100 protein-coding genes, 1 tRNA gene, 2 rRNA genes and 1 riboswitch (1 of these 104 running past the window's edge) are annotated in these 115,343 nt (G+C 47.0%); of the genes, 65 read left to right on the plus strand and 38 right to left on the minus strand.

What is annotated here, in order from left to right; all coding sequences use genetic code 11:
* Positions 1-116: ribosomal RNA gene (locus HCJ96_RS07155) — 23S ribosomal RNA — on the plus strand; the annotation flags it as partial.
* A 165-nt stretch (positions 117-281) separates the two neighbouring features.
* A 5S ribosomal RNA gene (gene rrf / locus HCJ96_RS07160) occupies positions 282-397 on the plus strand.
* 919 nt (positions 398-1,316) lie between these two features.
* On the opposite strand, the gene HCJ96_RS07165 is transcribed toward rrf, so the two are convergent.
* The 8 genes from HCJ96_RS07165 to HCJ96_RS07200 all read right to left on the minus strand — a co-directional run bounded on the left by HCJ96_RS07165 (position 1,317) and on the right by HCJ96_RS07200 (position 10,978).
* Positions 1,317-2,192, minus strand: a complete 876-nt coding sequence (locus tag HCJ96_RS07165; RefSeq protein WP_169210370.1) for an EF-hand domain-containing protein — start codon at positions 2,190-2,192, stop codon at positions 1,317-1,319.
* A 203-nt stretch (positions 2,193-2,395) separates the two neighbouring features.
* A complete protein-coding gene (locus HCJ96_RS07170; protein ID WP_169210371.1) occupies positions 2,396-5,470 on the minus strand; it encodes an error-prone DNA polymerase in 3,075 nt (1,024 codons plus the stop codon).
* A gap of 1 nt (position 5,471) precedes the next feature.
* On the minus strand, positions 5,472-6,869 hold the full coding sequence (locus HCJ96_RS07175; RefSeq protein WP_169210372.1) for a Y-family DNA polymerase: 1,398 nt from the start codon (positions 6,867-6,869) through the stop codon (positions 5,472-5,474).
* Positions 6,870-6,884: 15 nt separating this feature from the next.
* Positions 6,885-7,574, minus strand: coding sequence for a recombinase RecA (locus HCJ96_RS07180; RefSeq protein WP_169210373.1), 690 nt, complete (start codon positions 7,572-7,574; stop codon positions 6,885-6,887).
* Between the two features lie 125 nt (positions 7,575-7,699).
* Positions 7,700-8,209, minus strand: coding sequence for a hypothetical protein (locus HCJ96_RS07185; protein WP_169210374.1), 510 nt, complete (start codon positions 8,207-8,209; stop codon positions 7,700-7,702).
* A gap of 4 nt (positions 8,210-8,213) precedes the next feature.
* Positions 8,214-9,989, minus strand: a complete 1,776-nt coding sequence (locus tag HCJ96_RS07190) for a DUF885 domain-containing protein (protein WP_169210375.1) — start codon at positions 9,987-9,989, stop codon at positions 8,214-8,216.
* Positions 9,990-10,021: 32 nt separating this feature from the next.
* Positions 10,022-10,348, minus strand: coding sequence for a DUF1820 family protein (locus tag HCJ96_RS07195; RefSeq protein ID WP_169210376.1), 327 nt, complete (start codon positions 10,346-10,348; stop codon positions 10,022-10,024).
* A 51-nt stretch (positions 10,349-10,399) separates the two neighbouring features.
* Positions 10,400-10,978, minus strand: coding sequence for a TetR/AcrR family transcriptional regulator (locus tag HCJ96_RS07200; protein ID WP_169210377.1), 579 nt, complete (start codon positions 10,976-10,978; stop codon positions 10,400-10,402).
* A 183-nt stretch (positions 10,979-11,161) separates the two neighbouring features.
* Between HCJ96_RS07200 and HCJ96_RS07205 the strand changes: the two genes are divergently transcribed.
* Together HCJ96_RS07205 and HCJ96_RS07210 are read left to right on the plus strand one after the other, a co-directional pair.
* Positions 11,162-12,793 carry a M28 family metallopeptidase gene (locus tag HCJ96_RS07205; RefSeq protein ID WP_169210378.1) on the plus strand — a complete coding sequence of 544 codons (1,632 nt, stop codon included), beginning with the start codon at positions 11,162-11,164 and terminating at the stop codon, positions 12,791-12,793.
* Between the two features lie 119 nt (positions 12,794-12,912).
* On the plus strand, positions 12,913-14,112 hold the full coding sequence (locus HCJ96_RS07210; protein ID WP_169210379.1) for a capsular polysaccharide export protein, LipB/KpsS family: 1,200 nt from the start codon (positions 12,913-12,915) through the stop codon (positions 14,110-14,112).
* Positions 14,113-14,121: 9 nt separating this feature from the next.
* On the opposite strand, the gene slmA is transcribed toward HCJ96_RS07210, so the two are convergent.
* Positions 14,122-14,709 carry a nucleoid occlusion factor SlmA gene (gene slmA / locus HCJ96_RS07215; protein WP_169210380.1) on the minus strand — a complete coding sequence of 196 codons (588 nt, stop codon included), beginning with the start codon at positions 14,707-14,709 and terminating at the stop codon, positions 14,122-14,124.
* Between the two features lie 131 nt (positions 14,710-14,840).
* Positions 14,841-16,034: a bifunctional phosphopantothenoylcysteine decarboxylase/phosphopantothenate--cysteine ligase CoaBC gene (gene coaBC / locus HCJ96_RS07220; RefSeq protein WP_169210754.1), complete on the minus strand. Its 1,194-nt coding sequence runs from the start codon at positions 16,032-16,034 to the stop codon at positions 14,841-14,843.
* 143 nt (positions 16,035-16,177) lie between these two features.
* Between coaBC and radC the strand changes: the two genes are divergently transcribed.
* The 8 genes from radC (at position 16,178) to mutM (ending at position 21,643) form a co-directional block, all read left to right on the plus strand.
* The gene (gene radC, locus HCJ96_RS07225; RefSeq protein ID WP_169210381.1) at positions 16,178-16,852 is read left to right on the plus strand and encodes a RadC family protein; all 675 of its coding nucleotides are present in this window, start codon (positions 16,178-16,180) and stop codon (positions 16,850-16,852) included.
* 63 nt (positions 16,853-16,915) lie between these two features.
* Positions 16,916-18,028 carry a glycosyltransferase gene (locus HCJ96_RS07230; protein WP_169210382.1) on the plus strand — a complete coding sequence of 371 codons (1,113 nt, stop codon included), beginning with the start codon at positions 16,916-16,918 and terminating at the stop codon, positions 18,026-18,028.
* A 13-nt stretch (positions 18,029-18,041) separates the two neighbouring features.
* Entirely contained in the window at positions 18,042-18,785 is a 744-nt protein-coding gene (locus HCJ96_RS07235; RefSeq protein ID WP_281358587.1) for a glycosyltransferase family 25 protein, read from the plus strand.
* Positions 18,786-18,810: 25 nt separating this feature from the next.
* Positions 18,811-19,620 (plus strand): glycosyltransferase family 2 protein, encoded by an 810-nt coding sequence (locus HCJ96_RS07240; RefSeq protein WP_211162738.1) that lies wholly within the window; start codon positions 18,811-18,813, stop codon positions 19,618-19,620.
* Between the two features lie 189 nt (positions 19,621-19,809).
* The gene (gene rpmB, locus HCJ96_RS07245) at positions 19,810-20,046 is read left to right on the plus strand and encodes a 50S ribosomal protein L28 (protein ID WP_169210384.1); all 237 of its coding nucleotides are present in this window, start codon (positions 19,810-19,812) and stop codon (positions 20,044-20,046) included.
* A gap of 12 nt (positions 20,047-20,058) precedes the next feature.
* Positions 20,059-20,214: a 50S ribosomal protein L33 gene (gene rpmG / locus HCJ96_RS07250; protein WP_013786148.1), complete on the plus strand. Its 156-nt coding sequence runs from the start codon at positions 20,059-20,061 to the stop codon at positions 20,212-20,214.
* Positions 20,215-20,348: 134 nt separating this feature from the next.
* Positions 20,349-20,834: a hypothetical protein gene (locus HCJ96_RS07255; protein WP_169210385.1), complete on the plus strand. Its 486-nt coding sequence runs from the start codon at positions 20,349-20,351 to the stop codon at positions 20,832-20,834.
* Entirely contained in the window at positions 20,834-21,643 is an 810-nt protein-coding gene (gene mutM / locus HCJ96_RS07260; protein WP_169210386.1) for a bifunctional DNA-formamidopyrimidine glycosylase/DNA-(apurinic or apyrimidinic site) lyase, read from the plus strand. The genes HCJ96_RS07255 and mutM overlap by 1 nt, the downstream gene beginning before the upstream one ends.
* A gap of 15 nt (positions 21,644-21,658) precedes the next feature.
* On the opposite strand, the gene coaD is transcribed toward mutM, so the two are convergent.
* A complete protein-coding gene (gene coaD, locus HCJ96_RS07265) occupies positions 21,659-22,141 on the minus strand; it encodes a pantetheine-phosphate adenylyltransferase (protein WP_169210387.1) in 483 nt (160 codons plus the stop codon).
* 128 nt (positions 22,142-22,269) lie between these two features.
* Between coaD and HCJ96_RS07270 the strand changes: the two genes are divergently transcribed.
* Complete coding sequence (locus HCJ96_RS07270) at positions 22,270-23,721, plus strand: capsule assembly Wzi family protein (RefSeq protein ID WP_169210388.1); 1,452 nt, start codon at positions 22,270-22,272, stop codon at positions 23,719-23,721.
* Here the strand turns inward: HCJ96_RS07270 and HCJ96_RS07275 are convergent.
* Entirely contained in the window at positions 23,706-24,422 is a 717-nt protein-coding gene (locus HCJ96_RS07275; RefSeq protein ID WP_169210389.1) for a 3-deoxy-D-manno-octulosonic acid kinase, read from the minus strand. The genes HCJ96_RS07270 and HCJ96_RS07275 overlap by 16 nt on opposite strands.
* 75 nt (positions 24,423-24,497) lie before the next feature.
* On the opposite strand from HCJ96_RS07275, the gene HCJ96_RS07280 reads away from it, so the two are divergent.
* The 8 genes from HCJ96_RS07280 to glpG all read left to right on the plus strand — a co-directional run bounded on the left by HCJ96_RS07280 (position 24,498) and on the right by glpG (position 33,253).
* Positions 24,498-25,523 carry a glycosyltransferase family 9 protein gene (locus HCJ96_RS07280; RefSeq protein ID WP_343034677.1) on the plus strand — a complete coding sequence of 342 codons (1,026 nt, stop codon included), beginning with the start codon at positions 24,498-24,500 and terminating at the stop codon, positions 25,521-25,523.
* A gap of 124 nt (positions 25,524-25,647) precedes the next feature.
* Entirely contained in the window at positions 25,648-26,109 is a 462-nt protein-coding gene (locus tag HCJ96_RS07285) for a type 2 periplasmic-binding domain-containing protein (protein WP_169210390.1), read from the plus strand.
* Complete coding sequence (locus tag HCJ96_RS07290) at positions 26,106-27,275, plus strand: TonB-dependent receptor (RefSeq protein ID WP_169210391.1); 1,170 nt, start codon at positions 26,106-26,108, stop codon at positions 27,273-27,275. Before HCJ96_RS07285 ends, HCJ96_RS07290 begins: the two co-directional genes overlap by 4 nt.
* Complete coding sequence (locus HCJ96_RS07295) at positions 27,276-29,744, plus strand: putative bifunctional diguanylate cyclase/phosphodiesterase (RefSeq protein ID WP_169210392.1); 2,469 nt, start codon at positions 27,276-27,278, stop codon at positions 29,742-29,744.
* A gap of 125 nt (positions 29,745-29,869) precedes the next feature.
* The gene (kbl, locus tag HCJ96_RS07300; RefSeq protein ID WP_169210393.1) at positions 29,870-31,066 is read left to right on the plus strand and encodes a glycine C-acetyltransferase; all 1,197 of its coding nucleotides are present in this window, start codon (positions 29,870-29,872) and stop codon (positions 31,064-31,066) included.
* Positions 31,063-32,088: an L-threonine 3-dehydrogenase gene (gene tdh / locus HCJ96_RS07305; protein WP_169210394.1), complete on the plus strand. Its 1,026-nt coding sequence runs from the start codon at positions 31,063-31,065 to the stop codon at positions 32,086-32,088. The genes kbl and tdh overlap by 4 nt, the downstream gene beginning before the upstream one ends.
* Position 32,089: 1 nt before the next feature.
* Positions 32,090-32,401 carry a thiosulfate sulfurtransferase GlpE gene (gene glpE, locus HCJ96_RS07310; protein ID WP_169210395.1) on the plus strand — a complete coding sequence of 104 codons (312 nt, stop codon included), beginning with the start codon at positions 32,090-32,092 and terminating at the stop codon, positions 32,399-32,401.
* A gap of 3 nt (positions 32,402-32,404) precedes the next feature.
* A complete protein-coding gene (glpG, locus tag HCJ96_RS07315; protein WP_169210396.1) occupies positions 32,405-33,253 on the plus strand; it encodes a rhomboid family intramembrane serine protease GlpG in 849 nt (282 codons plus the stop codon).
* Here glpG and HCJ96_RS07320 read toward each other — a convergent pair.
* Positions 33,250-33,660, minus strand: coding sequence for a flagellar basal body-associated protein FliL (locus HCJ96_RS07320; protein ID WP_169210397.1), 411 nt, complete (start codon positions 33,658-33,660; stop codon positions 33,250-33,252). The two genes, glpG and HCJ96_RS07320, sit on opposite strands and share 4 nt — an antisense overlap.
* Before the next feature lie 180 nt (positions 33,661-33,840).
* Between HCJ96_RS07320 and HCJ96_RS07325 the strand changes: the two genes are divergently transcribed.
* Together HCJ96_RS07325 and ubiA are read left to right on the plus strand one after the other, a co-directional pair.
* Positions 33,841-34,404: a chorismate--pyruvate lyase family protein gene (locus HCJ96_RS07325; protein WP_169210398.1), complete on the plus strand. Its 564-nt coding sequence runs from the start codon at positions 33,841-33,843 to the stop codon at positions 34,402-34,404.
* Positions 34,394-35,269, plus strand: a complete 876-nt coding sequence (gene ubiA / locus HCJ96_RS07330) for a 4-hydroxybenzoate octaprenyltransferase (protein WP_169210399.1) — start codon at positions 34,394-34,396, stop codon at positions 35,267-35,269. The genes HCJ96_RS07325 and ubiA overlap by 11 nt, the downstream gene beginning before the upstream one ends.
* A gap of 39 nt (positions 35,270-35,308) precedes the next feature.
* Here the strand turns inward: ubiA and ubiK are convergent, their stop codons facing one another.
* The gene (ubiK, locus tag HCJ96_RS07335) at positions 35,309-35,560 is read right to left on the minus strand and encodes a ubiquinone biosynthesis accessory factor UbiK (protein ID WP_169210400.1); all 252 of its coding nucleotides are present in this window, start codon (positions 35,558-35,560) and stop codon (positions 35,309-35,311) included.
* 158 nt (positions 35,561-35,718) lie between these two features.
* Here ubiK and rep point away from each other — a divergent pair, with 158 nt between their 5' ends.
* On the plus strand, positions 35,719-37,734 hold the full coding sequence (gene rep, locus HCJ96_RS07340) for a DNA helicase Rep (protein ID WP_169210401.1): 2,016 nt from the start codon (positions 35,719-35,721) through the stop codon (positions 37,732-37,734).
* Between the two features lie 6 nt (positions 37,735-37,740).
* On the opposite strand, the gene HCJ96_RS07345 is transcribed toward rep, so the two are convergent.
* Positions 37,741-40,338 (minus strand): sensor domain-containing diguanylate cyclase, encoded by a 2,598-nt coding sequence (locus HCJ96_RS07345; RefSeq protein WP_169210402.1) that lies wholly within the window; start codon positions 40,336-40,338, stop codon positions 37,741-37,743.
* A gap of 105 nt (positions 40,339-40,443) precedes the next feature.
* Entirely contained in the window at positions 40,444-40,848 is a 405-nt protein-coding gene (locus tag HCJ96_RS07350; protein ID WP_169210403.1) for a c-type cytochrome, read from the minus strand.
* A gap of 391 nt (positions 40,849-41,239) precedes the next feature.
* Here HCJ96_RS07350 and HCJ96_RS07355 point away from each other — a divergent pair.
* Positions 41,240-41,316: transfer RNA gene (locus HCJ96_RS07355), tRNA-Arg, on the plus strand.
* 477 nt (positions 41,317-41,793) lie between these two features.
* Here HCJ96_RS07355 and HCJ96_RS07360 read toward each other — a convergent pair.
* The 3 genes from HCJ96_RS07360 to HCJ96_RS07370 all read right to left on the minus strand — a co-directional run bounded on the left by HCJ96_RS07360 (position 41,794) and on the right by HCJ96_RS07370 (position 46,092).
* Entirely contained in the window at positions 41,794-43,074 is a 1,281-nt protein-coding gene (locus HCJ96_RS07360) for an AMP-binding protein (protein WP_169210404.1), read from the minus strand.
* Between the two features lie 557 nt (positions 43,075-43,631).
* Positions 43,632-43,811 carry a hypothetical protein gene (locus HCJ96_RS07365; protein WP_169210405.1) on the minus strand — a complete coding sequence of 60 codons (180 nt, stop codon included), beginning with the start codon at positions 43,809-43,811 and terminating at the stop codon, positions 43,632-43,634.
* Positions 43,812-43,899: 88 nt separating this feature from the next.
* Positions 43,900-46,092: a winged helix-turn-helix domain-containing protein gene (locus HCJ96_RS07370; protein WP_169210406.1), complete on the minus strand. Its 2,193-nt coding sequence runs from the start codon at positions 46,090-46,092 to the stop codon at positions 43,900-43,902.
* A gap of 736 nt (positions 46,093-46,828) precedes the next feature.
* On the opposite strand from HCJ96_RS07370, the gene HCJ96_RS07375 reads away from it, so the two are divergent.
* The 5 genes from HCJ96_RS07375 to HCJ96_RS07395 all read left to right on the plus strand — a co-directional run bounded on the left by HCJ96_RS07375 (position 46,829) and on the right by HCJ96_RS07395 (position 50,439).
* Positions 46,829-47,824: a THxN family PEP-CTERM protein gene (locus tag HCJ96_RS07375; protein ID WP_169210407.1), complete on the plus strand. Its 996-nt coding sequence runs from the start codon at positions 46,829-46,831 to the stop codon at positions 47,822-47,824.
* A 295-nt stretch (positions 47,825-48,119) separates the two neighbouring features.
* Positions 48,120-49,103, plus strand: a complete 984-nt coding sequence (locus HCJ96_RS07380; protein WP_169210408.1) for a THxN family PEP-CTERM protein — start codon at positions 48,120-48,122, stop codon at positions 49,101-49,103.
* 368 nt (positions 49,104-49,471) lie between these two features.
* Positions 49,472-49,942, plus strand: coding sequence for a host attachment protein (locus HCJ96_RS07385; RefSeq protein ID WP_169210409.1), 471 nt, complete (start codon positions 49,472-49,474; stop codon positions 49,940-49,942).
* Between the two features lie 104 nt (positions 49,943-50,046).
* Positions 50,047-50,226, plus strand: coding sequence for a hypothetical protein (locus HCJ96_RS07390; RefSeq protein ID WP_169210410.1), 180 nt, complete (start codon positions 50,047-50,049; stop codon positions 50,224-50,226).
* Positions 50,227-50,439 carry a hypothetical protein gene (locus HCJ96_RS07395; protein ID WP_169210411.1) on the plus strand — a complete coding sequence of 71 codons (213 nt, stop codon included), beginning with the start codon at positions 50,227-50,229 and terminating at the stop codon, positions 50,437-50,439.
* Between the two features lie 174 nt (positions 50,440-50,613).
* On the opposite strand, the gene HCJ96_RS07400 is transcribed toward HCJ96_RS07395, so the two are convergent.
* Positions 50,614-51,423 (minus strand): ferredoxin--NADP reductase, encoded by an 810-nt coding sequence (locus tag HCJ96_RS07400; RefSeq protein ID WP_169210412.1) that lies wholly within the window; start codon positions 51,421-51,423, stop codon positions 50,614-50,616.
* 167 nt (positions 51,424-51,590) lie between these two features.
* Between HCJ96_RS07400 and HCJ96_RS07405 the strand changes: the two genes are divergently transcribed.
* The 11 genes from HCJ96_RS07405 to HCJ96_RS07455 all read left to right on the plus strand — a co-directional run bounded on the left by HCJ96_RS07405 (position 51,591) and on the right by HCJ96_RS07455 (position 67,623).
* Positions 51,591-52,787, plus strand: coding sequence for a putative manganese transporter (locus HCJ96_RS07405; RefSeq protein WP_211162739.1), 1,197 nt, complete (start codon positions 51,591-51,593; stop codon positions 52,785-52,787).
* A gap of 180 nt (positions 52,788-52,967) precedes the next feature.
* Positions 52,968-55,103, plus strand: a complete 2,136-nt coding sequence (locus HCJ96_RS07410) for a TonB-dependent siderophore receptor (RefSeq protein WP_169210414.1) — start codon at positions 52,968-52,970, stop codon at positions 55,101-55,103.
* A 282-nt stretch (positions 55,104-55,385) separates the two neighbouring features.
* Positions 55,386-56,279: a hypothetical protein gene (locus HCJ96_RS07415; protein WP_169210415.1), complete on the plus strand. Its 894-nt coding sequence runs from the start codon at positions 55,386-55,388 to the stop codon at positions 56,277-56,279.
* Between the two features lie 113 nt (positions 56,280-56,392).
* Positions 56,393-56,785 carry a hypothetical protein gene (locus HCJ96_RS07420; RefSeq protein WP_169210416.1) on the plus strand — a complete coding sequence of 131 codons (393 nt, stop codon included), beginning with the start codon at positions 56,393-56,395 and terminating at the stop codon, positions 56,783-56,785.
* 84 nt (positions 56,786-56,869) lie between these two features.
* A complete protein-coding gene (locus tag HCJ96_RS07425; RefSeq protein ID WP_169210417.1) occupies positions 56,870-58,282 on the plus strand; it encodes a TolC family protein in 1,413 nt (470 codons plus the stop codon).
* Positions 58,279-60,027 (plus strand): efflux RND transporter periplasmic adaptor subunit, encoded by a 1,749-nt coding sequence (locus HCJ96_RS07430; protein WP_169210418.1) that lies wholly within the window; start codon positions 58,279-58,281, stop codon positions 60,025-60,027. The genes HCJ96_RS07425 and HCJ96_RS07430 overlap by 4 nt, the downstream gene beginning before the upstream one ends.
* The gene (locus HCJ96_RS07435; protein WP_169210419.1) at positions 60,024-63,860 is read left to right on the plus strand and encodes an efflux RND transporter permease subunit; all 3,837 of its coding nucleotides are present in this window, start codon (positions 60,024-60,026) and stop codon (positions 63,858-63,860) included. The genes HCJ96_RS07430 and HCJ96_RS07435 overlap by 4 nt, the downstream gene beginning before the upstream one ends.
* Entirely contained in the window at positions 63,847-65,613 is a 1,767-nt protein-coding gene (locus HCJ96_RS16525) for a 2Fe-2S iron-sulfur cluster-binding protein (RefSeq protein WP_169210420.1), read from the plus strand. Before HCJ96_RS07435 ends, HCJ96_RS16525 begins: the two co-directional genes overlap by 14 nt.
* Positions 65,614-65,677: 64 nt before the next feature.
* Positions 65,678-66,430 carry an MBL fold metallo-hydrolase gene (locus tag HCJ96_RS07445; protein ID WP_169210421.1) on the plus strand — a complete coding sequence of 251 codons (753 nt, stop codon included), beginning with the start codon at positions 65,678-65,680 and terminating at the stop codon, positions 66,428-66,430.
* A gap of 178 nt (positions 66,431-66,608) precedes the next feature.
* Positions 66,609-66,806, plus strand: coding sequence for a hypothetical protein (locus tag HCJ96_RS07450; RefSeq protein WP_169210422.1), 198 nt, complete (start codon positions 66,609-66,611; stop codon positions 66,804-66,806).
* Positions 66,751-67,623 (plus strand): hypothetical protein, encoded by an 873-nt coding sequence (locus tag HCJ96_RS07455; RefSeq protein WP_169210423.1) that lies wholly within the window; start codon positions 66,751-66,753, stop codon positions 67,621-67,623. The genes HCJ96_RS07450 and HCJ96_RS07455 overlap by 56 nt, the downstream gene beginning before the upstream one ends.
* A gap of 60 nt (positions 67,624-67,683) precedes the next feature.
* Here the strand turns inward: HCJ96_RS07455 and thiH are convergent, their stop codons facing one another.
* Genes thiH through thiC form a run of 6 tightly spaced genes read right to left on the minus strand, consistent with a single transcriptional unit; the run spans position 67,684 to position 73,902 of the window.
* Complete coding sequence (gene thiH / locus HCJ96_RS07460) at positions 67,684-68,799, minus strand: 2-iminoacetate synthase ThiH (RefSeq protein ID WP_169210424.1); 1,116 nt, start codon at positions 68,797-68,799, stop codon at positions 67,684-67,686.
* 34 nt (positions 68,800-68,833) lie between these two features.
* Positions 68,834-69,601, minus strand: coding sequence for a thiazole synthase (locus tag HCJ96_RS07465; protein ID WP_169210425.1), 768 nt, complete (start codon positions 69,599-69,601; stop codon positions 68,834-68,836).
* Positions 69,602-69,802, minus strand: a complete 201-nt coding sequence (gene thiS, locus HCJ96_RS07470) for a sulfur carrier protein ThiS (protein ID WP_169210426.1) — start codon at positions 69,800-69,802, stop codon at positions 69,602-69,604.
* Positions 69,802-70,548 carry a HesA/MoeB/ThiF family protein gene (locus HCJ96_RS07475; protein WP_169210427.1) on the minus strand — a complete coding sequence of 249 codons (747 nt, stop codon included), beginning with the start codon at positions 70,546-70,548 and terminating at the stop codon, positions 69,802-69,804. The genes thiS and HCJ96_RS07475 overlap by 1 nt, the downstream gene beginning before the upstream one ends.
* Positions 70,538-72,019: a thiamine phosphate synthase gene (thiE, locus tag HCJ96_RS07480; RefSeq protein ID WP_169210428.1), complete on the minus strand. Its 1,482-nt coding sequence runs from the start codon at positions 72,017-72,019 to the stop codon at positions 70,538-70,540. Before thiE ends, HCJ96_RS07475 begins: the two co-directional genes overlap by 11 nt.
* Positions 72,019-73,902, minus strand: coding sequence for a phosphomethylpyrimidine synthase ThiC (gene thiC / locus HCJ96_RS07485; protein WP_169210429.1), 1,884 nt, complete (start codon positions 73,900-73,902; stop codon positions 72,019-72,021). Before thiC ends, thiE begins: the two co-directional genes overlap by 1 nt.
* A 94-nt stretch (positions 73,903-73,996) precedes the next feature.
* Positions 73,997-74,107, minus strand: a riboswitch (TPP riboswitch).
* A gap of 123 nt (positions 74,108-74,230) precedes the next feature.
* On the opposite strand from thiC, the gene HCJ96_RS07490 reads away from it, so the two are divergent.
* Positions 74,231-74,584 carry a hypothetical protein gene (locus HCJ96_RS07490; RefSeq protein ID WP_169210430.1) on the plus strand — a complete coding sequence of 118 codons (354 nt, stop codon included), beginning with the start codon at positions 74,231-74,233 and terminating at the stop codon, positions 74,582-74,584.
* A gap of 42 nt (positions 74,585-74,626) precedes the next feature.
* Here the strand turns inward: HCJ96_RS07490 and HCJ96_RS07495 are convergent, their stop codons facing one another.
* From HCJ96_RS07495 to HCJ96_RS07515, 5 genes are read right to left on the minus strand one after another with little or no spacing between them, the layout of a single operon-like run.
* A complete protein-coding gene (locus HCJ96_RS07495) occupies positions 74,627-75,796 on the minus strand; it encodes a heme biosynthesis HemY N-terminal domain-containing protein (RefSeq protein ID WP_169210431.1) in 1,170 nt (389 codons plus the stop codon).
* Positions 75,793-76,986: a uroporphyrinogen-III C-methyltransferase gene (locus HCJ96_RS07500; RefSeq protein ID WP_169210432.1), complete on the minus strand. Its 1,194-nt coding sequence runs from the start codon at positions 76,984-76,986 to the stop codon at positions 75,793-75,795. The genes HCJ96_RS07495 and HCJ96_RS07500 overlap by 4 nt, the downstream gene beginning before the upstream one ends.
* A complete protein-coding gene (locus HCJ96_RS07505; protein ID WP_169210433.1) occupies positions 76,986-77,702 on the minus strand; it encodes a uroporphyrinogen-III synthase in 717 nt (238 codons plus the stop codon). The genes HCJ96_RS07500 and HCJ96_RS07505 overlap by 1 nt, the downstream gene beginning before the upstream one ends.
* A 2-nt stretch (positions 77,703-77,704) precedes the next feature.
* Entirely contained in the window at positions 77,705-78,640 is a 936-nt protein-coding gene (gene hemC, locus HCJ96_RS07510; protein ID WP_169210434.1) for a hydroxymethylbilane synthase, read from the minus strand.
* A 37-nt stretch (positions 78,641-78,677) separates the two neighbouring features.
* On the minus strand, positions 78,678-79,355 hold the full coding sequence (locus HCJ96_RS07515) for an alpha/beta hydrolase (protein WP_169210435.1): 678 nt from the start codon (positions 79,353-79,355) through the stop codon (positions 78,678-78,680).
* A gap of 151 nt (positions 79,356-79,506) precedes the next feature.
* Here HCJ96_RS07515 and gmk point away from each other — a divergent pair, with 151 nt between their 5' ends.
* The 11 genes from gmk to HCJ96_RS07570 all read left to right on the plus strand — a co-directional run bounded on the left by gmk (position 79,507) and on the right by HCJ96_RS07570 (position 90,011).
* Positions 79,507-80,151, plus strand: a complete 645-nt coding sequence (gmk, locus tag HCJ96_RS07520; RefSeq protein WP_169210436.1) for a guanylate kinase — start codon at positions 79,507-79,509, stop codon at positions 80,149-80,151.
* Positions 80,152-80,251: 100 nt separating this feature from the next.
* Complete coding sequence (rpoZ, locus tag HCJ96_RS07525; protein ID WP_169210437.1) at positions 80,252-80,524, plus strand: DNA-directed RNA polymerase subunit omega; 273 nt, start codon at positions 80,252-80,254, stop codon at positions 80,522-80,524.
* A 127-nt stretch (positions 80,525-80,651) separates the two neighbouring features.
* Positions 80,652-82,760, plus strand: a complete 2,109-nt coding sequence (gene spoT, locus HCJ96_RS07530; protein ID WP_169210438.1) for a bifunctional GTP diphosphokinase/guanosine-3',5'-bis pyrophosphate 3'-pyrophosphohydrolase — start codon at positions 80,652-80,654, stop codon at positions 82,758-82,760.
* A gap of 26 nt (positions 82,761-82,786) precedes the next feature.
* Entirely contained in the window at positions 82,787-83,173 is a 387-nt protein-coding gene (locus HCJ96_RS07535) for a RidA family protein (protein WP_169210439.1), read from the plus strand.
* A 44-nt stretch (positions 83,174-83,217) separates the two neighbouring features.
* Positions 83,218-83,934: a tRNA (guanosine(18)-2'-O)-methyltransferase TrmH gene (gene trmH / locus HCJ96_RS07540; protein WP_169210440.1), complete on the plus strand. Its 717-nt coding sequence runs from the start codon at positions 83,218-83,220 to the stop codon at positions 83,932-83,934.
* A 64-nt stretch (positions 83,935-83,998) separates the two neighbouring features.
* Positions 83,999-84,646 (plus strand): peroxiredoxin-like family protein, encoded by a 648-nt coding sequence (locus HCJ96_RS07545; protein WP_169210441.1) that lies wholly within the window; start codon positions 83,999-84,001, stop codon positions 84,644-84,646.
* 77 nt (positions 84,647-84,723) lie between these two features.
* Positions 84,724-86,796, plus strand: a complete 2,073-nt coding sequence (gene recG, locus HCJ96_RS07550; RefSeq protein ID WP_169210442.1) for an ATP-dependent DNA helicase RecG — start codon at positions 84,724-84,726, stop codon at positions 86,794-86,796.
* A complete protein-coding gene (locus HCJ96_RS07555; RefSeq protein WP_169210443.1) occupies positions 86,789-87,547 on the plus strand; it encodes a class I SAM-dependent methyltransferase in 759 nt (252 codons plus the stop codon). Before recG ends, HCJ96_RS07555 begins: the two co-directional genes overlap by 8 nt.
* 12 nt (positions 87,548-87,559) lie before the next feature.
* Positions 87,560-88,033 carry a peroxiredoxin gene (locus tag HCJ96_RS07560; RefSeq protein WP_169210444.1) on the plus strand — a complete coding sequence of 158 codons (474 nt, stop codon included), beginning with the start codon at positions 87,560-87,562 and terminating at the stop codon, positions 88,031-88,033.
* 79 nt (positions 88,034-88,112) lie between these two features.
* Positions 88,113-89,294, plus strand: coding sequence for a BaiN/RdsA family NAD(P)/FAD-dependent oxidoreductase (locus HCJ96_RS07565; protein WP_211162740.1), 1,182 nt, complete (start codon positions 88,113-88,115; stop codon positions 89,292-89,294).
* Positions 89,295-89,501: 207 nt separating this feature from the next.
* The gene (locus tag HCJ96_RS07570) at positions 89,502-90,011 is read left to right on the plus strand and encodes a Dps family protein (RefSeq protein WP_169210445.1); all 510 of its coding nucleotides are present in this window, start codon (positions 89,502-89,504) and stop codon (positions 90,009-90,011) included.
* A gap of 119 nt (positions 90,012-90,130) precedes the next feature.
* Here HCJ96_RS07570 and HCJ96_RS07575 read toward each other — a convergent pair whose 3' ends face one another.
* Positions 90,131-90,556: a hypothetical protein gene (locus HCJ96_RS07575; protein WP_169210446.1), complete on the minus strand. Its 426-nt coding sequence runs from the start codon at positions 90,554-90,556 to the stop codon at positions 90,131-90,133.
* 233 nt (positions 90,557-90,789) lie between these two features.
* On the opposite strand from HCJ96_RS07575, the gene HCJ96_RS07580 reads away from it, so the two are divergent.
* The 9 genes from HCJ96_RS07580 to HCJ96_RS07620 all read left to right on the plus strand — a co-directional run bounded on the left by HCJ96_RS07580 (position 90,790) and on the right by HCJ96_RS07620 (position 101,917).
* Complete coding sequence (locus tag HCJ96_RS07580) at positions 90,790-93,129, plus strand: TonB-dependent receptor (protein ID WP_169210447.1); 2,340 nt, start codon at positions 90,790-90,792, stop codon at positions 93,127-93,129.
* Positions 93,130-93,156: 27 nt separating this feature from the next.
* Positions 93,157-95,307, plus strand: a complete 2,151-nt coding sequence (locus HCJ96_RS07585) for an FAD-dependent oxidoreductase (protein ID WP_169210448.1) — start codon at positions 93,157-93,159, stop codon at positions 95,305-95,307.
* Positions 95,291-96,109 carry a DUF547 domain-containing protein gene (locus HCJ96_RS07590; RefSeq protein ID WP_169210449.1) on the plus strand — a complete coding sequence of 273 codons (819 nt, stop codon included), beginning with the start codon at positions 95,291-95,293 and terminating at the stop codon, positions 96,107-96,109. Before HCJ96_RS07585 ends, HCJ96_RS07590 begins: the two co-directional genes overlap by 17 nt.
* Positions 96,096-97,271, plus strand: a complete 1,176-nt coding sequence (locus tag HCJ96_RS07595) for an ABC transporter substrate-binding protein (protein WP_169210450.1) — start codon at positions 96,096-96,098, stop codon at positions 97,269-97,271. Before HCJ96_RS07590 ends, HCJ96_RS07595 begins: the two co-directional genes overlap by 14 nt.
* Positions 97,271-99,016 (plus strand): ABC transporter permease, encoded by a 1,746-nt coding sequence (locus tag HCJ96_RS07600; protein ID WP_169210451.1) that lies wholly within the window; start codon positions 97,271-97,273, stop codon positions 99,014-99,016. The genes HCJ96_RS07595 and HCJ96_RS07600 overlap by 1 nt, the downstream gene beginning before the upstream one ends.
* A gap of 1 nt (position 99,017) precedes the next feature.
* A complete protein-coding gene (locus HCJ96_RS07605; RefSeq protein WP_169210452.1) occupies positions 99,018-99,653 on the plus strand; it encodes an ATP-binding cassette domain-containing protein in 636 nt (211 codons plus the stop codon).
* A 1-nt stretch (position 99,654) separates the two neighbouring features.
* Entirely contained in the window at positions 99,655-100,272 is a 618-nt protein-coding gene (locus HCJ96_RS07610; RefSeq protein ID WP_169210453.1) for a CDP-alcohol phosphatidyltransferase family protein, read from the plus strand.
* Positions 100,272-101,060: a sterol desaturase family protein gene (locus HCJ96_RS07615; protein WP_169210454.1), complete on the plus strand. Its 789-nt coding sequence runs from the start codon at positions 100,272-100,274 to the stop codon at positions 101,058-101,060. Before HCJ96_RS07610 ends, HCJ96_RS07615 begins: the two co-directional genes overlap by 1 nt.
* Positions 101,061-101,203: 143 nt before the next feature.
* Positions 101,204-101,917 (plus strand): DUF1499 domain-containing protein, encoded by a 714-nt coding sequence (locus HCJ96_RS07620; RefSeq protein WP_169210455.1) that lies wholly within the window; start codon positions 101,204-101,206, stop codon positions 101,915-101,917.
* A gap of 110 nt (positions 101,918-102,027) precedes the next feature.
* Here the strand turns inward: HCJ96_RS07620 and HCJ96_RS07625 are convergent, their stop codons facing one another.
* The 6 genes from HCJ96_RS07625 to efpL all read right to left on the minus strand — a co-directional run bounded on the left by HCJ96_RS07625 (position 102,028) and on the right by efpL (position 109,171).
* Positions 102,028-103,407: a diguanylate cyclase gene (locus HCJ96_RS07625; protein ID WP_169210456.1), complete on the minus strand. Its 1,380-nt coding sequence runs from the start codon at positions 103,405-103,407 to the stop codon at positions 102,028-102,030.
* A 198-nt stretch (positions 103,408-103,605) separates the two neighbouring features.
* Entirely contained in the window at positions 103,606-104,667 is a 1,062-nt protein-coding gene (locus tag HCJ96_RS07630; RefSeq protein ID WP_169210457.1) for a lipocalin-like domain-containing protein, read from the minus strand.
* Complete coding sequence (locus tag HCJ96_RS07635; protein WP_246261224.1) at positions 104,657-107,074, minus strand: FtsX-like permease family protein; 2,418 nt, start codon at positions 107,072-107,074, stop codon at positions 104,657-104,659. The genes HCJ96_RS07630 and HCJ96_RS07635 overlap by 11 nt, the downstream gene beginning before the upstream one ends.
* Positions 107,040-107,693 carry an ABC transporter ATP-binding protein gene (locus HCJ96_RS07640; protein WP_169210458.1) on the minus strand — a complete coding sequence of 218 codons (654 nt, stop codon included), beginning with the start codon at positions 107,691-107,693 and terminating at the stop codon, positions 107,040-107,042. The genes HCJ96_RS07635 and HCJ96_RS07640 overlap by 35 nt, the downstream gene beginning before the upstream one ends.
* A 60-nt stretch (positions 107,694-107,753) precedes the next feature.
* Complete coding sequence (locus tag HCJ96_RS07645) at positions 107,754-108,569, minus strand: energy transducer TonB (RefSeq protein ID WP_169210459.1); 816 nt, start codon at positions 108,567-108,569, stop codon at positions 107,754-107,756.
* 26 nt (positions 108,570-108,595) lie between these two features.
* Complete coding sequence (efpL, locus tag HCJ96_RS07650) at positions 108,596-109,171, minus strand: elongation factor P-like protein EfpL (RefSeq protein ID WP_169210460.1); 576 nt, start codon at positions 109,169-109,171, stop codon at positions 108,596-108,598.
* Positions 109,172-109,402: 231 nt separating this feature from the next.
* Between efpL and HCJ96_RS07655 the strand changes: the two genes are divergently transcribed.
* From HCJ96_RS07655 to HCJ96_RS07665, 3 genes are all read left to right on the plus strand, one after another.
* Entirely contained in the window at positions 109,403-110,002 is a 600-nt protein-coding gene (locus HCJ96_RS07655; RefSeq protein ID WP_169210461.1) for a DNA-J related domain-containing protein, read from the plus strand.
* A gap of 142 nt (positions 110,003-110,144) precedes the next feature.
* On the plus strand, positions 110,145-114,317 hold the full coding sequence (locus tag HCJ96_RS07660) for a PKD domain-containing protein (RefSeq protein ID WP_169210462.1): 4,173 nt from the start codon (positions 110,145-110,147) through the stop codon (positions 114,315-114,317).
* Between the two features lie 216 nt (positions 114,318-114,533).
* Positions 114,534-115,343 carry the 5' portion of an efflux RND transporter periplasmic adaptor subunit gene (locus tag HCJ96_RS07665; protein ID WP_169210463.1) on the plus strand. It continues 336 nt past the right edge of the window, so only the first 810 of its 1,146 coding nucleotides appear in the window; it begins with the start codon at positions 114,534-114,536; the stop codon falls past the right edge of the window.

Genomic DNA, 115,343 nt, shown 5'->3' on the forward strand with positions numbered 1-115,343 from the left:
TCCCTGGACGTAAGTCCTGGAAGGGTTGTTAAAGACGATGACGTTGATAGGCAGGGTGTGGAAGCGTTGTAAGGCGTTAAGCTAACCTGTACTAATTACCCGAGAGGCTTAACCATACAACGCCTAAATGGCTTCATTCATCAGAATGAATCGCTGATTAAGTGTTGTGTGTGAAAGACTAGCTAAAGTAAAAAGTAGAGTAAAGCGTACTCTTGATTGAATTGATATCAGATTTTCCAGAATTGTTAAGTTATCGATAAATTCGGTAACAACCTTTTTTGCCTGGCGGCCATAGCGATGCGGTACCACCTGATCCCATTCCGAACTCAGAAGTGAAACGCATTAGCGGCGATGGTAGTGTGGGGTCTCCCCATGTGAGAGTAGCACACCGCCAGGCTCCCATTCTAAAAACAAAGAACCCAGCGAAAGCTGGGTTTTTTGTTTTTGGAGTAGCACCAAGGTGCCACTCCCTCATAGCAAGACCTAACCCATCGGGTAACAGTTTGGCGTTGCGTATCTGCTTAAGAACTGACGTAGCAACCCCTCCCTGGTAGCTCGTCCAGTCACGCCATCCATGGCGTGCCGCTACGGCAGCTGCGAATGTCCGCCGGACATTCGGTCTACCTCCGCCCCCATGTGAGAGTAGCACAGTGTTCCTTGCCGGCTACGGGGCTCCCATTCTAAAAACAAAGAACCCAGCGAAAGCTGGGTTTTTTGTTTTTGGAGTAGTACCAAGGTGCCACTCCCTCATAGCAAGACCTAACCCATCGGGTAACAGTTTAGGTTTGCCTTACTGCAATGATTCAGAGTAACAAGCCGTCCCTGGTAGGTTGTCCAGTCACGCCATCCATGGCGTGCCGCTACGGCAGCTGCGAATGTCCACCGGACATTCGGTCTACCTCCGCCCCCATGTGAGAGAAGTATGCCCGTTCAAGTTAAACTGACACTTTCAGAAGCACTAAATCAAAACTGACGGTCTCTTATGTCGTGAATCGGAAGTTGATGAACTTAAAAGAACTGTTGTCATTGGGGCGCAGGCCGCAACCCCAAGCGTTTGATCGTATACTTAAAACAACAAGGTCTTAATTGCGAAGCAGGTATACACTGGCATTGCGTGTCTGTTGTTCAGCTATAATTTTTTTGGCTTTACAATAGCAGATTGGGAGGTAGAGGCTTGCACTTCAAGGACGCGTTTCTTCGATTAAGCTCAAGTTAGTTTAGCTAGTTTGGATTTAAACTCGTAAAAGCCTAAAGCTAATTCATTTAGACATTAAAAAAGCCTCCCGGGGGAGGCTTTTTTAGTTAAGTAATACTAATTACTCTTCATCTTCTTCGTCATAATCGTCCATGCGGTTTTGACGATACTCAGCATATTCCATGCGTGTGATAAGTTGGTCGTTATCTTCATCAATATCTTCGAACGACTCGTTCACTCCACTTTGCGCTGCTTCTGCTTTCGATAACTGGCCATCATGGTCGGTGTCCATCATATCGAATTCATTGTTAGCAACAACGGCTTCGGATTCCATCTGAGCGTCCATTTCAGTGGTTGAATCCTGTTCGACCATAGGATCCTGCTCCTGCAGGTCGACTTCGTTGTCGGTACGTGCAGTCATGTCTGAATTGGTATTTAAATCACTGTCCTGACCACGTTCTGTAATAACTACATCAGTGTCACGCTCTGTTTCTGCTGCGATAGTGGTTTCAGTATCAGTATCATAGTTTCCTTCTATGTCATCACTTTCCATATCGGCTTCAGCATCAACTTGTGCGGTAGTAGTTGTGTCACTATCATAGTCTTTTTCGAGCTCGTCACTTTCCAGATCAGCATCGACATAAGTTTCAGTGGTAACACTATCTTCTTGGTCAATGTCACCTAATGCACCAGTTTGTGCTGTTGCGGTAACGTCGTCCTCATAATGCTGAGGCATAGTCTGTAAGTGGGTATCGAACTCTTCCTGACTTAACTGATTGTCAGAATTGGTGTCGATTTTGGCGAAATGTTCCCAAATATCATCATCATCAGCTTCTTCTTTGCTGATGAATCCATTTTCATCGTTATCCAGTTCTGCGAAAGTGCTTTCAATTTGGTCTTTGTCAGCACCTTCCATCTTATCTTTCTTCCAATCACCAGCAACTGCACCAGCTGATAACGCACTACTAATTAAAACTGCTAATGTAAGCTTTTTCATTAGAAACTCCTTCTTGGATTAACCCCCTGTATACTGCTGGCGGGGCAAGTTGTCGAAAATAGTAATTCATCATCCGTGCCATCGAAAAAAAATAATTTAAAACAACAGGATAAAAGTTTCAGAGAAAAATGTAGTGGATAAAAGTGTGTCACTTGTATAGACAAAGTGAAAAAAATACGTGATTTTATTAGACTATAGTTTGACTAATGAAAGTCTCTGGACGGTACACTGAGTTTTGTGAGCCAGTCAGAGCGATCAGTCAGTTTACCTGCGATAACGTGAATAACTCCTTCTGGCGAGCGTTCCAGTATGCCGTCAACCTGTAAGATGTTAGCTTTCAGGTAGGGTTGCTGCTGGTGACGCGCTGTCGACTGCCACACCACAACATTAATATTACCGGTATGATCTTCCAGTGTCATAAATGTTACCCCCGATGCAGTACCTGGTGCCTGTCGACCTGTCACACAGCCGATAATACGAACGAAGGACTTATTCGCTTTATTGATCAGGTCATTTGACCAGCTAAAACGATCAAGGGATCTTTGTTTCGCCAGCAGTGCGATGGGATGATGTTCGACAGATAAGCCCGTTGCAGCATAATCTTCCAGTAAGTTTTCGATGGATGTTGGCGCAAAGTGAAAATTCTGCTGGGTCGGTTCATTGGTAAATAACGGTAAACTCTTCTGCTCATCCATCATTTCCCAACGGGATTGGTATCTGTTGTCAGCGATTTGATGAAATGCGTTAGCACTGGCCAGGGCTTCGAGATCAGAACGGATTAGAGGTAGTTGCTGAATCTGCGCTAATGACTGATAGCCTGGAGCTGGCCTTCGTTCGATAATGCACTGTTTACCTTTATCAGATAACCCTTTTACCAGGGTCAGACCTAGTCTTATCGCTTTTTCAGTGCCCATATAGGCGATCTCGTGAGCAATAGCCGACGCATTAATACAGATAGGTAACACTTTTATGTGATGTTGCTGCGCATCGCGAACAAGTTGGCTGGGTGTATAAAACCCCATTGGCCAGCTATTTAATAACCCAACATAAAACTCAACCGGGAAGTAATATTTTAACCAGCACGATACATAAGCCAAAACGGCGAAGGAGGCAGAATGTGCCTCAGGAAATCCATAGCCCCCAAAGCCCTTTATCTGTTCAAAAATCTGATTGGCATAGTGCTTGTCATAGCCGCGCTTAGTCATACCCGTGATTACTTTCTCCTGAAACTCATACAGCCTGCCATTCTTTTTCCAGCTGGCCATCGCACGTCTGAGTTGATCCGCCTCGCCCCCTGAAAACCCCGCTGCCACCATGGCAAGTTGGATTACCTGCTCCTGAAAAATAGGCACGCCCATGGTTCTGCCGAGCACGCTTTCAACTTCTTTAGAGGGGTAGATTACGGGTTCCAGCTGATGACGGCGGCGCAGGTAGGGGTGCACCATTTCGCCCTGAATGGGGCCTGGTCTGACAATAGCGATTTGCACCACCAGATCGTAATAACAGCGCGGTCTCAGGCGGGGCAGCATGGTCATTTGCGCACGGGACTCTATCTGAAATACACCAACGGTGTCAGCCTTACATACCATGTCATACACTTGTTTATCATCCCCCAGACGGGTAATAAATGGGATATCGACAGAGTGAGGAAATTGTTTATTAAGTAGATCAAAACTTTTTTGGATAGCGGTTAACATGCCCAATGCCAGGATATCGACTTTTAACAGTGCCAGGCTTTCCAGGTCATCTTTATCCCATTGAATTACAGTGCGTTCCGGCATCGCTGTATTTTCGGTGGGCACCAGGTCGTGCAGGGGGCCGTTGGAAATAACAAAGCCGCCTACATGCTGAGATAAATGGCGGGGTGATCCGACAATTTGCTCAACTAATGCAATTAGCTGTTTTACCTTTGCTTGTGATGGGTCCATACCACACTGACTAAGCTGGCTTTGCCATGGAAGCGCTTTGTCACGACGGTTAATATTCTTGAGCACATAGCTAAGCTGGCTTTCAGCAAAACCTAACGCTTTTCCAACTTCACGAAAAGCACTGCGAAAGCGAAACGTGATGACGGTGGCGGCCAATGCCGTTCGCTGGCGACCGTACTTTTGGTAAATATACTGAATGATCTGCTCACGCTTTTCATGTTCAAAATCCACGTCTATGTCAGGTGGCTCATCGCGCTCTTTGGAAATGAAGCGTTCGAATAAAACACTAATCTGGCGTGGATCAACTGCGGTAATTTCCAGGCAATAACACACCACAGAGTTGGCAGCCGAACCGCGTCCCTGATACAGGATCCCCTGGCGTTGGGCAAACTGAACGATGTCATACAAAGTTAAAAAGAAATACTCATAAGCTTGTTCTTTTACCAGTTTCAGCTCTTTTTCAATGGTCTCGCGTACTTCCACTGACAGCCCTTCAGGAAATCGTTTTTTTATCCCCTTTTCAACGCATTCGCGCAAGTAAGAAGTGGCAGTATAACCTGCAGGAACCAGTTCCTGTGGATATTGATATTTGAGCTCGTCGAGAGAGAATTGGCAGAGTTGATAAATTTTGCTGGTCTCTTCTAACCAGCCGGCAGGATACAGTTTTTTTAATTTATTTAACGGCCTGAGTGTGCGCTCAGCATTGCTTAGCGCGGCTTTCCCTATTTGAGCGACCGTGGTGTGAAGTCTCATGGCATGCATCACATGCTGTAGCGGTAGGCGTTTGGCGTGATGCATCAGCACCCCGGTACAGGCACAAAGCGAAAATGAAAAGGTTTCACTATATTCAGTCAGTAACGTGAACCGTTGGTGATCTACACCATCCAGCAGTCGTTGTGCACCAATCCAGCAACGTTGTGAATGGTAACGTTGTAACCATGTACCCCAATGATGGTCGGTGTCTTTGTGTAATGAAGGCAACCAAATAATGATGCAGTGCCGTACTGACTTGATATCCCACTCAGCAAGCTGGTATTCGCCTTTGGCAGAACGGCTGCGAGCGTTTGTAATTATTCTGCAAAGCTCTGAATAAGCGCGTTTATTGGAACAAAGCAGCAGAAATGAAAAGTTTTCAGCGAGGGTAAATGCCGCGCCAATGATCAATTTTAAGGGCAATCGATTGCGTTTGATCTCAGCGTGGGCCCTTACTACACCCGCAACAGAACATTCGTCGGTAATGGCCAGGGCCTGATAATTTAAAAATGCAGCGGTATTTACCAACTCTTCAGGATCGGATGCGCCATTTAAAAAGCTAAAATTGCTCTGGCAGTATAACTCGCTATAGACCATGTCAACCGTACCATCCTTCTATATACCATTGCTCTGCAGGAGGGCTTTTATACACCAAAGCGTATTCACCTCGTGCAGTTTGAGTGATGAAATAGTCACGTTTTACGGATTCCCCATCCCACCAGCCTGTTTGCAACCGTACCGGGCCAAACTGAATATGACTTGGCTGGGTGAGTAAAACAGGCTGGGAAGCAATAAAAAGCGGCTGCCAGGCACAGGGTTCGGATAACATTGCTGAGGCTTGTGTGTGTGCAAGCTGACCTAAGCGATGGTCATTAATACTAGCGGGCTGGCAAATATTGCTCGCACCCAGTTTTGCCTGCAGCCTGCCCAATAATTGCATTTTGGCAAAATAATGAACACGATCGCTAAAAAAATCACTGCTCTGATCACTGATTTCTTCTGTTGCGTTAGTACATAAACCAATGGCGGTCACCGGGTGACTTAGCGTTAATTTTTCTATCAGCAGAACGAACAGAGGTTCCCAGTTACTGGCTTTTGAAAGTGGACAGGCAGAGCCGACCTGGTAAATTTGTTTTTCGGTTTCACGGAAATATAAGGTTAAAGTAAGTGAAGCGGTCAGCTGATTGCGCAGCCGAAGAAATGTGGCAAGCTGGTTCAGCAAACGATTGACCCAAGGGATAAGATGCTGCGTTTGTGAAATTTCATAAGCTGGCTCAATGGTGGCTGAAAAGGTTTCTTCAGGATGAAAATAGCTGCAATGAGGAAACACTTCGCCTCTAAGCGCGGTCAGGTAAGAAATTAAGGCATTATCAAAACGCTTGCCTAATTCAGTTGCGGGTAATGCAAGCAGGCTTTTTATATTGTGAATACCCACACGGGACAGTGAGGTTATCTGCTTAGTAGATAAATCAGTGTGCTTCAGATGGCACTGCTGTAAGGCATGATGAATATCAGTGCGCTTGGCAATAATGGTATTAGTTTTTGCTTTTGCCAAAACTTTAGCAGACTCAATACTCCAGCCCGTAGCAAATCGATAGGTGACCTTTTGCCTGGTCAATTCATTAATAATGGTTTGCCATAAAGGCTGCAGGCCTTCGTAATATTTTATTGAGGGATCAAGTCGTAAGGCTAAACTGTTAGGTGGAGCCAGCACAATATCGCCAATTAACGGATATAAGGCGCTGGCCAACACAGTTAAATGATTCGCTTCTCTTTGTTCTTTATAATCAATAATATTTAACTCACCAGATAAAGACGCTGCCTGAGCCATACCCATGCCTGACTCAATTCCAGCAGCATGTGCCAGCGCATTGCACTGGAGAACCTGATTGGTGTCCGCCCGATAAATGATGCAAGGCTGAACTCGCAACTCGGTTTGAATGGGCGCTAACATGTCGAGAGTTAATTGATAAAAATCCAGGTATAGCCACAGCATAACAACTCTATACCTTTAGCTAACCTTCGTGCGTTCAGCATTTGGCGCGACATAATGGGCAAAAGCAGACAATATAGGTTGGTTAGTTGGGATAGGAGAATAGGAAATCGGAATATCTGCGCGGGGCCAACCGCCAAGCTGCTTTTCGATATTCAGATTAACCTGGTTTTGGGCTCGCGCCACTGATAGATCTAGCTCAACGGGTAACGATTGTCGCAACACATGCTCATATTCAAAAAGAATACACGTTGAGTGGTGTTGTTTGGCGCTCACCTGTAGACGTCGTGCCTGAGTGAGGCTGAGGCAACGCGTGGACCACAACATGACCACCTGACAAACTGCGCTTTTCAGACACTGTTCCGCCGCCCATAAACAGTCATCATGATCGCCTGATAACGCATAAATATTTTCCAGCGGAATTTTATGTTTTGTAAACCAGCCAGCCTGAATGTGACCGGGTGCATTGATGAACATGAGTAAACGTTGATGACGAATGTTGTTGAGCAAAGATAAAAACAGTTCAACCTCGCCTATTCCCTGATACGAACGCAGGCGGACCAGGCCAGACGTGGGCCAGCCCCCGCCAAGTGCATCGTCTAACAAAGCAAAGCCCGACGCAACTTTGGTTACGTCGTCGGTTGATGGTGGGTAACTGGCACGCCACAATTGGGGGTGCTTAGTTAACAGATGTAAGTTATCAGACATAATTAATAATACTGTTCATATATACAGTATTATAGGGTAATCGATTGTTACCGCAAGTTTCTAAGTATAAAAAAAGCACGCTTTAAATGTGCGTGCTTTGATTTATAAAAAGATTATTATTTTAATCAGCTCACTTCCTGTTTTTGATCGGTTTTATCAATAGTAAGCGCTGACTGGCTAAACAGGTTACATGCTGTGATAAAGCCGTCGGGCGTATTTTTCGACCAGGACATGCGAACATCATTTGGACGTTCCTTAATGAAGTTTTTCACTTCATTCATAGACACACCGCTGTTATTAAGTCGGCGGGTCAAAGCTTCTTCAACCGTACTGCCCTTTTCGCAACAATCCATTACCACATCGGAAAAATGTTTAATTACCGCCTTCGCGGCTTTAAAATCATCCCCTACGACTAACCCTTTACTATTTGCTGCTTCTAATCTCTGAGTGAATACTTTTTGTAATTCAGTAGATAACATCACCAGATTAGTAAAAGCAACATTGGCCTTTTTAGCATTCATTCGGGCTGTAGATCTCACCAGCACCAGTTCTCGCTGGCAGGTTTGCACTCTCAGTACAAAATAAATCAACCCAATGACCAGTATCCCAATAATGCTGAAAAGTCCTAACAACATGTGCTTACATTACCTTTGCTAACTCTGACTGAATAAACTTCTTAATATTTCTTTCAAGAATAAAAAGCGGTACTGAGCCATGCTCGAGCAATGCTTTGTGAAATTTTCGCACATCAAAATGGCTGCCAAGCTCTTGCTCAGCCTGCTGGCGTAATTCTCTAATTTTAATTTCGCCAATTTTGTATGACAGTGCCTGTCCCGGCCAGGAAATATAGCGATCAATTTCCGTGGTCACATTGTGCTCTGAAAGGGCCGTGTTGGTTAGCATAAAATCTAATGCTTGTTGTCTGGACCAGCCAAACATATGCATACCTGTATCAACCACTAACCGGCAAGCTCGCCACATCTCATAGCTTAACCTACCAAAGTCATCATAGGGGTCTTTATACATACCCGTTTCTATACCGAGGTATTCAGAATACAAGCCCCAGCCTTCACCAAACGCTGAGATATAGGTGTTTTGTCTGACCTTAGGCAAATCGGTCATTTCTGCTGCTAACGAAATTTGCAGATGATGACCCGGTACGGCTTCATGCAAGGTTAATGCAGTCAATGCATAAAGCGGACGCTTGTCCAGCGCGTATGTGTTCACCCAGTAATAACCCGGTTGGTCATCACGCGAGGGCGAGATGTAACGGCCGGTGGTATATTTAGGGGCAATACTTTCAGGTACAGCTTCCACGCCGTAAGGGGTGCGCGGTAAATATTCAAACAACTGAGGCAGGTTCGCGTCCATTTTTTTGGCAATAAAAGAGGCTTCTTTTAACAGTTCTTCCGCAGACTCGGCATAAAATTGCGGGTCAGTACGCAAAAAATGAATGAACTCATCAATCGATCCATCAAACTTTAATTTATCAACGATTGCCTGCATCTCTGCGCGAATGCGTTTTACTTCCCTTAATCCCAGCTCATGAATGGCTTTCGCTGACATGTCGGTGGTGGTGTAATGTTTGATGCGGTTTTGATAAAAAGCTTCACCATCGGGCCAGTTTTTAGCCGCAATATCGTCGCGCGCTGCAGGAATATATTCGTCAACTAAAAAATCATACACAGCCTGATAGGCCGGTACGACTGACTCGGCAATCACTTTCTCCGCGCGTGCCTGTAACTCTTTTTGCGTCGCTTCACTGATATGGGAAGGCATAGATTTAAATGGGGTATAAAAATCACTGTCAGCAGGGTTGTTAACCAGGTAGGGAGTCACGCTTTGTTCAAACCCCGCCAGCACGGCTTTAGGCTGAGTCATGCCCACGCGCATACCCTCGCGCATGTAGTCGATATATTGTGCAAAGTTTGTTTCAATGGCAGCGAGGCGGGCCAGGTAATTTTCAAAGTCCTGCACTTCCTTTAAATGCATAGAGCGCGGCAAGGACGCCATTGCACTGTGAAAACCGTATTCAGAAGTAATCGGCACCAGGTGAGCGTTAAAGCGATACTCATCGATGTAATTATCCAGACGGTATTTTTGCATTAACAATGAAATTTGTTCGGATTCATTTAGTGTATTGCTGTTTATATTATCCAGCTCAGCGCTGAACTGTTGCCAGGCCTGGTGTTGTTTTTTCAGTGCGGCTGGAGAAATATCGGCCAGTTTGTCCGGATTGATAGCTTCACCTTCACGACTTGCCATCAGCGGTGAAACACTTAGCTCGTATTGCCAGATTTCATCCAGTAGCGTAGCAAGTTTCTGGCTTTCATTTTCGGCGGCAATGGTTGGTAGACCCAAGAAAAGGAGCAGAGCTGCTAAACCAAGATAACGGTAACAGTGCTTATTATTCATATTCTCTCCAGACATAAGACAGATGCCCAATCTTATTCTTTTTTAGGTGTATAGATCGGACTTGGGAAGGTAGCTACCTTATCAGATATTTGTGAAATTTTGGCAGTCCCTTGTCTTTTAACTTCATCAATTCGAAGCACATTGTGCATGGGAATATAAGTGCGGGTGACATCCTTAAATTCCGTTTTTAACTTTTCATGGCTCGGATCCACTACCAGGCTGGTGTGACTATCCCAGACAAATCCGCCAATTTCCACAAAGCCAAACATGGCCCCCTGGCTGACTTCCTTAACGTAGAGATCGTACTTTTCGCCCGAACTGATAAACTGGATTCTATAAAGAGGGGAGTGACCGCTCATGAACTCATTTCCTGCATGCATGACTAAGATAAAAAGCAAAATGCTATTTTATCACGATTGCAGACCCTGCAAAGGGGCAAGTAATGCCGCCGTGGCTATTCGCATCTCTTCTTCACTTTCCGCTACTACCGCATTAGCGGCAAACCCCTGAACGCAACTGGTTAATTGCAACGCGGCCGACTCGATATTAACGTGGTTGGGCAATTCTCCCATTCGTTGTGCTTTTTCCAGACAGCCAATAAAATCAAATTGAAGTCGGTCAAGGTAGTGCCTGCCCATCTGTCGAATTTTCGGATCCTGCCGACCCAGTTCACAGACGCAGTTAATCAGCAGGCAGCCACGTTTGTGAATTAACGAGATGTACAATGCAAAAAAAGTGTGAACCGCACTTAGCCCCCGATGTTCTTCAAGCTCTTTCACTACCGGCATAAGTTGTGTTTCCTGGTAGTGCTCTAAGACTCGGTAAAGAAAGGCCTGCTTACTGCCAAACTCCATGTAAAAGCCACGCCGATTGAATTCTGTTCTGGCAATAATTTCATCCATAATGGCACCGTGAAAACTGTGCTCTAAAAAGATATCAATCGCCTGATCAAGTATTTTTTCAACATCGTAAAGCGCGGTACGTGGCATGAAACTATATATTCTTGTTTAATCCACGTTTGAGATTAGCTAAAAACGAAGAATATTCAACCACTTTTGCGTAATTTATGTTGGCTTTACAGCTAAGTTAAATGCAAAGTCAGTCAGACAATTGTACTTCGTGTAAATTGCTTTTATGCTGGTATTGTTTCAATCACTCAAACTGAAGTAGATATGTTAAAAAAACTATTAATTGCAGCGTTAATTGGTTCAGCCAGTGTTGCTGCCAATGCTGAAAGCTCGAACGCGCACACATTTAATCCAAACGTCAGCCACATCAAATCGCATTTGTTTTTTCTGGCTGATGATCTGTTGGAAGGGCGAGATACTGGCTCTAAAGGCCACGATATCGCTTCATTGTATATTGCAACGGAATTTGCCAAATATGGGATGAAACCGGCGGGCACGGATGGGTTCATGCAGAATGTCAAATTTAGAAAGGCCTTGCTGGAACAGAAATCACCGGAAGTCTTTTTTACCATGAATGGTGAAAAAACCGCGCTTGAATACCCGAAAGAATACCTTACCGGCCCAGATTTGCTGCGCACAGAAACTTCCATGCAGGGTAAAATGGTATTTGTTGGCTACGGGATTGTTGCCGATGAACTCAATCACAATGATTATCAGGGCCTGGATGTTGAGGGCAAAATCGTAGTGATGCTGTCTGGTAAACCTAAATCATTTCCCAGCGAGGAAGGGGCGCATTTTGCTTCAGGCTATCAAAAACAGAAGTATGCGGTAGAGCATGGCGCAATTGGTATAGTTACACTGTCAACGCCACTGGCGGAAAAGGTACGCCCTTATCAGTCAATGTTAAGTTACCTGCACACCCCGAGTATGGCCTGGTTAGATAGTAACGGTGAACCTGCCAATCGCTTCCCGCAATTACAGGGCAGTGCTTACTTAAGTCAGCCTGCTGCAAAAAAACTCTTTGCTGATGCACCGGTATCGTTGGAAGACATTTACGCCGATCTGGAAGAAGATAAATCGCCAGATGGCTTTGCTTTACCTGGTGAGTTCTCGCTAAAGCGCAAAAGTACTCATTCGACTATTGATAGTTTTAATGTGGCCGGAATTATAGAAGGTTCCGATCCGGAACTGAAAAATGAATATGTGGTGTTCTCAGCCCATTCTGATCATATCGGAATTGCCAAGACGGTTAAAAAAGACAATATCAATAACGGCGCTATGGACAACGCATCAGGTACCGCCATCATGCTGGAGACGGCGCGATTATTTAGCCAAATGGAAACCAAACCAAAACGTTCGTTATTATTTGTTTCGGTCACTGGTGAAGAAAAAGGGCTGTTAGGCGCAGATTACTTTGCACGTAATCCTACGGTACCAGTGGAGTCGATGGTCGCCAACGTGAACCTGGATATGCCAATTTTGACCTATGAATTTGCCGATGTGATTGCCTTTGGTGCTGAGCATAGTGACATGAAACAATCTGTTTCAGATGCAGCCCAAAACGCAGGTTTAAGCTTAAGCGCAGACCCGTGGCCTGAACAGGCATTATTCACACGTTCAGACCATTACGCGTTTGTGAAGCAAGGAATTCCCGCTGTGTTCTTGGTGCCAGGCTTAAAATCAAAAGATCCTGAAGTTGATGGCAGTAAAGTGTTTGGCGAGTTCCTGTCAACGCACTACCACAAGCCAAGCGATGATATTAACCAGCCATTCAACTGGGAAGCGGCTAAAACGTTTACCCGGGTAAATGCCGAAATCGGGCAGACTCTGGCCAATCAAGCGCAACGTACCCAATGGAATGAGGGAGACTTTTTCGGAAACACCTTTGGCAAATAGCCAAAACTAAACAATCAGCAAAGATCACCTTAACGAGGGATGTGTGCGATGTGATCACTTCAGGTGAAAAGCACTTATTTAGTTTTGCTTTTCACCTGACTAACTAGTAGGTCGTTACATTGTCACAGCTTGAAAATAAAAAGTTCGTATTGATTGCCAGAGGCAAATCGCACATTCGGTATTTCAAACGTTTTGCCGAAGTGACGAAACTCTCTGTCAGGGTCATACGAATCAACAGAACCTTCTTTTTGCCTGGCTATGTTAAGTTTTTAAAGCTTGCCGATAGTATAAATAAACACGACTATCTTGCTTCCCATCTCGCTAAAAAGCGGACTAAATTCCCCGTCTTATCGCGGACATGGATATGGTTGATCTACGAATACTATTTGTTTGCTTCAGTTAAACTTGAGATTGCAAAATACTGTGGGATCATTACCCGGTCTCAAGCGGATGTGGTGGGCGTCTGGAATGGCCAGAAGTCACCCAGCAAAGGGGTGTCTCTTGCAGCCAAATTAATCGGCAAAGATGTGGTGTTTTTTGAAAATGGCATTATGCCTGACTCAACCACGTGCGATTGGCAGGGAGTAAATTGTCACAACTCGTTACCGAAAGAAGCTGACTTTTATAACCAGTTTGATCTGCAAACGGTGTTACCGCAAACCCTTGTTCCGCGTGCGCCCACTAAATCGAAAGCCCCTGGGGTCAGTAACTCTGCACTTCCTTCCTTTTATATTTTTGTACCGTTTCAAGTGGAGACAGACAGCCAGATTATTAGTAATTCGTCGTGGATTAAGTCTATGGAACAACTCTATGGACATCTTAAGTCGGTTATTTCTCAATGTCGCAACGCTGATCTGCATTTCGTCATCAAAGAGCACCCTTCAGAAATAAAGCGGTTTGATCATCTTCATCATCAGCATCCGCGAATAAAATTTGCGAATAACTGTAACACTCAGGAGCTGATTGCGGGATCCCAAGCGGTATTAACGATTAATTCAACAGTGGGATTGGAAGCGTTGTTACTAAATAAGCCCGTACTGGTGATGGGAAGCGCCTGCTACTCTGTACCTGGCGTCAGTCATTCGGTAAGCAGCGAAGAAGACCTTGGCCATGCACTTAATTCATTAAATGAATTGCCATTTGATGCCACCTTGCGAAAGCAATTTTTAAGCTTTATCCAGGCTTACTATGTGATTCCTGAGAGCTGGGCGAAGGCGGAAAATAAAAATTTTGAAGCGCTAACCAGACGATTAACGCAGACGGATGAATTCAGTCAACTCATTCAACAAAGACGCAGTGAGCAAGCTGCGTCTTTGTAAACGCAACAGTTAAAGAAAATTTTGTTTTAATAACTGCCAATGTTCAGTGAATTGTTCAGTAGGTTTACGGGTAAAACCACTGCGGATATATAGATTGATACGACCATCCGTAAAACAGATCAGCATGTTGGCAATCACGCCCTCGTCAGCCGCCAGAGCTTTACCTTCACGCAATTTGCGTTCACGCAGAACCTGTTTAAGTTGCAACTCTAGCCTTTCATAAAGCTTGGCTATACGCGCACGCAGTCTTTCCTGCTCTCCCATTAAGGCATCGCCATTTAGAATACGGGTAATGCCTGGATTCTTTTCAGCAAACCCTAAAATAAGATGCAAAATTAACTGGCAGCGTGCAGCCGAGTCTTTCTCTTCATTAATTATTTTATTGATGCGCGAAAACAGTGTTTCTTCAATAAATTCGATGAGCCCTTCAAACATCCGGGCCTTACTTGGAAAATGACGATACAGGGCAGCTTCAGACACCCCCACTTTTTCCGCTAGCTTTGCAGTAGTAATGCGCTGTCCCGGGTTAGTTTCAAGCATACCTGCAAGAGATTGCAGTATTTGCGCACGACGATTTGTTTTTTTCACAGCTGGCATAACGTGAGTCATTCCTCCGCTATCGGGCTTGCAAACCCGCGTTCCATGTTAAAGGGGCTTTCGCCCAATGTTATTGTTAATTTTTTAGCTTTTTATTATATCGACAACCACGACACGTTCATGATGTAGATTTAGCTTTTATTATATTGTTCAGCAATCAAACTTATCAGCGCTTCTGCCAGCATCATCTTACTGCCTGTCGGTAGTTTTTTATCACCGCCATTCCAAATCACATGCAATGCGTTACGATCACTGTTAAAGCCCAGACCTGGTTGCGAAATATCATTGGCGGCAATCATTGCCAGCTTTTTCGACGCCAGCTTTTTTCTTGCATAGGCTTCGACATTTTCGCTTTCAGCAGCAAAACCGACTGTAAAAGGCGCATCTGGTAGATTCGCTACATCGTTAAGGATATCAGGGTTTTTAACAAAAGTAAGTGTTAACTCATCATTATTTTTTTTGATTTTTTGAGCGGCAACTTGTTTAGGTCGATAATCTGCCACCGCGGCGGTGGCGATAAAGATGTCAGCATCCTTGACGCTGTGCATTACCTGTGCGTGCATCTGCTGCGCGCTTACCGTGCGATGAATAGCGCACCCTGCAGGTACCGGCAGAGTGACGGGTCCAGACACCAGTTCGACCTGCGCGCCCGCCGCCACTGCAGCTTGTGCAATCGCATAGCCCATTTTGCCTGAGCTGTGATTAGAAATATAGCGAACTGGATCAAGCTCTTCACGTGTAGGTCCGGCGGTGATCACCACCTTTTTGCCCTGCAAAACCTGTGCAGTCGAGGTGGTTAACTGGTTGACGATATCCATCGGCTCAAGCATTCTGCCTACGCCCACATCACCACATGCCTGTTCACCGTCTGCTGGCCCCAGTATAGCAACGCCTCGCTGCTGAAGTATGCTCAGGTTTGCCTGCGTAGAGGGCGCTTTCCACATCTGTTGATTCATGGCGGGCGCCAACACAACTTTTGCTGTGGTCGCCAGATATAAAGTGGTGAGCAAATCGTCAGCCAATCCATGGGCCAATTTTGCCATACAGTGGGCGGTAGCGGGGGCAATCAGTAACAGGTCAGCCCACTTAGCCAGTTCAATATGGCCCATCGCCGCCTCAGCGGCGGGGTCCAGCAAGGTATGATGAACCGGATTTCCAGACACCGCCTGGAGTGACATTGGGCTGACGAACTCTGCCGCACCTTTAGTCAGCACTACACGGACGTTCGCGCCCTGTGCGGTAAGCTTGCGCACCAGATCCGGGGCCTTGTAGGCTGCAATACCCCCGGTTACGCCAAGAAGAATATGTTTATTTGCCAGCAACATGTTGTACGTGCTTTCAATAAGAAATTGGCATAAGCCTATCACGACTTCCTTAAGCTGTGTAGTCAGACACTCAACTGTCTCTTTGAGCAGGCTTAATCGCAGCGTGTTTGGCGTAAAATCAAGCTTTCAAAAATGGAGTGACGATGAGCATACAACACTGGCCGCTAATGGAACGGCCCAGGGAAAAACTGTTAAATCTGGGCGTAGAAACGTTATCTGATGCAGAATTACTGGCCATCATGATTGGCAAAGGGCTCAATGGAAAATGTGCTGTGACCGTGGCGCGGGAGTTACTAAGTAAGTTCGGTAGTATACGTGGCGTGATGACAGCATCAAAAAGTCAGGTGTGTGCTATTGCAGGCGTGGGCGAGGTCAAGTTTTGCTTGTTAAAAGCGGCGGTTGAATTGGTTACCCGACAGCTAGGAGAGCCATTGAAGGTGCGCGAGTCATTTAATCACGCAGAACACGTTAAGCGCTATTTACTGGCAAAATTAAAGGATCAGCAATCAGAACAGTTTGGGTTACTGTTGCTGGATAGTCAGCATCAAATGCTGGCATACAAAGTTATGTTCAAGGGTACCATCAACAGTGCCGCGGTTTATCCCAGAGAAATTGTTAAACAGGTGATTGAAGACAACGCGGCGGCGGTAATTTTAGTACATAACCATCCTTCGGGGATCGCCGAGCCGAGCGACGCGGATGTGCGTATTACCCGGCAAATAAAATCAGCACTTGAACTTATTGATGTGGCGGTACTCGATCACATTATTGTCGCCGATATTCATACCACGTCTTTTGCACAGCGGGGGATAATATAAAACTACCCGCCCAGGTCAGACACAATGATATACTCGGCGCGAACCAAATAATCAGGATTCATTTTGACGGATAACAAAAGCAACTTAAATCTGGTGCTGGTGGTCGATTCATTAGCCGGTGGTGGCGCTGAGAAAGTCGTCATTGAACTGGCCAGAGCTATTCAGCAACTTGGGCATAATGCAATTTTAGTGAGTCTGACCAAGAGCGCGACTTACGATATCCCAGCAGATATTCCGGTGTTTTTTGTTTATCAGGAGCGTAAAAAAGCGCTGCATAGTGCCTGGCAACGCCAACGCCATGCCCAGAAGATGATGGCGACACTCGACGAGATTGAGAAAAATGAGGGCGTAGTTCATACCATTTTTTCTAATCTGGATTATAGCCATTACATTTTGAGTGCCTGTAACCTGCCAAATGTGTACTACGTTATTCATAATGCCATTAATCAGACCCTGCAACGAGCGCGTAGAATGGGCCCGTTAAAATGGTGGCGTCAAAAGCGACTCTTTTCTGCGCTTGAGGGAAAAAAACTGATCACTGTATCTGACGGGCTTAAAAATGAAGTGCAAAACATCGCTTTGTTTAAGCCTGCGCAAGTGACGCGCATCTACAATCCGTTCAATATCGCTAAAATTCGTCAGCTTGCAGCAGAAGATAATGCACAGATACCGCACAGCCCCTATATCATCCATGTGGGAAGATATGCCAAACAAAAACGCCACGATGTGCTCTTTACTGCCCTGAAGCAATTACCTGAAGAGATAAAACTGGTCTGCCTGGGGGCAAATCAGAAAGGGATAAATAAGCTGGCAGAAAAAATGGGCGTGAATGATCGAATTATTGTGCCTGGATTCCAGCAAAATCCCTATCCGTGGATAAAACAGGCAAAATGTTTGGCCTTAAGCTCGGATTTTGAGGGGCTCTCAATGGTGGTTGCTGAAGCATTAATTTGCCAAACGCCTGCGGTATCGACAGATTGCCCGTTTGGGCCGAATGAACTGCTCACAGGCAAGCTGAACGACTATCTAGTGCCAGTAGCGGATGCTGATGCATTGGCGGCGGCGTTAAAAAAAGTGATTCAACAACCCGTCCCCATCGATCCATCGCTGTTGATGCACCTTGATCATCTGAACATTGCACAGCAATATGTAACTATTAGTCAACATGGAAGATAATTTTGTGACACCAATGGTGCCTTGTTTTGTCATTAATTTAGACCGTTCACAACAACGGATGGTAAATATGACATCACAGTTTTCGACGCAATCTATCGACTTCGAGCGGATCAGTGCGGTTGATGGTGCCTCGATTTCTGAGGATGTGATTGCACGGTACTATTCGTTGAGCAGTCCGTTGAAATACCATAAGCAGTTAAACAAGGGTGAAATCTGTTGTTATCTGAGCCACCGAAAGGTGTGGCAGAAAATGGTAGACGAACAGATCCCACAGGCAATTATCCTTGAAGATGATGTGGATATTGTTGGTGACTTAAGCGCTGTGGCTGATACGCTGCCATCAATGGTGGATGACTGGGATTATATCAAGTTGGCTGAACACACCCGCAGACGAGGCGTAGTACATTCGGAGTCTGTAAACCCTTTCACCCGGGTAATTTATGACAAAATTCCAGCACGCACCTGCGCCCAGGCCGTAAGCTTAAGTGGTGCCCGCAAACTGCTGGCTGCAAGTGAAAAAATTTATCGTCCTATTGATATCGACTTGCAGTATTGGTGGGAAAAAGACTTAAACATATTTGGCCTGCAGCCTTACCCGGTGAAACCTAAAGATGACGCGCCAAGTGAAATTGATAAAGTAAAGCAACGCCATAAGACACAAAAAAATACCTGGCTCAAAGTCAGGCAACAGGCTGCATTTTTAATTAACAATGCAAAGCACGTAAAAGCCAGGCTTGCCACTTTGAATAAAAAATAAAAATATATTAAAGCAATCATAAATTATGTTTTCAGTTATATTTTCGACCTACAATTCACCCGATTGGATGGAAAAAACGCTATGGGGTTTGCATTACCAAACCTTTCAGGATTTTGAGATTATTATTGCCGATGACGGCTCCACCGAAGAAACCAAGCAGCGTATCGAAAACTTTGAGCGGGAAAGCCAACGTAAAGTAAAACATGTCTGGCAGCCGGATGAGGGCTTTCAAAAAACGCGCATTCTGAATAAGGCGTTACTGGCAGCAGAAGGGGACTATATCGTCTTTACTGATGGTGATTGCATTATGCGAAATGATTTTCTTGCCGTGCATAACCATTACCGCGAAGCAGGTTACTTTCTTTCCGGCGGTTATTTCAAATTACCCATGAGCACCAGCAAAGCGATCACTCGGGACGATATTGCCCACGGCAGGCCATTTGAATTAGACTGGCTGCTCGCGAATGGCTTAACAAAAAACCATAAAACCATGAAGCTGACCGCGAAAGGATGGAGAGCCAAATTACTCAATGCGCTAACACCCACAAATGCCAGTTGGAATGGTCACAATGTTTCCGCCTGGAAAGCGGATATTTTCGCTGTTAACGGCTTTGACGAAAGAATGCAGTACGGCGGCGAGGATCGCGAATTGGGTGAGCGCATGTTCAATCGCGGAATAAAATCCAAGCAAATCAGATATTCAGCGGTTTGTGTGCATTTAGATCATGCCCGCGGCTATGTCACGCAGGAAATGCGCGACAAGAATCATGTGATCAGGTTAAGTACGAAAAGTGAAAAGAAAGTGTGGACACCCTTCGGTATCCAAAAGGCATGAATAAACCAGCCACCAGGATCCCGATTTTGATCCCGGATCGCTTTTTTTGCGAATTTTATTTGAATTAAGCTGTGATTTGCTGTATAAAATGCGCCCTCTTAATTATAGTTAAAACGTCATCTGACCCGGACAAAAAGATTGAAGGGCTCGTTTGGCGCGACAGTTATCGTTGTTCTGGAGACAAATACAATGTCAAGAGTATGTCAAGTAACAGGTAAGCGTCCAGCGGTAGGTAATAACCGCTCACACGCAAGAAACGCGACCCGTCGTCGCTTTTTGCCTAACCTTCAATCTCACCGTTTTTGGGTTGAGAGTGAAAACCGTTTCGTAAAATTACGTCTAACCGCTAAAGGTATGCGTATTATCGATAAGAAAGGTATTGATGCAGTATTAACTGACATCCGTGCCCGTGGTGAGAAAATCTAAGGAAGCGTAACCATGCGTGATAAAATCAAATTAGTGTCTTCTGCTGGTACGGGTTTCTTCTATACCACTGACAAGAACAAGCGTAACATGCCGGGCAAGATGGAAATTAAAAAATTCGATCCTGTTGTACGTAAGCACGTTATGTTTAAAGAGGCAAAAATCAAGTAATTACACTTGCTTTTGTCTCCACGAAAACCCGGTTGACGCCGGGTTTTTTGTGTTATTTTTTTCCTCTCTCTTGCTATACTGGCAGTCCTGAGTTGTTCTAACTTGCCCATTACGGGTTTCAGTAAGGAAAACGTTTGGCCAGAATATCCACCAAAGCGATGAATAACATCGTTATATTTTCGATGTTGATCATGATTGCGTTGTTCAATTTGGATACGCTGCTACCTAAGCCGTCAACGGCGCAAACACAAAGCCTGTTACCCGCCGACGCGTATATACTGAAAATTGAAACTGATGCGGGTCGAATTGAGCGCAATGGTCAGCGTTGGCGGCAAATAACCGATAACAGCGAGATCGCGATCAGTCCAGAGCAACAAATTAATGCGTGGCAAGCCGCGGTTCTTGAACCTGTCAGTTCGACTGCAACTGACTTTTCTAACAGCGCACCCATTATTGCCGTAGTCTGGTTAGCAGGTAAATCTGACGGACTTGTGTTTGCGTTCTACCAGGCTGAACAAGCCACTTTTGTACGCTACGAGAATAGCTGGTTTCAACTACAGCAATCAGCGTTAGCGACGCTTATTCCCTGGTTGTCTGATCTTACTTATCAGGATAACTAATGCCAGAATTACCAGAAGTTGAGGTTAGCCGTTTAGGCATCTCACCCCATTTAGTCGGGCAAACCATCACTTCGGTGGTTGTCAGACAACCTAAGCTGCGTTGGCCGGTAGCTGAAGAGCTTAAGCAGGCTGAAGGGCAACAAATCAAAGCGGTTAGACGCCGGGCTAAATATTTGCTGATAGACATCGGTGTTGCCCAGATTGTTTTGCATCTGGGGATGTCGGGCAAACTGCGCGTGGTACCGGCTACCTTGGAACCCATTAAGCATGATCATCTGGACATTGTGTTAGGCAGTGGCAAATGTTTGCGCTTCAATGATGCCAGACGCTTTGGTGCCTGTTTATGGCAAGCTGATGGCGAGACACTCCCCCAGCTAGAAAACCTAGGGCCCGAACCGCTAACTGAAAGCTTTACCGCACAGCATTTGTTCGCGCTTTCACGCGGCCGCAAAGCGCCGGTAAAGAGTTTTATCATGGACAATGATGTGGTAGTTGGGGTAGGTAATATCTATGCCAATGAAGCGCTGTTTATGGCCAATATCGATCCCCGTCGCGCTGCCGGCAGGATCTCGTTGCAGCGTTACCAGAAGCTCGCCAAAGAGATAAAAGAAGTGCTAGCCAGCGCCATCCAGCAAGGGGGCACCACCTTGAAAGACTTTACCCAAAGCGATGGCAGTCCTGGTTATTTCAGGCAGCATTTACGTGTCTATGGCCGTGCGGGAAAGGCATGTGAAGCTTGTGAGGGCATCATCAACAGCGTAGTGATTGGTCAGCGTAATACCTTTTTTTGTCCCCGCTGTCAGCGCTAACCGCACAGCTGCACGTTACTTTTTAAAACGCGCGATCAATGCCTTTTCCACCTCGGGATGGCAAAATTCAGTCACTTTACCGTGATGCTGTGCCACTTCTTTAACCAGCGTTGATGAGATAAACGAGTTTTCTTCAGCGGGGGTCAAAAATACACTTTCCAATTTTGGATTAAGCCGGCGGTTCATATTGGCGAGCTGAAATTCATATTCAAAGTCAGACACCGCGCGCAAACCACGGATAAGAATGGTAGCGTTTTGCTTATCGGCAAAATCGGCCAGTAAGCCAGTAAAACCCTGCACTTCTACATTCGGTAATGACACGGTCACCGCCTGAATCAATTTTACCCGCTCCTCCAGGGAAAACAGTGGTTTTTTATTGGGATTAGACGCAATGCCTACGATAACGTGGGAAAACATTTGTGAGGCACGCTCAATTAAATCAGCGTGGCCATTGGTAATAGGATCAAATGTTCCAGGATATATCGCACGGGTATGCATAATCAGGTTCCAATAAAATTTTTGAGCACCTTAACCAGAATCCTGGTTTGATGCAATCCTGTTTGTGCTTTGCGTCTTAACACTCTTGCGCTACCATACTTCAGTTCGGTTTAGGAAAAGGGAAGATTGTGCGTTCACATAGTATTTTGGGTTTGCTGCTAATGGCATCAACTGCCAGCCTGGCATCACCATGGATTGGCACCAATGACGAATCGCTACATCAGGACTTGCGGACGCTGGTGGAGTTTCAGGTGATCGACGCCGTGGCCATCAGTTATCCGGTTCCCTGGCGTGGCATCGACAGCCAGCTTAGTGCGCTTGATGTACACAACTTACCCGCACCCGCTAAACGCGCCGCCAATCGATTACTGCACTATTTAAAAAACCGGCAAACGGATGTGCTGCGCCAAATGACTTCCATCCATCTGGCGTCAGAACCCCAACGGTTTGATTCTGTCCATGCTACCTATGGACAAGAAGAAAAATTAACCCATCAGGCTGAAATTACCAGCGGCAGGTGGTCGGCAAAACTTAGTGCTAACATGATTGATGACGGCGAGATGAACCTGGATAATTCGTATTTAGCCATGCATGTTGCCGGCTGGGTATTAAAAGCCGGCGCTACCGACCAGTTTTGGGGGCCCGCTAATGACTCCAGCCTGATCCTGTCAGCCAATGCGCGTCCAGTACCTACGGTTGGCCTGTTCAGAGGCAGTGCCGTAGAATCGGAGTCGCCCTGGTTAAATTGGTTAGGTCCCTGGTATGCCAGTGCTGAAATTGGACAATTTCGAGATAGCCGGGAGATCGATGGGGCCAGATTATGGCGTGCCCGTTTTACTGCGAAGCCTTTTAAAGGACTAACTGTGGGGATGTCATGGGCTGCCATGTGGGGCGGTGCGGGTCAGCCTGATTCACTAGGTGATTTACTTGATGTGCTTACGTTTCAAACTCAGTGTATTGATGAGTTAGTCAGCTGCGATGATGAGTTAAATACCACCACAGGAAACCATATCGCCGGTTTCGATCTGGCATATTCATTTTTGCTGTTTGAGCGTCCTGTCACGGTGTACGCTCAGCGTATCGGTGAAGATGCAAAAGACTATAAAGTCACAGACAACGCCAATTTAATAGGGGTGAGTACGTATATCGGTCCTTTTAAACTGTATGTAGAAAACAGTGATACCAATATTGCCTGTAATGGCAACGACAACACGGCAACAAACTGCTATTACGAGCACAGTATCTATACCAGTGGTTACCGCCATTATACCCGCGCCGTTGGCAGTACCTACGATTCAGACGCCAAGCAGACCACGCTGGGGTTGCAGTGGCGTGGCGCTTACGGTCGCTCGGCCATGCTAAAGCTGTCTGAGGTTGAACTAAATCCCGATGGGCTCAAACCCTCTCCTGTGCTTACGGACTCACTCAGCGAGGAAGTAAAAGTTGTGAGTGGCTACTATCAGCAGCCACTGGGAAATTTTTTAGTGAAACTGGGGGCCGAGTATCAGGACCGAGAGCTTGGTACGGAAAACGAAAGTGAGGTGGCGGTCTATTTAACGCTACGTTATGCCTGGTTATAACCTTCGAGCAAACTTTGCCAATCCGCTTCATTCCAACGAAACGCGGTGTGATTACCGCGTTCTTTAATTAAGGAACGCAATAACCGATTCAAATTAGACTGTTTCCATTTGTGTCCCGTTCGTTTTCCACATCGGTCAAAATCGATTAACCACGCCTGTTGCTGATTATTCAACATAATATTCCTGACGTTAAGATCATGATGATATATTTGCGCCGCATGAAAACGCGCAATGGTAGCGCCTACGTGTTGCCACTCTTCAGGCGTAAGCGTACGTTGGCACAATATACTGTGTAAGTCCTCACTATTCGGGATAAGCCTTGTTAATAAGTCGGCACGGTAAAAAAAGCCACGTCTGGATACATAAGCTGCGATGGGGGTGGGCACTGGAAGAGCCAACGCTTTCATGGTGTTAAGCAAATTAAATTCAGCGAATGCACGTGTACGTGCCAGGCCGGTAAACAAATATTGGTCTTTGAGAAATTTACCTATCATGCCGCCGCGTCGGAAATGGCGTAAAACCCAAATGTCATTGAGTGGCTTGATAAACATCGTTGTGCCTCTGCCCTTCGCACTGCCGATCACTTTGTTTTGTCGTTGCCAATGTTTGGCACTAAAAAATGCTTTTTCGGGGCGAGGCATTATTTGTTCATCGTAAAGCGCAAATTGTCGGCGACCAATTTGTTGTTGTTTAATCGTCATTTCACTTAACTGTTATGGTAAATTACTCATTGTAACCAATTGTTCATACATTTCAGCCTTATAAGGTAGCGGTTTGTGAAAAAAATTTGTTTAATCCGACTCTCTGCAATTGGTGACGTTTGTCATGCCGTCGCGATGGTAAAGCGTATTCAACACCACTGGCCACAAACGCAAATCACCTGGGTGATAGGCAAAATTGAATATCAACTGGTACGATTGATGCCCGATGTGGACTTTGTGGTGTATGATAAAAAAGATGGGAAGGCAGGTGTTAAGCGGCTAAAAGCCACCTTGGCAGATACGACGTTCGATGCCCTGTTTGTTATGCAAGTAGCCCTTCGGGCCAATCTGGTTTCTACTGCCATCAAAGCCAAACAGCGCATTGGCTTCGACTGGCGACGCAGCAAAGAGCTACATTGGCTATTTACCAATAAACGAGTAAAACCGCGGATTAATGCTCATGTGCTGGATGGGTTTATGGATTTCGCCGATGCGATAGGGGTGCCGCAAGTTGCCACACCGCAATGGAATATCCCATTGGAGACCGAAGCAGAGGCCTGGGCGGCGAAGCAGGTCGCAGAAATAGGTGAGTTTGCTATCATTAGCCCCGCCGCCAGCAAGCAGGAACGCAATTGGTTACCTGAGCGATACGCAGGTATCATTGATCATATGCATGCGAAGTCGTTGCCAGTTGTACTATGTGGCGGGCCTGGTGAGCTGGATAGGCGTACCGCTGATGCTATTTTGTCGCACACTGATCAGGTTGCGAGAAACTATGTTGGAAAAACATCGTTGCACCAACTCCAGGCGTTAATCAAACACGCCAAACTTGTAGTAGCGCCTGATACAGGGCCGACACATATGGCTACAACCGTCGGCACACCGGTTATTGGGCTGTATGCGCACTCCAATCCGCGGCGAACGGGGCCGTATAACGATTTGGACAACGTTGTCTCTGTGTACGACGAATGTGTGCAGGAACAATATAATAAACACTGGGAAAGATTGCCGTGGGGCACGCGCGCTAAGGGAGAGCATTTGATGGAAAGAATTAGTCTTCACGCTGTTATTGAGCGGATAGACAGGCTACTAACTGACTAGAATAAGCAGCATTTTTCATTAAATTGGCTAACTTAGACGGCACTTTAGCGCTTCCCAACTACAATTATAATAACATCGCCTGAAGTGCGAGTAGCGTTGATAGGGAGCGCACTTAGTGGCTCAAATGGATCGCCTCCAAATAGCTAACAATTCAATTTACTTATGCCTGCTTAAAGCAGCGGTGTTTTGGTGCTCACTAATCGTGTCAGGCGCTTACGCGCAAACATTGACAATTATTACCAACCCCTCTGTTACACAGACAACTTTTTCACAATCCGAAATCAGACAGATCTTTAGTGCCCGCAAACAATTTTGGGAAGATGGAAGTAAAATAACGGTTTTTGTACTGGCACCAGATTCACTGCAGCATAAACAGTTCTGTCAACAGAACTTAAATATGTTTCCGTACCAATTAGAAAGGCTGTGGAATCAAATTACCTATTCAGGACAAGGCGACCCACCTTTACTAAAAAATTCGCAGGACGAGATAATCAAAGCGGTACTAACTACTCCAGGTGCCATTGGCTACGCCGATGAAAATGTTATCGAGCAAATAAAACGCAAATTACGGAATAATGCTGAATGAACAATTTGATAATTTTTGCCTGTATGTTGTTGGTTGTGACTGGCGCTGTTGCCCAGCAAACCAGTTGGCATGGATATATTTCACAAGGTGTTACTCAATCGATAAACAGCCGCTTTGTTACTGATAACGACGCAATTACCGCAGAACTCACAGAATTGGGGTTCAATGGCCGTATTCAATTTAACGCATCGCTGGCGCTGGTGGGACAATTGGTTTACCTCGATGGAGGCAACCGGTTCGAACAGGGCAGTCGCCTTGACTACCTGTTCTTGGATTGGGCGTTAATTGAAAGCGAAGTGACCTCCTCGCATTTGCATCTTGGCCGCTACAAGAATCATCACTGGTTGTACTCAGCAACCCGCGATGTGCCGCATACCCGCGACACTGCTATCCTCCCGCAATCTGTGTACTTTGATAGTTTCCGTGACATTGCGCTGGGTAGCGACGGTGCCTTCTGGCAGTCCGAGTTCCGAACTGATACCGGTTTATGGCAGTTCAACTGGAGTCTGGGACGGTCCAAGGTGAGCAGAGAACAAACCCGAGCATTTCTTGGCCCGTTGGCAAAGGGAAGTTCAAAACAGGACTTCGTACATCAGGCCAGCCTTTACTGGCAACCCGTTTCACTAAACTGGCGCTTAGGTTTGAGCTATCTCGCGTCTGATTTTTATTATGATGCAGCTCCTGTAGACACGTTTACTGACGGCAGTACCGATATAGAGCGATTTGTACTCTCATTGCAATATTTCAGTGAAAAATGGGAGCTTAGCGCCGAGCTCCTGCAAGAGCAACGTGATAATCGGGGCGGCTTTTCGCCTACCTTCAGACAATATCGTACAGGTGAGGGTGGCTACATTCAGGGTCGCTACATGTTGACACCTTCGATAAGTGCATTAGTGCGCTACGATACCTATGATGTGGATAAAAATGATCGCAACGGCACTAAGTTGCAGCAGGCAACTGGCGGCATGATCCCCGCTTACTTTGGTTACATGGACACCACAACCATAGGCTTCAGATGGGATATCGCAAGTAACTGGCGTTTGCAGGGAGAGCATCATTGGGTCGAAGGGGCTGGTAGGATTCAAGGGGTGGTTGATCCCGTCACTATCAGGTCAACCGAAGAAAACTGGCGGTTGTGGTCGATACAACTGATGTACTGGTTTTAAATGCGCTTTTCAGTCTCATTAACTACTAAAATGATGACCATCATGCTGGTCATGATCTTTACAGTGACACTGGCAATCAGCTCGCTATTGATTGTGCAGTCTAATTCGTCACTTGCACAAAGGCAGTTAGAGCAGCAGCTGGTCAATACACAAAAATTTTCGTTGTATAAGCGCCTGTTTATGCAAAACGTGCTGTTGTGGGTGGAGAGCGTGTCATCACTGGCTGACAGCGATAGGGCAGATATCAACCAGCTGAGCAGAATGATAGATACTGCCCGTGAGCCGCTGAACATGACATTGCATGTGGATGACGCGTGGCTTTACAACAACAAAAATGTTTTGCTTTACGGCAATAGTGGCAACTTACCCGTACCGGTATTTCAGAAAATAGCACAAGTCAAACAACAACTTGAGCCAATACTGCTAACAGAGTGTGTCAACGAGTGTCATTCTTATATTCTGGTACCAATTATGACTGCGCAGCGGGAAGTGGCGGTGTTTATCCTCTCAAGCAAGATGACATGGTTACTGGCGCTATTGAATGATTCAGGTAGCCTGGATGGTCACGGCATAATAAAGCAAATTAATAGTCAGACAAATAATCCTGAACTTAAACTGGTGGGCCCTACATCGTCTAGAAATAAAATATTACTCACTCAAGTACTGCAACTGCTACCTGCTGAAACTGAGGTGTATGATCTGGTGGCTAAAGGTGCCCGGGTTGCGCTAAACGAACGCGATTATCTGGTCAATGTAATACCTCTTAACGAATTTGCTACAGACGGCCATTACGTGCTGTTTGTTAAAGATATATCGGTGGCCATGCAAACCAATCGCAACTATCAGCGCGTTGTGGTCGGTAGCGCCGTAGCCATTTTCATTATCTTCTTTGCGCTGATGTATCTGTTTTTTAACAATTATCGTAGAAAGCTGTTAGATCTTAGCTTCCGCTTGCCGCTTCTAGCGCAGCATCGCTATCAGGACTTCTATTTACAAAGTGAAAAAGCCCACGTGTGGAAACACGGGAGTTTCCCGGATGAGCTGGATGTGCTGGAAAGTGTGACCCGCGACCTGGCTGAACAATTGGAAGAAATCGACAGCAAGATGGCGCTCAACACTGCGCAGCTTGAACGGATGGCCATGTTTGATAACTTAACTGGCTTACCTAACCGCAATATGCTGACCTTTCAAATCGAACAGCATCTGGCCGCCTCTGCACGAAACGGGAATAGCGTTGCCCTCATGTTTCTGGACCTTGATGATTTCAAAAAGGTAAACGACAGTTATGGGCATGATGTGGGCGATCGCTTATTGAAAGCGGCTGCGCAACGCATAGTTAAACCTATCCGGGAAACCGATATCGCTTCCAGATTTGGTGGCGATGAGTTTGTCGTGTTACTGGATAATCTGACTGACCGTGAGCAAGTTAATGTCGTTGCTGAAAAGTTACTAAAGGTGTTTGCCGAACCCCTGCAAGTGGATGATTTGCAGTTTTATATTTCGGTGAGCATCGGTATTGCGATTGCCAGACAAGCGGAGATCTCATCAATTGAGTTACTGCGTCATGCTGATATTGCTATGTACGAAGCCAAGGGAGATCACGGCGCCTCATTCAGGGTTTACGATAGCAGCATGAATTTGCGGGTGATGCAAAAGGTTGAAATGGAGTCAGAAGCGCGTATCGCGCTAAGAGAAGACCAGTTCAGTTTAGCGTTGCAGCCGCAGGTAGATCTAAAAACCCGCAAGCTGGTGGGTTTTGAGGCACTGATAAGATGGCAGCATCCTACCAAAGGCCTGATTATGCCGGGCCAATTTATACCCCTGCTGGAAAACACCGCGTTTATGTTAGAGCTGGATTACTGGGTCATCGCTCATGGTGCCCGCTTGCTCAGCGAACTCAACGGGAACGGTTTCCAGGATCTTAAATTTGCTATTAATCTGTCGTCGGCACAATTTACCGATCCTTCTTTACCGCACTTTCTGCAACAACAAATTCAGTTAAACAAGATAGACCCTGCCTGTATTTGTCTCGAATTGACTGAAACCGCATTGGTCAGCGACCTGAAACGGGCCACCAAAATTATGAAATCGATACGCGATTTAGGCTGCAAAATTGCCATCGATGATTTCGGTACGGGATATTCATCCTTGAGTTACCTTAAAGCCTTACCCACAGATTACGTCAAGATTGATCGCTCGTTTGTTGCCGGTATGCTTGATCACAAAGACGATCAGAACATCATTTTCTCTATTATCTCAATGGTCAGAAACATGGGGCTGGAGGTGATTGCAGAAGGCATAGAAGAGGCCGCGCAGTACGAAATGCTGAGCCAGTTTAACTGCCATCAGGGCCAGGGCTATCTGATTGGCAAACCCATTCCTGAAGCCAACTTATGGAATCAATTGAAGGAAAATGTCGATAATAAAATCTGGACACGTCCGTTGCCCGTATTGAACGGCAAACCATAAACCCTGGGTTGTGCGAAAAAATTTACATCAAATCAACCTTTATCGCGTTAAAGCGCACCACAAATAGTGTACGCCTACGCTGGGTTTCTTTACACTATGCACTTTTTAGCGAAACGGAGACTCCCATGTCCGAGGCATTTATTGCTCACCTGCAGACGCAAATAGACAACGTCAAAGAAGAGGGGCTGTATAAAAAAGAGCGCGTAATTACCAGTCAGCAAAAAGCGGATATCGACGTATCCGGCGGTAATAGTGTGATTAATTTTTGTGCGAATAACTACCTTGGACTGGCGAATCATCCCGATTTGATAGCCGCGGCTAAAGCAGGCCTTGAAAGCCACGGTTTCGGCGTGGCATCGGTGCGTTTTATCTGTGGTACGCAGGATATACACAAGGAATTAGAGGGCAAGATCAGCCAGTTCTTAAAAACTGAAGATACCATCCTTTACCCGTCTTGCTTCGATGCCAATGGAGGGTTGTTTGAAACCCTGCTGGGTCCAGAAGACGCGATTATCTCTGATGCCTTGAATCACGCCAGTATTATTGACGGTGTGCGTTTATGTAAAGCGAAACGCTATCGTTACGCCAATAACGATATGGCAGCGCTGGAAGATCAATTGAAACAGGCTGATGCCGATGGTGCGCGCTTTAAAATCATCGCCACTGACGGCGTATTTTCAATGGACGGTGTTATTGCCGATTTAAAAAGCATCTGCGATTTAGCGGACAAGTACGACGCACTGGTGATGGTTGACGACTGTCATGCCACCGGCTTTTTAGGTGACAATGGTCGCGGTAGTCATGAATACTGTGACGTACTGGGACGTGTCGACATTATCACAGGTACGCTGGGTAAAGCGCTTGGTGGGGCTTCAGGCGGATATACCTCGGGTAAGAAAGAGGTGGTTGAATGGTTACGTCAGCGTTCTCGTCCTTATTTGTTTTCAAACTCGGTTGCGCCGCCTATCGTGTCGGCATCTTTGAAAGTGTTCGATATGATGGCCGATGGCAGTGCGCTTCGTGAACAGCTCTGGAAAAATGCGGCTCACTTCCGTAAACGCATGGAAGAAGCGGGTTTTACCCTGGCAGGTAAAGACCATGCGATTATTCCGGTTATGCTGGGTGATGCGAAACTAGCCAGCGAGATGGCGGATAAAATGTTGGCCAAAGGTATTTATGTCGTAGGCTTTTCATTTCCGGTTGTACCGAAAGGACAGGCGCGTATCCGTACACAAATGTCAGCGGGCCATACCATAGAGCATGTTGATAAAGCGGTTGACGCCTTTATTGAAGTGGGTAAAGAGCTTGGAGTTATTCAATGAAATCATTGGTGAAGTTACATAAAGAGCCTGGTATTTGGTTAAAAGACTCGCCAAAACCTGAAGTAGGGCATAACGACCTGCTGATTAAAATTCGTAAAACCGCGATATGCGGCACCGACATGCACATCTATAACTGGGATGAGTGGTCGCAAAAAACCATCCCTGTACCCATGGTCGTTGGACATGAATATGTGGGTGAAGTGGTGGATATGGGGCAGGAAGTGACTGGCTTTAAGGTCGGTGACCGAGTTTCAGGTGAAGGTCATATTACCTGTGGACATTGCCGTAACTGTCGGGCCGGACGTCGCCATTTGTGCCGTAACACGGAAGGTGTGGGGGTTAACCGTTCAGGTGCTTTTGCAGAATATCTCACCATCCCGGCGTTTAATGCGTTTAAAATTCCTGACAATATCAGCGACGAATTGGCGTCGATATTCGACCCGTTCGGAAATGCGGTGCACACCGCGCTATCGTTTGATTTAGTGGGTGAAGATGTGCTCATTACCGGCGCCGGTCCCATTGGCATTATGGCGGCTGCGGTTGCCCGTCACGTGGGTGCGCGTCATGTGGTGATCACCGATATTAATCCGTATCGTCTGGCACTGGCTGAAAAAATGGGGGCAACCCGCGCCGTCAACGTCAGCAACACCAAACTGGAAGATGTCGTTAAAGAACTGGGCATGACCGAAGGATTTGATGTGGGTCTGGAAATGTCGGGTGTACCTTCGGCATTCCGTGACATGCTGGATAAGATGAACCACGGCGGTAAAATTGCCATGCTGGGCATCCCTCCTTCTGATATGGCGGTTGACTGGAACAAGGTTATTTTCAAAGGTCTGGTGATCAAAGGGATTTATGGGCGTGAAATGTTTGAGACCTGGTACAAAATGGCCAGTCTGATCCAAAGCGGATTGGATCTGAAACCCATTATTACTCACCAATTCGGTATCGATGATTTCCAAAAGGGCTTTGAAACCATGGGCTCGGGCGAATCTGGTAAAGTGATTCTGAACTGGGATTAATGTGGATACCTTTCATCATATTTCGGTAGCAGATGTGGCTGAACGCGGCGCGGAGGTCACGGTAGTTGACATTCGCGATCCGCAGTCGTTCGGACAAAGTCATATGCCTGGTGCGACGCATTTGTCGAATGACAACTTTGCCGCATTTTTATCTTCAACCCCAAAGCACACCCCGGTGGTGGTAGTGTGCTATCACGGTATCAGCAGCCAGCAGGCGGCGCGGGTCATCGCGGCCCAGGGGTTTGCTGAGGTGTATAGCATGGACGGCGGCTTTGAAGCATGGCGTCAACAACAACCGGTGATTGCAGAGTAGTTTGTGTCCATACCAGTCATAGCGTTTAAACATGAACCCTACGCCCGTTTATTGGCTAACTATTTAACCTCGGAAGGGTTTGATGTGAGCGTAAACGTTGAGCCAAATGGGGAATACATGTTATCCGTGCCTGAAGGCACGGATCTCAAAACCTTTCGCCAGCATTGCCTGGATTTTGTGCGCGACCCAGAGCATCCCTTGTACCAGGACATCGCCTGGCAGCAAGGTGCAGGGGTGGAGCTGGACACTAAAAGTGGAGTCAGTACTGCCCATGTTATCCGCTACATTAAAGACGTTCCTTTTACCGCGATAATTCTGTTTACCTGCCTGCTTGTCTATCTGCTTTCAATCTTTGGTCTGTTCGGAGCCGTCGCTGAGGTACTTCTAAGTCAGTCAGTTAATGTTCTGACCTACACTAACGAATGGTGGCGTCTGATTACACCTGCGCTTATTCATTTCAGTGTGCTGCATATCATATTCAATCTGTTGTGGTGGAGCATGTTAGGTGCACAAATTGAACGACAGCTGGGTACTTCCATGTTGGTGGTTATCTTTCTCATTTCAGCTGCAATCTCTAATGGCGCACAATTGTTGATGAGTGGTCCCAATTTTGGTGGCCTTTCAGGGGTTGTTTATGCGGTGTTGGGATTCGTATGGTGGGCTGGCTGGCTACGTCCATCGTGGGGCATCGGATTACCCAAAGCGATCGTAGGTTTTATGCTGGTGTGGTTGGTGATTGGCTATGCCGATGTATTGTGGGTAGAAATGGCGAACACAGCACACACGGTAGGATTGATATCGGGCTGTGCACTCGCGTTGCTACTAAGCGTGACCTGGAAACCGAAAAATTAACTTTGATACAGGTATTTGGTAAAGATTACGTCTCTGACCACTTCCGCACCGGTTTCTTTCTTCATGTGATTTTGCATCGCTTTTAACAGCGAACGACGAATGTCCTCGCGGCCAGTCAATGATTTTACCTTTTCTTCTGGCTGGCTGCCGAAAATTTCGATAGCGGTAGCACGTAAAAGTGGCATATGGTGCTCTGCCGTTTCCAGTTGATCAACATCGTGGATCATCAATTCAACCGTAACGCGCACATAGCCCAGACGTACCGCTGTTTGGCCTACATAATTAGTAACAATGTCAGGCTCCAAGCCTAAATAGGCATAATTCGCTCGTTGTTGAGCCTCAACTGCGCTGGTAAAAAGCAGAATGAACAAAAGTAAAGCTGACGCAAAATAACGGAAAAAAGGCATTGAGTGAATTTACCAATTAAAAAGAGTTAATCCAGGCATTATCTTATAGTGTAACAAACTCCTTATAGCAATCACTAGTAGGGATTTTACTTTTCCCGTCCACTTTAAAATACGCGGGTATGGTTTTAAAACTTAGCAAAATGCTAAGATAGGCCGCACTTCAACAGGATACATATTGTTTTGCTAAATAATCTTTCTTTTCCAGTGGGCCTGGATGTAGAGTGGGTGTATGCCGATCGGGTGAGCATACCCAATTCGTATTTAAAAAATTGGCTGCTAGATACAGGTTCATTGACTGAACGCTTGCAGTCGATGAGTAGACACTTTGCGTTACAAAAACTCGGACAAGCGGAACAGATGCTGCATAAATGCGAGCGTGAATGGTTGAGCAAAGAAGAGGTGAGCCGGTGGTACGTACGCGAAGTCGTTTTATTCGGCGATCAGCAGCCCTGGGTATTTGCTCGTTCGGTGATCCCACATCAACTGGTTGAAGGTGAGCTGGCCAATATAGGGTCACAGCCATTGGGCAAAATTATATTTAACGATCAGCGCTTTACTCGCAGTAAATTCCAGTTGTGCAAAATTGACAGTCATCAATTGACGTCTCTTTGCGCGGCACAACAACACCGTACATTGTGGGGCAGGCGCTCCAAATTTACATTTAATGACGTGAATATGTTGGTTGCTGAAGTCTTTCTTCCTCAAGCACCAGCGTACCTGACAGGTAACACCGATGCATGTTGAGTTAACCGCAAAAAATTTGGGCGCCTACTGGCAATTAATGCGCATGGATAAACCTGTGGGTATTTATTTGCTGCTATGGCCTACTTTATGGGCGCTCATTATTGCTGCACAGGGAATGCCGCCTCTGGTCATCACACTGATTTTTATTGCCGGTGTAGTCGTTATGCGATCGGCTGGTTGCGTGATCAATGACTACGCAGACAGGAAAGTGGATGGCAAAGTTGAGCGTACAGCACAGCGCCCAATCGTGAGTGGCAAAGTGAGCGCGACAGAGGCCCTACAGTTGTTTGCGCTGCTTATTTTTGTTGCCTTTGTGCTGGTGTTATTTTTGAACTGGCTAACGATACTCCTGGCTGTTCCGGCTGTATTACTGGCGGCCAGTTACCCCTTTATGAAGCGTTATACCCATATGCCCCAGGCCGTGCTCGGATTAGCGTTTGGCTGGGCTATTCCGATGGCATGTGCAGCGGTATTAGAAACGGTACCCGCGTGGGGTATCGTGTTATTTGTTGCCAACCTGTGCTGGACAATCGCGTACGATACGATGTACGCCATGGTAGATCGTAATGACGATGTCAAAATAGGGGTTAAATCCAGCGCGATTCTGTTTGGCCACTATGATCGTTATATTATCGGTGGACTTCAGGTGGCTACTATTGTGTTATTGACCGTGGTGGCGGAAATGCTGAAACTGACCTGGCCCGTTTATTTAAGTATTTTGTGTTGTTTAGGCTTGTTTGTACTACAGCAAAAGCAGATTGTGAAGCGGGAAAGAAAAGCCTGTTTCCAGGCCTTTTTAGATAACCATCGAGTGGGTATGGTGTTTACTGTAGGGTTATTAATGCACTATTTGTTGATGGTGTAAACAGAGGCTAGATAACTGTTTGGATAGCAAGCCCTGTGTTTATTTCTCTTTTTTGCTTTGTTCAAGAGCCGCCAGGCGTGCTTCCATCAATTCAAGTTTCTCCCGGGTTCTGATCAATACCTGACTCTGCACATCGAACTCTTCGCGGGTGACCAAATCAAGCTTGGATAACTGAGATTGGAGTACGTGTTTAATTCTGCCTTCGGCTTCTTCGGCCATATTTCGCACGCCTGGTGGAACAGCACCGGCAATCTGTTTAGCAAGTTCTTCGAGTTTTTTCGGATCCAGCATGGTTTTCCCTTATAATGCGCTTCGTAATCGTTGTACCTATTCTAATACCATCTTGACGACTTGCAATCAGAACCGTTAGCACAAGTCGCACTGGCAGCCAGAACACAGTAGGGAGTGATAAATAAAAAGTGATAACTGATAAGTGATAAGTCTAGTTCATGAAATTAAATGACGCTCAGCAATCTGCTGTTACGTACGTATCAGGCCCTTGTCTGGTTCTTGCGGGAGCAGGTAGCGGAAAAACCCGTGTAATTACCAATAAAATTGCTTATCTGGTAAGAGAATGTGATTTACCTGCGCGTTATATCGCAGCGGTTACCTTTACGAATAAAGCGGCGCGCGAGATGAAAGAGCGGGTGGCAGGAACTTTAGGCAAGCCGGAAGCCAGAGGTTTAAAGGTGTCCACTTTTCACACTATGGGTCTGAACATCATAAAAGCACATGTGAAAGAGCTTGGTTTAAAGCCGGGCTTTTCATTGTTTGATGATAAAGATTCTATGGCGCTGCTTAATGACTTAACTGCTGATACGATAGATGGAGACAAAGACCAGCTTAGCTTGTTACAAAGTTGTATTTCCAACTGGAAAAATGATCTGATGTTACCTGAAGCGCTGAACGCAAGCGCCACCAGTAGCGGAGAGAAACAATTCGCCCACGCTTACCAGCAATATCAAAACCACCTTAAAGCCTACAATGCACTGGATTTTGACGACCTGATTTTACTGCCGACGTTATTGTTACAACGAAATCAGCAGGTGCGTGAAAAATGGCAGCAAAAGATCCGCTATTTGCTGGTGGATGAGTATCAGGACACCAACACCAGTCAGTATGAACTGGTGAAGTTACTGGTGGGGGAGCGCGCACGATTTACAGTGGTAGGCGATGACGACCAGTCGATCTATTCCTGGCGGGGCGCTAAACCTCAGAACCTGAACCTGTTACAACAAGACTTTCCGCGCTTAAACGTGATCAAGTTGCAGCAAAATTACCGCTCTTCCGGGCGTATTTTGCATTCCGCCAATATCCTGATTCAGAACAACCCTCATTTGTTCGATAAGACACTATTTTCTGAACTCGATTATGGAGCGCCATTGCGGGTCTTGACGGCCAAAAACGAGGAGCACGAAGCAGAGCGGGTGGTGGCAGAGTTGCTTGCGCACAAGTTCATGCAACGTACCCGTTTTAAAGACTATGCAATCTTGTACCGGGGAAATCATCAGAGCCGCTTGTTCGAAAAGTTACTAATGAGTAACCGCATTCCATACAAAATAAGTGGCGGTATGTCGTTTTTTGGCCGGGCTGAAGTTAAAGACATCATGGCTTACCTGCGTTTGTTGGTTAATCAGGATGATGACAATGCATTGCTGCGTATAATCAATACGCCTAATCGAGGAATTGGCCGCGCCACCCTGGAAAAGCTGGGTAATTTCGCCAACAGTCTCGGTGTTTCAATTTTTTCCGCGGCCACCCACAGTGGCTTGAGTGGCGTATTGGGAGGCAAAGCTTATCAATCAGTAGCCGGGTTTGCCCGCTGGCTGGTGGAATTATCAGACAACGCCGCCCGAGGTGATACCAAAGAAGCCTTGCGTGTGATGATTAAGTCAATGGGCTACGAAGAGTGGTTGTATGAGCACAGTGCCAGCCCGAAGGCAGCAGAAATGGGGATGGCTAACATCAGTACCTTGTTTGGCTGGATTACCGGAATGATAGAGGGCAGTGAGCTAGAACCACCGATGTCACTGCCGGAAGTTGTAAATCGCTTGATCCTGCGAGATATGATGGAACGGGGTGAAGAAGAGGGCGATGCCGATCAGGTGCAATTAATGACCTTGCATGCCTCTAAAGGATTGGAATTCCCCATTGTGTTTCTGGTCGGTATGGAAGAAGGCTTGTTGCCTCACCAAAGCAGTATTGATGAAGACAACGTGGAAGAAGAACGCAGACTTGCCTACGTGGGCATTACTCGTGCGCAACGTGAACTGATCTTTTCTCACGCAAAAGAGCGTCGACAGTTTGGTGAAGTCATTTTTCCAGAGCCGAGCCGGTTTCTATACGAGTTGCCGCCAGATGACCTGGAGTGGGAAAATCAGAAGAAGAAGGTCAGTGCAGAAGAGCGTCAGCAAAAAGGCGCAACCAGTATTGCCAATCTACGCGACATGCTGGCAAAAAAATAAGAGCGCTTAACCAGCCAGCTTCTTGATAGGAAGCGGCTTGGCTTCACTAAGTACCTTACCCTGGCCAAAATGACACTCAATATCTGCTAAGGCATTAAGTTGGGAGGTTGAGTCCACGCCTTCGGCAATGACCTTGAATTTAAGGTGTTCTGATATGAGCATGACTGACTGGATAAGCTTCAGATTGCGCTGTGAACGTGGTAAGGATTTAACAAATCGATGATCAATCTTGATGTAATCAAACGGGTAGGCAAACAAGTAACTTAATGAGGCCAACCCGCTACCAAAATTATCCAGTACTAAGGTGATCCCCGCACGCTTCAATTTCTTAATCGACGGTAAAATGAATTGTGAGCGACGATTTAAATCATTCTCGTTAAATTCAAACACCAGCTGACTAGGTGAGACACCGGTATTTTCAACCACCGAAATAATTTTATTGACCAATGATGATTGCAATAAGTGATTGATAGAAATATTAACGGCAATCCGTTTTGGACGGTCAGTGTCGCCGTGCCAGGCATTAAGTAATTCACATGCTTTAGTTAACTGGAACATATCCAGATCCATGGTTAAACCACTTTGTTCTGCGACCTGACGGAATTGATCACGACTGACCGAACCCTGAATAGGGTGCTTCCAGCGTACATACATCTCGTGGTAAAGCGGCTGATCATCCCGGGTGTCAATCACAGGCTGCATGAAGCATTCCAGTGAACCGTCGCGCAATGCTTTACGGAACTCGTTCTCAAGTTCCAGTTCTTCCAGCAAACGTTCCCGCATGCTTTTATCGAACATTACAAAACGGCCACGGCCCAGCGATTTAGCCTGATACATTGCTGCGTCTGCATCGCGCAGTACCTCATCCGCAGTGCGGTAATAGCGCTCAAGATGCGCAATACCGATACTGGCACCGGAATACATTTCTTTCCCTTCCAGAGTAAATGGCTCTGAGACAGCTTCGATAATTCTGGAAGCGACTTCTTCAACGTCCGTTACTTCGTCAAAGTTGTCCAGCAGTATTACAAATTCATCGCCACCCAAACGGGCCAGCAGGTCGTGGCCCCGAATACATAACGAGATTCGGCGCGCTACCTCGACTAAAAACTCATCACCGGCGTGATGGCCTAAGGTATCGTTAATCACCTTAAAGCGGTCGAGATCGATAAATAACACCGCGAACAGGTTTTCTGAATAGCGCTGTTTGTTAGCAATGGCCAATTCAAGGCGGCTGGTAAACATAGCGCGATTGGGCAAATCGGTGAGCGAGTCGTGATGCGCATCGTGAATAAGCTTTAACTCAATTTCCTTACGCTCTTCAATTTGCTGTTTTAAAATTTGGTTGGCTTGATCAAGTTCGACGGTACGCGCTTGTACTCTGTCTTCGAGCAACTGATTGTACCGTTGAATAGCTTCGGTGCTGCGCTTACGTTCCATTGCAACAGCAATATGGTGAGATACAAAGCGTAATAGTTCTAAATCTTTAGCCGTGTATTTAGCGTGTTTACCGTAGGTTTGTACGGCGATAACACCTGAAATTTCACCTTCAACCACCAGTGGCGAGCCTAACCAGGAGTTCGCGCTTTGCAACATTGACTGTGCTACCGACACATCGATTTCACCTGATTCAGCCAACTCTAACACCCGCGGTGGGTTTATCAGCTCTGCCTGACCCGTACGCAGGACAAATTCGGTTAAGCCCATGCCTAACGGGCGTCGATCGGCGCTTTCACTAAGGATGTCACTAAAATAAGGAAAATCGAGCGACTTTTTCGTCTCGTCTAATATCGCAATAAAGCAGTTGGGCGCACTGATCAAGCGAGCCAGGATTTCATGCAGACTGGCATAGAAAATATCCATGTCGCCTTCCAGCGCAGCAGCCAGCTCAGAGATTTCAAATAAAGCTTGTTGGAGTGATTCAACTTTTTGGCGTTCAAGAATTTCTTCTTGTAAATCATCGTTAATTTTACGTAACTGGCGAGTACGCTCACGGATCGTCCGTTCCGTTAATTCACGGCTTTTAACCCTGTCAACGGTAGTGACAATGTGTTGTGAAACGAATAGCAATACTTCCAGGTCTTCATCATTATAGGTGACCGACTTATCGTAGGTTTGCACGACCATCGCACCGATGACCTGCGTACCGCGTTTAAGTGGCACACCCAAAAACTGATGCGGTAACGCGCCAACCAGTTTCACCCCGGTTTCATCTTCAAACGCCTGCGTGTTTTTATCGTCAAGAAATACATGTTTGCCACTGCGCAAAATGTAACCGGTGATGCCATCCATCAACTGATCAGCGGGAACCTGTTGAATTGTCTGCTCGTCATACTCATCAACGAAATAGGCGAAATTGATAACATTGGCATCCCGCTCGTAAAACGCCACAAAAAAGTTATCGGCGTTCATAAAATCGCCAATAATTTCATGGATCGCAGGGTACAAGCGGCTAAGGTTGCTAACTGAGCTAGCAAGTTCTGATATGTCAAACAACGCTTTTTGCACTCGCTCAGCGCGTTTATATTTGTCGGTAAGTTGTTGAAGCTGAGGAATGAGTTCCCTTAACTCCTCTTCAGACAACTCGTGCTTTGACTCCGATGACATCTTGCCAGCCAATTCTAATGAAGATAGAGAGATTCAGGACGTAAATTAACCGATTTCAGATAAAAACGCCACTATTGTTAGTGGCGTTAATATAATGAAATTTGGTTAAATTCCTTCAATCATGTACTCAATTGCAGCTTTAATTTCATCATCACTACAATTGCCGCATGCACCGCGAGGAGGCATGGCATTAATACCATCCAGGGCATTTTGCCAAATACCATCAAGGCCGCGTTCATCCAAGCGAGGCTGCCACTCTGCAGCAACCTGCAACTTAGGCGCGCCTAGCACACCTGCACCATGGCAAGCCATACATGCCTGATTGTAGACCTCTTCACCCGATTTCACACCACCACCGGCGGCAGCTGTTTCTGCCTCAACTCCGGCAACATACACAGAGCCTGCGGGCTTGATACGTTCTTTGATTGCTTCTTCGCTCATGTCCTGAGCCTGAACGGTGAAAACAGCAACGACTGCTGTCAAAATACCTAACCACGTTTTCAATTTCACATCTGTCTCCAGGCAATTGAATTTATTTCTTATCAACTACCAAGTTTATAACGGTTAATCCTTCGCCTACAACTGTTTAGAAGCAAATACTTATAAAAAGAAGGGATTAATTATATTTCATCACTACGCAACACCCGTTAACAAAATTAGTTGAACCCTAGGTGAAGCATCAGTATCATTACGCCCGCTTTGACCTGTCAGCAGAATTGCAGACAGGTCAGAAACACGTTTTACACAATACGCACCCGTAGCTCAGCTGGGTGAGTACCGGTCGCCGATAGGCGATGAGGGGTGACTTAACGTCACGCTTCAAGGCACGCAACGCCGCAACAGGACGTTGCGGCAGGAATGGCCCACCATGGATGGGTCAGAAACACGTTTTACACAATACGCACCCGTAGCTCAGCTGGATAGAGCGTTGCCCTCCGGAGGCAAAGGTCATAGGTTCGAATCCTATCGGGTGCGCCATCTACAAAAATACCGACTTTCTGTCGGTTTTTTTATGCCTGATTTGCTCCTTCTAATTTAAACAACTTTTTCAAAAAACAGGCTATTTATACTCAATTTTAATTCTGAGAAGAGCTAAATATTTTTTTTAATTCATCTTGTCAGGTGGGTTTGCTATGAGCGAATTGAGGTTTTAATTGTCTTTGGTCTTCTTAAATTGAAGAACATAAAAAGGGGCACCAGCAAAACGAACACAAGCTCAGGTGTTGACGCCTCAAAGCCTGGGTTTTGAAAAAGGGTGGCGAGACAAATAAGCCATAAGGGAATGGCAAGAAGCGTAGTCCAAAACAGCAGATTTTTAATTTTTAGTCCCATAACGCGGTTTCCTGAATATTCGCGACATTACCTTGCCAGTTAAATATGAACACTTGATGACACTGTCACTCGCTTTGATTGCGAGTGACAGTTTGATAGTGCGCATGATGACTGAACACGATTTCAACCTCGATACGCGTATACCGCTTGAGCCATTTCTTTTAAGGAAACCTGATATCCACGCATTTTTAACGGGTCATCACAGCACTTGATCAAACTTAGCTCACCGGCGGCGTTTTGCGTTACCATGTCACCGGTTCGGTAAATCAACCCTTGCGCAATGCTAGGGTCGATAAAAAAGTCGTCACTGGCGGTATTGAGGTATCCCAGTGCCACGCTGGGTCCGGAAACATACAACTCACCCGGGAAGCCCTGCATGACGGGTCGTCGGTTGGAGTCGAGAATGTGTAACTGAGTTTCACCAATCGGTTTACCAATCGGATAAGGCGCAGTGATATCAGTTTCTTTTGTCATTGAATGACAGCACGTGAAGGTAGTATTTTCTGTCGGGCCATAACCGGTAATAAGGCTTAGTAAGGGGAACTCCTCCAGTACTTTTTTAACCAACTCAGGCTGCATCTCGCCGCCCGCGATGAGCACGCGAATAGTGCGCAACATATCGAGATGGTTTTTTGCGACCAGATGAAATAGCGTTGCTGTAAACCAGCAAACACTGACTTCATTCTCTATGATTACTTTGGCGAGTAAATTACGGTTGATGCCTCGGCCCGGATAAAGTACCAGCTTACCGCCGTTTAACCATGCACCCCAGATTTCAAACGTTGAGGCATCATGAGATAGCGGGGCAAACTGGAGCAAGGTGTCCTCTGCATCAAGCTCGATATATTTTGAGTGTTTTACCAAATGAACAACGGCACGATGAGGCACCATTACCGCTTTGGGACTTCCTGTACTAGTGCGTGTAAACATCACATAAGCGCGTCGCTCGGGAGAAGTGGGCACGGATGGGTTTTCTTCACTGTAACCGACGAATAGTTCGCCGTCACTGGTACTGATATATTCTCGCTCGTTGAATGATTTATCGACTACATTGACCGGCCATTGCTGATCAATAATTGAATATTTGATGTTGGCATGTTCCAACCATTCGTGGGTACGTGATTCTGATAATGACGCGTCAAGAGGCAGATATGCCGCGCCGGCCTTAAGCACCGCCAGTATTGCAACGGCCTGTTCGGTTGAACGCATCATTGCCAGCGCAACCACATCTCCGGGGCTAACGCCGCGCTCGATCATTATGTGTGCTAAAAAATTTGCGCGACAATTTAATTCAAAGTAGGTCAATTTGCTGTTGCCAAATACGCATGCAATCTTATCGGGTGTTGTCTTGGCAAAATGTTCAAACCACTCGTGAATGCCAATAAATTTTTTGGAGTTATGCATTTCAAATTTCCCTCAAAACTTAGTGCGATGCGAGAACTCAGATGCAAGTTTCGCTTACCACAACAACACTATTGAAGATTTCTGCAAATAAGTTCGTTGACAAATCCTCCGTAATTCCTTGATTGGAAATATCTAATGCTTTCAATTGGATAGGGCTCTTTTTTCATGTTTTTTGTAACCTTGATACTGGGCTGTTAATGGGCCAGTGAGAGTTATTCTGCGCAATTTTTATGCTGGTTTACACATGATAGCTGGAAGACTCACTATGCCTTTGATGAGAGCATCGTTTTCTTCTGGAGCAAGACAAAAACCCGTCGCAAAGTGGGGTTTGAAATTAGCCAATAAAATAAGCCAATAAAAAAAGCCAATAAAAAAAGCCTAATCAAAAGGGGGTAATTAGGCATCCAATGGGAGCACATCAGAGAACTGATTTAAAAAAAAAGGGGGATTGCTGCCATTAAAAAAGCGGTTGAGCGAACCGTTTAAAAATTGGTGAAGCACTTAAGCAGTGCTTCACCAAATGTAAGTGAGTGAGTGCTTGATTGATTTGCTTCGTTTTACTGAAACTTCGAAGAACAAAGAGGGAATTCTCTGCAAGGCATATCTGAGCCCATTGTAGAGCCAGGTTTAGGCTTTTTGTCTGCAGATGTTCCAGACTCATTCGCAACAGCATTAACAGTTGCTAAAGAGATAGTTGCACAAAAACCTAATACCAAAATTTTACGTAGATTTTTCATAATTAATTTCCTTCATTGAATTGTATATTCTGCTGTTGCTGAAGAAAACAATGCATGAAATTGAAACTAATGTAATGTGAAATTAGCTTTAAAATTCCTTGTTTTTTCTGAGCTCGATAATTTCGGTGTTTCCTGAGCTTGACTGTTCTAGATAACAAGTATTTGTAGCATTATAACAAGAGAGATTTTTTGAGCGATTGTCTAAATCTGCTTTCCATAACTCTCGACTTTCCTTAAACGAATAAAAATGAACCGAACTATCTGCAATATAAATAAGGTAGTTTTTGGTTATATGCCAAAATTGAGTTGCCTTAAAATCATTGAGATTTACAATTAGCTCCTCGGTCTTAGAAACCAAGTTATATTCCCACAAACCCGTTTCTCGAAGTTTAGTGAAATAAAGTTTATTTCCTAATGACTTAACTGAAAAACCTCGCAGTAGATATTCGTGCGTACCTGCCTCAATATCGTATCTGTAAATAGACCATATTTCTTCTTCCTCGAGTGCATAAAGCAGTTGGTGTCCATCAGAGGAAAGTGTAAAATTTTTGATACTTCCAGAACTTTCAGAAAGATAGGTCAGCTTTTGAGTGTCTAAGTCTAAACTGAATAGCCTATGATTAACTAATCCTATTAAACGCTCATAAGCTGGCGCATATACAATCTCAGTTATCCTGTTTGGTTCATTAAAGGAAGAAATTTGGGATAACCCCATTTCGTTCTGCAACCAAATTTGATTTTTTCCAGTCCTGTCAGAAATAAAATAGATACCGTTTTTAGTTGCTACAGGCGCTTGGTCTTTATAAGGAGTATCAATGAATGGAGTGGGCATCGTTGTGGGGTCTTCAGAGATGGGAAAACTCCATATTGTGTAATCAAGAATATCTCCTCTACTTGCGAAAATGCGATTACTCCGAACTACGGGATAATTAAGTAACCTTTCATTACTAATAATCGACTTTTCTACATTGGCTGAGAGGTCAAATTCAACTAAACGTTTTTCAGAATCAACATACAGCAACGTGTTATGATCTTTCCAACCGACCCCTAAGATCAAGTAGGGAAGTGATTGAACTTTGGCTATTTCTTCCGAATCCAGCTCCAGCACCATAATATTAGAGCTCTTCCACAGATGGTTACGGACAATCGCTAATTTTTCTCCATCTGGCGAGAGTGAAAACGAATAATCGCCACGGCCAGATGTTGCAGGTGATGTAATCTGTCGTTCGAATCCGGTTTCCAGGTTTAGCTTTATAATTTTCAGGGGATCGGCCAATGACTTTGAGCGACTGAAGAAAACATTGTTACCGTCAGCAGAGAAGGTTGTAGTGGTCCATATTCTGGACAACCCACAACTGCTCAAGTACTCATCCGTATCCGTGGTGAATCCACTTTCACTGAATTCAATTGTTCTGACCTGACATTCCTCGTCCGTGCTTTTTATAAACACAATTTTATTCGACACCGGTGAAAAGCTCGGTGAATATACACTCTCATCACTTATTGCGTCGTAGTAAAAAACTTTGTTGGACAGCAGGTTCTTCAAGATGATTGTTTTGGGAGTCGACAGTGAGTTCTGGTGGGCATAGACCATCCATTCACCGGAAACACTGACGTCAAATTCTAATTCCAGGCCTGGTTCATAAGTATAAATATGTAAGTTATCATAAAGACTTTCGGCCGGAGGTTTGGGTTGTTGACTCTGGCTGAACCAGAATACCGCTATCAGCACCATCATAAAGAGCAATGCGCCAGCAGCTAACCAAGGCCACTTTTTCGCTGTCTGCAAGACACCAGGCTTTGGTTGCGAAGAAGGAAGATTATCAATTTTATCTGATGCCGGAGGCTGATTCGTTGTGAGTGTTGTATCCTCTTTCACAACAACCTGGGGCTGTGCTGCGCTCAGGCTTGCCGCATCAGGCTTCTCAGGGTTTTTTAATAAGGTGATCTGCTGCGGTGATAGCTCAAGGAACTCCACGCTGCCGACAAAACAATAGCCCCTCTTAGGCACCGTCTTAATATAGGTGGGTCCATTCTTGCGACAATTTATTAATTTTCTAAGTTCTGCAATGACAGAAGATATTGTGCTGGAGTCGCGGTGCTCAGTTTTCCATACTTTAAGCAGAAGTTCATCATAGCTGATGGTTTCGCCAGCATGCAGGATGAGTGCTTCCAGACAGCGGGCCAGTCGCGTCTGAATGACTACCACTTTGCCATCCAGATATATAAGCTCCTGATTTTTTATACAGAAATACCAATCAGTGCTTCGCACAACCTGCATGCAACATCCTTAATACTTTACAAACAAATGTGGAAGGGAACGCTTCTTTTACTAAAGGGAACACCGCTGATACTCGAATTCTGTTTATTTTACTTTTTACTTGGTAATAGTCGCTAATCTATTTATACCATAAACGCTAACTTATGTACCTACGTAAGAGGCGATCAAGCCATGTTTTGGGTGAAACGCAAGTGTGACAAGATAAACCGATAGTTCAATCAAACATTTATATTTTTTACGTTAACGATTTGTGAAATGAGCATAAGAGAGTTGCAAATTTCTTACACGCAGATTCAGCCTGATAGGTACATGATAATACAATTAAAATACTAAATGTGTGTTTTTTTTAACCGCTAATTTACTCATGACTGACTTGAAAAAGTAACTTGTTGGAGCCTGTTTTCCAGGTTTCATCGGCTGTGCGAAAAAGGTGTGAGAATATTACTCATCAGTTTGCAATTTTTATAATTAGTTATGGAACTGCATGCCATTATTGCTGGCGCGAAGTGCTATTGCGTAGTTTGCTTTTTATACGATACACGTCTTTCTGATGTATCCGTAAAGCGTTGATAGCCTCCCAGACCAGCTATCCTTGGCAGTTGTCCAGCAACTAACTTTTAGTATTTTCCTTACATAAATTTCATTTTCCCAGTCCGGTAGGTGGCATGCCAGGTGCTAGTAGTTCGAAAGTCGAAAACACTTTGGTTTTTCGGAACACAACAGGGATTCTACAACTATGAAAAAATTAAGCATGATAGCTGTTGCAACAGCATTAACAGCTAGTACATCAGCTTTCGCTGATCCAATGATTATTCAAGAGTGGTCTTTCATCAACGAAGCTGGCTTCTCAAGCTTCACAGCCACTAATAAACCTGCGAATGCGGTTAATTCACCGACTCTTTCAGGTGACAGCGCAAATGGCGGTGCTTCTATTCTGGCGGGTGGTTCGTTACCAGATAATCTTTGCTGGGGTGATCCTGCAAGCGGAAGTGGTGGTGAGCAAAGCTGTTTGAGTATCAGCTCGCCGGCAAGCAACAACACTACCCAAACCTGGGATGAAAATGGTGTGATGCAAGATCTTAACGGTGGCGCTCCACAAGGCAACGCTATGACAGTGGGCATTGGTGAAGATTATACCAGCGCGCTGAAGCAGGGCACGGCACTTCGCCATGATAATTTCCCGATTACTGGTCAGTATCTTGATACAGTAACGATTAAAGATGCGTTGCAGCTAACTGCAGTAACGCCTAGCGGCACGGTCGTCGATGCGCCAGAGTTGAGCTTCCTGGTTGATTTCTGGGAAACACCCAATGCGGGTCTTGATGGAGATGGTACTTGTCCATTCGGTCCATCAGCTTTCACCGCTGACTCAGTGAACGCGCGTGGGTGCTCTGATTTATTTGAAATAATCGATTTCAATAGCAACATGGGCAACGGCATGAAAGTCATTGGCCAGGGTGCAGACTATATCGATTTTGCGGTGAAGTTCAAAGTAACAGGTGTTGATGCATCTATGTATCATACCGATTATGAGCTAATTACGCGCTTAAGTGGTTTGGACGTTGCGTTTGACGATGGACGTGGTTTTGCGACCCGTGAGAATGGCGTAAATATCCTAAATGCACAATTCGCAATTCGTGCAGTTGACGCTCCTGAGCCATCAACGCTAGCTGTTTTTGCAATGAGTTTATTAGGCCTAGCAGGCTTCTCACGCAGAAAAGCTAAAAAATAACATCCCGATCGTGAGTTTGTTCTGATAAAGCCGCCCTCGAGGCGGCTTTTATTTACGTACCATTGGGGCACCAAACCTCGACTGCCAAAGTTCTCCCTACAACAGATATCAATTCTTAGTACACAGACTCTCTTAAACTGTCAGCTTACTTTACACTTGTCAATATATTCACTTTCTCGCAAGAGATAATGTCTATATAATTCAACGCCTTGCTTCTATGGCATGCATTCTGCTTATGTTAATCTAGGCGAGTTAAATTTTTGTAATAATTTCAGGTTAGTAGGTAGTAAGAAGTATGAAATCAATTAAAGCAATTGCAGCAGCAATCGTCGTTTCTACCAGTGCGTCGGTTTATGCAGATCCAATGATAATCCAAGAATGGTCGTTCATCAACGAAGCCGGTTTTGCTAATTTTACAGCGACAAACAAACCTGCGAATGCCACCAATGAGCCAACCTTATCAGGTGACAGCGCCGATGGCGGTACGTCAATTCTTTCTGGTGGCTCTCTGCCAGATAACCTATGTTGGGGTGACCCGGTTGGTAACTCAACTCAACAAAGCTGTCTTAGCATTAATTCTCAGGTCACTAGCGAATCTACGCAATCGTGGAACGAGAATGGTGTTTTTGAAGATATCAATGATGGTGCACCTCAAGGCAACGTGCAAACTGTTGCAATCGACGGTGATTACACTGGTGCCTTTAAACAGGGTACAGCGATACGTCATGAGAACTTCCCAATCACTGGTCAGTTTCTTGATACCGTAACCATTCAGGATGGCTTGCGTTTACAAGCTACTATGCCTGAAGGTCTTCAGGTTAATGCTCCTGAACTGTCTTTCCTGGTTGATTTCTGGGAAACGCCAAACCGTGGTGTAGAAGGTGATGGAACATGCCCATTCGGCCCTACTGCAGGTACTCCCGGTTCTGTAAATGAAAAAGGTTGTTCCGACTTGTTTCAGGTGATTGGATTTGAAGGCGGCGCCAGTGGTTTAAATATACTTGCTGCCGGCCCGGATTTCATTGATTTCTCGGTTAAGTTTAAAGTTACGGGCGTAGATGCAAGCATGTACCACAGAGATTACGAGCTTATCACCCGTTTAAGTGGTCTTGATGTTGCGTTTGATGGCCTTGGTTTTGCTACCAGTGAAAGAGGCGTTAACGTGTTGAATGCTGAGTTCGCAGTGCGCGCAATCGACGCACCAGAACCATCAACTCTGGCTATCTTCGCTGCAAGTCTACTAGCTCTTTCTGGCTTCACACGCAGAAAAGCCAAGTAATATAGTTAAGTAAGATTCTGAAGGCCGCTCACATGAGCGGCCTTTTTGTTTTAAACGTTGAATTAATACTCATTCGTTTAGATAAATAATTAGATGTCGCCTGCCTCGCTCATACCCACTGTTAAAATTTAATTACCATTGTGCAGACTCAAGCAGACGTCAACTGTGATCGTGGCCTAGGTTCAAATGGTAATAATATTAACGCAATAATGCGTGCTCACACCATGCTGTGAATTGAAACCGACAAACGAAATACATCGTTAGCTAATTTCGCCAAAGATGAAGATAGCGTAACCTGGCGGTAGAAAAGTGGCTGATTTTGTTTGTTTAACTACACTTAATTTTTACGCTTAACATGAGGAGTAATTATGATCGGTAAGTCTTATCTGGTAGTTGCAAATCGAAGTGAAGCAAAGATATTTCAGATCAGAAATAATGCCACTGAACTGGAGCCTGTCACCGTGCTTAATAATCGCGACGGGCGTAAATCGGACAGCGATATCGTCACAGATCGGCCCGGGTCAATTTCTGCTCCTAGTGCTCAGGTTCCTGGCGTCGATACTATGAGTCGGAAGGATGCTGCCGAGCATGAGGCCGACGAATTTTCAGCGTCAGTAGTGGATTGGCTGGATAAAAAACGCTGCTCTGAAAAAATTTATCATATTGATTTCATTGCAGAGCCTGCTTTTCTCGGCAAAATTCGCAAAAAAATGAATGATCAGCTTGAGAAAATTGTGGGGACTACCGTTACTAAGGATGTCCTTCACGCTGACGAATCGACTTGGTTAAATTATCTAAAAGAAGCCGACAGTCCATCTGCCTCCCTTCGCGCTCACTAACCCGTACTGGTGCGCTTCAAGTTAGCGCACCAGTAAAAATAATAACATTGTTTTCTGTATAGGTTGGTAATGTCCTCTAAGGTGAGTTTCAGGAGGACGACACTATGCAACTATCTTACTTGTGTCCAAAACACGGAAACTGGAATTATAATAATCCTCAACACACAATTCACCTTCTTCATCGTGACGAATTGCAGGGTGTAATACTGTTTGACGAATGGCACTTTACCGAATCCATCCCATATCTTGGATGCGCGTTTGATATTGCGGCGATACTGTTATAGTTGGAAGAAAATGACAATTCTCAGTTAATTGATAAAATTCATTCGCTAAATTGTTTATTGGCGCAGGCTTATGAAGTACTCGAACGCTTCGATTACCAGCAGGCTATAGCTACACGCACAAGAAGACTGCTACAGGCGGTTACGTCAATAGGTGTCGCTCACGATTTGACCATGGAAGCTCTGGTTTCAGCCAGTCCGCGTCTGCGCAGTTAGACATCATTCATGACTTGTAAAGCGCGTGGGCAGGGGCACGTTACAGGTCTCTAAGACAGGGATTGGTTTTCCGGGTGACAATCAACATTCCATATCAGAGTTTGATTGCACTCTCTTGCATTGGCGAGTAGCCAAATGCATCAAGCCTGACTGAGTGCCCGCTATCGATGCTAATTATTTTTCCAGAAACGCCTGCTCGACAACAAAGTGGCCCTGCATTCTTGACGTTGCTTTACTGAACCCCTTTGACACCAGCATATCGCTCAAATCAGTTAACATCGCATCATTACCACACAACATAAACCGGTCGGTTTCCGGGTTCAGAGCAGGTTGGCCGATGGAATCGGTCAGATCTCCGGAATCCAGCAATGTGGTAATGCGTCCTTTATGCAGTCTGGGCGCACTTCGCTCTGGGTCAGAGGAGAACAGATAATCTTCACGGGTGACGGTAGGGTAATAAATCAGCTTCTGCGAAACTTCCTCACCAAAGTAGGGGTTGTTAGGGAGCTGTTCAAGCAGTTCATCTTGGTAGGTAAGTTCTGACACCCAGCGGGTACCATGAACCAGAATAATTTTTTCATACTGTTCGTAAATCAGCGGGTCACGCACAACACTCATAAACGGTGCCAGCCCTGTTCCAGTAGCAAGTAAATATAAACGCTTGCCGGGCAGTAAATGGCCGGGAACCAAAGTTCCTGCGGGTCTGACCGAGTGCATGACACTGCATCCCGGTTTGATATGCTGAAGCCTGGAGGTCAGTGCACCGTCAGGTACTTTGATGCTGAAAAATTCAAGCTCATCTGCATAATTGGCACTGGCGATACTGTAGGCGCGCAGTAGGGGGCGTCCATCAACTTCTAATCCAATCATCACAAACTGTCCGCTTTCAAATCGAAACGAAGGTTCGCGCTTAGTTTTAAAGCTAAATAATGTATCGTTCCAGTGATGTACTTCAGTAACGGTTGCACTGGTCAGGTTTCTCATTGCATAACTCCAAATTTCTTCACTAAATCAGCGCATGTAAAATCAACTGATCTGTTCGCTATGTTTTCACGCATGTATTAAATCAGACGCTAACTATACAGCAAATTGTTTGATAATGATAACAATTATCAATATCATCACCGCTCTGTCAAAGTATGGACGTCAACATGAAAAATTCTCCTATCTCTGCGCAAAACGACGCCGAAGAGAGTCGACATTGGTTGATTAACAAGCGGTTTTGTTTGCCTATAGCCCTGGTTATCTTGCTGTGGCTGCCATCCAGTCGCGAAGTAACACTGCAGGTATTAGCAGATGCATACTTTCAGGTTGCTGTTTTCGTTTACGTATCATTGGCACTTTACTATATGGTGACGCTGCGTATCGCTCCGGAGCGGATAAAACGGTTTATGCATGAGCGACCAATATTCGAAGTAGGTGTGGCAGCAATGTTAGGTGCACTTCCGGGATGTGGGGGGGCAATAATTGTTGTTACCCAGTACACCAAAGGGGTCAGCAGTTTCGGGGCGGTAGTTGCGGTATTAACCAGCACCATGGGGGATGCGGCATTTTTACTGCTTACCCAGTCGCCTGTTGATGGTCTCACAGTGATGTTAATTGGTGTCGTTATCGGCACCTTAACAGGGTGGGTGGTAAATCGCTTGCATAACTATCAGCCCGCACTCACTTCACAAAATCAGCAGCCCGGTTTTGCTGATGAAACCTGTCACAAAGGAAGTGTTTTTCATAATAAAATCAGCAGTATATCAACCCATTTTTGGACGCTAGTATGGCTGCCATCATTAATTCTCGCAGTACTTATGGCGTTTCAAGTGGACGTAGCCGCCTTACTGAATATAAAGCCCTCTTCTCTCGCGCTCATTGGCGCTTCACTGGCGTTGAGTTGTGCCATATTGTGGTCGTTAACCAGTTCTGGCGCTGCTTACTGCGAGATTATGAGTGAAGAGAAGGTAAACCCGCCCGTTCATTGGTACAAAAAGGCGGCACTGGACACTCAATTTGTACTGGCCTGGGTAGTGGTGGCTTTTTTATGTTTTGAACTGGCATTGCTGTGGCTGGAGCTCGATTTGGTTTCTGTATTCAACTCACTAGGGGGTTGGGTCGTAGCAATGGCTGTAGTGATCGGCTTTGTGCCTGGCTGTGGGCCCCAAATTGTTGTCACCACTTTATATTTAAACGGTGCGCTTCCGTTCTCCGCACAATTGGGGAATGCTATCAGCAATGATGGTGATGCGCTGTTTCCGGCCATTGCACTTGCACCTAAGGCAGCTTTACTGGCCACTCTTTATTCCGCTATACCGGCCTTTGTTGTAGGGTACGGCTACTACCTTTTGTTTGAAATTTAATCCCCGTTTACGCCCCACATCATCACACGTAAAACATCGTATTAAGCAGAATATCGAACCTGGAGATGATGGTACAGGGTTGCTTGATAGATAATGCAAATAATAATAATTATCATTTGAAAAGTGATGCCCGTTATATATAATGTTCCCGCTTTAAACACACAAACTCTAGAGAACACTATGACCATGCAAAAGATTTTTGCGTTATCGCCCATTGTGTTGGCGTTAAACTTACATGCTCAATCAGCAAGCTCTGCGACCAATGATACAAGTAAAGTAAATGAGGATGATGTGGAAGTTATTCGCATCGTCGAGAGCCGCATTCAGCGTATAAGCACTGGCGCTACGGGGTTGGGGCTGGACAGTTATGATACCCCACAATCTGTGTCTATCGTCGAAGATGATACGATCGCTAATTATCAGTTAAACGATATTAATAACCTGTTCAGACACGTCACCGGCATCAACATTGACCGCACTGAAACGGATCGCACCTACTTTAACTCGCGCGGTTTCGATATCACCAGCATGCATGTCGATGGGTCTGGTGTTCCTTTCGGCAATATTTTCGTCGGTGACATGGATACCGCCATTTATGAACGAGTAGAATTCATCAGGGGCTCCAATGGCCTGATCACAGGGCTGGGTAACCCCTCGGGGACGGTTAACTATGTGCGCAAACGTCCAAAGAACGAATCTGCAGGCAACATCGACTTAACCTATGGCCGTTGGTCTAACATGCGTGCGGTGGCTGATGTTTCGACGCCGCTGACAGAGTCTGGCTCCTGGGCCGCACGCGCAGTGGTGGTGCATCAGGATAAGGGCAGCTGGTTGAATCTATATGGCAATACCCGCAACGTCTTCTACGGGGTTGTTGATGGTCAGCTGGGTGACGCGGTCACCTTAACATTTGGTTATTCGCATCACGACAACAATGCTGAGGGCAACACGTGGGGTGCGGTTCCGCAAATATACGCTGACGGCACTCAGGCAGATTTTCCTGTATCGACCACCACAGCAATGAATTGGACGTATTGGGATACATTAAATCGCAATGCCTTTGCCGAAGTAAGCTGGTTTATCAATGACAACCTTAACTTTACCAGCAAACTAAACCACATCAATTACGAAGATCAGTCCGAGTTGTTTTACACCTATTGGAGCACAGGACTCGATCGGGAAACCGGTTTGGGCCTGCTCGGCTACCCGGGCAAGTTTTCAGCCGAAGATGAGACGCTTATCTGGGATAATACATTGCAAGGAAATTTCCGCGCCTGGGGCAAAGAGCATACCTTTATAGTGGGCATCAGCCTGGCGGATTCTGACACCAGTGATCTTGACTCTGCTGCATTAAGTGGCTTCGATGTGATGCCCGCATTTCCTGGCTGGACAGGTAACGAAGTAAGCCGGCCAGAGTGGGCTGCACCGATTGAAGCGGGCTTCTCTGTCGTTCAGTTGAACCGCTATTATGGAGCGATGCAGCTAGCGGTTACTGATCGTCTTGATCTGGTTCTGGGCGGCAGCTTTATTGACTATGAAAACGAAGGTGAGTCATGGGGCGCATCTACCTCTACCACTGAAGACGGCACCAGTCCTTATCTTGGCTTTACCTATGAAGCAATCGATAACGTGAATTTCTATGGAAGTTATAGCGACATCTATCAGCCACAATATTACCTGAACGAAGATTTGCAACCACTGGGTTCGGCTGAAGGACGCAGTTACGAAGTGGGGGTGAAAACTCGCTTTGACAATAACTTCCTGGTGAGCTTCGCCTTGTTCAGAACAGAACAGGAAAACCTGTATGAATTTCTTGGCTATGACGATGGCGACGGCGTCGATGACGAAGATTACTCTGATGATTTCACCTATGCGTTATATCGCGGGGTTACAGTGGCATCGAATGGCTTTGAAGTGGAGGTTTCGGGACCGTTAAATGATGAATGGTCTGTTCTGGGTGGCCTGACAGTGCTGAACATGAGAGACGAAGACGGGGGCGATGCGAGAACGCATATTCCGCGTAAAACGTTCAAGTTATTAGCCGACTATGCACCGCAATGGAACGAAGACGTAAACGCCGGTGTGTCAGTTCGCTGGCAAAGTGAGGTGTATGCCGATACTGCGTTTGGGCGCATTGAGCAAGACAGCTACGGCTTGGTTGGCGGTTATATAAGTTACGCCTTTCATGAGCAGTTATCATTAAGTTTAAATGTCGATAATATATTTGACGAAGAGTATTTAGGTTCACTCCTGCTAGAGCAGACATTCGCTGGTTCGCCAACCGATTATAGCGTGACATTACGCTGGAATTTCTAGTTGTCACCTGGACATAGGCATCCGCAATGAACCAGCGGATGCCGTGTTTTTAAAAACATGGTCGTTGGTTAGTTACAACGATTTGTACTAACAGGCTTATGCATTGCCAATTTGGCGTGGTGAAGAAGCTCACCGATCGATCACGGGCAGATAACAAGCTACTACCCTGCTGAAAATCTATTACACAATGGTATTTAATGTAAGTAAATGTTGAGTTGCGCTCGATTTCCCCGCTAGCCCGCAGTATATTAAGTAAACGTAATATGGTGAGGATTAGGCAATATGAACAATACAGGGATTTTGCTGCTGGCCATTTCTCTCCTCTTTTCATCGTTTACTGCGTCCGCCAGGGAAAACATCGTGGTGCCTACACTGCTTGAAGGTGCTACCGATCAATACGACTATTTTGTTGAATTGTTATCGCTTTTTGTAGAAAAAAGTGAACCGAAGTTCGGTGAGGCTCAAATTGTGAAAACGGCGATCCCCATGAACCGATTACGCCAATTGCGGGCATTGGAACATGACGAGATTCATGTGGTATGGAGCATTACCAATAAAGAAAGAGAACAGAATTACCGGCCGGTATACTTTCCATTAACCGGCGGCCTGTTTGGCTATCGGGTGTTTCTCGTTGCACAAAACAGTTCTACGCTGACCAGGAAACTCAGGTTAACTCAACTACAGAAAATGCTGACTATTCAAAGTATCGAGTGGCCAGATTACCGCACGCTGGCACTGAACAACTTTAATGTGCATGATGCCGATTACGCCTCCAGTTTTGGCATTGTGGAAAGAGGTTTGGCTGACTTATATCCGCGTTCTATTACCGAGGTGTTTTCTGAGGCAGAGATGCACCCCAACCTGGTGATTGATCCCCATCACGCCATATTCTATCCAAGCTTCATGTATTTTTTTGTGAGAAAAGACAACAAGGCACTGGTGAGACGTCTGCAGTACGGGGCGAAAAAAGCGTTCAAAGACGGCGACGTTTATCGCTTATTATCTTCTAAGCCTTTTTACCAGCAAGCGGTGCAATTGATGAAAAATAAAACCTTATTCACGCTTGATAATCCGCTCACCCAACGCTCTGACAAAGTGAAGCAGCATGCCTTTGTTCAACAGGTTCGCAGGGATTTTTTCGAAGAGCCAATAAATTCGAAAATTAGCGTGGAGTAATTTATTTTTGTTCTCATTGCCGGGTGGCGGGGTTTCAGTGGAAACACTGCAGTGTAAATCAAACGCAAAGCAGGCTATACTTTCCTTGCGTTTTAATCAGTTGGGCTAATAAAGTGTTTCGTAATACCTGCCTTTTTCTATTATTGTTAGCTGTCAGTCTTCAGGCATTGGCACAGCAATATAGCGTGCATGGTGTTCATCACAGCCACGACAGTTTAATCACAGAGCAGACGCCCAACCAAAACGACCATTCGCAGACTCGCCCCCACGACATGAGCGAGCACGATAGCCACTGTGGGCAAGCGAAAGTGGCTGAAGTCATGGAAGAGGCGAATTGTTGCGAAGAAGAATGTACGTGTACTATTCAAATTTGCACAAATATTTCGCAATTTATTGTACATACCGCGTTTCTTCCAGCTCATGCGAAAAGCTCTGAGGCCTATCGTTTTACCAATGCGGCCACGCGCACCCTCCCTTCTGCGCTCTTTCGTCCTCCAATAAGCTAACCATTCGTTTTATCTAATTTAACAGACGAAGAAACGAGCGTTTTTCGTCGCTTTGTTTTGATTGCACAAATAATGGATATACCCATGACGAATTGGTTTACCTCTCTGTCAATCAGAGGGCTGTGGTGTAAGGCTAACCTGGAAAACCTCGTTATCCCGTTCTTTTCCCACGGCGCCTACTGTATAAAACTAATTGCATTAGGCGCTTATGTGTCTAGCTCATCGATGGTAGTAGCTCAAACAGAAAATGACAGGATTGCGTTACCTGTTCTGATCGACCGGGCCCTTGCGAACGACGCTAAATTAACCGGCGCTAAACTGCGTGAGCAGGCCGTAAAAGATAAGAGCATTGCTGCCGGTACGTTACCCGATCCATCGGTTTCAATTGGTATGATGAATCTGCCGGTAGATACATTTGATTTTTCACAAGAAGCCATGACGCAACTGAAGGTAGGGGTAAGTCAGATGTTTCCCCGTGGTGATGTCCTTGCGCTGAGACAAGGTCAGTTAAGCCTGCAAGCCAGCCGCTTTCCCCAGTTACGCGCCGAACGCAGAGCGCAGCTCGCGGTTGCAGTGAGTCTGCGCTGGTTGGATTGGTATCAGGCCGTGCAAACAATCGAGCTTATCGACAATGATACCGTATTGTTTGACCAACTGGTGGATATAGTGAAGGCAAATTATGCGTCTGCCATCGGCTCCACCCGGCAGCAGGATTTAATCAGAGCCGAACTGGAAAAAGTGCAGCTGAGCGATCGTCTTACCATTCAGCAGCAACGCCAGGAGATGGCTATCGCCGCGTTGGGTCAGTGGCTGGACATGCCTGTGGCAGCCAACAGTGCGCAATTACATAAGCCGGATATTCCACTCGCTGTTCCACACACCAAAGTGTTTGACCTCTCGTTGCAAGACCTCGCATCGATTTTGAATGACCATCCAGCATTGCGAGCACTCACTATTGACTATCAGGTGGCGAATAAAGAGGTTGCGGTAGCCAAACAGCAATACAAACCGCAATGGGGAGTGGAAGCCAGTTACGCCTGGCGCGATGAGTCAGCTGACACAATGAGCCGCGCCGACTTTTTTTCGGTGGGGGTGAGTTTTGATGTTCCCCTGTTTACGCAAAACCGCCAGGATAGAGGGGTTTCCGCTGCGGTTGCTGAGGCTGAGGCGGTAAAAACAGAGCAGCAATTACTATTAAGAAAAATGATGGCTGATGTAAACTCATTACGTCAGCAGCTACGCCGTCTTATGCAACGAAAAGCACTTTATTCCGGACAGTTACTGAGTCAAATGCAAGAACAAACCGATGCCACGTTAACTGCTTACACCAACGATGATGGTGAGTTTGCTGAAGTCGTGCGCTCGCGGATCACCTTGCTAAACAGTCGTATTGCTGCGCTGGAAATTGACGTTGAAATATTAAAGACCATTGTTCAGCTGAATTATTACCTGGCACCTAATTTCTCTGACTGGGTTCTGGATGGAGTACAGCCATGAAATTAACTACCTCCCACATTATAACTGCAACGGTAGGCGTGCTAATTGGTCTAGCCGTCATGTATGTAATCGACTCACCTGAGCAGGCGGATGAAGCGGCGGATACAGCAGAGCAAAAGCCCCTTTACTGGGTAGCGCCAATGGACAGTAATTATCGTCGCGATAAGCCGGGTAAGTCACCCATGGGCATGGATTTGGTACCCGTGTATGAAGAAGACTCTGCCAGTGCTGACGAAGGGCCCGGTGTGGTCCGAATCTCACCGACTGTGGTGAATAATTTGGGGGTGCGCACAGCGCCGGTATCTTCAGGGGCGATCGACAAGGTTATTCACACTGTGGGTTACATTCGCTACGCGGAAGATTCATTGTTGCATATTCATCCCCGGGTAGAAGGCTGGGTGGAAAAGTTACACGTAGACGCAGCGGGCGAGGAAGTGCAGGCGGGTGAACCTTTATACACGCTTTATGCGCCACAACTGGTGAATGCTCAGGAAGAATTCCTGATTGCGCTGCGACGGGCTGATACCTCATTGCTAAACGCAGCCCGTGAACGATTACATGCCCTGCAACTGCCTAAGCACTTCATACAAACATTAGAGAAATCGCGCAAGGTCAGTCAAACGGTTACCTTTAATGCACCCCAATCCGGTGTGCTTGATGAACTCAATATTCGTGAAGGTTTTTATATTCAGCCCGGTACCACCTTGATGAGTATTGGCCAGCTGGAGAAAATCTGGGTGGATGCCGAAGTTTTTGAAAGTGACGCAGCCAGTGTTCAGTCAGGGTTACCGGTGACGATGACCGTAGATTATTTTCCCGACCAGCAGTGGCAGGGGAAAGTGGACTATGTTTACCCTTCATTAAATGCGAAAAATCGCACATTGCGCTTGCGCTTGCAGTTTAATAATCCCGATCGCCGATTAAAGCCGAACATGTTTGCCCAAGTCACTATTCATGCTGAAAAAGGCAACGCTGTAACCTATGTGCCTAAATCAGCGGTGATCCGCACCGGTCAACAAGCCAGAGTGGTGGTAGCGTTGGGAGATGGCCAATTCAAATCAGTCGCGGTAGAAACAGGCCTTTCAGATAAACAACATGTAGAAATTCTGTCAGGACTGAAGGCGAATGACCGCGTGGTCACATCTGCCCAGTTTTTAATTGATTCCGAGTCAAGTAAATCGTCCGATTTCGCGCGTATGTCCCAGGCCGAGCAAGTAACGTCTGTATGGGCAGAAGGTCAGGTGAACAGTGTGATGACTGGTCACCGCATGGCGAATATCACCCATCAACCTGTCGATGAGTGGGATTGGCCAGAAATGACCATGGACTTCGATGTCGCTGAGTCCGTAGATATAGACGCTTTGGCGAAAGCGGATACGCTGCATTTTGAGATAACCAAGATGCAGAATAACGAATATCAGGTTACTGGTATTCATGTTATGACCGAAAAAGACAGTAACGTTAATCAGGCCACGGTTGTAGGTACGATCAATAAAATAGATTTGACCACGCGGGTGCTGAATATCAGCCGAGGCCCCATCGAAAAATGGGATCGCCCCGCGGCCACCATGGATTTTGTGGCAGCAGATGAAATTGATCTTACCCAGTTTAAACAGGGGCAGGAAGTCTCCTTTACATTTGAAGTCGGTGAAGACTTCGTCATCATCGAAATGCAAGCGAAAAACACCATGGAAATGGACCACCGCCAGCATGACATGAGCAGCCACAACGGGACGAAATCATGATTGGCGCGGTCATACGCTGGTCGGTAGCCAACCGTTTTTTTGTCTTGCTGGCTACGTTGTTTATTGTGCTGGGTGGTATTTATTCAATCAAAAATACACCGGTGGATGCCATTCCTGATTTATCAGATGTGCAGGTAATCATCAAAACCAGTTATCCAGGGCAGGCCCCACAGGTCGTTCAGGATCAGGTGACCTATCCGCTGACAACAGCGATGTTATCGGTACCGGGGGCGAAAACCGTTCGCGGCTTCTCCTTTTTTGGTGACAGCTTTGTGTACGTGATTTTTGATGACGATACCGACCTCTATTGGGCGCGCAGTCGCGTACTGGAATACTTAAGCCAGGTCGCACCTTCATTACCTGAAAATGCACGGCCACAACTGGGCCCGGATGCCACCGGCGTGGGCTGGGTTTACCTCTATGCGTTAGTGGATAAAACCGGCCAGCACGACATCAGCCAGTTACGCAGTATTCAGGACTGGTTCTTGAAATATGAATTACAAACGGTTCCGGGCGTGTCAGAAGTGGCCCCGGTGGGCGGCATGGTGCGGCAATATCAGGTTCAGGTTTCGCCGGATAAATTACGTGCCTACAACATCCCGCTAAACCTGGTGCAAACTGCACTTAAACTGGGTAATCAGGAAACCGGCGCATCGGTGATTGAAATGGCCGAAGCCGAATACATGGTCACCGCAAGTGGTTATATTCAAAGTATTGCCGATATCGAAGCGATTCCCTTAGGTTTGAACGAACAAGGCACGCCTTTAACCATCGGCGATATCGCTACCGTTTCAGTTGGCCCGCAAATGCGCCGCGGTGTTGCTGAATTAAACGGTAAAGGAGAAACCGTTGGCGGCATAGTAGTAATGCGCTTTGGTGAAAATGCGCAGGACACCATTGATGGTGTGAAGGACAAACTGCAACAACTGAAGAAAGGCTTGCCAGACGGGGTCGAGATTGTCACCGTATACGACCGTTCTGGCTTAATTGGCGAAGCGGTAAACAACCTTTGGACCAAACTGGCTGAAGAGTTTGTGGTGGTGATGTTGGTGTGCGTGGTGTTCCTGTTCCATGTGCGCTCGTCGCTAGTGGCGGTTATCAGCTTGCCCATTGGCATCCTCGCTGCCTTTATTGTCATGCACTTACAAGGCATCAACGCCAATATTATGTCCTTAGGGGGGATTGCTATTGCTATCGGCGCGATGATAGACGGCGCCATTGTGATGATTGAAAATCTTCACAAACATATGGAAAAAACGCCCCTGACCCGTGAAAATCGCTGGCAGGTGGTGACAGAGGCGGCCAGTGAGGTGGGGCCCGCGTTATTTTTCTCGCTATTGATCATCACCGTTTCATTCTTACCGGTTTTCACCCTGGAAGCGCAGGAAGGGCGTATGTTTTCGCCTTTAGCGTTTACCAAGACCTATGCCATGGCAGCGGCAGCCGCGTTAGCCATCACCTTGGTGCCCGTGTTGATGGGCTACTTTGTGCGTGGCAAGGTGATCGCTGAACATAAAAACCCGGTTAACCGTTTTCTCATCGCTGTGTATAAACCTGCCTTACGCACGGTATTAGCTTTTCCCAAAACAACCCTGCTGCTGGCATTGTTGCTCACGTTACTGAGTGCATGGCCACTGAGTAAAATCGGTAGCGAGTTTATCCCTGATTTGGATGAGGGGGACTTGATGTACATGCCCACCACCTACCCGGGGATTTCTATCGGCAAGGCCCGTGAACTGTTGCAGCAAACCGATAAACTGATTAAAACGGTGCCAGAAGTGCAGACGGTATTTGGAAAAGTGGGGCGGGCTGAGACCGCAACCGACCCTGCACCGTTAACCATGATAGAAACCTTTATCCAACTAAAGCCGCGCTCAGAATGGCGTGAAGGTGTTACCACCGAATCCCTGAAACAGGAGTTTGATTCCCTGGTGGACTTTCCAGGCTTAACCAATGCCTGGGTCATGCCGATCAAAACCCGTATCGATATGCTGGCGACAGGGATCAAAACACCCGTTGGCATTAAGGTGGCCGGGCCTGAATTAGATGTTATTCAATCAATTGGTCAGCAGTTAGAAAAGGTAATGATGGAAGTGCCGGGGACCGCGTCAGTTTATTCCGAGCGTGTGGCGGGTGGGCGCTATTTGCGTGTAGACATCGATCGTTTAAAGGCCGCGAGGTTTGGTTTGAATATCGCTGATGTTCAACAAGTAGTGGCAACTGCCATTGGCGGCATGAACGTAACGCAAACCATTGAGGGGCTTGAACGCTATCCGGTCAATTTGCGTTATCCACAGGACTACCGGGATTCGCCAGAAGCGCTGGCTCGCTTACCTGTGGTAACACCCAATGGACCAAGAATTGCGTTGGGGGATGTGGCACGCATTTACATTGAAGATGGCCCCCCCGGCATAAAAAGCGAAAACGCCCGGATCAATGGCTGGGTATATGTCGACATCGGTAATGTGGACGTTGGCAGCTATGTGGAAAATGCGAAAGCCGCCGTGTCCAGGCATATCGAGCTACCGCCTGGCTATTCCATTAACTGGTCTGGTCAATATGAATATATGGAGCGCGCCGAAGCCAAGCTGCAGTACGTAGTGCCGCTGACAATAGCCATTATCATTGTTTTGCTTTATCTGAATTTTCGCAGTTTCAGCGAAGTGGCAATCATCATGGGGACGCTACCCCTTGCCCTGGTAGGCAGTATCTGGTTAATGTATTTCGAACACTTTAACTTTTCGGTGGCAGTCGGGGTGGGCTTTATCGCGCTGGCCGGTGTCGCCGTTGAGATAGGTGTTTTGATGCTGGTCTACCTCAATCAAAGCTTTGCTGAACTCACCACTCGCACCGCGATGCCTTCAAAGGATGAAATTAAACAGGCGATAGAAGACGGCGCAGGCCTGCGTGTACGCCCGGTTATGATGACATCACTGTCCATCATTATTGGCTTACTCCCGGTGATGTATGGCGGCGGCGCGGGCTCTGAAGTGATGAGTCGGATTGCTGCACCTATGGTGGGAGGCACGTTTAGCGCGTTAATCTTAACCTTACTGGTACTTCCGGCTGTTTACTATCTGTGGAAGCAGCATACGCATGCACCTAAACCAACGCATCGTCAATCGCTGGTAAGCAAAGCTCGTGGCCTGCATAAATGGCTGATGGCATTTGTCGGCATCCAGTTTGTACTTTGGGCTGTCAGTGGCACCTACATGGTCATAATGGATATCGATTACATTCATGGTGATACCTTAACCCACCACCAACCAAAAAATGTCGACCCGGCACTGGTGGGCTTTACCGTTAATGACGTTAAAGGGGCTTATCCTGAAGCGCAGAGTCTCCGGCTGGGGTTGCTAGGGGCGCGGCCAGTCTGGCGTTTCACCAATGAAGGTGAAAAGGTAGCCGTATCCGCGATTGATGGGAAGTTGTTATCATCGCTTACGCAATCTGACGCGGCTACCATTGCGCAAACTGCTTATACCGGCGATGGAGAAATTCGTAACATTACGCTGATCACTGATAATGCGCCGTCAGAACTGTCTTCACGGCACCTCCCTGTATGGCGGGTTGAGTTTGACAATGTAGCCAGCCCCACGCTTTACGTCAGTCAGGGCTATGGCGAAGTTGTCACCCGTCGCCATACGTTCTGGCGGGGGTTCGACTGGATGTGGCGTTTGCACATTATGGACTACGACGATGGTGAAAATATCAGCAATTTGTTTTTAACTCTTATTGCTTTCCTTGGTGTCTGTGCCGCTATTGCCGGTCTGATCCTGGTGATATTTCGCATTTTCGTAAACCCAACTGGGAAACATCGTGAAGTTTATTAAGCTTTCTCACAAATGGGTCTCCCTACTAGTGGTTATCCAAATGCTCATCTGGCTTGGCAGTGGGCTTTACTTCAACCTGATGGACCACCACAAGGCGGGCGGACATACCTATCGTGCCCATAACCCCGTGGTAACGAGTACGCAGTCATTTACCCCCGTTGCGCAGCTTCCGCTCACCGCGCCAATTAAAGGGGTGGGCGTAATCTATCTACTGGGCGACCCCTACTATCGCGTGACCCTTAGCGAACCTTTGTACTCGTACTGGAAAGGGCAATACCAGTTGTTTAATGCGGTGACGGGTGACAGGGTGGTGATAGACGAACAGTTTGCCAAACGCCTCGCGCAAGCGTCATACAATGGCCCTGGCGAGGTGACCAGTGCTGTTAAATTGTCACCGCCGCTTAGCGAGCTGCCCAAGGAGAAAAACCCGGTGTGGCAGGTGAGTTTTAGTGACGGTATTCATACCGCCGTTTACCTGCGGCAACAAACCGGGCAAATTGCCGGGCATGTGGATGACCATACACGTTTACGCGATTTCTTCTTTATGCTGCACTTCATGGATTACGCGAATGAGGGCAGTTTTAATAACCTGCAGATTATTATCCTGGCTATATTGACGCTATGGCTGGCGTTGACGGGCCTGATGTGGACGGTGAATCTATTCAGAGAGGGGCAATTGAGCATTACCTTGACTGACAAACAACATAAGGTCACGGTCGATGTACTGGATGTACAGCAGCAGAACGAAGTGACCTTGTCAGCTGACGCCTCGCTTTTCGATAGTTTATGGCAACAAGAAATGTTATTACCGTCTACCTGTGGAGGAGGCGGTACCTGCGGCAAATGTCGTGTTAAAACCGATGGAAAGATAGACATTTCATCAGCGGATAAAGAGCAGCTTAGTACAGAACAATTGCGTCAGGGATGGAGGCTGGCCTGCCAGCATAAAGCCAATAAATTCAATCATGTTATCGTGCCCGAGTTACAGCAACCTTTACCCAGACATACATTGAAATTGCGTTCTGAACGGTACCTAAGCCCTGTGATCAAGGAGCTTACATTTGAGCCGGTAAACAACGCGATACCGGCTTATCAGGCTGGGGCGCATTTGCGCTTCGAAATTCCCGATACCAACGGTGCCAACACGAAAACGTACCGCCACTATTCAATTGCAACGCCAAGTGAAGACGCGGATCTGGTGTTTAATGTACGCCACCATCCCTCGCCAGACGATATTGTTCCGGCCGGTGTGGGGTCAGATTTCCTCTGTCAGCTCTCGCCTGGTGATGAGGTCAGCACCCTTGGCCCAATTGAAGGATTTGCCATTGACACTAAACACACAGGAACCAAAATGTTGCTTGGCGCCGGGTCAGGGATGGCGCCACTCAGAGCAATGATCCAGTCGTTGTTAGCGCAAGACCACAAGCAACCTGTGTACTTTTTCTACGGTGCCCGCACTGACGATGACCTGTTGTATCTAGAGGAATTCACCGAACTTCATCGTCGCCATAACAATTTTCATTATTACCCGGTGTTATCGCAACCCGGGATGCACTGGACGGGTGAGGTAGGCTACGCGCAGGAAGTGATGTTTAAGTCGCAGGCAGAGATCAAAGGCTTCAGCGATGCGCAGTTTTACCTGTGTGGCCCTCAAACTATGATGCAGCAAACCATTGAACGTTTGACCCAAGAAGGGATCGGTTCGAATGCTATCTTTTATGACAGTTTTGGGCAGCCCGCTAAATTGAGCTAGGTCATCTGGTCTAACCTCTGGCAAAGTGGTATCGTGTCTGCCGTTTTTCCAGTAACTCACTAACATGAAATTACATACGCTTTCCGGCTACATTCAGTTTATTTACCTCATCGAAGACGAGCACGGTTTGCTATTGCTTGATGGGTGTAGCCGTGCGGATGTGAAAAAAGTGTGCAGGTTTATTCTGCAGGAACTGAAACGCCCCTTGTCCGATCTGAAATTGATAATGGTTACTCACATGCACCCTGATCATGCCGGTGGTGCGCATAAGTTAAGGGCCTTAACGGGCGCAAAAATTGCCGCGCACCCAAACACGCGTAATTGGTATGCAGGGCTGGCAGGAAGGACCGCGCATGCGATAGATGTGGCACTTACCTGGTGGGTGGCCGGGCGTCTTGGCAAACCTAAAAGGAAAGTTTGGTATCCGCCACTTTTACAACCGGATATTCTGCTTACCGATGGCGATAGGCTACCTGAATTCTCGGACTTCCAGATTTTCTACACCCCCGGTCATACCAATCATGACATCTCAGTGTTGCACGTGCCGACCAAGCAGCTGTATGTGGCCGATTTGGTGGTCAAGGTTAAAGGTGAGTTAGTCCCTCCATATCCCCTCTGTCATCCCAACCAGTATAAACAATCACTGACAAAAGTCGCCGCGATGCAGGTGAACACTCTGTACTGCGCGCATGTAAAGCCGTTGGATAATCCTGCCAGCGTGCTGGCTGCGATGTTGGAAAAGGCACCGACCTTTCCTAAAAACCACTGGTATTCGGTTAAACGCAGGATCATGGGAAAGTTACGTTCTAAGCGCTAACTTGAAAACTTTGCACTAATTACCCACTTGCTCACACAAAACAATCTCCAATTAAAAACTTGGCTTCAGCTTAATAAACAGTTGTACGGTACAGTTCTTTTCCTTTCAACTAAGTTCATACTGATTAGGTGGGCATAAACTCACAAACTGACTCTATTAAATGAAAAGGAATATGAAAATGGAAATTTTAGAACTTTCTCATACTGAACTTGAACAAGTAAGCGGTGGTAAATTTGGTGACTATACGTTCAGTTGTTGCAACATAACGGCCTTTGGTTTCGAGCTATCCTATGAAGTATTTTCCTATTCAGGGAACTACGATGGCGCGAACAGCACCTATGGATTTAACCGTATTTCCGCTTACAACCGTCTTTAATAGGAAAGGGCTGTTGTCGGCCCTTATCTTCTTGGACATTACGTATTTTTACCTTGCAACATGGCTATTTGCTTGCTTGGTAATATCCCATTATTTTGCGTTAAAAGATTGTGCTCTCAACAATTGGTGGCGAGTGCTGTTCTCATTTTTTACTTTTTGCATCTTTATGGTTGGGGTAAGTGCAGTGCCAATGTTCAATCTTTCCGCCATCGAGCAAAATCATGCATATATAGACATTTTTTCTCGTTCAATTGTGGAGGAAGGGGCTAAAGTTTTATTTTGTTATGTAGCATTTGAAACGCTTTCCCAGCGCCAGGTAAGAAAAGCTACTCTTGCATTTTGCTCGCTCGTCGCTGCTTATGAGACATCAACCCAAGGGCTTTATATTCTAAGCGCACTCAGTGAAGGGTACCAATTCTTACAGGAAAGTTTACCCACTGAGCATGAGCTTTTACTGGATAAGCTTGAGCGGAATTTGCCTGCGGCCGAACTCGTTATTTTTACTGGATATCAAATACTAAGGATATTTGTTCACTTCTATCTAACTTACGCAGGGATCTACTTCCTGACAACTAAAAATTATAAATGGTTTATCTTGCTCCCGTTACTTGCGCATGGTGTGCTTAATCAGGTTATTTTGTATTTCTCTGTTGAATTTGAAAAGTCATTCATCATAACTGTCGCGCAGTGTCTGTGTGCTATTGTCACGATAGGCCTTATGGCGGCATCGATTCGTAGGATTGCTATAAAACACAATTTATCACCTTCTTTTAACGCGAACTCTCTATACGATTTTTACCATCGTTCTCGTGACTGATTGGTAAGCACATTTTTAAAAATGCAGGCTGGCAGCTTCGCTTTTCTGGCTGGAGTATACTCAAGAAAAGCCCGGCAGCCAGTCCGTGAATACCGTATCGAGTCCTGAGCGGTGAATTTGCGTGGCCATCGCTGCAACTGAGCGTGAGTCGTCGGTTTCAAATTGTTTGAGGTTTTCTTCAGCATTGCTATAGCCCCCCGGTTGAGTTTGTGAAGCGGCTGAAATGTGCGTAATGCCCAGTGGGATGACGTTATTGCGAAAATGAGCCGATTCGCGGGTGGATAGGGTAAGCTCCGCCTGCGGGTTGAGAATGCGATGTGCACAGATTAATTGCACCAGTTGTTTTTCCGATGGACCGCGGGTGATATTCGGGTCGTTTTGGCCTGTGCAGGGTTGAATGCGTGGAAACGCAATGGAGACGCGACTGCGCCAGTATTTTTTTTGGATGGCCAGCGCGTGTGCCGCGACAAATGCGCTGTCAGTGCGCCAGTCTGACAAGCCTAACAGTGCACCGAGTCCAATCTTATCCAGTTGGGCTTGACCAATTCTATCGGCGGTATCTAAGCGGTAGTCGAAGTCTGTTTTATTCCCGCGTTGGTGAAAGAGTCCATACCGCCTTGCATGATAGGTCTCCTGATAAACCAGTATTGCATCCACGCCTAACTGCTTTAGTTCGGCATAGTCTAGTGTGCTCAGAGGCTGCACTTCCATGGTAAGGTAATCAAAAAATGACTTAAGTAACGGAATGACTTGTCTGAAATAGGCCATTCCCACTTTTTTCTCATGTTCGCCGGTAACCACTAACACGCTGTTAATACCCATTTTTTTAATCGCTACGGCTTCGCTTGCTACTTCATCAGGACTCAGAGTTTTTCGCTTTATGCGATTGCTCATCGTGAAGCCACAATAGGTGCATTCATTGGCGCATAAATTAGAAAGATAGAGGGGAATAAAAAACGATATCGTATTGCCAAAGCGTGCCCGGGTAAGTTGTACGGATTGTTGTGCCATCGTCTCAATGAACGGTTCTGCTGCTGGCGACACCAAGGCTAGAAAGTCGTCCAGCGTGGGCTGGGTTGCGCTGAGTGCACACCTTACATCCACGGCGTTTTTGGCCGCAATCTGCATAGAGATATCATCCCAGTCAAGATGAGTTAAATAGTCAGCTACACGCATGCAAGGCTCTTCTCAAATTCCATTTTTTCATTGCTTACGTTTCATTCAAAAATCGTGTGAGGGGACTAGACGCGGAGGAGGATAGCCGCGAGTGCGCCAAACCTGCTTCATAAGCGCGGCGGCCGGTACTGACCGCCTGGGCAAAGAGAGCCGCCATATTGACAGGATCGTGCGCGGTAGCGATAGCCGTGTTAACCAATACGGCATCAGCCCCCATCTCCATCACTGCCATCGCTTCACTGGGTTTACCAATCCCTGCATCAATTACAACAGGAACGCTGGCTTGTTCAATGATGATGTGCAGAAAGTCTTTTGTCAGCAAGCCGCGATTAGAACCAATCGGGGCGGCCAGCGGCATCACTGCTGCGCAACCAGCTTCTTCAAGGCGTCTGCACAGCACGGGATCAGCGCTACAGTAAGGCAATACCACAAATCCTTCTTTAACCAGTTGCTCGGCTGCCAATAAGGTTTCAACTGGATCGGGTAGCAAATAGCGCTGGTCAGGATGAATTTCCAGTTTTATCCAGGGAGTATCTAGCGCCGCACGGGCCAGACGTGCCGCATAGACGGCTTCTTTCGCGCTGACGGCCCCTGATGTATTGGGCAATAGATTGATGTGCAGGCGGTCAAGCTCAGACAAGGTTTCATCTGCCTTTCTGCCATGCTCCACGCGTTTCATGGCCAGGGTCACTAATTCACTTTTACTTGCCTGAATAGCAGCAGACATCGTCTGTGCTGAACGAAATTTTCCGGTACCGGTGAAAAGGCGACTTGAGAAAGATTTATTGGCAATTGTTAGCATTTATCCCCCCGCAACAACTTGAAACACGTCAACATTGTCGTTGTCGTTTAACGAAGCTGATAACCAGTCATCTTTGAAAATTATTTGATTGTTAATTGCAACGGCGACACCGGTTGGCTTAATTTTCAGATACTTAAGCAATGACACCACGTTGATATGTTCAGCAAAATCCAGAAGCTTACCGTTTACCGTAATTGTCATTAGCGATCTCCACATATTGAACAGTTTGCACGTTTAGGGATAGCATACTGACTCCACTGCATTTTCATGCCATCAAAAACGTGCAGTTGTCCCCACTCTGGTGTGTTTATGTTGGACAAATAGTACAGTGCGGCCAGCGCCTGATAGTTACCCGCGATCGCTACTACCGGTCCCAGGATCCCCTGGGTCAGACAGTTGTTTCCGGTGTGTTGGTCTGGCGAGTATAGACACGCGTAGCAACCATGACGTTGTCTCGGAGAAAGGGCGATAAATTGAGCGAGATTTCCGCTGGCCGCACCGATAAATAAAGGCTTGTCAAAGTAGTATGCGGCTTCGTTAATCATCAGTCGGGTCGGCAGATTGTCGGTGCAATCCAGAATAATATCGACCACAGGCATGAGCGCTTCCAGCAGCGCAGGTGTCGCTTGATACACTAGCGGCGAAATTCTTATTTCACTGTTTAACGTCAGTAACTGCCTGGCGGCCGACTCTGCTTTATTCTTTCCAACGTCAGCTTCCCGATAGAGGGGTTGACGCTGCAGGTTGGATAGATCCACATTATCGTGGTCCATAATTAACAAATGACCAACACCACTGCCGGCCAGATACTGAGCTGCAGCACAGCCCAGGCCACCGGCGCCGATAATTAACACACTGGCGTTATGTAAGCGCTGTTGAGCAGTTTCATCAAACTGCTCAACTAACAGTTGCCGGCTATAGCGTTGATACATCTCTTTAGTCAGCATTGTTTTGCTCCGACATAAATCTGCGTTGTAACGTATGGCTAGCCTGAATGGGGTCACCCGCTTTTAGAATAGCTGAAACTACAGCAACACCATTAACCCCGGTATTCACCACGGACGAAAAATTGGTTGAATTGATCCCTCCGATAGCAACGGTCGGGATGTTGCCGCAGTATTTTTTATATTCAACTAACCGTGCTATTCCCTGCGGGGCAGACGGCATCACTTTGGTGGTGGTCGCAAATATGTGACCCAAAGCGATATAAGACGGCTTCACTGGTAGGACTCTGGCGAGTTCAACATAACCATGGGTTGAAACGCCTAAGCGTAAACCCGCGCGGGCAATCGTAGATAAGTCGGCATCAATGAGATCTTCCTGGCCCAGATGGACGCCATATGCACCTGCTGCGATGGCTTCCTGCCAATAGTCGTTGATGAACAACTGACAACCCGTGCACTCAGTCACTGCAACCGCCTCTCTAATCTGCGACATAAGGTTTTTAACAGGAGCTTTAATTCTTAATTGAATGACTTTAATTCCAGTATGTAACAATCGCTTGATCCACTCAACACTGTCTACCACAGGGTAAATTCCGATATTGTTATCTATAAGAGGGGGAAACATGGCGGATGTCGAAATTTGAGCAGGACCGACGTAAGGCAATAGGTGGGTAAACGTTGAATTTGACGTTAGAAGGCACTGCGATGGCTGTAGTTTATTCAGTTTGCGCATCATTGTGCTCTTGGCAAAACACACTGCATCGTCAAGGGTATGGCCTTTTATCAATGCAGCAGCCAGTGCACTGGCTAATCGGCAGCCGGTGCCACGTAAGGCAACTTTTTCGTAGCGCAACGAAGCAAAACTATGCTCGCCGGTGGAAGTAATCAACCAATCTGTCGCTTGATTATCCCAGTTCGCATGGCCCCCTTTTATCAATACAGCGTTAACCCCAGCCGCTAATAAGTGAGTTGCTGCATGTTTGGCCTCATCAGTGCCGTGTATCTCTAGCTGAGTTAACCAGCTTAACTCTTCGATATTTGGCGTAATAACATCAATGTAGGGTAACAGTGATAAAATTGCAGCCGGTGTACAAGACGAAAGCTGCAAACCGGTGGTGGTGCTTAATACGGGGTCCATCACTACCTTGCAGGCATCGTTATGTGAGCGTAGCTTGATGAGGGTATTAATCAGCGTATCTATCTGCGCATCATTGGCCAGCGCGCCTATTTTTATTACGTTGGGAGGCTCAGTCTGCTGACTGTTTATCTGCTGCTTAAACATCTCCAGACTCACCGCGGAGACACTCATTTTGGCGCCGCCGGAGGTTGAACTTAACGGTTGTGCAGTTAGCATAGTGGCAATGGGGCACACGTGCACCCCAAGCCGTTCGGCGGTAACGCAGTCGCGAGTGATTCCTGCGGCTCCGCTGGGGTCAAGGCCGCCAATACTCCACATGGTAACGGGTTTGCCCATTATCCGTCTTCCTTAACCGCTGGAACGTATAGACGTGCGCCGCCGGCATTGAATGCCTCTGCCATTGCTTGCATGCCTGAGCTCATTTCCCGTTTCTGTTGCGCCTCATCTTTGCGGATTTCCTGAGATAATTTCATTGAACAAAACTTGGGTCCGCACATTGAACAAAAGTGGGCAACCTTATTGGATTCCTGAGGTAACGTTTGGTCATGATAAGACCGCGCTGTATGCGGATCGAGTGCAAGATTGAACTGGTCTTCCCAACGAAATTCGAAGCGTGCCTTAGACATAGCGTTGTCTCGAATTTGCGCGCCCGGGTGTCCCTTCGCCAGGTCAGCGGCGTGAGCGGCAATACGATAAGCAATTAATCCCTGCTTAACATCTTCTTTGTCCGGCAAGCCCAGATGTTCTTTAGGGGTAACGTAACAAAGCATGGCACAGCCGTACCAGCCAATCATTGCTGCACCAATACCTGAGGTAAAATGATCATAGCCGGGTGCGATATCTGTGGTAAGCGGGCCCAATGTATAGAAAGGCGCACCGTGGCAATGGGTTAGCTGTTCTTGCATATTTTCTTTGATCAAATGCATGGGAACATGACCAGGCCCCTCAATCATCACCTGCACATCGCTTTTCCAGGCAATCTGGGTAAGTTCTCCAAGTGTACGTAATTCTGCAAACTGCGCATCGTCGTTGGCATCGGCAACAGAGCCAGGTCGCAAGGCATCGCCCAGGCTCAGCGACACATCGTAACGGGCACAAATCTGGCAAATTTCTTCGAAGTGGGTGTACAGAAAGCTTTCTTGGTGATGGCTCAGGCACCATTTTGCCATAATTGCGCCGCCCCGCGAGACGATGCCGGTAAGACGCTTGGCGGTCAGAGGAATGTAGGCTAATCGCAATCCAGCATGAATAGTGAAATAATCTACCCCTTGTTCGGCTTGCTCAATCAATGTATCGCGAAAGAGTTCCCAGGTTAATTTTTCGGGTACGCCATTCACCTTCTCCAACGCCTGGTAAAGTGGAACAGTTCCAATAGGGACGGGTGAGTTACGTAGTAACCATTCGCGGGTTTCGTGGATATTACGTCCGGTAGAAAGGTCCATCACCGTATCCGCACCCCAGCGGGTTGACCAAACCAGTTTTTCCACCTCTTCTTCTATTGATGAGGTCACCGCTGAATTGCCAATATTGGCATTCACCTTCACTAAAAAATTACGCCCAATAATCATCGGCTCTGATTCAGGGTGGTTGATATTGGCTGGAATAATAGCGCGCCCTTCGGCAACTTCATTGCGTACAAATTCGGCCGATATCTGGGCTGGCAGGTGGGCACCGAAGTCGTTACCGGCATGCTGAGTCAGTAAAATCTCATCCTTAATCTGTGTACGCCCCATATTTTCACGTACGGCAATATATTCCATTTCAGGCGTGATGATCCCTTTGCGCGCGTAATGCAGTTGGGTAACACATTTGCCCTCACTCGCTTTTCTACTCGGACGTTGCCGCGCAAACCTGATCTCGTCGAGGGAAATATCTCGTTGCCTGGCTTGCGTATAGCTCGAATTGGACTCGGTTAGCTCATACGTATCTGAGCGCGCAGCTATCCATTGCTCTCGCAAAGGCGCCAAGCCTTGATAGACATTAATCTGGCTATTTGGATCGCCATAGGGCCCAGAGGTATCATACACCGGTATCGGTGGATTGGGTTCTGAAGTACCGTCTTCAAGTTGCGTGTCGGTTTGGTGGATAAGGCGCATAGCCACGCGAATATCGTCACGATCGCCCGGTTCATAATAACGGGAGGAATTAGGAAACGCGTTCCCACTTAACTGCTGGATAAATGATTGCGCTTGTTTGCGCTGTTCACGTCTGTTTGACATAGCATTTTCGCCTTATTGCTGGGTTAGAATGCTTGTCAGGAGTGGTTGTAAGATCAACGAAAATACACAGCGCAACAATGATCTTGCCACACAACTGTGTATTCACCTTGTTCCCTTCGCAGGTATTAGCCTGATCAGGTTCAACGGATCCCGTATTCACGGTCTCAGCTTTGGTGCACTGCCCAAAGCACTCCGACAAGTAGTTTTAATTCAGTATAAAGATGCTAAGCGAAAAAAATCAACCTTTGTAAAGATGAAATTTGCAATTCGCTGTAAATAGGCTATTGCTTTAACTGTAGTTTTTTGTTGTGCAATTAAAGGATAGAAGATGAATAAATATAGCAAATTGGCTTTGGCAGCGTGTACCGCCTGGCTTTTTTCGAGTACCACCTATGCAGGGAGTCATAATGATATTGATTGGGATACTACAGAGTTTTCAACAGAAACGTATTGCTTGTTGAAAAGCGAGAATGTGGACCCCCGATATTTAAAAGCTTATGCAAAACGGTTGGGTGAAAAGCCCAGTAGAAAAACCTGCAACGCGTTTAACGAATTTGCAGAGTCAGTCACACCACGTGACTGGAATTACCAGCAGAACAGACCTTACCCTGGCAGCGTGATCAAGCTATCGCCAAATCAGGTTGAAAAGTTGAGAGAGGCTAAAAAAAGCAAGGCGAACTGATTTACTGTGCGCTAGAAAGCCTGATCCTCTTTCAGGCTTTCTTTAGCTCACGGAAAAGCCCTGTTTATACAGCGATAACGCCTGAACATTGTCTTCCCTACGCTCACTGATTTTTGCCAGCATCAATAAATCTTCTTTATTCTCAGCCAGTTTAACCGATTTCATCAGCGCTTTTTCTGCAAGTACATCGTCATTCGCATTAAAGGCAATATGACCTAACGTAGAGTAGTAGCTGGCATTGGTATCGTCCTGTTTAATCCATTCCTCCAGTAACCGCACTGATGACGCGGGGTTAGGCAGATAAAGATCTTTCATTAACGGAAACAAATACTGGTTCGGTCCTTTGCGCTGCCATTCTACTAAACAGGATTGGGCATCCTGGTGCATACCCTGTTCAAGTAACTGACGAACATAGGCGCAGCGATAAGCATCATCGGTACGTAGTCTGCGTGGTAATGTATCCCAGTGAGATTTAAGTTCTGCGGCACCATGTTTGCTCGCGATTTCGGCAAATTTACCTTTGGCTATGCGCTGTGCCCATAAGACGTAGTCGTCTTTAAGCACGGGCTTCCAGTGAGGTAGCTGTGTTTGCAATTCCTGCCAGTGACCCAACCGGGCCAACACTTCGGTTTTTAACTTGATCACCTGCTTGTGCTTAGCGTGTTTGGGGTCAAGCGCTTCTAGCCGTTTAAGCGCGCTTTCATCCTTGCCTTCTTCTAAGTCAAGCCGCGTCAGCACCAATTCGGCGGCAAGGGTTGAATGAGCATACTCGCTTGCCTGTTCCAGTAAGGCGCGCATGCGGTCCTTCTCATCAAGATGACGCGCAACCTGTGCTGCGGCCAGATAGTTTACGCCATCAAAGTCACCGTCGGTGGTTTTGCTGAAAGAGGTTTTTGCTTCTTTGAGTTCGCCTTCGGCCAGGGCCTGAAATCCACGATAGAAAGCCCGTTGACGCTTGCGCTTGCCCCAACTGCCAAACCAGTGGTGGGAGCCGCGAAACACACTCCACACGCGCTTAAGAAGGTAACGTAGTAGATAAAGAAGTACTGCTGCTACGATCAGACTGATAACAAGGCTCACCACCGTCATCTCAATGGTTAATGTGCCCATGGCGATAAGCACGTAGCCTTTATCGCCAATTACCTCAGGCGCCACAATCATGGCGGCAAGTAACAATGCTATTGAAACGCCCGCAATTATCAGCCATTTCATATTGCACTCTCTCCCTGACCAAATACGTTTTTAACCCGTTGTTCAAGCAGGCTTTCCAAGGGGGCCTGAGCAGCCAGTTTATTCGGTAACTCTTTGCTCACATCCGTATCTTGCAGATTCTCAAGGCCGCTGATCATACCCGCAACCTTGCTGTCATCCTGATCGAATTTCTGTTTTAGTAACGTCAACGCGTTTGTCAGCGACTGCTGATAGAGCGTATGTTCAGCGCCCATTGCTGCCGACTGCGCCTGCATAAGCGCCAACTTCAGTTGCTCTCGATTGAGCCATTGCTGCTGCTCGCTCATTAGTGGCTCAACTGGCGTGTCAGTGCGCTTAACACTGATAAAATCATCTACCAGCGCGCGCCACACGCGCTTGATATTCGCTTTCCAGTCATCCACCGAACCAGATACATCTTCCTGAGTAGGGTCAGCGGGGCGTTCAAAAGTGTCCAGCGGCAATTTATCGATTTGGGGCAGCAAGCCTGAAATCGCTAACGCAACTGATGTACGTGATACCGGATTGACTTGTTGCAGTGTTTGAATATCTTCAGCAATCAAAGCGCGAACAGGCAACACGGAAGGATCAGATAGCGACTTCAATCGTTTGTCGGCGTTGACCAGTAACATGATGGCGGTGCGAATATCGCGCTCCAGCCAGACTTTACGGCCGGCCATTCTTACCAGGTAATCTGCTTCCGCTATGAGCCAGTCAGAAGGGCGCTTACCTTCCAAATCACGTAATTGGCGTAATGCTGACTCTGTTTGCTGTTGCATCGTGCGACTGCTATCACTTAAGTCATTAACTGCTCGCGCCAGCTCCTGGCGGCTTTGCTCGAACTCTCGCAGTTGCTGTTGTAACGCTGCATTTTCCTGATTAAGTTTTTCAAGACGTGCGCGTTGATTTTCCTGGTCCTGAAGTAATTGGCCTTGTGTTTTGACCAGATTTTCCTGATTGTCCTGTTTGTTATGGATAAACCAATAACCAGCTCCGCCGACGCCAGCAACACCCAGCAGGCATATCACTATCATGATCCACAGCATGGTCCGCGAACGCGCTTTGGGGGTTGTACTGTTCTCGGCCTTTTGCTTAGGCTGGGAAGAAGGATGGGTTTCGCGCTTACCGGTCACCTTACCTTCAATGGCCGGTAATGCCGACGCTTCCTTGTTATTGTCTTTGTTATCTGCCATCAGGACTCCCAGTTTTCGTGTACCCATTTGATAAGCGCTGCATCATTGGCGCCTTGTGCAATTCCAACCGACTTCACCCCATAAGAAATCAGGGTGTTGGCTATGCGTTGGCTTACCGTTAACCAGGGAACACTGGTTAACTTATCTGAATCATAATATGTAAATAACGGCGTTGCCATTTCTACACTCGTTGTAATAATGCCTTTTACGTCAGCCCATTGCCATTGGTTTGATTCTTCAGGCGGAGAAAGTGGAATACGTCGATAAACGGCCAGTTCAGCTGTCGGAATTCCTATTTCTGTTAAACTTTCAGCAAGATACTCTCTGCCGCCTTCGCCTTTAATGATAACCGCCTGACAATTCTTTGCATTTTTCATCGTCAACAAATTCATCATCCCTTCGGATGTAGGAACATCTGGCGCGATTACGTTAAAACCCTGTTCACGCAGGCGCTTTGCCGTAGAGGAACCGATGGCAGCGCACCGGGCCTTGATGTCACTGACTGAGAGGGTGCTGGCAAAGACGTCAGCCGCAAAGGTGCTGGTGACGATAAGCCAGTCATTGACAGATAATTTAGTAACGGTCTGGCTTTGCACTGTTGAAAAAGGTAACGCTTGTATATCAACAGTAGCAATGCCGGTAACCGCGATTCCCTGCGCTAAAAATTGCTCACAACTGGCAGCTAACTTAGGGCGTGGACGCGTGAGCAGGTACATATCTAGCTCAACGTGGCCAGGATCTTGCCTGCCCCTTGCTTGAGCAGGGCGTCAGCAACTTCGGTGCCCAATTCTTCCGCGCGTGACGCACTTCCAGTCGCACTAGCGAACAGTAATTCGGTGCCATCAGGTTTACCAACCATACCAGTAATGGTAAGTGAGTCTTCACTTATAGTTGCAAAGCTGCCAATAGGAACCTGGCAACCGCCTTCCAGTCGGGCATTCATCGCACGCTCGGCACGCACACGAATGGACGTGGTGTCATGATTTAATTTACCCAGCAACGTAATCAATTCCTGATCGTCGTTACGGCATTCTATGCCAACCGCGCCCTGGCCAACTGCTGGCAATGAGATGTCAGCGGGAATGGGCTGGGTAATCCGATGCGCCATATCCAGCCTTATCAGGCCCGCAGACGCCAGAATGATGGCATCGTACTGACCAGCGTCCAGTTTAGCCAAACGGGTATTTACATTGCCGCGTAAATCCCGAATATCCAAATCCGGGCGATAGCGTCTGATCTGGCACTGTCGACGTAGACTGGATGTACCGACAATGGCGCCCTGGGGAAGAGCGTCTATAGTTGAATAGCTGTTGGAGACGAATGCATCGAAGGGATTTTCACGCTCGCAAATGGCATACAGCCCAAACGCTTCAGGAAAGGCAACAGGCACATCTTTCATTGAATGCACTGCAATATCAGCGCGTCCTTCCAGCATGGCGATTTCCAGTTCCTTAATAAATAAACCTTTACCACCAATTTTGGCCAGCGGCGTATCCAGGATCTTGTCACCCTGCGTACTCATAGGTACAAGCTCTACACTGAGCGTTGGATAATGATGCTCAAGCTGGCTTTTAACATAGTTGGCCTGCCATAACGCCAACGCGCTTTTACGTGTAGCGATACGGATGGGGCGGGAAAATGCGGTCGTGGACATGAAATTCTCTATTTCGGAGTTTACGATTAACTATCAGCTATTGAAGCGGTAACACACGATTGATGAACGCAGAAATATCATTGATTTCTGCCATGCATACGTTGTGTTGCATATTGTACGTGTGCCACGTGCAATTATAGCCATTTTCTTTAAGTACCTTAAACGCGGTATTACCCAGAAATGCCGGTACCACCTCATCTTGCTCTCCGTGAGCGACGAATATTGGCGTTTGCTTGTTGGCTGCGTGCGCTTCACCCGCTAGTTTTTCGGGCTCGCACATATAGGTTGAAAGTGCCATGATGCCAGCCAGGCTCTGATTAAAGCGCGTACCTTCATGTAAGGCAATGACGCCACCCTGAGAAAAGCCAGCTAGCAGGATGCGGTTTGCCGGAATGCCATTGGTAATCTGTTTCTCGATCAACCGACGCACTTGAGCGGACGACTCAACCACGCCAGTGACGTCAGCGCGACTATTAAAATCCAGCGACTTGATGTCGTACCAGGCGCGCATGCGCATGCCGCCATTGATAGTAACCGGGCGTTCTGGTGCGTGCGGAAAGATGAAGCGGATGCGGTGGGACTGTGGCAGTGCCAGTTGCGACACAATGGGAGCAAAACCGTGACCGGAATCCCCTAATCCATGCATCCAGATCACGCAGGCGTCAGCGTCCTGGCTTGGATTAACTTCAACAAAAGGGAGCAAAGAGTCTGACATGGCAGTGTTCCTAATTACATAAAATAAATGCGAATGCGATAACAAAAAAACATACAACAGCGAAAAAAGTAAATATTTACGGCTTTATAGCAGGTTATGCTACCATTGCTTTTGAAAATCACCACCACTAGATAACATTGTTGTACTGAATATGGCATCATTACTTGGCAATTTATTCATCCTCGCAGCGCCGTCCGGAGCGGGAAAATCCAGCCTGATCAAAGCGCTATTGGAAAAACATGATGATTGCCCAGACTATCCGTTACAAGTCTCGGTATCCCACACCACCCGAAAACCACGTCCCGGCGAAGTCGATGGTGTTCATTATCACTTTGTTAGTCGTGAGCAGTTCGAAACCCTGATCGAGCAAGGCGTGTTTTTTGAGTATGCCGAAGTGTTTGGCAACTATTACGGCACTTCGCGGGTCACCATCGAACAAACGCTGCATCGCGGTATCGATGTGTTTCTGGATATCGATTGGCAAGGCGCGCGACAGGTGAAAAAAATTCTACCGGATACCTGCAGTATTTTTATCTTACCGCCTTCCATACAAACACTCCGTGAACGTTTGAGTAAACGTGGTCAGGATTCTGATGATGTGATCGAAAGCCGGATGAATGAGGCGGTCGCGGAAATGTCGCATTTTGGTGAATTCGACTATGTGCTGATCAACGATGATTTCTCCACCGCGCTGTCTGAGCTGGAGGCGCTGGTGTGCACTCAGCGTCTACGCACTAAAAAACAGGCACTGCGTAATGTTGATTTACTTAGCCAGTTAGTGGGTAACCACAATTAATATTTGAGTTGTACAAAATAAGGGCTACACCTTAACACTTAACAGGTGTATACTGTGCGGCCGTTTTTTATATTCGCACTAATCAATTTCGGAGATATACATGGCTCGCGTAACCGTAGAAGATGCCGTAGACAAAATTGGCAACCGTTTTGACCTGGTTTTGGTCGCTGCACGCCGTGCTCGCCAATTAGCAACTGAAGGCAAAGATCCAATGGTAGATGTTGCGAATGACAAGCCTACCGTAACTGCTTTACGCGAAATTGAAGCAGGTTTCGTTACTACCAAAACGTTGGAAGAAGACGAGATGCGTGATCAGGAACAGCAGGAACGCGCTGAGTTTGCATCGGTTGCAAATATTCTTTCTGAGCAATAAGCAGTTTAGTAAGTTGCCAGATACGAACGCCAGTGAGTTACTTTTCGCTGGCGTTTTGGCATTGGCAATACCACTTTTTCTTCGTATCCTTTAATTAGTTACCATAAATTGCGGAAGCCTCAGTTCTGTGTACTTATTTGAAGGGCTAAAACAAAAACTTTCTGAATATCTGTCACCAGAGCGGGTGTTACTGGTGCAGGAAGCGTTTGCTTTGGCAAAAGATGCCCACGATGGCCAGATGCGCTCCAGTGGGGATCCCTACATTACCCATCCGGTGGCAGTGGCTGGCATTCTTGCTGATATGCATCTTGACCACGAAACCATTATGGCGGCGTTGTTACACGACGTTATAGAAGACACCCACTACAGCTTTGACGACTTGTCCAGTAAATTTGGTCAGACGGTGGCTGAGCTGGTGGAAGGCGTGAGCAAGCTGGATAAAATAGAGTTCAGTACCAAACAGGAAGCCCAGGCGGAAAACTTTCGCAAGATGATGATGGCGATGGTTCAGGATATTCGGGTGATCCTGATTAAACTGGCCGACCGCACGCACAATATGCGCACATTAGGTTCGCTGCGACCCGTCAAGCGACGCCGGATTGCGCTTGAAACCCTCGAAATTTATGCGCCTATTGCTCACCGTTTAGGTATTCACGACATCAAAAACGAGCTGGAAGATCTTGGTTTCCTGGCCATGTATCCCATGCGTCACCGCGCATTAAAGTCGGCCGTTAAACAGGCCCGTGGTAATCGCAAAGAAATTATCGACAATATCCGCCAGGAACTGTCTACCCGCTTGCTTGAGCATAAAATCGAAGGCGAAGTTATCGGTCGCGAAAAACATCTGTATTCCATTTATCGCAAAATGAAGAATAAGGAGCTGATGTTTAACGAGGTCATGGATATCTATGCGTTTCGGATCCTGGTGGAGTCGGTAGACAACTGTTATCGCTCATTAGGCGCAATGCACAGCCTGTATAAACCCATTGAGAACCGCTTTAAAGACTATATTGCCATTCCCCGCACCAACGGTTACCAGTCATTGCATACCTCCTTAGTGGGGCCGCACGGTATTCCAGTTGAAGTGCAAATTCGCACCCGCGCCATGGACCAAATGGCCGATAAAGGGGTTGCCGCGCATTGGTTATACAAGTCACCGGGTGACAGTGATACCACCGCTCAGTTACGTGCGCGCAAGTGGATGCAAACGTTGCTTGAGTTACAGCAAAGTGCGAGTACCTCGTTCGAATTCATCGAATCAGTTAAAACAGATCTGTTTCCGGAAGAAATCTACGTGTTTACGCCTGATGGCCGCATTATTGAGCTACCCATGGGCGCTACCGCGGTTGATTTTGCCTATGCGGTGCATTCAGATATTGGTAACACTTGCGTTGGGGTGCGCGTTGAGCGCCGAAACTACAGTTTGAGCAAACCGTTAGAAAACGGCCAGACAGTAGAGATTATCACTTCGCCTAAGGCTAAGCCGAATGCCAACTGGCTCAACTTTGTCGTCAGTGCGCGGGCACGCACCCGAATTCGACAGTATTTGCGCAAACAGCATTCACAAGAAGCGGTCAACATGGGTAATCGCCTACTACGGCATGCTCTGGGATCAGTGAAACTGGACGATATTACACAGGAAGATATCGACCGTGTGGTGGCTGAAACCAAGCATCACTCTTTTGATGATTTGTTGGTGGATATTGGTTTAGGTAATGAACTTAGCGCCATCGTCGCCCGCCGTTTGCTTGGGGACAGCGCTGAAATCCCAGATCGTAAAGGTAATGTCGCAATCCGTGGCACAGAAGGACTGTTGGTCCACTACTCACGTTGTTGTCACCCCATTCCTGATGATGAAATTATCGCCGTACTCAGCCCGGGTCGCGGAATGACTATCCACCAGACGGGCTGTAAAAACATTCGCAAGCTTACCCGTGAAGAACCCCAACGGGTACTGCCGATGCAATGGGACGACAAACCGCAGGGTGAATTTAAAGCCGCATGCCGTATCGAGTTGTATAACCATCAAGGTACACTGGCTACGCTGACTAATATGATTTCAAGTTGTGATTCGAATGTAATTGGTCTGCAAACTGAAGAAAAAGAAAGTAATATTTATTTTGTCGATATCGAACTGACTACCCACAATCGCGTACATCTTGCTCGCATTATGAAAAAGATTAGAACCATGCCTGAAGTGCAAAGAGTTTCACGTCACAGTCAGTCTCGTAACTAAAGCGCAACACTAAAACAGGAACTATTATGGCTAAATCGATAATTCAAACCGATAACGCTCCAGCAGCAATTGGTACTTACAGCCAGGCTGTGAAAGCGGGGACAACAGTATATTTGTCTGGTCAGATCCCGTTAAATCCAGAAACGATGGAATTGGTCTCAGAGGATTTCGAAGCGCAGGCTAAACAGGTTTTTGAAAACCTTAAGGCAGTATGCGAAGCTGCTCGCGGTTCGATGAACGATCTGGTTAAAGTAAATATTTACTTACTGGATTTGGCGCATTTTGCAACTGTGAACGAAATCATGAGCCAGTATTTTAACAAACCCTATCCCGCCCGAGCAGCCATTGGCGTTGCGCAGTTGCCCAAGTCGTCACAAATTGAAATCGATGGCATCATGGAATTACCTGAGTAAGTCAGCCTTTTAAGAACACACTTCCCAGTTGTAACGAGGAACTTATGTCACCTGACCGCTATCAGCGCATTCGAACCGTGTTGGCAAAACGCCAGACAGACCTGACCGTATGTCTGGAAAATGTGCACAAACCTCATAATGTCTCTGCTGTGGTACGTACCTGTGATGCGGTTGGTATTCATCGTGTGCATACGGTGTGGGAGCAAAAATACAAATTGCGCGGCGGCACCGCCATGGGAAGTCAGCAGTGGGTAAGACAAACTAATCACGACAATATCAGTGATGCCCTTAGCCATCTTAAAGGTCAGGGTATGCAGGTGCTCGTTACCCACCTGTCTGACTCAGCTGTAGATTTCAGAGAAATTGACTACACCAAACCTACCGCGATTCTGTTCGGCCAGGAAAAGTATGGTGTTACCGATGAAGCGATAGCGATGGCAGACCAGGACATCGTCATTCCCATGTTGGGTATGGTGCAGTCGTTAAACGTGTCCGTTGCGGCTGCACTGGTACTTTATGAAGCCCAGCGACAGCGTGAAATTGCCGGTATGTACAACAAACAACACCTTAGCGAACAGACTTGTCAGGAAATTCTGTTTGAGGGGGGCTACCCTCGTCTTTACCGAATGTGTAAACAGAAAGGTATCGGCTACCCGCCTATTGATGAAAATGGCCAAATAGCAGCGGATGAAAGCTGGTGGCAGCAAATGCAGCTAACACCAAAAGCGATGACGGCACTGAAAGCAGATGAAGCTTCATAATTTTTTGAAATTAAAATGGTGCAATGCAGGTCATCTAGCCAAGCTTTGTTAAAGGACACGATCTATGATCCAATCACTCAGGCTGGCCTTGGCCTCAGCATTAGTTATTTTCAGCACTTCTTTGTTGGCTGATATCCCCGAATTTGCTCCACAAGAAGATCAAGTCAGACCTTTGCTCAATGGTATGACGGTGCCCGACCTGACGGTAAAGGATGCAGAGGGCTCGCCTTTCAGCCTTAAAGCTTTGTTTATGCAAAAGCCCAGTGTTGTGCTTTTTTATCGCGGCGGTTGGTGCCCGTACTGCAACAGACAACTGGCTGGATTGAAGGATATTGAAGCTGAGCTAATTGAACTTGGGTACCAGGTTCTGGCTATTTCTCCACAGTCCGCAGCACAACTTCAGGAGCAAAAGTTTGATGCGAATCAGGCGGTAACCCTGTTAACCGATGAAAACCTGGAGGCTATCAGCGGTTTTGGCGTGGGCTTTGTTTTGGATAATGAGACCGTTGCCAAGTACAAAGGGTACGATATTACTCTGACTGAGAACGCACAGGGACAGGCCGTGTTACCCGCTCCCAGCCTGTTTTTTGTGGACAAACAGGGCGTAGTGCAACTCAGCTACGTTAATCCTGACTATAAGGTTCGCCCCTCGGCAGGCCTGGTACTGGCCATGGCAAAAGCACTAACGGGTCAACAGGCCGCGCAAAACTGAGTGCAATCGGCTTCACGCTGGAGACGCTTTGCGGTTATACTGCGGCTACTAATAAATAGCCGAGGGAACTGGCTGCGATGCAGTCTCTAGCGCACATGCCTCTGACCCAGCTGAAGGGAGTAGGGGCGAAAGTAGCCGAAAAGCTTGAAAAAATCGGGATCCACACGGTGCAGGATTTACTTTTTCACCTTCCTGCCCGTTATGAGGACAGAACCCGCATTTACAGTGTGTCTGAATGCCGGCCCTTCTCCCATGTCAGTGTCATTGGCGAGGTCATGCAAGCGGATATCCAATATGGCCGCAAGCGCATGCTGGTCGTTAAACTGTCTGATGGTACCGGCACCATCACGCTGCGCTTTTTTCATTTTGGCGCTGCGCAACGCACCATGCTGTCGCCGGGGAATCGGTTACGCTGTTTTGGCGAAATCCGCACCGGTAAAATTGGTCTGGAAATGATGCATCCAGAGTTTGCCTTACAGGCAGAAGAAAGTGAACACACCGAAGAAACCCTGACCCCCGTATATCCCACTACAGAAGGGGTTAAGCAGCTTACACTACGTAAGCTAACCGAACAGGCGCTTTCACTGTTGAGCGAAAAAAATCTCTCCGATCTGATGCCTGAGGGGTTATACCAACAACAACTCCCCTTACACCAGGCCTTACAAACGGTGCATCGACCCACACCCGATGTCGCCATAGATACCTTTGAGAACGGAGCACATCCTGCGCAGAAACGTTTGATACTCGAAGAGCTGCTGGCCCACCATTTGAGCGTATTGAAAGTGCGCCAGCAGTCCGACGCGCAGCCGGGAATTCCTTTAAAGGATGCGTCTGAGCTACGTAAAAAATTGCTCGATTCATTGCCCTTTAAGCCTACCAGTGCACAGCAGCGCGTGGGTGAAGACATTCTGGCTGATTTAACCAAACCGCGTCCGATGATGCGTCTGGTTCAGGGCGATGTAGGTTCCGGGAAAACCCTGGTGGCGGCCCTGGCGGCGATTACCGCCATAGGTAACGGTTATCAGGTCGCGCTAATGGCGCCCACCGAGCTACTTGCCGAGCAACATGCGATTAACTTTGAAGGCTGGTTGGCGCCGCTGGGAATCGAGGTGGGATGGCTAGGCGGTAAACTAAAAGGAAAGAAGCGCGAGGAGTTACTTGCTCGACTGGCTGCCGGTGGTATTCAAATGCTAGTGGGCACCCATGCTATTTTTCAGGAAGCGGTCGATTATCAGCAACTCGCGCTGGTAATTGTTGATGAACAGCACCGATTTGGTGTTCATCAACGTCTTGCTTTGCGTGAAAAAGGCCGGGTGCAGGGACGCTTTCCGCATCAGTTAATCATGACGGCAACGCCTATTCCGCGCACATTGGCAATGACCGCTTATGCCGATCTGGATACGTCGGTAATCGATGAATTGCCGCCAGGTCGAACGCCGGTGACTACGGTGGTGCTGCCTGATACCCGCCGCGCAGACGTCATTCAACGTGTGTATGACGCCTGCAAAACCCATGGCAGGCAGGCTTATTGGGTGTGTACATTGATTGAAGAGTCTGATGTGTTGCAATGTCAGGCGGCAGAAGACGCAGCGACCACTTTGCGCACTGCACTACCTGAATTACGTATCGGGCTGGTCCACGGGCGGTTAAAGGCCGATGAAAAGCAGCAGGTCATGGCTGAGTTTAAAGCGGGCAATCTGGATTTGTTGGTGGCAACCACGGTCATTGAGGTGGGTGTGGATGTGCCAAACGCCAGCATCATGATCATTGAAAACCCTGAACGATTGGGGCTGGCGCAACTGCATCAGTTGCGCGGCCGGGTTGGACGTGGGGCGGTCGAGAGTCAGTGCGTGTTAATGTATCAAAGTCCGCTATCGAAGACCGCAACGCAACGTTTAGGCGTATTAAGAGAAAGCAGCGATGGCTTTTATATCGCGCAGCGGGATTTGGAAATACGTGGACCAGGGGAGTTAATGGGAACCAAACAAACGGGTATCGCCGATCTGAAAATAGCCGATTTGGTGCGCGATGCGCAGCTGATCCCGCAGGTACAGAATATTGCTGCCCGGTTATGGGAAGAGTATCCGTCGAACGCTCAGGCAATAATCAATCGCTGGATTGGCGTGAAGGAGCAATACGGACATGCCTGATAGGGTACCAATTTTCGCTGGCGACACCGCGACTGAAAGAACACAAGCCAATGAGCTAAGTGAACGCTGGGGATTTAATCTGGTTGAAGAGGAGCCGGACCAGTTGGGTTTATGCTTTGAACAAGAACAATTGGTTTTAAAAGATTTCTCGGCACCAAAACAGCTTGGGATCAGCGTGGATTTTCTCTCAGCACAAAGCCAGTACCGCAAGCAGCATGGTGGTGCATTTAAAGAGCCTCTGGCTAAAGCCTTTGCAGTAAAATCCACGCAGACGCTTAACATCGTTGATGCCACCCCAGGGTTGGGGCGTGATGCATTTGTGCTGGCCAGCGTAGGTTGCCACGTTACTATGGTCGAGCGCTCCAATGTTGTCGCTGCGTTACTGGCCGATGGCATAGCGCGGTTAACAACAAAGCAACCGGAGATAGCAGAGCGCCTTAAACTTGTCTATGGGGATAGCAAATCGGTAATGCTAAATTGGTCTTCGGACAAGGTTGATGGTATTTATCTGGATCCCATGTTTCCTCATCGTAAAAAATCTGCTTTAGTTAAAAAGGAAATGCGGGTTTTTCAACAATTATTAGGACATGACCCGGATGCCGATGCATTATTGGCCCCGGCATTAGCGTTGGCGAAATCCCGCGTGGTGGTAAAGCGGCCAAACAGCGCCCCCATTTTAAACGATTGCAAACCAACGATGGCAATCACCAGTAAGAAACATCGATTTGATGTCTACCTGACGAATATTTAATAGGAGAAATTAATGATTCAAGTAGGAAGCTCGCTACCAGAAGTGACACTAAGCGTGTTAAAGGACGGCAAGATGACTAACCCCCATATACAAGATCTGTTTGGGGGTAAAAAGGTAGTATTGTTTGCGGTACCGGGCGCATTTACCCCTACTTGTACCCAGACTCACCTACCAGGCTACGTTGCGTTAGCTGACAAAATTAAAGCCAAAGGTGTTGATTCGATCATCTGTCTCTCTGTGAATGACGCGTTTGTGATGGACGCCTGGGGCAAAAGCACCAATGCAGAAGAGATCATTATGGCTGGCGACGGCAACGCGTTTTTTACTGAATCCATCGGAATGGACGTGGATACAGGCGAATTTGGTGGCGTGCGTTCTGTGCGTTACTCCATGCTGGTAGAAGATGGCATTGTGCGCAAACTAAACATTGAAGATCCGGGCAACTTTGAAGTCAGCGATGCACAAACGATGTTAGCTAGCTTGTAAAAATCTAACCGAATTTCACCTTACCTAAGCCGATTATCTGTATAATCGCGGCGTTTTATTTAATACAGGTTAATCGGCAATGGTGAAGCAGCGGGATGTAGTGGTAATTGGCGCAGGCGCTGCCGGGTTGTTTTGTGCGGCGCAGGCGGCAAAACGCGGTCGCAAAGTCGAAGTTCTTGATCACGCCAAAAAAGTAGGACGAAAAATCCTTATGTCCGGTGGTGGGCGCTGCAACTTCACTAACATGTATGCCTCTCCAGAAAACTTTTTGTCGCAGAACCCTCACTTCTGTAAGTCGGCGCTGAGTCGATACACCCAATGGGATTTTATCTCTCTGGTCGCGGAGTACGGTATTCCCTATCACGAAAAAACCTTAGGTCAGCTGTTTTGTGACGATTCAGCAGCAGATATCGTTAACCTGTTATTAGGCGAATGCGCCAAGTACGGCGCACAAGTGACTACCCGTTGTGAAATCCTCAGTGTAGAAAAAGTCGATGAGGGCTTTGCTGTCACCACTTCACTTGGGGATTACAGGGCAGAATCGATAGTTATCGCCACCGGTGGTTTGAGTTTGCCCAAACTTGGGGCCACACCCTTCGGTTACAAAATAGCAGAACAGTTCGGCTTGTCCGTATTGCCTACCCGTGCAGGTCTGGTGCCGTTCACACTGCACGATAAAGATAAACAGGTGTTCGCGGATTTGAGCGGTATCGCGGTAGATGTAGCTGCGGGTAATCAACGTAACTCATTTACCGAAGCCATGTTATTTACCCATCGAGGCTTAAGCGGCCCCGCCATGTTGCAAATTTCTTCGTACTGGGAGCCAGGTGAAGCAATCGACGTTAGCCTGTTAGCAGCGGCGCAGGCGGAGATCTTACAGGATGCCCGAAAAACGTCACCCGACGCTCAGCTCTCTACGGTGCTTGCCAAGCACTTTCCTAAGCGACTCACACAAGTGTTGATTGACATAAACCAATGGCAAAACCTCCCCATAAAACAGTTTTCTGAACATCAGCTCAATATGATGGAAAACCAGTTACAGAGCTGGAAAATTAAGCCAAATGGAACCGAAGGTTATCGCACCGCAGAAGTGACATTAGGGGGCGTCGATACCAATGAAATTTCATCAAAAACCATGATGGCAAAAAACGTAGAAGGCCTGTTCTTTATTGGTGAAGTGCTTGACGTGACTGGCTGGCTCGGTGGTTATAACTTTCAGTGGGCCTGGAGCAGTGGCTGGGCTGCAGGGCAGGTTGCGTAATTGTGTATGCACAACAACAAATTGATTTTATTAAAGCTTATTTTTTTGATTTGAACGGCCAAACCCTACTTTAAAGAACCGTTAAATCTTCCGGTGAACGCGGGCGCAGAGAATCTGACTCGGGAGAAATCAAACTGATCTAAAACACGTAGAATGCCTACTAATTCTTGCAGGTAAATTAACTTAAAATTGAGGACAGGATACACTATGGCAGGTTCTAACGTTTTAGATGTAAAAGCCGAACGCGAGTCTCTCGAAACCGGCATAGACAATAAAGATACAAAGCCTTTGGCAGAGCATTTATCGCGCGCACTGGCTGATACCTATATTTTACGCCTACAAACACAAGGTGTGCATTGGAATGTAGTGGGTCCATCATTTTACAGTGTGCATAAGCTAACCGAAGAGCAATATGAAGATCTGGCTGACGCAGTGGATGAAATTGCTGAGCGCATCAGAGCATTAGGGCAAATTTCTCCCTCGTCATTTGCCGAATTTGAGCGCTTGTCTGTGTTAGACAGTGAAGAGCAAGCAGGTAGCGCAGCTGAAATGCTGCAGGGCCTGATTAAAGGTAACGAACTGGTCGCCAGCCGATTGAGAAAAGCAGTTGGTAAAGCGGAAGAAATGAACGATGTTTACACCGCTGACTTACTGACCGCGCGCATTGGCGTGCATGAAGAAGCGGCCTGGATGTTACGCTCGTTAGCCGCAAAATAACCAATAAATCTTTCCGGGGCCGCGAGCCCCGGAGTGCAACTCGTACTCCTTAGTATCCCATCTTTATAGCAAATCCATCATTGGAGAGAATACCGTAGAGTGAGCAAACTAGGTTGAAACTACTTTCCCAGCGTAAACTTGGTATCGGCTTCTCTCAACAGATAAAGCGCCAGACACGCACCCCACATTGGCCAGGCGGCAAAGAATAGCAGGTTGTTAAATGCGTCAAGATATTGTGGATAAGACGACAGTGTGGACAAGCCATGTAAGATAAATACCAGACCATAAGTAAAACGTTTTGCCAGTCCGGCAACAAAAGCCAGCACCAAGATCAGTTGCAAACCGCCCAGCAGATAAATCATGGTTTCCGGTACATTACCGATGCCATAAAACGCATCCATTATTTTTGCGCCATGGGCAGGGTTAACAAATTTGTCTAACGTCCACACAAACATCACCACAAAAACCGTGATTCGTAATGCCAGAAGAGACCAGGTCAGGCGTGTGTTGAGTTCAGCCGATCCGGTTGGTGTATTAGTTTGCATAAGTGCTCCTGAATAATAATGACTGTGATGCATATACCTGATTCATTTGTGGAAAAATCAGAGGTAAATTTTGCTAATCAAATTAAGAAAGGGGAAAACTGACTTTTATTTCAATAATTAATGTAATAATTAATAAGATAGCCTATCGCGCATTAAAAAAATAATGAAATAGAAAAGTGTGCTGCCGGGTCTGTTCAGGCACATCAATCAATAAGTGAAAAGTGAAATAATCAATGAATAATACGCTGGCGCTGGCTTTAGGTGCACTGACTTTACTATCTTTACCCAGAGTCCAAGGGCAGGATCTTACTGACATTGAGGTGGTAGAGGTGACCGGTGACAAACAGGCAGCCAGAACGTTGAATCCAGGAGATAAAACCCTCTCGGGTTTATTTGGCGATGGTCTAACGGCTGCACAGACGCCCCGATCGGTTACGGTTTTATCGGCTGAGCTGATGGATGCACTTAACATTGACGATTTACATGATATTGTCAAAGCCGCGCCTAACGCCTATGCCTCTAGTGGTTTTGGAACCCCAAGCCTGCCGAGTATCCGCGGTCAACTGGGTGAATTGTTTCAGGATGGTGTGCGTCGACAGGCGGGTAACAATGGCTTCGGTTTACCATTAAGTTTTAACAGCGTTGAGCAGATTGATGTGGTTAAGGGGCCGTCACCGGTGATGTTTGGCAGCACCCAACGCAACGGCGGCTTCGTTAATTTACAGACCAAGCGCGCTACGACCTTTGGTAGCGAAGGCACCGTGACTCTGCGGGGAGCGCGCTGGGATCAGTACAGCGCACAACTGGACTACACTACTGCCATTGAGCCTGACAAACATGGCATCAGAGTAAGCCTGGAGTGGCTCGATCATAATAGCTTCTACGATTACGCCGAGCGGCAAAGCGAAAACGTATTTATCGCCTACCGTATGACCCCTTCCAATGCGACTAGCTGGGATATCAGCGCAGAGTATTATAATGCCGATTATCCGGACATTGCTGGCATAAACCGGCCCACGCAAAACCTGATTGATAACGGGATATATATCGCCGGGCAGGGCGTTCAGAGCAATGGCAGCACGGTGCCGGGCGCTGGAGCCATTATATCACCCACCGGAGAAGTCAGACTCCCGCGCAACCGCGTTTTTACCCATCCCGATGATATTAATGGCGCGCAGACTACGGTATTAAGAAGCCGGTACGAACAACAGCTTTCCGCTCAGGCGACATTGCGCAACCACACTTACTATCAGCATCTCACTCGCGAGGAAATCGCACGTAACAGCTTTGTAGAAATTATTGCTGATGCGGACACGGTAGAGAATCGAACAGAAATAGACTATCGCTTGAGCGATGAGCAACTGACAACCGTTGGGGTCGCGTTGCGCTACAATGCGGTATTAGGGTATAGCCAGTTCACCACTGAAGCGGATAACCCGGTGGATTTAACTGGTCCCCTTAGTAATCGCGAAATTCCACTTAATCAAGCCCAGCGCATGCGTCTGGTATTGCTACGCCCCGGTGTCTATGTGTCACCCGGTGGACAATATGACATCGACGGTGATGGCAATGGTGATTTTAACCTTTCGGACACCACCGACTCGGTAAGCTGGCAAACTGGGTTGATGTTGCAACAGCGCTCGCAATGGACGCCGCGATTGTCAACCATAGCGGGCGTTCGTTTGGACTACTATGACGTTGAGGCGCAGGATCCGTTGGCGCCCGGCGGACAAACTCGTGCATTCGATGAACATACCGATTGGCTTAGCAGTACGCAGCTAAGTGCAACCTACCAGCTCACCGATGCGATCAACCTGTACGCAGTGTTTGCCGATAATGATGCCACATCAAACAGCATGGGTGGCGGTACCACACTGACTGCTGATGGCACCATTAATTCGCTTAATTTTGCCACTGAAAATCAGCTGTATGAAGTCGGTATCAAATATGCGCCGGAAACCAACTGGTATGCTGAAGCTGCGCTGTTCGACCAGACGCGCAGCTTGCGAAATCGTGATGGCAGTAACAGCGGCGTAGCAACGCAGGGTTTTGAAATTCAGATGTTTTATGAATACAGTGATTATTGGTTGAACGCCAGCTATAGCTACCTGGATGCGCGCTTCGATCATTCTGCCGCGTTTCAGGACACCGCTAAAGTGATTGATGCCTTCGACGATAGTCGTCCGGAGATAATTATCGGCACCGGTGTGGGGTCGCCCTCGTTTACTGCGTTTGCCCCATCTACAAACCGTGTTCAGGGTGTGCCGCCACAGATTGCAACGGTGAATGGTGGCTGGCAAGTATCAGACTTTTTGCAACTGGGATTTTCGGCGATCTATACCAAGTCATTCGCACTGGATTTCTTGTCGACGGTCAAAATACGCGATCAAATGCAGCTTGATGTAAGTGCTGACTATCAGTTCAGTAGTCAGCTAAAAGGCCGGATTGATGTGATAAATGTGACGGATGAAGAAAACTGGCAACCCGTTTTTGAAGGCGGTTATTTTGGCGCAACCCTGGCGATGCCTAATGTACCCCGTCATGCCCAGGTAAGTTTGCAATACGCGTTTTAAGCGCAAAACCACAAGGAGTAAACAACAATGGTTAAAAAAATTGCGCTTCTTGCCGTTATTGGTGCGGCCATTTTTGGATTTTTCTATTTTGATTTAAACAGCTACCTGACGCTGGAAGGCCTTAAAGGTGAGTTAGATGCGTTTAAGGCTACGATTAATGAGCGACCCTGGTTAAGCGGTGGTGTCTTTTTCGCCATTTATGTAGTGGTCACAGCACTCTCATTGCCCGGAGCCGCCATCTTAACCCTGGCCGCCGGTGCCCTGTTTGGTCTGGCAACCGGGTTGCTGATAGTATCATTCGCCTCGTCCATAGGCGCCACGCTGGCGTTTTTGGTCGCGCGTTTTGTGTTACGTGATACCGTGCGGAGCAAGTTTAAAGAAAAACTGAAGAAGATTGATGCCGGTGTAGAAAAACAAGGAGCATTTTATCTTTTCACCTTGCGCCTGGTCCCTGTATTTCCCTTCTTTTTAATAAATTTGCTGATGGGCCTGACCAGTATCCGTACCTGGACATTCTACTGGGTCAGTCAGGTAGGCATGCTTGCCGGTACCGTTGTTTATGTCAACGCCGGTACTCAGCTGGCACAGGTCGACAGCGTCTCAGGCATACTCTCTTTTGAACTCATCATCTCTTTCATCTTGCTGGGTATTTTTCCGTGGATTGCAAAAGGGATCGTTGCCATTGTCAATCGTCGACGCGTCTACAAAGGGTATTCCAAACCTAAATCCTTTGACCGCAACCTGATTGTGATTGGTGCAGGTGCCGGTGGGCTGGTTACCAGCTATATTGCGGCGGCGGTAAAGGCTAAAGTTACCCTGATAGAAGCCGGAGAGATGGGCGGAGACTGCCTGAATTATGGATGTGTGCCCAGTAAAGCACTGATTAAAACAGCGAAAGTGGCGCAACAGATGCGTCACGCAGAAACCTATGGTCTGGAAAAAACCAGCCCAACCGTACCGTTTAAGCATGTCATGCAACGTATACATAATATCATTGCGGCGATTGCGCCTAATGACAGTGTCGAACGCTATACCAAATTGGGGGTCGATGTAGTCAAAGGCTACGCTCGTTTGCGCGATCCATGGACGGTAGAGATAGCTGGCGAAGACGGCGAGTCGCAAACGCTCACCGCTCGCAGTATCGTGATTGCCACAGGGGCGGCGCCTTTCGTACCAGACTTGCCAGGGATTAAAGACAGTGGTTATGTAACCTCTGACACGCTCTGGTCGACCTTTGCCAAACGCGATACCGCACCTGAGCGATTGCTGGTACTGGGTGGAGGGCCGATCGGCTGCGAACTCGCGCAAGCCTTTTCGCGCCTGGGTAGCCAGGTCACGTTGGTTGAAAGGGAAAGCCAGATCATGGGCCGCGAGGATGCGGAAATAGCAGAATATGTGCGTGGGGTGCTTAGCGAAAACGGCGTAAATGTGTTGACCAGTCATAACGCTGAGCGCTTTGAACAGGATGACAACATACGGCGACTGATCGTAAGTCACGACAATGAAGAGACAGCACTGAACTATGATGAAGTCATCGTCGCGGTAGGACGCAAGGCGCGCCTTGAAGGGTTTGGTCTGGATGAATTAGGCATTCGGTATGAGCGAACGCTGGAAACAGATGGGTATTTACAAACTCGTTTTCCGAATATCTATGCTGCCGGCGATGTCGCCGGCCCCTATCAGTTTACCCATGTGGCGGCTCATCAAGCTTGGTACGCGGCGGTTAACGGGCTATTCGGCACATTTAAAAAATTTGAGGTAGATTATCGAGTGATCCCCTGGACCACTTTTGTCGATCCTGAAGTGGCACGGGTCGGCTTAAACGAAACCGAGGCCAAAGAGCAGGATATTGATGTAGAAGTAACCCGCTTTGAATTTGCTGAGCTGGACCGGGCTGTAACCGAAAGCGCCACCAAGGGCTTCATCAAGGTGCTAACGCCTCCCGGTAAAGATACGATTCTTGGTGCCACGATAGTCGCTGAACACGCAGGCGACCTGATGGCCGAATTTGTGCTGGCGATGAAGCACAATTTGGGCTTAGAAAAAATTCTGGGTACCATCCACGCTTATCCTACCTGGGCAGAAGGTACCAAATACACGGCCGGTAACTGGAAGCGAGCCAACGCACCAGAGAAGCTGTTACGTTGGGTGGAGAAATTTCATGCATGGCGTCGTTAGCCGATATTGCCAGGCGAGTGTGTTTGGTGCACTGCTCGTTATATTTTGTTGCTCCTCAGTGTTTGCCAATGAGGGGTTACATAACGGTTGGGACAAGCTCTTAAAAAAGCATGTTGTTGCCTCGAAAGAGGGTTATGACACACGCGTCGACTATGCCGGTTTTATCGAAGATAAGGCCAGTTTACAAGCCTATCTGGCGGAACTTGCAGCGGTAACTCAGGAAAATTACCGAGGCTGGTCAGCACACCAGCAACTGGCATTTTTAATCAATGCCTATAATGCGCATACGGTGGCATTGGTCATAGAGCATTATGCTGATATTGATTCCATCCGCGATATCGGCGGTTTCTTCTCCTCACCCTGGTCTAAAAAGATCGCACCCTTGCTGGGTGAAGTGCGGACGCTGGATGAAATTGAACATGACATGATACGGAGCGACAAAGGGTTTAACGAGCCGCGCATCCACTTTGCGGTTAACTGTGCCAGTATCGGTTGTCCCGCGCTGCGCCGGCAGGCATATCGTGGTGACGTACTGGAAACCCAGCTTGCAGAGCAAACACGGCTTTTTCTCAGCGATCCCAGCCGCAATCGTTTTGCTGAGGGTAAACTGCTAGTGTCAAAGATTTTTAACTGGTACGAAGACGATTTTGAGCAATGGCGTGGTTTGTCCGGGCTGCGCGCTTTTCTCGCCCAGTATGCCCAGGCTCTTTCCTTAAATAACGCCGACGCAAACCGCTTACGCGACGGCGAAATTCCGATTACCTTTCTGGATTACGACTGGTCGCTCAATGAGGTACGTTAACCGTTTGCGCATATTGGTATTGATTGCATTCGGGATGAGTGCGCAGGCTGTCAGCGCGACTACTTTGCAGTTTCATGCCTGGGGTGGCAATGCGCAGGTGAATAAGTATTTGCAATGGGTAGCTGATGAAGTCCGCAACCAGCATGACATTACCCTGAATCACGTTAAACTGGCGGACACCAGCGATGCGGTGGCCCGGGTGTTGGCAGAAAAGGCAGCTGGCAATCATTCTCAGGGGGCGGTCGACCTTATCTGGATTAACGGCGAAAACTTCGCCGCCATGCAAAGGCATAACCTGTTGTTAAAAAATTGGGTTGGAAAACTACCCAACTTTGCGCTGACTAACCCCTCGAACAATCCTGCAATGGTGACCGATTTTGGTCTGCCCACTCAAGGTCAGGAAGCGCCGTGGGGTAGAGCAGCGATGGTGTTTTATTATAACCAGCAACATGTAACTGAACCACCGCAAAACCTGAATCAGCTAATGCAGTTCGCCAAACAGCATCCCGGTCGTTTCAGCTATCCACTGCCAAGCGATTATCTTGGAATCAGTTTTTTAAAGTACGCGCTGCTAGTGCTGAATAAAGACAATACCGCACCGCTATATGCACCAGTAACTGCAACCCGTTTTGACGAGACAAGTGCGCCCTTGTGGGCATTTCTGGATCAGTTGCACCCGCTAATGTGGCGACAAGGCTCGCACATGGTAAGACAAGCGTCACAATTGCAGCAACTGATGAGCGCCAGTGAGGTGTTGCTGGCATTTTCGTTCACCGCAGCGGAAATCCCCGGAGCGGTGACACGCTATGACTTACCTGAGCGCACGCGCACCTATGCGATGCAGGAAGGCAGTCTGGGCAATGTGCATTTTGTCGGTATTAGTTATAACACGGCTCACCCTGAAGCGGCCAAGCAGGTAGTAAACTTTTTACTTTCGCCGAAAGCCCAGGCTAAGAAGCAGCAACAAGCTGTGTGGGGTGATGAAACGGTGCTGGATGTTGCGATGCTGTCAGCTGAAACCCAAAGGCTGTTTGCCGTGGAGGATTTACATCCAGCAGCACTGCCGCCCGGCGCGATTTATCGTCTGCTACCCGAACCCCATGCCAGCTGGACGGATGCATTACGTGAAGCCTGGTTCGTCCGCTATGGGGCCCGCTGGTAATGCTGCAGTTTCACCGTGTCTCGCATCTGGTCCGCTGGCTGTTTATTGGCGTGTTATGCCTTCCTGTGTTAGCCGGTGCAATCGGGGTGTTACTTCCGGCACTGGGTTACTTTCCTGCGTTGGGTGAAAGCACGTTTAGTTTGGCGGTTTTCCAGCGACTGTGGACGGTGGACCACATCGCACATATGGCGTGGATGTCATTTTTCACCGGCTTTATTGCCACTGCCGTAGCGACCCTTTCAGCACTGTGTCTACTGAGTGCGTTTTACCACCAGGCGTGGTTGCATACTATTCAGCGTCTGCTTAGCCCACTTTTAGTATTACCTCACGCAGCGGCCGCCATCGCATTACTGTTTATCCTGTCGCCTTCTGGCTGGCTCGCTCGGGTGGCCTCGCTATTTTCACAAACCGTGTTACCACCTCAATGGAGTATTCCTTTTGATAACAGCGGAATAACGATTATTTTTGCACTGGCCTTAAAAGAATTACCGTTTATTTTTTTGATGGCTTTAAGCGTGTTGTCTCAACCCCAGATGCACACGCGTATTACCGCTTATCTTAAAAATGCGCAAGCTATGGGGTATGCACCGGTTACAGCCTTTCTGAAGTGCGCGCTGCCGCAGCTTTATCCTCACCTGCGCTTACCGGTGCTGGCTGTACTGGCTTACGCCACCGCAAATGTGGAAATTCCGCTGATTTTAGGTTCAAACAATCCACCCACGTTAGCTGTGGCCGTGTTGCAATGGTTTAACCATATCGAACTTTCCATGCGCTTTCAGGCATCCGCCGCAGCAGTAGTGCAGCTCATGGTCACCGTGGTTGCGTTGATAACCTGGCGGCTGGTGGAGTATTCAGCGGGACGACTGTTACGTCATTCAATGATTAATACGCAGCGCGCGCAAGGCGCACGTCGTGTCACGCTGGCTGCCTGGCTGATATTGGTATTATTTACTTTCTTTGCGGTGACAATGGTAGTGAGTACGCTGGTATGGTCATTCGCTACCTTTTGGCCGTTCCCAGCAGTGCTACCGGACGGCATTACGCTTCTTCACTGGCAGACGGCACTGCCTGCGCTGGCTGAACCGGTTAAAAACACGTTGATGTTGGGGGCAATGGTGAGTGTGCTGGCAGTGATAGTGGCATTACTGGCGTTAGAAGCAGAAGTCAGTGTGCTACCAAAACTGGGATGGCAACGGCAGCGACTGGAGCACTCGCTTTTACAACTGACATTGTATTTACCGCTAATGGTTCCCGGAGTGGCTTTTTTGTTTGGTCTGGTTTGGTTCCAACAGCGTTTTTTCAGTGGCGGTATATTCCCTCACGTCATGCTTAGTCATCTGGTGTACGTTATGCCGTATGTTTATATTTCGCTGGCGCTGCCGTATCGCCGATTAGATCCGCGCTATGTTAAACTGGCATATTCGTTAGGTAAGTCGCCCGGACAGGTGTTCTGGCGGGTGAAAATGCCCTTATTGTTTGGCCCCGTGTTGGTGGCGTTGGGGTTGGGCATGGCTATCAGTTTTAGTCAATATCTGCCCACCTTACTCAGTGGCGGCGGTCGCTTTGCCACTGTCACCACGGAAGCAGTCGCAGTAGCATCAGGCAGCAGCCAACGCCTGAGCGCTGTGTATGTAATCGTCCAGGCATTTATGCCGATAATCGTGTTTGCGCTGGCCTGGTGGTTACCTGGCCGACTGTTTAATCCTGCGGCCCACCCCCGTGGCCAACAATCCGGAGTGTTCTGATATGGCGCTGTCGTTAGATAATGTCAGTATACACCGTTTCAACCAGCCACTGCTGACCGTCAATTTCAGCGTTGCGGCGGGCGAAATAGTGTGCGTAATGGGCGCTTCCGGTGCAGGCAAATCAACTCTGCTGGATGCGATAAGCGGGCAACTCAGTCAGCCATTCAGTGTGCAGGGTGACATCACTCTCAATGGCGAGCGGATTAACGATATACCCGCGCATAGGCGCAACATCGGTATTATGTATCAGGATGCATTGTTGTATGAACATCTCACCGTCGGTGACAATATTGCGTTTGCACTACCCCGTTCTGAACATCACGCGCTTAAAGCCAGCGAAAGACGTGCGCGTATTGTCGGGCAATTAGACACCGTGGGACTGGCCGACTTTTACGACCGTGCCGTACAAACCCTATCCGGCGGACAGCAGGCCAGAGTGGCCTTGTTGCGCACGCTGGCAGCAAAACCGGCAGCGGTGTTACTGGACGAACCCTTTGGTAAACTGGATAACACCCGAAAAGAGCAGCTGCGTCCCTGGGTTATCCAGCAATTGGCGGACCGTGGCCTGCCTGCGCTGATGGTAACGCATGACTCAGGTGATGCACAGGCCGTTGGTGGACGGATAATAGAGGTGTAGCATGTTAGACGCAAAACTCACTCCCCTGATCAAGCCGTTATTAAGGCCGCTTATTGTGCGCCTGGATAAGCGCGGAGTAAGCCCGAATCAGGTCACCCTGGCGGGCTTCTGCATAGGCTTACTGGCAGTACCAATGATTATCCTTAACTGGTGGGTCATGGCGTTGATCTTCATCGCCTTAAACCGGGTTGCCGATGGGGTTGATGGTGAGCTCGCCCGGTATCAAAACAGCAGTTCCAGCGCAGGGGGGTATCTGGATATCTGTTTGGATTTTTTATTTTATGCTTCTATTCCACTGGCCTTCGGTATCGCAGACCCTCAGGCATGGGGCATTCCGGCGCTGGTTTTACTGACTGCATTTATTGGTACTGGTAGCAGTTTTCTGGCATTTGCCGTGGCTGCCGAAAAATACACTATCGAACGGCCGCAATTTCAACATAAGAGCTTTTACTACATGCAGGGGCTGACCGAAGGCACCGAAACGATCCTGGCGTTTGTAGCGTTTTGTATCTGGCCGTACTGGTTCGCGCAGTTGGCATATGGTTTTGCCGTACTGTGTGCCATCACCATTGTGACCCGAATCGCAGGCGGCTTTTATACCCTGAAAAAGGTAGCGTAATGGATTCCAGCATTATGCGTGTCAGTATTTTTTTATCAGTGTTCGCTCTCATGGCGGCGTTAGAGTTGTGGCTACCCGCACGCAAAGCGCCGTTGCCGCGTTTCCAGCGCTGGCGGGCAAATCTGGGCATATTGGTTATCGGTGCGCTGGCGGCGAGAGTTGTTTTACCCGCTACTTTGGTGGGCGTTGCTCTATGGGCAGAGGAGTCAGGTGTGGGAGTTCTGCACTGGTTAGGCGCACCTGTCGTGGTTTCGGTAATACTCAGTATTTTGCTGCTGGATTTAGCGATTTATTGGCAACACCGACTGTTTCACCGCGTACCAATACTGTGGCGCTTACATAAAGTACATCATGCAGACAGCCATGTTGATTCAACTACAGGGCTGCGTTTTCATCCGGTAGAGATTGTATTAAGCTTATTTATCAAAGGTGGGGTGATCTTACTCGTTGGGGCGCCCGCACTGGCTGTTATTATTTTTGAAGTGGCATTAAATGCGTTTTCGCTGTTTAACCACACCAATATCCGCTTACCGTTAAAATGGGACGACCGTCTGGCTTATCTGGTGATAACGCAGCGTCTGCATCGCATACATCATTCGCAGCACGCCCGCGAAACCAATACTAATTTTGGTTTTAGTGTCAGCTGGTGGGATCGTTTATTTAACAGCTACCGACCGCGGGCACGTCAATCGGATGAAGAGTTAGATATAGGATTGCGAGAGTTTCCAGCTACGTCCAGTAACGCCAGACTTTCACGGCTGCTAACAATGCCTTTTACGCGTTCGTAAGTAAATTGACTGGCTTGCGCGATGAAAATACAGGGGCATCCTGTCCAGTTAGCGCGGTAGGAGATTGGAAGCCTGTTGCCGTCATTGCGGTTTGCTGTAATATGTTGAATCCATTCATTCAAATTGTTGAAAAGTAGGTAGAAATGAAAGCTATTGTTGCGTTGGTAAGCATCGTCAGTTTTTTGATGGTGGTGCTGCCCGGTTTACTATACCAATTTGCTGGTTTGAGTCTGGGGCTCGCGTTCACTTCCTTCCGCTTTGGCCTGTTTGTCGGCGTGGCGGCATTAGTTCTGATTATTTTACAGCTGCTGTTTGCCCGCAAAACAATGCAATGGGGTAAGACGGCGGTATGGACTGCAATGGCGCTGGTAGCGATTGTGATGCCGCTTCAAATGATGGGTCAGGCTAAATCAGTTCCGCCCATTCATGACATTTCAACGGATGTAAGTAATCCCCCGGCATTCGTTGCGGTGGCACCAAAACGCGCAGACGCGCCCAATCCGCTTGAGTATGCAGGTGGTGAGGTGACTCGCCAGCAGCTTGAAGCCTACCCCAACATTAAAACTCAGGTGTTTTCACAACCGCTGGACAAGGTTTATACAGCAGCAGAGAAAGCCGTGGCTGAGCTGGGTTGGGAACGTACCCAGCAAAACGCTTTGGAGAATACCATTGAAGCAACTGATACTACCTTCTGGTTTGGTTTCAAAGACGACGTGGTGATCAGATTGACCGCAAAAGATAATAAAACACTGGTGGACGTGCGCAGTAAATCCCGCGTAGGCATGAGCGATCTAGGCAAGAATGCACAACGTATTGAGGCCTTTTTTGATGTTTTACACCAACAATTGGCAGATTAGTCTGCAGACTCAATTTGACATCTAAAGCGCTCTGACGCCTGAAAACCTCTAAACCGTCTGTCGACCTCAATGTCGGCAGATTGGTTTAATCGGTAGGGTGTACGCAAAATTCACTCTAAAATAACGTAACAATCTTTTCCGTCGTGTTTAGCCTGATATAGCGCACTGTCTGCTTCGCTAAGCGTATGTTCAAAATCTTTTATTTTCTTAGCATTTAAAATTTTCATTCCGATGCTAACCGTGATGGTAACCATTTTGGATTCCGCCTGCACAGTGACTTGTCTGGCAGCCTCCAGCAATCTTTGACCCAGCGCCGCCGCATCTTGTGGTTGATTGGCTGCAACCGCGAAAGCAAATTCTTCGCCGCCATAACGACAAAAGGCATCTTCAGTACGAAATATCGCCTGGATGGCGTTGGTTAGCGCTATCAGCACATCATCGCCAAAATCATGTCCATAAGTATCATTAACCTTTTTAAAATTATCGATATCCAGTAATCCAATAACCACCGACGTATTGTGACGCTGGCTTGCACTGATAAGCTTGGTAATCTGACTTCTGAAGAAACGACGATTGGGCGCCTGTGTCAAAGGGTCGAAAAAGGCTATCTTCTCCAGTGTAGCCTTAGCTTTTTGAAGTTCTTCGGTTCGGCTGGCTACCATTTCCTCCAGTTTATCCTTAAGAACGCGCAAATCGGTGTTTCGCTTTGTTAACTGCTCCTGACGGAAAATACTTTCTGACACATCGCGTTCAATGGCAGCAAAGTGGGTGATTTCACCATATTTATTCACTAACGGTATGATATTAAACTCTATCCAATAAGGGCGGCCATTTTTATCGTAGTTGAGTAAGGTTTCGTTAATGGCTTTACCCTGGTTCAGCGCGTCGTGAATACGCTTTGTTGCCGCTTCGTCCGTCAGTGCGCCCTGCAAGATTCGCGGCGTCTCACCGATAACTTCATCACTGGTATATCCAGTGAGAGTCTCAAACGCCTTGTTAACATAGACAATTTTAGGGCCGGTAGGGTAGTCGATGTCACTGGCTTCAGTGACAATAACAATATCTTGAGTATTTTCGACAATATCCTCAAACGAAAACATTTTTTTGGCATCTGAGATATCGATAAAAGTGACAATTACAAAACTGCCTTTACCCCCTTCCCCCTCATAATAGGCGTTAACCATAAACCCACTGATTTCTTTGGCAGAATCGTCGATAACGCCCATTATTTCGTTAGACAGTTTTTTACGTGTCCTGATAACCCGGTTGACAGGGTAATCATCGACGGTTAATTTTCGCCCTCTATCATCAATAAAGTGCCACTGAGTGTCATAGGCACTTTTACCAATGATGCGGTCGTAATCTAACCTGAGTAGCTCCAGTGCCTTAGGGTTAACGTAAGCGACGCTGGTGTCCCATCGATGAATAATAATACCTATGTGAGCATGCTCAAGAATGTTTTTAAGGTTTAATTCATTGATATCATTCACGATGCTTCATACTTCATGGATTGCTTCAGAAGGATCAAAGTGTAGTCAGCTTTGTATGCCTGTGCAAATTTCGCACAGCCTGGCCGCGTGATGTCAGTGATATCGCCATTTGAATTTAGCAGTGAAAAAGCGATGAGGTTTCAAGGTTATTTGCAATAAAACGCTGACCCACGCAGGACACTCTGAATTGAAAATCGCCTAACGTCCGGTGATCTCACCATAGCCTTTGCCAATAAAGCCGCCTGATGCCTTTATGCGCCCTTCCCAATAAGGCACGGTGAGTTGATTGCGAGAATCGCGGGTAATTGCCTCAATTATGATGGGCGAATAATCGGCCAACACGACCTGCCACTTTTGTGGGTAAACTTTATCGCCAAGTGAAAGTGATGCCAGCACTGAGATGTTGATATGCTGGTGGCTGATCGTTTCTGCCTGGCCATTTTCCCGAATCCGTGTTCCGCTGCAGTTATCGTAGCTGCCAGCCTGGGTACGAATACAAAACAGCATTAATCCGTGTTGTTGGTTTGAGTCGACCAGACTAAACCAGTCCCAGCCGACCTGATCTTCATCCAGCAAGCTTGCAGACCATTCTCGGTCGTACCAGGCGTGGCCGTTTACGTTAAATGTCTGGCCGGCAAAAGTCACCTTGCCAGATGCTTTTAAAAAGGGGTAGCTGTAGTAATAGGAGGCGTGACCACTTTGCGTTTTCTGGCTGTAGCCCTTGTCGCCATGAAATGTGACCGGGCTGTCGGCGAGCGTGAGTGAGACAGCATGATCGGTTTCTGCTGCGGTTAACTGTAATGGTAAGAAGTCCTGACTCAGACTGCGCAACTGCCAGTCATCGATAAAGGCTGAAAATGGGGAGCTGACCACGCCAGCCTGTTCACTGCGGGCAAAACGCTCAAAGGCATGATGGGCTTGCTTATGCTGAATGGCAAAGTGAGCGAAGTACAAATTATCATCCCACCATCTAGATTCAATTTGCCCCGGCACCAAGGTACGAAACAATGTCCACTGCACACCAAATGTCTCGCCCGTCTCTGCAGTCAGGTTGGCTGTGAGGTACCACCATTCAATCCCTTGCTCTGGGTGAATTCCATGGTCCTGTGGAAATGTAATTTGTCGGCCTGGTTTTACCGGTTCACCGCTGGCGATGGATAAACCATCCTGAGCGGATTTTTCGCTGGCCGGTGTGCAAGCCAGTAAGGCTAAAAGCAGCAAAACGCTGCTGACAATAAAGCAACGAGTTTTATTTTGCATTGACCCTCCTCGTCAGTTTACGAATTGGCAGGTACGCGCACAATGCAGCTACTGCAAGCAGCGTCAGGCAGGTCAGGATCAGCGCCTGAATATCAGGATTAAAGTGAATGGTCCAGCCGAAGGCAATGGGCATGACAAACTTGAGCAGCGCGATACCTAAAGCCAATCCTAACGGCAACGTCAGTGCAATAGTGAGTAGAATAATTAGCGTGGTCTGGGTCAACTTCATCACAAGGAGTTGTCTGCGAGAAACACCCAGATTGTGCAATATTGACAGTTGTTTAAGTTGACCGGCACTTAGACTTAACAGGCTGGTACCTAAGCTGGCCAGTGCGACTGCCAGAATAAAGCCGTTGAGCAGTCGGGTGACGACAAAGGTGTCGTTAAATAATATTGACGCATAGCGTTTGAATCGTTCGTTAGGGTAAATTTGGGTGCTGTCCTGCTTAAATTCGTTCACCAACCGCTCGCTGAATCTGTCAAGTGAACTGCTATTGGCTAAGCGGATAGAATAGCCTATAAAAACCTGGTTCAGGTGGCTATCGTTATGCGTGCCTTCGCGTGTAAGCAGCCTGATCCCAGGGTTGCCATAATCGTAGAAGAAGCCACTGATCCGACAATTAAATTGCTGGTCATTTTGCACAAAACTCACCAGGTTTTGTTGCTGTAATCCATATTTTATGGCGGCTTGTTCGTTTGCCAGACACCCCTGCTGAGCAAAATGACTAGTACCGACCTTCCCGCCTGAGGTTAGGCTGATATGTTGATAGTGCTTATTGTCATCGCCGTAGCTTTCCAGCGTAGCCGGAATGCTGTCGATATAGCCCTCACTTTGCTGATAGATGCTGACAAGCGCAACGTCAGACTGGCTGCTCAAGGCTTTGCGTAAATCCGCATTGTGGGTGTCGGTGCGCAGGTAGATATCTGCGCTCAGCTGCGTCTCCAGGTGTCTGTCCAGTGTGACAGCGAAACTGTTTACCATTATCTGCATGCTGATTGCGCTACCCAGCGCGACTACCATTGCCACAATCGCGATATGGAGGTCCTTTAAATGGAAGCGAGAGTCGGCATGCAGCCATTGCGCAAGAGGATTGCTAAAGGTCAGTGGCAAGGTGACCGTGAAACGCAGAATACTGGGCACGATGAGAACGAATAGCATCAAAATGCATAAGCAAAGCAGTAGTGCCTGATAATCGGTTGCCGCTTCATTCAGCAGCCATATTCCAGCGCCCAGACTAACTGCCAGACAGCTGTAAAAAGCCCAGCGGCGATACTGTTGAACTAATGGCGTCTGCGACACCATGATAACCGTCAGCGCAGAAAGGTTAAGCGCAAATCCCAGTGCTACTTTCGACCATTGCCAGACAATTACCAGGGTTTTGTCAAACTGATAGAGGCCCACCAGGGTTCGATTGAGATCCAGTACCAACGCATTAGCAATGAGGTAACCGCAGAGGGCACCGATGATTGCTGTGAACAAACTGACGCTGATGAGCTCGATAATCAACGCTAAACGGATCCCCTGTTTGCTACAACCCAATAAGTGCATCTGCTGCAGCAACGTTTTACGCGAACTTAAGGTCAACTTGATGGCGTTAAAACTTAAGAATGCAGCAACAATGTACCCCAGCAATGCTAACGCCGAAAGGTTAAAAAAGAAGGCCTCAGAAAGAACGGTGAAATTGCGGTTTGCTGCCTCAACCAATTGCGCTTTGCCAGCGACGATTAGGTTAATTTGATCTGCCTGTTTGTCTGTGAATGCTGATAGTTCAATGAAGCTAAGTTGTCCATTTGCTCCTAAGAGGTAATCGGCGGTAGCTAAATCAGTCAGCGCCCATAGTCCGATGTCGCTGGTAAGCCGAATTTCGGGTTGCCGATAACCTACAGGCAGGCTAAGGGGAATGCTTTGGCCATCATCGCTGACGATTCGTGAAGCAAATTGCTCATCCACCAATAAACGTAAGAACGACCATTCCTCGGTAAATTGCTGTGTTTGTGGCTGAGAGTCTGAAGCATTTACGGCCTTTAGCCACAGTAGTGTATTTACCCCTTGAATTGACAGCGACCGCCCTTGCTCGGTTTTAACCGTGCCACGCAATACCGGTTGTGCCTGTGTAATCCCCGAGCGGCGTAATTCAAGCCAAACCTCACCGTCGATGTATTGCTTGCCCGTGAGGGGTTTGATGAGATAGGTGACTGGCTCTGTAAGCAAGGCTGCTGACGCCTCAAAGCGCGATTGTGCTTCCTGGTTTAAACCGGCAATCGCGGTCAGCAGAGCGCTGCCGAGACTCAAGCCTGAAATGAACAGCGCGAGCAGCCAGGGATGTCGGTAATAAAAGGCAAGGTGACTGGACAGTACCAGTCTAACCTCGTTACTCAAGGTTGCCATCTTTGAGTGTTTTGACATTGTCAAAGTACTCAGCTAACTGATGACTGTGAGTAACCATAATTAAGTTTATATTTCTCTCGCGACACAGCGTGGTAAGTAGTTTCACTACCTGATGAGAGCGTTTTAAGTCTAAATTACCGGTGGGTTCATCTGCCAGCACCAGCTGCGGGTTATGCAAAAGTGCCCGCGCGATACCAACCCGCTGTTGTTCGCCACCGGATAGCTGGTGGGGAAGGGCTGAAAGCTTATCTTCAAGACCCAGGGTGCCGACAAGGTGCGCAAAATCATCAGCGCTTTGCGCAGGCGCGTTGAGTCTGTGCTGAAACAAAATGTTTTGGCGTACTGTCAGGCATTCGAGTAACTGATAATGCTGAAAGACCAGCCCTATTTTTCTGCGATAGAGTGAAAGCTGGTGCTCGTCACAGCGGGTCAACTCGTGATTGTTGACCATGATTGAACCGCTGTCAGCACGCAGCAAGCCGGCAAGTAAGTGCAACAGAGTGGTTTTTCCGGAGCCACTGTCACCCAGCAAGGCGACCTGTTCAGCCACAGGAACGGTCAAATTAAGCTGGTCTAAAATGGTATGTGAATGACCGCCGTCTTCGCGGCTGAAGCACAGGTTGTTTACTGCAATCATGGTCTTTCCAAACGCTTTTGTTAAAGCTTAGCACGGCAATCACACGCAAGCCTTGCCTAACTACTCAATGACAAACTGGGTTTTCATAATTTGAGAGCGAATAGAATTTCCCTCGGTGTCCTGGGCTGGAAGAAAACGCCACCCACTCAGTGCATCGACAGCACTTTTTGATAGACCTTTGGAGGTTGATTCAATCACTTCGACATCAGTTGCACGTCCTTGGACATCGACGTAAAACTGAAGTTGGATGACACCGGGCTCGTTGTATTTTGGGCCGATTCGCTTCAATGCAACGGGGGACTCGCGATATATCATTTCGGAAGTCTGAGAACCAACTTCGACCTGCGTAAATGACGCTTCCCATTGCTTGCGGTATGCCTTAGCAGCTTCAGGAGTATCAAAAGCGTAGCCGGCAAACTCACTAGCCTTTTCTTCGTTGCCTTCAAAATTGTAAGCGATAAACATCGCCTTATCGATTAAGGGGTCGTGCGACTGCTCGGTAAACTCCAGCCATGTCTCACCAGATTGGATAGCTAATTCAGTATCACCCTTCTCGACCCACTTGTTTGCCATCCACCACGACTCAATTTCAGCACGTTTGCTCGCTAATAAAAGCCAGTCCATTTGTGCTCTAGGTAACAATGCGTTTACCGTTTCTCGCGCTTTTTCGACACCACAGTGGTTAAGTTGCTCGATGGCCAGAGCGATGCCATTCACCAGTTGGGGTGAATATATTGTTTTAAACACACCTTTCTGGTGAGCTTCCGCATCGTATTGAACCGAATAGCATTTTTTTTGATAAGCTGTATTTGTTTTGTTTTTAGTCGCGGCACAACCTGAGATAACGACCGAAATTAATAATATTAAATATTTCATTGGTTCTTCTTATTCTCTCTGAAATGCTAATGCTTATCACCACGGCTCTGGAACTTGCGTTCCTCGGTATTGATCTTAATCCATTCTCCGGTGCTGATATATTCAGGCACCTGCACCACCAGGCCGGTGGATAATTTAGCTGGCTTGGTGCGAGATGTGGCCGAGGCACCTTTGATAGACGGGTCAGTCTCAACAATTTCCAGTTCCACACTCATTGGCAAGTCTAAAGCCACTGGAGCGTCACTGACGATAACCACCTGGATGCTATCAGTCTCTTCGTTAAAAAATAGCGCTTCCTCAGCAATACTGTCTTTATGCAAGTGATAAGGGGTGTAATCTTCTTTATCCAAAAACACATATTCGTCACCATCCATGTACGAAAACATGGCTGGACGACGCACCAGGTCAGCCATCTCCAACATGTCTGAATCTTTAAAGGTTTCGTCAAACTTCGCGCCACTTACCACATCATACATACGCATGCGATAGATACTGCCGCCCGCTCGCCCTTGCGGTACCGAACGCTCAATATCTCTGACGATACAGGTTTTGCCGTCATACACGATGGTGTTGTTCTTTTTGATTTCACTTGCCTTTGGCATGCTTGTAGTCCTGTAATTGAAAACGCCAGCTTAGCAGGCGGCGTATTATAAAAGCAGTATTTTCAATGATTTTTTGTTGAATCGAAAGTTTAATTTACAGGTCAGAGGGTATTCAATCTGTTTATAGCCGGATGCGAATGTTGCTGGTATAGAATACATAAAAAGAGCGTCGCATTTTTGTTATATTGAGTGTTGACCTGTAATCACGCTTCCCATTTGTATGGTTTTGCAATGACGACAAAAAGAAATACTGTGCTGATTGAAACGCTGCAGCATTTTCAAGCTACGTTTAGCGAGGGGATCAGCGAATACCATCTGATTGAATTATTAAAACAGGAGCCATACGCCTTATTTAACAAAGATGCACTGAGTGATTCACTGGCATTGTTTCAAACACACTTTGTCTTATTCAACGCCCTGTATCAGCTTCAACAGCGATGGCGGCTAGATAAAACGGGAGTTTTACGCATCCATACCACTCATATTGTGCTTGAGCCATTTGTGCATCAAGGCGCCGCCATCGCTGAGCCTGATCAACTAGCCGCTTACTATCTGGACTGGGATAATTTTACCAACACGAAGGTGGATGAGGTGGATCAAATGCTGGATGATTTTTGGCAGCGAATGGCCGGGGTAAAGTCATATGATGAAGCCGAAATTCTCGATGCCAGAAACGTTATGCAAATACCTGAAGACGCCAGGCTGAGCAGGACATTATTAAAACAACAGTTCAGACGCTTACAACATCAGCATCATCCCGATAAAGGGGGTGACCCTGAAAAATCTAAACACATAGTGGCGGCATTCGAAACGTTAATAAAATCAATATGAAGGGATTACTGCGTTTCATATTGAAGGCGTAAAGTGCGAAAAATAAGCAGTTGTCGCGCTTTTTTTAAGCAAAAATCAATTCCGCTAATTGTAATTCTACTTTACTATACAATCGTTTTCTCATTTGAATGGACTCTGTTGTATGAGCGCTTATCGTTTTGCTATTATTTTTTTAGTACTCTTTATTACTGCCTGTGGCGGAGGAGGCGGCAGTTCTTCCAGTCCGACTCCGGCCCCTGCACCCACCCCTATACCGGATCCTGACCCGGCCCCACAACCTGATCCAGTACCTCAGGTGTTCAGCGGAATTTTTCTCGATTCTCCAGTTGCCGGTTTAGGTTTTACCACGACCTCAGGACAACAAGGTGTAACGAACATTGATGGTGAGTATGCCTATGAAGAAAACGATTCGGTAACTTTTAAAATTGGTGATATCACCCTGCCAGACGTTACTGCAGCCAAGGTAGTAACCCCTCTGGATGTGATGGGAACCAAAAATACGCGGTTAGCTTCAGTAATTAACCTGATTCGTTTGATACAGTCTCTTGATGAAGACGGCGATAGCAGCAACGGCATTGTGTTGAGTGAAAGCTTGCTGACCAGGTTGAATGCGTCAGGGCTTAATTTTGACGACTTAGTGAAAAGTGTCAGTGAATTTGAGCAAGCGGTCAATAACGCCGGTATTTTTGATTCGGAGAGCGGAACAACTTTCATCAGTATCTCTGAGGCGATTAAACACTTTGAAGAGTCGTTAAATTCATCAAGCGTGCTGGATTCAGACAAAGACGGTATCCCAAATGCAGAAGATGTGGACGACGATAATGATGGCGTACCAGATAGTGATGACATGTTCCCCTGGGATGAAGCTGAAACGCTCGATTTTGACTTAGACGGTATCGGTGATAACGCGGATTCGGATGATGATAATGATGGAGTTGAGGATAATGTTGATGCGGAGAAAAGACTAATACTCAGCATCGCCGGTACATTAGGCACGCAGATCGATTATTTTTTCGACCAACTAAACCAACGGCTGGTATTAATCAGTGAAGACGAAAAAACGCTCACTGTTTTGGATGTCAATACTGGGGAAACTCTGCAAACGGTCTCTTTTAACAATTTCCCAAAAAAAATTCGTTTAAGTAGCGACAGTCAGAAATTGTATGTTGCGACCAATTCCGCCCCTTCAGCTCGAAGTCGCTGGGACGAAGGTTCATCTTCGATTTTCACCTATGACATGGAATCACTGGAACAATTGTCGAAAATTGACCTTGATACGTTAATTTATGACTTCGTTGTAACGGCCAATAACCGATTGATTACGAGCTCACCTCATTACTATGACGGTAGTCGGGTGTGGAACTTTGCAACTGCAGAGTTTATATCCGAATTGTACGGCCCAGAGCGGATGAACCTAAGCTATGACGAAAGTCGACAGCAAGTTTATGCGATGTCTGAATGGGCAGGCGTGATTTATACAGTAGATACCAGCAGTGCTGGCGAATGGAGTCTTGAGGGCAGGTACACCAATTACAGTTGGGGTGGCAGAAAATTTTGGAACAATTCAAATGATCAGGAGCTGCTCACAAGTTCGGGGCTCATCATCAACAAAGATAGCTTTGTGGCTACCGACTCTTTAAGTATCGGTTATGAAATAGAAGCTGCTCATTTTGACGCATCAAACAACACTATGTTACTTCAATTTGAGGACGACACAGTTTTTTTATACAACTCAGAATATTTAGCTGAAATCAGTGAACTTGCGCTTATTGGAACGGTTAGAGCCTTTAACACAACACAACATTATCTCTACTACCTAAGTGAAACCGGTACCGGCACAAAACTGATTAAGTCTCCCAAGCCCTGTCCTGCCTGTGGAGAAAATACTGCACCAGTCGCAGCGTTCGATTATACATCGGCTTCGGGGACCACTGCTGACATATTCGTTTTTGATGGCTCATCAAGTCGCGATGCAGAGAGCGCGTTGCAATATCGTTGGGATCTGGATGGTGACGGTGAATGGGATACAGAATTTTCTTCCCTTTCAACAATAGAAAAAGACTATTTTGCATCAGGTACGTATCTGGTCACGCTGCAAATAAAAGATGCTGCGGGCGCCACGCACAGTAAATCAAAAGATGTCGTTGTTGAAAACGGTACTAAAGCAGCTATTGAGGTGTCCAATCCAACAGCGAATAGTTACAACTTTGAAGCGCTACAAAGCGTGTTCGCTAGTACCCACGGCAAGTTATATGTCACGGATGATGAAAATCAGTTATGGATTATCGATGCTGATACGGGATTGCCAGAATCCTATTTCGATTTTCCTTTTGCGCTTGAGAACTTAACGTTATCAGGTGATCAGAATTATATTTATTTAAGCCTAATCGACTATGCAAGCAGTTATGCCGACAGACGCTACTTTATCGCAGCGTTTGATGTCAGCCAGCAGGCATTGGTGAATGTGCTTGAAGTGGATGAAAGAGTGAGTCATCTGGATGGCTTAGACGATAAAATATTCGCAATTTTCGGTAATACGCTTAAACAATTTGACGTTGGTACTGGCGAAGAAGTTTTTTCAACGTCTATCAACTATGTTGATGGCTTGATGCTAAATGCGGAAAATGAAGAACTGTGGTTATTGGATTATCAAACAATATACCGCTATCAGATAACTGTGTCAGGGTTATCCCTGATATCGTCACCCTTTATTGCCAACGTTCCTTTTTCACGTGATGCCTGGTTAACCCCAGATGGGAATCACCTGATCAGTTATGACGGCAGTGTAATAAGGGTTTCTGATTTCACCAAAATTGCAACGCTAGAAGGCGACTTGTCCTACATTAGCTCATTGACCTTTGACCCTGATGAAAAGGTTTTATTTGCCGCTGATAACAGGCGACAACTTTATTATTACAGCACTGAATCATGGCAACAAATTGGTAGTTTAACTACTCAGGAGGACGTGTTTCATTCGTACGTACAGGGGGGTGAAATCAAAGTATTTACCTCCGATTATTATGAATCTGCACTGGAATCATATTCACACCCTTGTTCAGAGTGTGGAGAAAATACAGCGCCTCTGGCCGTGTTGAATTACCAAACTGACCTCAATAATGACCTTACTACATCCGTGTTTTCATTTGACGCAAGCTCAAGTTCTGATGCTGAAAGTAGTGCACCTTTAGTATACCGCTGGGACATCGATAACGACGGTGAGTGGGATTCTCTTTTTTCTTACAGCGGCACATTGGAGTATCGGTTCGTTATTCCTGACACCTACACGGTCGCGGTTCAAGTCAAGGACGAATATGGATTAGTCTCAACTGATACTGTCACTATTGAAGTTTCCCAGGGGATTAATGACGGTACAGTTGTGAGTAATGCGGAAGCCTATAATTTAGACTTCTCACCCATTTCAGTATTAACTGACACCCAAAGACGCAAGACCTACATGACAACGAAAATCGTTATAGATGGTTCGGATCATCATCGAGTGTACGTGGTTGATATCGCCACAGGATTGGCCGAACGTTATTACCAAATGCCATCCATTGTGGAGCATATGACACTATCCCAGGCTGGGAATACGCTTTACGTTACAATGCCTTCAAGAAGCCATAGTTCTAGCTGGTACGAGGAAGACCAGTTTGGCTATGTGGCAGTTTTCGATTTATCAACGAATGTGAATCCATCGCACACTCACTCACTGTATGTTACAACCGATCCCTATGATGTTGTTGAGCTAAATGGCGAGTTAATTATATCCAGCGGTTCCGGCTCATATACAGATATTACCTTAGTCGACGCTAGCGATGGCTCAACAATATCCACCTATTCTAGCATTTACCAACAATCGAACTTAGCACTTCACCCGATTACGAATCATATTTTTGTGTCTGAAACTCGTGTCTGGGCAGATGATATTTATGAATTCTCGACAGATGGTTCAACTTTCACTTACGAAAAACAGCATTACCTCAATGCTGGTACAGGCGGAAACGTCTGGTTAACACCGGATGGAAACTTCCTGATTTCTGCACGTGGAGATGTCTTTTCAGCCGTAGATTCGAGCTTTGTTATGACTCTCAGCCATGATTCATCGGTTGATGACGTGGCTTTTGATGTGGTCAACAATGTTGTCTACACAGTTAATGCTGACAGAGTTTCTGAATACAGTTTGACAGATTTTGTGTTAGTTAACTCTGAGGAATTTGCCGGAGGCGACAAATTAATATTTACTCATGACGATGGCTTGATGAAACTAGATTCAGACACAGGTGTGATTGAACGAATCGTATTTTCAGGACCATGATCTTCTGATTTACTAAAACGAACCAAAGCCGACAAAAATGTCGGCTTTTTGATATCAGCAAATCAACTTCAAGCACATCGTCAATTCGTAGGTTGCATGGTTTTAGCGTAACAATCCATCACTCAGTCTCACCATTATTGACTAAGCCCTTCTCAACGCGTATTTTTTAAGGTCCCTGCCACATCGCCAATACGGTAAACATTTAGGTTTTTTCAAATGTATCAGTCTTACAAGGTCGTTACTGTTTTTCTCTCGCTATTACTGCTTGCGTGTGCGGAAGAGTCTGGCTCCCAGCAAGGGATGGGGCAAGATATGCCGCCGCCCGCCGTGTCGGTGATGGAATTGTCGCGAGAAAATATCACCCTCTCCACTTCGCTGCCAGGCCGGGTAACACCTTCTAAACAGGCGCATGTGAGACCGCAGGTGGATGGTGTTGTGGTCAAGCGTCTATTTGAAGAAGGCGCAAAAGTAAAAAAAGGTCAGCAGTTGTATCAAATTGACGATACCCGTTATCGCGCCCAATACAATAGTGCGAAAGCTGATTTACAAAGTGCTCAGGCCAATGTCGATACACTTGAGGCGCGTGCCAAACGCTACCAGAACCTTATTAGTAAAAAAGCCATCAGTGAGCAGGAAAATGATGATGTGATAGCTCAGCTGGCGCAGGCCAAAGCAGCAATCAGTGTGGCTCAGGCTACAATGGATTTGGCCAGGGTTAATTTGGATTACACCCGGGTTTACGCACCTATTGATGGTGAAATTAGCCGTTCAGAAGTGACCGAAGGCGCATTGGTTAACGCCAATCAGACCCAGCAAATGGCAACGATCACGCAATTGGACCCGGTGTTTATCGATATTCAAAGCTCAGGTAAAGAAGTGCTCAAAATCCGTGAAATGATGACGCGGAAAGGCGCGCTTCCCGTTGATTTGATATTGAATAACCTAACCGGCGAAAAGTATGCACATCAGGCAGAGCTTAAGTTTTCAGAAGTCACTGTGGATGAATCCACTGGCGCGGTGACCCTA

Origin of the sequence: Alteromonas ponticola (assembly GCF_012911815.1) — a bacterium.
Taxonomy (GTDB): Bacteria; Pseudomonadota; Gammaproteobacteria; order Enterobacterales; family Alteromonadaceae; genus Alteromonas; species Alteromonas ponticola.

What these genes read in the sequence shown, in the direction of transcription:
- HCJ96_RS07635 (WP_246261224.1), bottom strand. Translation starts at nt 107,074, where the DNA reads ATGTCAAAACACTCAAAGATGGCAACCTTGAGTAACGAGGTTAGACTG.
- coaBC (WP_169210754.1), bottom strand. Translation starts at nt 16,034, where the DNA reads ATGTTGCTGGCAAATAAACATATTCTTCTTGGCGTAACCGGGGGTATT.
- HCJ96_RS07630 (WP_169210457.1), bottom strand. Translation starts at nt 104,667, where the DNA reads ATGCAAAATAAAACTCGTTGCTTTATTGTCAGCAGCGTTTTGCTGCTT.
- HCJ96_RS07570 (WP_169210445.1), top strand. Translation starts at nt 89,502, where the DNA reads ATGGCAGGTTCTAACGTTTTAGATGTAAAAGCCGAACGCGAGTCTCTC.
- HCJ96_RS07600 (WP_169210451.1), top strand. Translation starts at nt 97,271, where the DNA reads ATGCTGCAGTTTCACCGTGTCTCGCATCTGGTCCGCTGGCTGTTTATT.
- HCJ96_RS07475 (WP_169210427.1), bottom strand. Translation starts at nt 70,548, where the DNA reads ATGCTGACTAAAGAGATGTATCAACGCTATAGCCGGCAACTGTTAGTT.
- gmk (WP_169210436.1), top strand. Translation starts at nt 79,507, where the DNA reads ATGGCATCATTACTTGGCAATTTATTCATCCTCGCAGCGCCGTCCGGA.
- recG (WP_169210442.1), top strand. Translation starts at nt 84,724, where the DNA reads ATGCAGTCTCTAGCGCACATGCCTCTGACCCAGCTGAAGGGAGTAGGG.
- HCJ96_RS07430 (WP_169210418.1), top strand. Translation starts at nt 58,279, where the DNA reads ATGAAATTAACTACCTCCCACATTATAACTGCAACGGTAGGCGTGCTA.
- HCJ96_RS07535 (WP_169210439.1), top strand. Translation starts at nt 82,787, where the DNA reads ATGGCTAAATCGATAATTCAAACCGATAACGCTCCAGCAGCAATTGGT.
- HCJ96_RS07590 (WP_169210449.1), top strand. Translation starts at nt 95,291, where the DNA reads ATGCATGGCGTCGTTAGCCGATATTGCCAGGCGAGTGTGTTTGGTGCA.
- mutM (WP_169210386.1), top strand. Translation starts at nt 20,834, where the DNA reads ATGCCAGAATTACCAGAAGTTGAGGTTAGCCGTTTAGGCATCTCACCC.
- rpoZ (WP_169210437.1), top strand. Translation starts at nt 80,252, where the DNA reads ATGGCTCGCGTAACCGTAGAAGATGCCGTAGACAAAATTGGCAACCGT.
- HCJ96_RS07495 (WP_169210431.1), bottom strand. Translation starts at nt 75,796, where the DNA reads ATGAAATGGCTGATAATTGCGGGCGTTTCAATAGCATTGTTACTTGCC.
- rpmG (WP_013786148.1), top strand. Translation starts at nt 20,059, where the DNA reads ATGCGTGATAAAATCAAATTAGTGTCTTCTGCTGGTACGGGTTTCTTC.
- HCJ96_RS07390 (WP_169210410.1), top strand. Translation starts at nt 50,047, where the DNA reads ATGCAACTATCTTACTTGTGTCCAAAACACGGAAACTGGAATTATAAT.
- HCJ96_RS07620 (WP_169210455.1), top strand. Translation starts at nt 101,204, where the DNA reads ATGAAAGCTATTGTTGCGTTGGTAAGCATCGTCAGTTTTTTGATGGTG.
- HCJ96_RS07605 (WP_169210452.1), top strand. Translation starts at nt 99,018, where the DNA reads ATGGCGCTGTCGTTAGATAATGTCAGTATACACCGTTTCAACCAGCCA.
- coaD (WP_169210387.1), bottom strand. Translation starts at nt 22,141, where the DNA reads ATGCATACCCGTGCGATATATCCTGGAACATTTGATCCTATTACCAAT.
- HCJ96_RS07565 (WP_211162740.1), top strand. Translation starts at nt 88,113, where the DNA reads ATGGTGAAGCAGCGGGATGTAGTGGTAATTGGCGCAGGCGCTGCCGGG.
- HCJ96_RS07435 (WP_169210419.1), top strand. Translation starts at nt 60,024, where the DNA reads ATGATTGGCGCGGTCATACGCTGGTCGGTAGCCAACCGTTTTTTTGTC.
- tdh (WP_169210394.1), top strand. Translation starts at nt 31,063, where the DNA reads ATGAAATCATTGGTGAAGTTACATAAAGAGCCTGGTATTTGGTTAAAA.
- efpL (WP_169210460.1), bottom strand. Translation starts at nt 109,171, where the DNA reads ATGCCAAAGGCAAGTGAAATCAAAAAGAACAACACCATCGTGTATGAC.
- HCJ96_RS07505 (WP_169210433.1), bottom strand. Translation starts at nt 77,702, where the DNA reads ATGTACCTGCTCACGCGTCCACGCCCTAAGTTAGCTGCCAGTTGTGAG.
- HCJ96_RS07170 (WP_169210371.1), bottom strand. Translation starts at nt 5,470, where the DNA reads ATGGTCTATAGCGAGTTATACTGCCAGAGCAATTTTAGCTTTTTAAAT.
- slmA (WP_169210380.1), bottom strand. Translation starts at nt 14,709, where the DNA reads ATGCCAGCTGTGAAAAAAACAAATCGTCGTGCGCAAATACTGCAATCT.
- HCJ96_RS07285 (WP_169210390.1), top strand. Translation starts at nt 25,648, where the DNA reads ATGGATCGCCTCCAAATAGCTAACAATTCAATTTACTTATGCCTGCTT.
- HCJ96_RS07410 (WP_169210414.1), top strand. Translation starts at nt 52,968, where the DNA reads ATGACCATGCAAAAGATTTTTGCGTTATCGCCCATTGTGTTGGCGTTA.
- HCJ96_RS07385 (WP_169210409.1), top strand. Translation starts at nt 49,472, where the DNA reads ATGATCGGTAAGTCTTATCTGGTAGTTGCAAATCGAAGTGAAGCAAAG.
- HCJ96_RS07205 (WP_169210378.1), top strand. Translation starts at nt 11,162, where the DNA reads ATGTTAAAAAAACTATTAATTGCAGCGTTAATTGGTTCAGCCAGTGTT.
- HCJ96_RS07555 (WP_169210443.1), top strand. Translation starts at nt 86,789, where the DNA reads ATGCCTGATAGGGTACCAATTTTCGCTGGCGACACCGCGACTGAAAGA.
- HCJ96_RS07200 (WP_169210377.1), bottom strand. Translation starts at nt 10,978, where the DNA reads ATGCCACGTACCGCGCTTTACGATGTTGAAAAAATACTTGATCAGGCG.
- radC (WP_169210381.1), top strand. Translation starts at nt 16,178, where the DNA reads ATGAGCATACAACACTGGCCGCTAATGGAACGGCCCAGGGAAAAACTG.
- HCJ96_RS07580 (WP_169210447.1), top strand. Translation starts at nt 90,790, where the DNA reads ATGAATAATACGCTGGCGCTGGCTTTAGGTGCACTGACTTTACTATCT.
- thiC (WP_169210429.1), bottom strand. Translation starts at nt 73,902, where the DNA reads ATGTCAAACAGACGTGAACAGCGCAAACAAGCGCAATCATTTATCCAG.
- HCJ96_RS07320 (WP_169210397.1), bottom strand. Translation starts at nt 33,660, where the DNA reads ATGCCTTTTTTCCGTTATTTTGCGTCAGCTTTACTTTTGTTCATTCTG.
- HCJ96_RS07180 (WP_169210373.1), bottom strand. Translation starts at nt 7,574, where the DNA reads ATGTCTGATAACTTACATCTGTTAACTAAGCACCCCCAATTGTGGCGT.
- HCJ96_RS07415 (WP_169210415.1), top strand. Translation starts at nt 55,386, where the DNA reads ATGAACAATACAGGGATTTTGCTGCTGGCCATTTCTCTCCTCTTTTCA.
- HCJ96_RS07450 (WP_169210422.1), top strand. Translation starts at nt 66,609, where the DNA reads ATGGAAATTTTAGAACTTTCTCATACTGAACTTGAACAAGTAAGCGGT.
- HCJ96_RS07290 (WP_169210391.1), top strand. Translation starts at nt 26,106, where the DNA reads ATGAACAATTTGATAATTTTTGCCTGTATGTTGTTGGTTGTGACTGGC.
- thiS (WP_169210426.1), bottom strand. Translation starts at nt 69,802, where the DNA reads ATGACAATTACGGTAAACGGTAAGCTTCTGGATTTTGCTGAACATATC.
- ubiA (WP_169210399.1), top strand. Translation starts at nt 34,394, where the DNA reads ATGCATGTTGAGTTAACCGCAAAAAATTTGGGCGCCTACTGGCAATTA.
- HCJ96_RS07195 (WP_169210376.1), bottom strand. Translation starts at nt 10,348, where the DNA reads ATGAGCGGTCACTCCCCTCTTTATAGAATCCAGTTTATCAGTTCGGGC.
- HCJ96_RS07175 (WP_169210372.1), bottom strand. Translation starts at nt 6,869, where the DNA reads ATGCTGTGGCTATACCTGGATTTTTATCAATTAACTCTCGACATGTTA.
- HCJ96_RS07365 (WP_169210405.1), bottom strand. Translation starts at nt 43,811, where the DNA reads ATGAAAAATCTACGTAAAATTTTGGTATTAGGTTTTTGTGCAACTATC.
- HCJ96_RS07560 (WP_169210444.1), top strand. Translation starts at nt 87,560, where the DNA reads ATGATTCAAGTAGGAAGCTCGCTACCAGAAGTGACACTAAGCGTGTTA.
- HCJ96_RS07640 (WP_169210458.1), bottom strand. Translation starts at nt 107,693, where the DNA reads ATGATTGCAGTAAACAACCTGTGCTTCAGCCGCGAAGACGGCGGTCAT.
- HCJ96_RS07345 (WP_169210402.1), bottom strand. Translation starts at nt 40,338, where the DNA reads ATGTCATCGGAGTCAAAGCACGAGTTGTCTGAAGAGGAGTTAAGGGAA.
- HCJ96_RS07425 (WP_169210417.1), top strand. Translation starts at nt 56,870, where the DNA reads ATGACGAATTGGTTTACCTCTCTGTCAATCAGAGGGCTGTGGTGTAAG.
- HCJ96_RS07360 (WP_169210404.1), bottom strand. Translation starts at nt 43,074, where the DNA reads ATGCATAACTCCAAAAAATTTATTGGCATTCACGAGTGGTTTGAACAT.
- HCJ96_RS07165 (WP_169210370.1), bottom strand. Translation starts at nt 2,192, where the DNA reads ATGAAAAAGCTTACATTAGCAGTTTTAATTAGTAGTGCGTTATCAGCT.
- HCJ96_RS07585 (WP_169210448.1), top strand. Translation starts at nt 93,157, where the DNA reads ATGGTTAAAAAAATTGCGCTTCTTGCCGTTATTGGTGCGGCCATTTTT.
- HCJ96_RS07445 (WP_169210421.1), top strand. Translation starts at nt 65,678, where the DNA reads ATGAAATTACATACGCTTTCCGGCTACATTCAGTTTATTTACCTCATC.
- HCJ96_RS07500 (WP_169210432.1), bottom strand. Translation starts at nt 76,986, where the DNA reads ATGGCAGATAACAAAGACAATAACAAGGAAGCGTCGGCATTACCGGCC.
- HCJ96_RS07515 (WP_169210435.1), bottom strand. Translation starts at nt 79,355, where the DNA reads ATGTCAGACTCTTTGCTCCCTTTTGTTGAAGTTAATCCAAGCCAGGAC.
- HCJ96_RS07375 (WP_169210407.1), top strand. Translation starts at nt 46,829, where the DNA reads ATGAAAAAATTAAGCATGATAGCTGTTGCAACAGCATTAACAGCTAGT.
- kbl (WP_169210393.1), top strand. Translation starts at nt 29,870, where the DNA reads ATGTCCGAGGCATTTATTGCTCACCTGCAGACGCAAATAGACAACGTC.
- HCJ96_RS07660 (WP_169210462.1), top strand. Translation starts at nt 110,145, where the DNA reads ATGAGCGCTTATCGTTTTGCTATTATTTTTTTAGTACTCTTTATTACT.
- HCJ96_RS07595 (WP_169210450.1), top strand. Translation starts at nt 96,096, where the DNA reads ATGAGGTACGTTAACCGTTTGCGCATATTGGTATTGATTGCATTCGGG.
- HCJ96_RS07615 (WP_169210454.1), top strand. Translation starts at nt 100,272, where the DNA reads ATGGATTCCAGCATTATGCGTGTCAGTATTTTTTTATCAGTGTTCGCT.
- ubiK (WP_169210400.1), bottom strand. Translation starts at nt 35,560, where the DNA reads ATGCTGGATCCGAAAAAACTCGAAGAACTTGCTAAACAGATTGCCGGT.
- trmH (WP_169210440.1), top strand. Translation starts at nt 83,218, where the DNA reads ATGTCACCTGACCGCTATCAGCGCATTCGAACCGTGTTGGCAAAACGC.
- HCJ96_RS07405 (WP_211162739.1), top strand. Translation starts at nt 51,591, where the DNA reads ATGAAAAATTCTCCTATCTCTGCGCAAAACGACGCCGAAGAGAGTCGA.
- rep (WP_169210401.1), top strand. Translation starts at nt 35,719, where the DNA reads ATGAAATTAAATGACGCTCAGCAATCTGCTGTTACGTACGTATCAGGC.
- HCJ96_RS07400 (WP_169210412.1), bottom strand. Translation starts at nt 51,423, where the DNA reads ATGAGAAACCTGACCAGTGCAACCGTTACTGAAGTACATCACTGGAAC.
- HCJ96_RS07295 (WP_169210392.1), top strand. Translation starts at nt 27,276, where the DNA reads ATGCGCTTTTCAGTCTCATTAACTACTAAAATGATGACCATCATGCTG.
- HCJ96_RS07380 (WP_169210408.1), top strand. Translation starts at nt 48,120, where the DNA reads ATGAAATCAATTAAAGCAATTGCAGCAGCAATCGTCGTTTCTACCAGT.
- thiH (WP_169210424.1), bottom strand. Translation starts at nt 68,799, where the DNA reads ATGCGTGTAGCTGACTATTTAACTCATCTTGACTGGGATGATATCTCT.
- thiE (WP_169210428.1), bottom strand. Translation starts at nt 72,019, where the DNA reads ATGGGCAAACCCGTTACCATGTGGAGTATTGGCGGCCTTGACCCCAGC.
- HCJ96_RS07240 (WP_211162738.1), top strand. Translation starts at nt 18,811, where the DNA reads ATGTTTTCAGTTATATTTTCGACCTACAATTCACCCGATTGGATGGAA.
- HCJ96_RS07490 (WP_169210430.1), top strand. Translation starts at nt 74,231, where the DNA reads ATGAATAAATATAGCAAATTGGCTTTGGCAGCGTGTACCGCCTGGCTT.
- HCJ96_RS07190 (WP_169210375.1), bottom strand. Translation starts at nt 9,989, where the DNA reads ATGAATAATAAGCACTGTTACCGTTATCTTGGTTTAGCAGCTCTGCTC.
- HCJ96_RS07575 (WP_169210446.1), bottom strand. Translation starts at nt 90,556, where the DNA reads ATGCAAACTAATACACCAACCGGATCGGCTGAACTCAACACACGCCTG.
- HCJ96_RS07370 (WP_169210406.1), bottom strand. Translation starts at nt 46,092, where the DNA reads ATGCAGGTTGTGCGAAGCACTGATTGGTATTTCTGTATAAAAAATCAG.
- hemC (WP_169210434.1), bottom strand. Translation starts at nt 78,640, where the DNA reads ATGTCCACGACCGCATTTTCCCGCCCCATCCGTATCGCTACACGTAAA.
- HCJ96_RS07655 (WP_169210461.1), top strand. Translation starts at nt 109,403, where the DNA reads ATGACGACAAAAAGAAATACTGTGCTGATTGAAACGCTGCAGCATTTT.
- HCJ96_RS07465 (WP_169210425.1), bottom strand. Translation starts at nt 69,601, where the DNA reads ATGCTAACAATTGCCAATAAATCTTTCTCAAGTCGCCTTTTCACCGGT.
- HCJ96_RS07645 (WP_169210459.1), bottom strand. Translation starts at nt 108,569, where the DNA reads ATGAAATATTTAATATTATTAATTTCGGTCGTTATCTCAGGTTGTGCC.
- HCJ96_RS07610 (WP_169210453.1), top strand. Translation starts at nt 99,655, where the DNA reads ATGTTAGACGCAAAACTCACTCCCCTGATCAAGCCGTTATTAAGGCCG.
- HCJ96_RS07455 (WP_169210423.1), top strand. Translation starts at nt 66,751, where the DNA reads ATGGCGCGAACAGCACCTATGGATTTAACCGTATTTCCGCTTACAACC.
- HCJ96_RS07185 (WP_169210374.1), bottom strand. Translation starts at nt 8,209, where the DNA reads ATGTTGTTAGGACTTTTCAGCATTATTGGGATACTGGTCATTGGGTTG.
- rpmB (WP_169210384.1), top strand. Translation starts at nt 19,810, where the DNA reads ATGTCAAGAGTATGTCAAGTAACAGGTAAGCGTCCAGCGGTAGGTAAT.
- HCJ96_RS07235 (WP_281358587.1), top strand. Translation starts at nt 18,042, where the DNA reads ATGGTGCCTTGTTTTGTCATTAATTTAGACCGTTCACAACAACGGATG.
- HCJ96_RS07275 (WP_169210389.1), bottom strand. Translation starts at nt 24,422, where the DNA reads ATGACGATTAAACAACAACAAATTGGTCGCCGACAATTTGCGCTTTAC.
- HCJ96_RS07545 (WP_169210441.1), top strand. Translation starts at nt 83,999, where the DNA reads ATGATCCAATCACTCAGGCTGGCCTTGGCCTCAGCATTAGTTATTTTC.